General features: G+C 42.2%; 81 protein-coding genes and 1 pseudogene (1 of these 82 running past the window's edge). 44 read left to right on the top strand and 38 right to left on the bottom strand.

The window, feature by feature from the left end; translation table 11 throughout:
* From rpsT to WKK05_RS20675, 8 genes are all read left to right on the top strand, one after another.
* A protein-coding gene (rpsT, locus tag WKK05_RS20710) for a 30S ribosomal protein S20 (protein ID WP_341524975.1) crosses the window boundary here: on the top strand, positions 1-292 show its 3' portion. The gene continues 5 nt to the left of window position 1, outside the view; the window shows 292 of its 297 coding nt (coding positions 6-297); the start codon falls outside the window, past its left edge; it ends in the stop codon at positions 290-292.
* 291 nt (positions 293-583) lie between these two features.
* Positions 584-1,369 (top strand): TatD family hydrolase, encoded by a 786-nt coding sequence (locus WKK05_RS20705; protein WP_341531139.1) that lies wholly within the window; start codon positions 584-586, stop codon positions 1,367-1,369.
* A 750-nt stretch (positions 1,370-2,119) separates the two neighbouring features.
* The gene (gene rpoB / locus WKK05_RS20700) at positions 2,120-5,419 is read left to right on the top strand and encodes a DNA-directed RNA polymerase subunit beta (protein WP_341524974.1); all 3,300 of its coding nucleotides are present in this window, start codon (positions 2,120-2,122) and stop codon (positions 5,417-5,419) included.
* Between the two features lie 114 nt (positions 5,420-5,533).
* The gene (locus WKK05_RS20695; RefSeq protein WP_341524973.1) at positions 5,534-7,411 is read left to right on the top strand and encodes a DNA-directed RNA polymerase subunit gamma; all 1,878 of its coding nucleotides are present in this window, start codon (positions 5,534-5,536) and stop codon (positions 7,409-7,411) included.
* A gap of 70 nt (positions 7,412-7,481) precedes the next feature.
* Complete coding sequence (locus tag WKK05_RS20690) at positions 7,482-11,564, top strand: DNA-directed RNA polymerase subunit beta'' (RefSeq protein ID WP_341531138.1); 4,083 nt, start codon at positions 7,482-7,484, stop codon at positions 11,562-11,564.
* A gap of 400 nt (positions 11,565-11,964) precedes the next feature.
* Entirely contained in the window at positions 11,965-12,288 is a 324-nt protein-coding gene (locus WKK05_RS20685) for a hypothetical protein (RefSeq protein WP_341524972.1), read from the top strand.
* A gap of 78 nt (positions 12,289-12,366) precedes the next feature.
* Positions 12,367-12,912 (top strand): GIY-YIG nuclease family protein, encoded by a 546-nt coding sequence (locus WKK05_RS20680; RefSeq protein WP_341524971.1) that lies wholly within the window; start codon positions 12,367-12,369, stop codon positions 12,910-12,912.
* 47 nt (positions 12,913-12,959) lie between these two features.
* The gene (locus tag WKK05_RS20675) at positions 12,960-14,519 is read left to right on the top strand and encodes a YARHG domain-containing protein (RefSeq protein ID WP_341524970.1); all 1,560 of its coding nucleotides are present in this window, start codon (positions 12,960-12,962) and stop codon (positions 14,517-14,519) included.
* Positions 14,520-14,578: 59 nt separating this feature from the next.
* On the opposite strand, the gene WKK05_RS20670 is transcribed toward WKK05_RS20675, so the two are convergent.
* The gene (locus tag WKK05_RS20670) at positions 14,579-16,957 is read right to left on the bottom strand and encodes an ATP-binding cassette domain-containing protein (RefSeq protein ID WP_341524969.1); all 2,379 of its coding nucleotides are present in this window, start codon (positions 16,955-16,957) and stop codon (positions 14,579-14,581) included.
* A gap of 251 nt (positions 16,958-17,208) precedes the next feature.
* Here WKK05_RS20670 and WKK05_RS20665 point away from each other — a divergent pair, with 251 nt between their 5' ends.
* From WKK05_RS20665 to WKK05_RS20650, 4 genes are all read left to right on the top strand, one after another.
* Complete coding sequence (locus tag WKK05_RS20665; RefSeq protein ID WP_341524968.1) at positions 17,209-17,373, top strand: hypothetical protein; 165 nt, start codon at positions 17,209-17,211, stop codon at positions 17,371-17,373.
* A 388-nt stretch (positions 17,374-17,761) separates the two neighbouring features.
* Entirely contained in the window at positions 17,762-19,381 is a 1,620-nt protein-coding gene (locus tag WKK05_RS20660) for a protein kinase (protein ID WP_341524967.1), read from the top strand.
* A gap of 260 nt (positions 19,382-19,641) precedes the next feature.
* Positions 19,642-21,477: a protein kinase gene (locus WKK05_RS20655; RefSeq protein ID WP_341524966.1), complete on the top strand. Its 1,836-nt coding sequence runs from the start codon at positions 19,642-19,644 to the stop codon at positions 21,475-21,477.
* 584 nt (positions 21,478-22,061) lie between these two features.
* Positions 22,062-22,280: a hypothetical protein gene (locus WKK05_RS20650; protein ID WP_341524965.1), complete on the top strand. Its 219-nt coding sequence runs from the start codon at positions 22,062-22,064 to the stop codon at positions 22,278-22,280.
* A 48-nt stretch (positions 22,281-22,328) separates the two neighbouring features.
* Here the strand turns inward: WKK05_RS20650 and ribD are convergent, their stop codons facing one another.
* The 5 genes from ribD to WKK05_RS20625 form a co-directional block, all read right to left on the bottom strand.
* On the bottom strand, positions 22,329-23,537 hold the full coding sequence (ribD, locus tag WKK05_RS20645; protein ID WP_341524964.1) for a bifunctional diaminohydroxyphosphoribosylaminopyrimidine deaminase/5-amino-6-(5-phosphoribosylamino)uracil reductase RibD: 1,209 nt from the start codon (positions 23,535-23,537) through the stop codon (positions 22,329-22,331).
* 295 nt (positions 23,538-23,832) lie between these two features.
* Entirely contained in the window at positions 23,833-24,354 is a 522-nt protein-coding gene (locus WKK05_RS20640) for a GNAT family N-acetyltransferase (protein ID WP_341524963.1), read from the bottom strand.
* A gap of 10 nt (positions 24,355-24,364) precedes the next feature.
* A complete protein-coding gene (gene mreD / locus WKK05_RS20635) occupies positions 24,365-25,003 on the bottom strand; it encodes a rod shape-determining protein MreD (protein WP_341524962.1) in 639 nt (212 codons plus the stop codon).
* A gap of 23 nt (positions 25,004-25,026) precedes the next feature.
* Complete coding sequence (mreC, locus tag WKK05_RS20630) at positions 25,027-25,836, bottom strand: rod shape-determining protein MreC (protein ID WP_341524961.1); 810 nt, start codon at positions 25,834-25,836, stop codon at positions 25,027-25,029.
* A 97-nt stretch (positions 25,837-25,933) separates the two neighbouring features.
* Positions 25,934-26,941 carry a rod shape-determining protein gene (locus tag WKK05_RS20625; protein WP_341531137.1) on the bottom strand — a complete coding sequence of 336 codons (1,008 nt, stop codon included), beginning with the start codon at positions 26,939-26,941 and terminating at the stop codon, positions 25,934-25,936.
* 372 nt (positions 26,942-27,313) lie between these two features.
* Here WKK05_RS20625 and WKK05_RS20620 point away from each other — a divergent pair, with 372 nt between their 5' ends.
* Positions 27,314-27,676: a single-stranded DNA-binding protein gene (locus WKK05_RS20620; RefSeq protein ID WP_341524960.1), complete on the top strand. Its 363-nt coding sequence runs from the start codon at positions 27,314-27,316 to the stop codon at positions 27,674-27,676.
* Between the two features lie 153 nt (positions 27,677-27,829).
* Here the strand turns inward: WKK05_RS20620 and WKK05_RS20615 are convergent, their stop codons facing one another.
* A complete protein-coding gene (locus tag WKK05_RS20615) occupies positions 27,830-28,579 on the bottom strand; it encodes an SIMPL domain-containing protein (RefSeq protein WP_341524959.1) in 750 nt (249 codons plus the stop codon).
* Positions 28,580-28,817: 238 nt separating this feature from the next.
* On the opposite strand from WKK05_RS20615, the gene WKK05_RS20610 reads away from it, so the two are divergent.
* From WKK05_RS20610 to murI, 5 genes are all read left to right on the top strand, one after another.
* Positions 28,818-29,231 (top strand): EVE domain-containing protein, encoded by a 414-nt coding sequence (locus WKK05_RS20610; protein WP_341524958.1) that lies wholly within the window; start codon positions 28,818-28,820, stop codon positions 29,229-29,231.
* Positions 29,232-29,318: 87 nt separating this feature from the next.
* Positions 29,319-30,791, top strand: coding sequence for a cation:proton antiporter (locus WKK05_RS20605; protein WP_341524957.1), 1,473 nt, complete (start codon positions 29,319-29,321; stop codon positions 30,789-30,791).
* Between the two features lie 689 nt (positions 30,792-31,480).
* On the top strand, positions 31,481-33,364 hold the full coding sequence (locus WKK05_RS20600) for an N-acetylmuramoyl-L-alanine amidase (RefSeq protein ID WP_341524956.1): 1,884 nt from the start codon (positions 31,481-31,483) through the stop codon (positions 33,362-33,364).
* A 357-nt stretch (positions 33,365-33,721) separates the two neighbouring features.
* Positions 33,722-35,626 carry an N-acetylmuramoyl-L-alanine amidase gene (locus WKK05_RS20595; protein WP_341524955.1) on the top strand — a complete coding sequence of 635 codons (1,905 nt, stop codon included), beginning with the start codon at positions 33,722-33,724 and terminating at the stop codon, positions 35,624-35,626.
* 148 nt (positions 35,627-35,774) lie between these two features.
* Positions 35,775-36,656 carry a glutamate racemase gene (gene murI, locus WKK05_RS20590; protein WP_341524954.1) on the top strand — a complete coding sequence of 294 codons (882 nt, stop codon included), beginning with the start codon at positions 35,775-35,777 and terminating at the stop codon, positions 36,654-36,656.
* 209 nt (positions 36,657-36,865) lie between these two features.
* Here the strand turns inward: murI and WKK05_RS20585 are convergent, their stop codons facing one another.
* Positions 36,866-37,090 (bottom strand): hypothetical protein, encoded by a 225-nt coding sequence (locus WKK05_RS20585; protein WP_341524953.1) that lies wholly within the window; start codon positions 37,088-37,090, stop codon positions 36,866-36,868.
* Positions 37,091-38,303: 1,213 nt separating this feature from the next.
* On the opposite strand from WKK05_RS20585, the gene sds reads away from it, so the two are divergent.
* On the top strand, positions 38,304-39,275 hold the full coding sequence (gene sds / locus WKK05_RS20580; RefSeq protein WP_341524952.1) for a solanesyl diphosphate synthase: 972 nt from the start codon (positions 38,304-38,306) through the stop codon (positions 39,273-39,275).
* Between the two features lie 258 nt (positions 39,276-39,533).
* On the opposite strand, the gene WKK05_RS20575 is transcribed toward sds, so the two are convergent.
* Positions 39,534-40,007: a hypothetical protein gene (locus WKK05_RS20575; protein WP_341524951.1), complete on the bottom strand. Its 474-nt coding sequence runs from the start codon at positions 40,005-40,007 to the stop codon at positions 39,534-39,536.
* Between the two features lie 205 nt (positions 40,008-40,212).
* Between WKK05_RS20575 and hetZ the strand changes: the two genes are divergently transcribed.
* The 3 genes from hetZ to WKK05_RS20560 all read left to right on the top strand — a co-directional run bounded on the left by hetZ (position 40,213) and on the right by WKK05_RS20560 (position 45,066).
* Positions 40,213-41,403, top strand: coding sequence for a heterocyst differentiation protein HetZ (gene hetZ / locus WKK05_RS20570; protein ID WP_341524950.1), 1,191 nt, complete (start codon positions 40,213-40,215; stop codon positions 41,401-41,403).
* Positions 41,396-42,376, top strand: coding sequence for a PatU (locus tag WKK05_RS20565; protein ID WP_341524949.1), 981 nt, complete (start codon positions 41,396-41,398; stop codon positions 42,374-42,376). Before hetZ ends, WKK05_RS20565 begins: the two co-directional genes overlap by 8 nt.
* A 377-nt stretch (positions 42,377-42,753) precedes the next feature.
* Positions 42,754-45,066, top strand: a complete 2,313-nt coding sequence (locus WKK05_RS20560; protein WP_341524948.1) for a DUF3488 and DUF4129 domain-containing transglutaminase family protein — start codon at positions 42,754-42,756, stop codon at positions 45,064-45,066.
* Positions 45,067-45,094: 28 nt separating this feature from the next.
* Here WKK05_RS20560 and WKK05_RS20555 read toward each other — a convergent pair whose 3' ends face one another.
* Positions 45,095-46,498, bottom strand: coding sequence for an S-layer homology domain-containing protein (locus tag WKK05_RS20555; RefSeq protein ID WP_341524947.1), 1,404 nt, complete (start codon positions 46,496-46,498; stop codon positions 45,095-45,097).
* Positions 46,499-48,267: 1,769 nt separating this feature from the next.
* Between WKK05_RS20555 and WKK05_RS20550 the strand changes: the two genes are divergently transcribed.
* Positions 48,268-49,473, top strand: a complete 1,206-nt coding sequence (locus WKK05_RS20550; protein ID WP_341531136.1) for a histidine kinase — start codon at positions 48,268-48,270, stop codon at positions 49,471-49,473.
* A gap of 70 nt (positions 49,474-49,543) precedes the next feature.
* Here the strand turns inward: WKK05_RS20550 and WKK05_RS20545 are convergent, their stop codons facing one another.
* A complete protein-coding gene (locus tag WKK05_RS20545) occupies positions 49,544-50,578 on the bottom strand; it encodes a PleD family two-component system response regulator (protein WP_341524946.1) in 1,035 nt (344 codons plus the stop codon).
* A 183-nt stretch (positions 50,579-50,761) separates the two neighbouring features.
* Complete coding sequence (locus WKK05_RS20540) at positions 50,762-51,031, bottom strand: hypothetical protein (protein ID WP_341524945.1); 270 nt, start codon at positions 51,029-51,031, stop codon at positions 50,762-50,764.
* A gap of 636 nt (positions 51,032-51,667) precedes the next feature.
* Between WKK05_RS20540 and WKK05_RS20535 the strand changes: the two genes are divergently transcribed.
* Complete coding sequence (locus tag WKK05_RS20535) at positions 51,668-51,928, top strand: chlororespiratory reduction protein 7 (protein ID WP_341524944.1); 261 nt, start codon at positions 51,668-51,670, stop codon at positions 51,926-51,928.
* A 22-nt stretch (positions 51,929-51,950) separates the two neighbouring features.
* On the opposite strand, the gene WKK05_RS20530 is transcribed toward WKK05_RS20535, so the two are convergent.
* Entirely contained in the window at positions 51,951-52,502 is a 552-nt protein-coding gene (locus tag WKK05_RS20530; RefSeq protein WP_341524943.1) for a DUF2854 domain-containing protein, read from the bottom strand.
* A 167-nt stretch (positions 52,503-52,669) separates the two neighbouring features.
* On the opposite strand from WKK05_RS20530, the gene WKK05_RS20525 reads away from it, so the two are divergent.
* Entirely contained in the window at positions 52,670-52,852 is a 183-nt protein-coding gene (locus WKK05_RS20525) for a hypothetical protein (protein WP_341524942.1), read from the top strand.
* Between the two features lie 156 nt (positions 52,853-53,008).
* Here the strand turns inward: WKK05_RS20525 and WKK05_RS20520 are convergent, their stop codons facing one another.
* The 7 genes from WKK05_RS20520 to WKK05_RS20490 form a co-directional block, all read right to left on the bottom strand.
* On the bottom strand, positions 53,009-53,413 hold the full coding sequence (locus tag WKK05_RS20520) for a response regulator transcription factor (protein ID WP_341524941.1): 405 nt from the start codon (positions 53,411-53,413) through the stop codon (positions 53,009-53,011).
* 184 nt (positions 53,414-53,597) lie between these two features.
* On the bottom strand, positions 53,598-55,778 hold the full coding sequence (gene ppk1 / locus WKK05_RS20515; RefSeq protein ID WP_341524940.1) for a polyphosphate kinase 1: 2,181 nt from the start codon (positions 55,776-55,778) through the stop codon (positions 53,598-53,600).
* A 318-nt stretch (positions 55,779-56,096) separates the two neighbouring features.
* A complete protein-coding gene (locus tag WKK05_RS20510) occupies positions 56,097-58,952 on the bottom strand; it encodes a carboxypeptidase regulatory-like domain-containing protein (RefSeq protein ID WP_341524939.1) in 2,856 nt (951 codons plus the stop codon).
* Positions 58,953-59,070: 118 nt separating this feature from the next.
* Positions 59,071-59,985: a fimbria/pilus periplasmic chaperone gene (locus tag WKK05_RS20505; protein WP_341524938.1), complete on the bottom strand. Its 915-nt coding sequence runs from the start codon at positions 59,983-59,985 to the stop codon at positions 59,071-59,073.
* Between the two features lie 159 nt (positions 59,986-60,144).
* Positions 60,145-60,693, bottom strand: coding sequence for a hypothetical protein (locus WKK05_RS20500; RefSeq protein ID WP_341524937.1), 549 nt, complete (start codon positions 60,691-60,693; stop codon positions 60,145-60,147).
* A gap of 233 nt (positions 60,694-60,926) precedes the next feature.
* Positions 60,927-61,550 (bottom strand): hypothetical protein, encoded by a 624-nt coding sequence (locus WKK05_RS20495; RefSeq protein ID WP_341524936.1) that lies wholly within the window; start codon positions 61,548-61,550, stop codon positions 60,927-60,929.
* A 177-nt stretch (positions 61,551-61,727) separates the two neighbouring features.
* Entirely contained in the window at positions 61,728-64,460 is a 2,733-nt protein-coding gene (locus WKK05_RS20490) for a pre-peptidase C-terminal domain-containing protein (RefSeq protein ID WP_341524935.1), read from the bottom strand.
* Positions 64,461-65,083: 623 nt separating this feature from the next.
* Between WKK05_RS20490 and WKK05_RS20485 the strand changes: the two genes are divergently transcribed.
* From WKK05_RS20485 to WKK05_RS20475, 3 genes are all read left to right on the top strand, one after another.
* Positions 65,084-66,547, top strand: a complete 1,464-nt coding sequence (locus tag WKK05_RS20485; RefSeq protein WP_341524934.1) for a HAMP domain-containing sensor histidine kinase — start codon at positions 65,084-65,086, stop codon at positions 66,545-66,547.
* A 228-nt stretch (positions 66,548-66,775) separates the two neighbouring features.
* Entirely contained in the window at positions 66,776-67,273 is a 498-nt protein-coding gene (locus WKK05_RS20480) for a DUF2267 domain-containing protein (protein WP_341524933.1), read from the top strand.
* 276 nt (positions 67,274-67,549) lie between these two features.
* Entirely contained in the window at positions 67,550-68,197 is a 648-nt protein-coding gene (locus WKK05_RS20475) for a hypothetical protein (RefSeq protein ID WP_341524932.1), read from the top strand.
* A 69-nt stretch (positions 68,198-68,266) separates the two neighbouring features.
* On the opposite strand, the gene WKK05_RS20470 is transcribed toward WKK05_RS20475, so the two are convergent.
* Entirely contained in the window at positions 68,267-69,322 is a 1,056-nt protein-coding gene (locus WKK05_RS20470; RefSeq protein ID WP_341531135.1) for a tetratricopeptide repeat protein, read from the bottom strand.
* A gap of 236 nt (positions 69,323-69,558) precedes the next feature.
* The gene (locus tag WKK05_RS20465; RefSeq protein ID WP_341524931.1) at positions 69,559-70,176 is read right to left on the bottom strand and encodes a sigma-70 family RNA polymerase sigma factor; all 618 of its coding nucleotides are present in this window, start codon (positions 70,174-70,176) and stop codon (positions 69,559-69,561) included.
* Positions 70,177-70,376: 200 nt separating this feature from the next.
* On the opposite strand from WKK05_RS20465, the gene WKK05_RS20460 reads away from it, so the two are divergent.
* Complete coding sequence (locus tag WKK05_RS20460) at positions 70,377-70,973, top strand: glyoxalase-like domain protein (protein ID WP_341524930.1); 597 nt, start codon at positions 70,377-70,379, stop codon at positions 70,971-70,973.
* Positions 70,974-71,105: 132 nt separating this feature from the next.
* Positions 71,106-71,561 (top strand): DUF29 domain-containing protein, encoded by a 456-nt coding sequence (locus WKK05_RS20455; protein ID WP_341531134.1) that lies wholly within the window; start codon positions 71,106-71,108, stop codon positions 71,559-71,561.
* Between the two features lie 12 nt (positions 71,562-71,573).
* Here WKK05_RS20455 and WKK05_RS20450 read toward each other — a convergent pair whose 3' ends face one another.
* The 6 genes from WKK05_RS20450 to WKK05_RS20425 form a co-directional block, all read right to left on the bottom strand.
* Positions 71,574-75,485 (bottom strand): CHAT domain-containing protein, encoded by a 3,912-nt coding sequence (locus WKK05_RS20450; RefSeq protein WP_341524929.1) that lies wholly within the window; start codon positions 75,483-75,485, stop codon positions 71,574-71,576.
* A 17-nt stretch (positions 75,486-75,502) separates the two neighbouring features.
* On the bottom strand, positions 75,503-76,225 hold the full coding sequence (locus tag WKK05_RS20445) for a helix-turn-helix domain-containing protein (RefSeq protein WP_341524928.1): 723 nt from the start codon (positions 76,223-76,225) through the stop codon (positions 75,503-75,505).
* The gene (locus WKK05_RS20440; RefSeq protein WP_341524927.1) at positions 76,225-76,554 is read right to left on the bottom strand and encodes a type II toxin-antitoxin system RelE/ParE family toxin; all 330 of its coding nucleotides are present in this window, start codon (positions 76,552-76,554) and stop codon (positions 76,225-76,227) included. Before WKK05_RS20440 ends, WKK05_RS20445 begins: the two co-directional genes overlap by 1 nt.
* Before the next feature lie 232 nt (positions 76,555-76,786).
* Complete coding sequence (lysS, locus tag WKK05_RS20435; protein ID WP_341524926.1) at positions 76,787-78,472, bottom strand: lysine--tRNA ligase; 1,686 nt, start codon at positions 78,470-78,472, stop codon at positions 76,787-76,789.
* A 442-nt stretch (positions 78,473-78,914) separates the two neighbouring features.
* The gene (locus tag WKK05_RS20430) at positions 78,915-79,328 is read right to left on the bottom strand and encodes a hypothetical protein (protein ID WP_341524925.1); all 414 of its coding nucleotides are present in this window, start codon (positions 79,326-79,328) and stop codon (positions 78,915-78,917) included.
* Positions 79,329-79,757: 429 nt separating this feature from the next.
* Positions 79,758-80,720, bottom strand: a complete 963-nt coding sequence (locus WKK05_RS20425; RefSeq protein ID WP_341524924.1) for a M48 family metallopeptidase — start codon at positions 80,718-80,720, stop codon at positions 79,758-79,760.
* Between the two features lie 155 nt (positions 80,721-80,875).
* On the opposite strand from WKK05_RS20425, the gene WKK05_RS20420 reads away from it, so the two are divergent.
* Together WKK05_RS20420 and WKK05_RS20415 are read left to right on the top strand one after the other, a co-directional pair.
* The gene (locus WKK05_RS20420) at positions 80,876-82,441 is read left to right on the top strand and encodes an ATP-dependent DNA helicase (protein ID WP_341524923.1); all 1,566 of its coding nucleotides are present in this window, start codon (positions 80,876-80,878) and stop codon (positions 82,439-82,441) included.
* Between the two features lie 226 nt (positions 82,442-82,667).
* Positions 82,668-82,883 (top strand): DUF2839 domain-containing protein, encoded by a 216-nt coding sequence (locus WKK05_RS20415; RefSeq protein WP_341524922.1) that lies wholly within the window; start codon positions 82,668-82,670, stop codon positions 82,881-82,883.
* 251 nt (positions 82,884-83,134) lie between these two features.
* On the opposite strand, the gene WKK05_RS20410 is transcribed toward WKK05_RS20415, so the two are convergent.
* Together WKK05_RS20410 and WKK05_RS20405 are read right to left on the bottom strand one after the other, a co-directional pair.
* Positions 83,135-84,043: a polysaccharide deacetylase family protein gene (locus WKK05_RS20410; protein WP_341524921.1), complete on the bottom strand. Its 909-nt coding sequence runs from the start codon at positions 84,041-84,043 to the stop codon at positions 83,135-83,137.
* A gap of 907 nt (positions 84,044-84,950) precedes the next feature.
* Positions 84,951-85,088: pseudogene (locus tag WKK05_RS20405) on the bottom strand (glycosyltransferase); the annotation flags it as partial.
* A gap of 190 nt (positions 85,089-85,278) precedes the next feature.
* Here WKK05_RS20405 and WKK05_RS20400 point away from each other — a divergent pair.
* Positions 85,279-86,820 carry a glycosyltransferase family 39 protein gene (locus tag WKK05_RS20400; protein WP_341524920.1) on the top strand — a complete coding sequence of 514 codons (1,542 nt, stop codon included), beginning with the start codon at positions 85,279-85,281 and terminating at the stop codon, positions 86,818-86,820.
* A gap of 55 nt (positions 86,821-86,875) precedes the next feature.
* On the opposite strand, the gene WKK05_RS20395 is transcribed toward WKK05_RS20400, so the two are convergent.
* The 4 genes from WKK05_RS20395 to WKK05_RS20380 form a co-directional block, all read right to left on the bottom strand.
* A complete protein-coding gene (locus tag WKK05_RS20395) occupies positions 86,876-88,375 on the bottom strand; it encodes a glycosyltransferase family 39 protein (protein ID WP_341524919.1) in 1,500 nt (499 codons plus the stop codon).
* 92 nt (positions 88,376-88,467) lie between these two features.
* Positions 88,468-89,865 carry a DUF2079 domain-containing protein gene (locus WKK05_RS20390; RefSeq protein WP_341524918.1) on the bottom strand — a complete coding sequence of 466 codons (1,398 nt, stop codon included), beginning with the start codon at positions 89,863-89,865 and terminating at the stop codon, positions 88,468-88,470.
* Positions 89,866-89,925: 60 nt separating this feature from the next.
* Positions 89,926-91,185: a mannosyltransferase family protein gene (locus WKK05_RS20385; RefSeq protein ID WP_341524917.1), complete on the bottom strand. Its 1,260-nt coding sequence runs from the start codon at positions 91,183-91,185 to the stop codon at positions 89,926-89,928.
* A gap of 117 nt (positions 91,186-91,302) precedes the next feature.
* A complete protein-coding gene (locus tag WKK05_RS20380; RefSeq protein WP_341524916.1) occupies positions 91,303-92,610 on the bottom strand; it encodes a mannosyltransferase family protein in 1,308 nt (435 codons plus the stop codon).
* A gap of 461 nt (positions 92,611-93,071) precedes the next feature.
* On the opposite strand from WKK05_RS20380, the gene dxr reads away from it, so the two are divergent.
* The gene (gene dxr / locus WKK05_RS20375; RefSeq protein ID WP_341524915.1) at positions 93,072-94,268 is read left to right on the top strand and encodes a 1-deoxy-D-xylulose-5-phosphate reductoisomerase; all 1,197 of its coding nucleotides are present in this window, start codon (positions 93,072-93,074) and stop codon (positions 94,266-94,268) included.
* A 291-nt stretch (positions 94,269-94,559) separates the two neighbouring features.
* Here the strand turns inward: dxr and aqpZ are convergent, their stop codons facing one another.
* A complete protein-coding gene (gene aqpZ / locus WKK05_RS20370; RefSeq protein WP_341524914.1) occupies positions 94,560-95,345 on the bottom strand; it encodes an aquaporin Z in 786 nt (261 codons plus the stop codon).
* Between the two features lie 876 nt (positions 95,346-96,221).
* On the opposite strand from aqpZ, the gene WKK05_RS20365 reads away from it, so the two are divergent.
* Complete coding sequence (locus tag WKK05_RS20365) at positions 96,222-96,419, top strand: hypothetical protein (protein ID WP_341524913.1); 198 nt, start codon at positions 96,222-96,224, stop codon at positions 96,417-96,419.
* A gap of 267 nt (positions 96,420-96,686) precedes the next feature.
* Here WKK05_RS20365 and WKK05_RS20360 read toward each other — a convergent pair whose 3' ends face one another.
* The 3 genes from WKK05_RS20360 to gltB all read right to left on the bottom strand — a co-directional run bounded on the left by WKK05_RS20360 (position 96,687) and on the right by gltB (position 104,842).
* Positions 96,687-97,184 carry a thioesterase family protein gene (locus WKK05_RS20360; protein WP_341524912.1) on the bottom strand — a complete coding sequence of 166 codons (498 nt, stop codon included), beginning with the start codon at positions 97,182-97,184 and terminating at the stop codon, positions 96,687-96,689.
* Between the two features lie 1,634 nt (positions 97,185-98,818).
* On the bottom strand, positions 98,819-99,163 hold the full coding sequence (locus tag WKK05_RS20355; RefSeq protein ID WP_341524911.1) for a DUF1815 family protein: 345 nt from the start codon (positions 99,161-99,163) through the stop codon (positions 98,819-98,821).
* A 981-nt stretch (positions 99,164-100,144) separates the two neighbouring features.
* On the bottom strand, positions 100,145-104,842 hold the full coding sequence (gltB, locus tag WKK05_RS20350) for a glutamate synthase large subunit (RefSeq protein ID WP_341524910.1): 4,698 nt from the start codon (positions 104,840-104,842) through the stop codon (positions 100,145-100,147).
* 725 nt (positions 104,843-105,567) lie between these two features.
* Between gltB and WKK05_RS20345 the strand changes: the two genes are divergently transcribed.
* The 9 genes from WKK05_RS20345 (at position 105,568) to WKK05_RS20305 (ending at position 115,320) form a co-directional block, all read left to right on the top strand.
* On the top strand, positions 105,568-107,667 hold the full coding sequence (locus WKK05_RS20345) for a phosphodiester glycosidase family protein (protein WP_341524909.1): 2,100 nt from the start codon (positions 105,568-105,570) through the stop codon (positions 107,665-107,667).
* 415 nt (positions 107,668-108,082) lie between these two features.
* Positions 108,083-108,502 (top strand): cupin domain-containing protein, encoded by a 420-nt coding sequence (locus WKK05_RS20340; RefSeq protein WP_341531133.1) that lies wholly within the window; start codon positions 108,083-108,085, stop codon positions 108,500-108,502.
* 297 nt (positions 108,503-108,799) lie between these two features.
* Entirely contained in the window at positions 108,800-109,126 is a 327-nt protein-coding gene (locus WKK05_RS20335; RefSeq protein ID WP_341524908.1) for an iron-sulfur cluster assembly accessory protein, read from the top strand.
* 110 nt (positions 109,127-109,236) lie between these two features.
* Positions 109,237-109,623, top strand: a complete 387-nt coding sequence (rpsL, locus tag WKK05_RS20330; protein ID WP_198124361.1) for a 30S ribosomal protein S12 — start codon at positions 109,237-109,239, stop codon at positions 109,621-109,623.
* 393 nt (positions 109,624-110,016) lie between these two features.
* On the top strand, positions 110,017-110,487 hold the full coding sequence (rpsG, locus tag WKK05_RS20325; protein WP_341524907.1) for a 30S ribosomal protein S7: 471 nt from the start codon (positions 110,017-110,019) through the stop codon (positions 110,485-110,487).
* A gap of 139 nt (positions 110,488-110,626) precedes the next feature.
* A complete protein-coding gene (fusA, locus tag WKK05_RS20320) occupies positions 110,627-112,705 on the top strand; it encodes an elongation factor G (RefSeq protein WP_341524906.1) in 2,079 nt (692 codons plus the stop codon).
* 23 nt (positions 112,706-112,728) lie between these two features.
* Positions 112,729-113,958: an elongation factor Tu gene (gene tuf / locus WKK05_RS20315; RefSeq protein WP_341524905.1), complete on the top strand. Its 1,230-nt coding sequence runs from the start codon at positions 112,729-112,731 to the stop codon at positions 113,956-113,958.
* 178 nt (positions 113,959-114,136) lie between these two features.
* Positions 114,137-114,454 (top strand): 30S ribosomal protein S10, encoded by a 318-nt coding sequence (gene rpsJ, locus WKK05_RS20310; protein ID WP_008232935.1) that lies wholly within the window; start codon positions 114,137-114,139, stop codon positions 114,452-114,454.
* Between the two features lie 218 nt (positions 114,455-114,672).
* Complete coding sequence (locus tag WKK05_RS20305) at positions 114,673-115,320, top strand: LON peptidase substrate-binding domain-containing protein (protein WP_341524904.1); 648 nt, start codon at positions 114,673-114,675, stop codon at positions 115,318-115,320.
* The last annotated feature ends 23 nt before the right edge of the window (positions 115,321-115,343 follow it).

Raw genomic sequence — 115,343 nt, 5'->3', positions numbered from 1 at the left:
CAATACAAAATCTGCTCTCAAACGCGCCGAAATCGCAGAACGCAATCGGCTGCGGAATAAAGCTTATAAATCAGTGGTAAAAACGCTGATTAAAAAATACCAGAACGCTGTAGTTGTGTATGCAGCTAATCCTACCCCAGAATTAAAAGAAGAAGCGCTTTCTCGACTATCCGAGGCTTACAGCAAAATTGATAAAGCTGTAAAGCGGGGTGTCCTACATCCAAACAACGGGGCTAGGAAAAAATCAAGATTAGCTCAAAGGCTAAAACCACTTACACAAACGGCAGAGTAGTGCCAAGTCAAGAGTTCAAAGTCAATATTTTGGACTCTTAACCCTGCGGGTGACCGTAAAGCACGCCAAAGCTCATGCCAGTTGTTAATGGGAAAAACCACGCCACTAAATGGCAGTTGCTACCCTTTTCCTAGCAAAAACGCAAGCTACGCAGTAAGCGCAGCTTGCTCACAGTGCTTGACGGAAATCCATGTAGCGTTTATTAGGTGGAGAAACTTTCGATAGTTTCTCCACCTAATAAAAGTGGACTACCTCGCCTTTGGCGTTCCCTTTTTCTCTTTCTTGACTAAGATGCAGTTGATAGACACCCACGTTCATCTCAACTTTGATAGTTTCCAGCCTGATTTAGCAACAGTGCGATCGCGATGGCAACAAGCAGGTGTAGTAGGTTTAGTACATTCTTGTGTTGAGCCAGAAGAGTTCTCTAGTATCCAAGCTATAGCGCATGAGTTTCCTGAACTCAGCTTTGCTGTAGGATTACATCCTTTAGATGCTGATAAATGGAGAAGCGAGACAGCCGAGGAAATAAAATCTTTAGCTAGCTCGGACTCTAAAGTAGTAGCAATTGGGGAAATGGGGCTGGATTATTATAAAGCAGATAACTACGAGCAACAGCGGATGGTGTTTGAAGCGCAATTGGCAATCGCATCCGAACTCAACTTACCAGTGATTATTCACTGTCGTGATGCTGCTGTTGCAGTCAGAGAAGTTTTGCAAAAATGCCAGGAAAATGCAGGAGCAAAACTGCGAGGTGTGATGCACTGCTGGGGTGGAACGCCAGAAGAGACTCAATGGTTTCTTGACTTAGGCTTTTACATCAGCTTTAGCGGCACAGTAACATTCAAAAACGCCAAAGCTATCCAATCTTCAGCTGCAATGGTGAGCAGCGATCGTCTACTAATTGAAACAGACTGCCCTTTTCTCGCTCCGGTTCCCAAACGAGGGGAACGGCGCAACGAGCCAGCCTACGTCCTTTATGTTGCCGAGCAAGTAGCTAAGCTTCGTCAAGAAACAGTAGAGGCGATCGCCCATCAAACTACCCAAAATGCTTGCAAATTATTCGGTCTATCAATATAGAATACGTTTTAGTCTCTACTATATAATTCTGGTAAAAAAATAAAACTCTAGGAGGACAAAAATATGCTAAACTTAATCCCTCCAAAACACTTTGCTTGCGCCATAATGGTAAAGGAAGGAAGTAGGAATTTCTAAGTTTGAATTTTGTGTTGTTATCGACTGTAACATCCTCACATTCTCTACAAGCGGATGCTCTCAATACATGACTACCCGTGCTAACACAGGTTGAGCTAGACTTTTGCACAACATCGGCTTCTGTGTATTTACCCTATACAAAATTGTTAAAGAAAATTGCCTTGTGAGTATAACCCAGCAATATCAACCCATTGTAATCGAGAGCCAACAAGGCGCGGCTCGCTCCCTTAGTCTGAGCATATCACTGAGAGTATAAAAACTGAGTTGATTAAAGACAGATACAGCAGTGGAGAGATGCGTAGGCTAATTAACGCGCTTTTTGGAGGGTAAGTGAGGAAAATAAATCAAACTCAAGAATATCTAGAGGATTTACTCTTCTTGAATCTATATTATTATAGCTGGATTTTTCCGGTTCTGTCCCCTCATCAGGGGCAATTACCCCCTTGTCAAAAACCGCCAAATCCAGCTTTAATTGCTGCGTTTGCCTGCACCTGTAAATAGCAGGTGATGTAAAGGAGAAGTTCCCAATAATAGTTAAGGACACTGGCTAGCGATGGGAAGCGACAAACAGTAGTGTCCAAGCGAAAGTTTAACCAGGTTGACAAAGGTAGAGGCATGACTAAAGAAACATATATGGAACCCGCCTTTCTGTTGCCAGACTTGATTGAAATCCAGCGTTCAAGCTTTCGCTGGTTTTTGGAAGAAGGGTTGATAGAAGAACTTAACTCCTTTAGTCCAATCACAGATTACACTGGCAAACTAGAACTGCACTTTTTGGGTAATAACTACAAACTCAAAGAGCCAAAATACAGCGTCGAAGAAGCCAAACGGCGGGATAGTACCTATGCCGTACAAATGTATGTTCCGACACGCTTAATCAATAAAGAAACCGGGGAAATCAAAGAGCAAGAGGTATTTATTGGGGATTTGCCTTTGATGACCGACCGCGGCACGTTTATTATTAACGGGGCTGAGCGGGTGATTGTCAATCAAATTGTGCGATCGCCAGGAGTTTACTACAAATCGGAAATTGACAAAAACGGACGGCGGACTTATTCAGCTAGCTTAATTCCCAACCGGGGAGCATGGCTGAAGTTTGAAACAGACCGTAACGATTTGGTGTGGGTACGCATTGATAAAACCCGCAAGCTTTCAGCACAAGTGCTATTGAAAGCCTTGGGTTTATCAGACAACGAAATCTTTGATGCCTTACGTCACCCCGAATATTTCCAAAAAACCATCGAAAAAGAAGGGCAATTTTCTGAAGAAGAAGCCCTGATGGAGTTGTATCGCAAATTACGTCCAGGTGAACCGCCGACAGTGTTGGGTGGTCAACAACTCCTAGATTCTCGTTTCTTTGACCCGAAACGTTATGACCTTGGTCGCGTCGGTAGGTACAAGCTAAACAAGAAATTACGGCTTTCTGTACCCGACACAATGCGCGTGCTGACTGCTGGAGACATTTTGGCAGCAGTCGATTACCTAATTAACCTAGAGTATGACATTGGTAACATTGATGACATCGACCATTTAGGAAATCGCCGAGTCAGAAGTGTGGGCGAATTGTTGCAGAACCAAGTCCGGGTAGGCTTAAACCGCCTAGAAAGAATCATTCGGGAACGGATGACCGTATCTGATGCTGAAGTACTGACCCCCGCTTCCTTGGTCAACCCGAAACCATTGGTAGCAGCGATTAAAGAATTCTTTGGCTCTAGTCAGTTGAGTCAGTTCATGGATCAAACCAATCCTTTAGCAGAACTGACACACAAACGGCGTCTCAGCGCCCTTGGCCCTGGTGGTTTAACTCGTGAACGTGCCGGGTTTGCCGTGCGAGATATTCATCCTTCACACTACGGACGTATTTGCCCGATTGAGACACCAGAAGGCCCCAACGCTGGTTTGATTGGCTCCTTGGCTACCCATGCCAGAGTTAACCAATACGGTTTCTTAGAAACACCCTTTAGACCAGTGGAAAACGGGCGGGTGCGATTTGATGTCCAGCCAGTGTACATGACAGCCGATGAAGAAGACGACTTGCGGACTGCTACCGGTGATATTCCCTTAGATGAAAACGGTTACATTAAAGGGCCACAAGTGCCAGTACGCTATCGGCAAGATTGGGCTACCACAACGCCAGAGCAAGTAGACTACGTAGCAGTCTCTCCTGTGCAGATTGTATCGGTAGCTACTAGCATGATTCCCTTCTTGGAGCATGACGACGCTAACCGGGCGCTGATGGGATCGAATATGCAACGGCAGGCAGTACCCTTACTCAAACCAGAGCGTCCTTTGGTGGGTACAGGTTTGGAAGCTCAGGGAGCAAGAGACTCCGGGATGGTAATTGTATCCCGCACCGATGGCGATGTCACCTATGTAGATGCCACAGAGATTCGTGTGCGTCCTAAACCCAATGCCTCAGAAGTTAAGTACTATCTTTCCAAGTATCAACGTTCCAACCAAGACACTTGTTTGAACCAAAAGCCCCTCGTGCGAATTGGTGAACGCGTTGTAGCAGGTCAAGTACTAGCTGATGGTTCCTCTACCGAAGGTGGGGAATTAGCGCTCGGACAAAATATCGTTGTCGCTTATATGCCTTGGGAAGGCTATAACTACGAAGACGCGATTTTGATTTCCGAAAGATTGGTACAGGATGATGTCTATACCTCAATTCACATTGAAAAATATGAAATTGAAGCTAGACAGACGAAACTGGGGCCAGAAGAAATCACCAGGGAAATTCCCAACGTTGGGGAAGATGCTTTACGGCAGTTGGATGAGCAGGGAATCATTCGGATTGGCGCATGGGTAGAAGCTGGAGATATCTTGGTAGGAAAAGTTACCCCCAAAGGTGAATCTGACCAACCACCAGAAGAAAAGCTATTGCGGGCGATTTTCGGAGAAAAAGCGCGGGATGTCCGGGATAATTCCCTACGAGTACCCAACGGTGAAAAAGGGCGCGTAGTTGACGTGCGTCTGTTTACCCGTGAGCAAGGCGATGAATTGCCACCAGGAGCCAATATGGTAGTCCGGGTGTATGTCGCTCAAAAACGCAAAATCCAAGTTGGTGACAAAATGGCGGGACGCCACGGTAATAAGGGAATCATTTCCCGAATTTTGCCAGTGGAAGATATGCCTTATTTGCCTGATGGTTCTACAGTAGACATCGTACTTAACCCCTTGGGCGTACCCAGCCGGATGAACGTCGGGCAGGTATTTGAGTGTCTATTGGGTTGGGCTGGTCATAATTTGGGAGTGCGATTTAAAATTACTCCCTTTGACGAAATGTACGGTGAAGAGTCATCCCGCAGAATTGTACATGGCAAGTTGCAAGAAGCCAGAGACGAAACAGGCAAAGATTGGGTATATAACCCAGATGATTCAGGCAAAATTATGGTCTTTGATGGTCGCACGGGCGAAGCATTTGACCGGCCTGTAACTGTGGGTGTGGCTTATATGCTGAAGCTAGTACATTTGGTGGACGACAAAATTCACGCTCGTTCTACAGGGCCATACTCGCTGGTTACTCAACAACCCTTGGGTGGTAAAGCACAGCAGGGTGGTCAGCGGTTTGGGGAAATGGAAGTATGGGCATTGGAAGCCTTTGGTGCAGCTTACACCTTACAGGAATTGCTCACAGTCAAATCCGACGATATGCAAGGGCGGAATGAAGCGCTAAATGCGATCGTTAAAGGTAAAGCAATTCCTCGACCAGGTACGCCGGAATCCTTTAAGGTACTGATGCGCGAACTGCAATCATTGGGCTTAGACATCGCTGTACACAAGGTAGAGACACAGGCAGATGGTAGTTCTTTAGATGTAGAAGTCGATTTGATGGCAGACCAATCAGCCCGACGCACTCCTCCACGACCTACCTATGAATCTCTTTCTCGTGAATCGTTAGATGACGACGAATAAATAAGGGATAGGGTATGGGGCATCGGGCATTGAGAATACTAAATAATGCCCAATGCCCCATCATCAACGTTTCAAAACTAAATATACTCAAAACTCAGAACTCAGCACTTAAGTATGAGACCCGCCCAAACTAATCAGTTTGACTACGTAAAAATCGGCTTGGCTTCCCCTGAACGCATTCGCCAGTGGGGCGAGAGAACATTGCCCAATGGTCAGGTAGTCGGTGAAGTCACCAAGCCAGAAACAATTAACTACCGAACTCTGAAGCCGGAGATGGACGGCTTATTCTGTGAACGGATTTTTGGCCCCGCAAAAGATTGGGAATGCCATTGTGGTAAGTATAAAAGAGTACGCCACAGAGGTATTGTTTGTGAGCGATGTGGGGTAGAAGTCACAGAGTCGCGGGTGCGTCGTCACCGCATGGGCTATATTAAACTTGCCGCACCAGTAGCTCACGTCTGGTATCTCAAAGGCATTCCTAGCTATATTTCCATCCTGCTGGATATGCCCTTGCGGGATGTCGAGCAGATTGTCTATTTCAACTCTTATGTCGTCCTGAGTCCAGGTAATGCTGAGACCTTAACTTACAAACAGTTACTGAGTGAAGACCAGTGGCTAGAAATTGAAGACCAAATTTATAGCGAAGATTCTCAGTTACAAGGCGTAGAAGTAGGTATTGGGGCTGAGGCACTGCTGCGATTGTTGGCTGATATCAATTTAGAGCAAGAAGCCGAAAGCTTACGAGAAGAAATTGGCAATGCCAAAGGGCAAAAGCGAGCCAAGCTAATTAAGCGACTACGGGTGATTGACAATTTCATCGCCACTGGTTCCAAGCCAGAGTGGATGGTAATGGCAGTCATTCCTGTGATTCCCCCCGACTTGCGCCCAATGGTGCAGCTAGATGGCGGTCGCTTTGCCACTAGCGATTTGAACGATTTGTATCGGCGGGTAATTAACCGTAATAATCGCTTGGCACGTTTACAAGAAATTTTGGCCCCAGAGATTATTGTGCGGAACGAAAAGCGGATGCTGCAAGAAGCAGTGGATGCTTTGATTGACAATGGTCGTCGGGGACGCACTGTAGTAGGGGCAAATAACCGACCCCTGAAATCTTTGTCCGACATTATTGAAGGTAAGCAAGGACGTTTCCGACAAAACTTGTTGGGTAAACGGGTTGACTACTCTGGACGTTCGGTAATTGTAGTCGGGCCAAAGCTGAAGATTCACCAGTGCGGTTTGCCAAGAGAAATGGCGATAGAGCTATTTCAACCGTTTGTGATTAATCGCTTGATTCGCAGTGGCATGGTGAATAACATCAAAGCTGCGAAAAAACTGATATCTCGCAATGATCCCAGTGTCTGGGATGTACTCGAAGAAGTGATTGAAGGACACCCAGTACTCTTGAACCGCGCACCGACGTTGCACCGTTTGGGTATTCAGTCTTTTGAACCAATTTTGGTAGAAGGTAGAGCGATTCAATTGCATCCTCTCGTTTGTCCAGCGTTTAATGCTGACTTTGACGGTGACCAAATGGCGGTACACGTGCCACTATCGTTAGAAAGTCAAGCAGAGGCGCGGTTGTTGATGCTAGCTTCTAACAATATTTTGTCACCAGCTACGGGTAAACCCATTATTACGCCTAGTCAAGATATGGTGTTGGGGGCATATTACTTAACAGCTGAAAACCCCGAAGCCAAAAAAGGTGTAGGCAAGTACTTTGCTTCCTTAGATGACGTAATTATGGCGTTTCACCAAGGGGAAATTGACTTACACGCCTATATCTACGTGCGGTTTGACGGAGAACTAGAATCAGACCAAGAAGATACAGAACCCTTGGAAGTGACAGAAAACAACGACGGCAGCCGAACATTGCTCTATAAGTTCCGCCGAGTCAGACATGACGGTCAAGGAAATCTGCTTTCTCAGTATATATACACAACGCCTGGTCGCGTTATTTACAATAAAGCCATTCAGGAAGCATTAGCAAGTTAGGGAATAGGGCATGGCGCATAGGGAAGACAGTTCCAATGCCCAATGCCCAATGCCCAATCGCCCATCCCCAATGACTCAGGACTCAGGACTAATGACTAACGAAAAAATGATTTTTCGCAATCGCGTAGTTAACAAAAGTCAACTGCAAAAATTAATCTCTTGGGCGTTTACGCATTATGGTACGGCGCGAACCGCGGTGATGGCGGATAAACTAAAAGATTTAGGATTTCGCTACGCTACCAAAGCTGGGGTTTCTATCAGTGTAGATGACTTGATGGTGCCACCAAGTAAGCGATCGCTCTTAGAAGCAGCAGAAGAAGAAATTCGTGCTACCGAAACCCGTTACCAACGGGGTGAAATCACAGAAGTAGAACGCTTCCAAAAAGTAATCGACACCTGGAATGGTACTAGTGAAGCCCTAAAAGACGAAGTAGTCGTCCACTTCAAAAAGACCAATCCTCTAAACTCTGTCTACATGATGGCGTTTTCCGGGGCGCGGGGTAACATCTCCCAAGTCCGGCAATTGGTGGGGATGCGGGGGCTGATGGCAGATCCCCAAGGGGAAATTATTGACTTGCCAATTAAAACCAACTTCCGCGAAGGACTCACCGTCACGGAATATATTATTTCGTCTTACGGGGCGAGAAAAGGATTAGTCGATACAGCCTTACGCACGGCTGACTCTGGTTATCTAACCCGTCGTCTGGTAGACGTATCCCAGGACGTGATTATTCGGGAATTCGACTGTGGTACTACCAGAGGAATTCCGATTCGGCCAATGACAGAAGGAGCCAAAACCTTAATTCCTCTAGCAACACGCTTGATGGGACGGGTAATTGGCGAGGATGTAATACATCCAACCACAAAAGAAGTGATTGCACCACGCAATACCCCAGTTTCTGAGGACTTGGCGAACGCCATTCAAAAAGCTGGGGTGAGTGAAGTCTTCATGCGGAGTCCCTTGACTTGCGACGCAGCACGTTCCGTCTGCCAACACTGCTACGGCTGGAGTTTAGCCCACGCCAAAATGGTGGACTTGGGTGAAGCTGTGGGAATTATTGCTGCCCAAAGTATCGGCGAACCTGGAACCCAGCTCACCATGCGGACATTCCACACAGGTGGTGTGTTTACTGGAGAAGTCGCGCAACAAGTGCGCTCTAAAATTGATGGAACTGTCAAGCTTCCCCGCAAACTGAAAACCAGAACATATCGTACCCGCCACGGTGAAGATGCTCTGTATGTTGAAGCTAACGGCATCTTGATCTTGGAACCTAAAAAAGAAGGTTCGGAAACTCCACCAAACCAAGAAGTTCATTTGACTCAAGGTTCCACACTATATGTATTTGATGGAAATCAGGTAAAACAGGGTCAGCTGTTGGCAGAAGTTGCCCTTGGTGGACGCACAACTCGTACCAATACAGAAAAAGCTGTTAAAGATGTAGCCTCTGACTTGGCAGGGGAAGTGCAATTTGCGGAAGTAGTTCCAGAACAAAAAACAGACCGTCAGGGTAATACCACAACCACAGCAGCACGGGGTGGTTTGATTTGGATTTTGTCCGGGGAAGTTTATAACTTACCCCCAGGTGCAGAATTAGTGGTCAAAAATGGTGATGCGATCGCTTCGAATGGAGTCTTAGCAGAAACCAAGTTAACTACTGTGCATGGCGGTGTCGTGCGGTTGCCGGAAGCTACCCCTGGTAAAAGTACTAGAGAAATTGAGATTATCACCGCTTCTGTGGTCTTAGACCAAGCAACAGTGACAGTCCAAAGTTCCCAAGGTCGCAATAACTACTTAGTTTCCACTGGCAATAATCAGGTATTCAACCTCAGAGCTACCCCAGGCACAAAAGTGCAAAATGGTCAAGTAGTCGCTGAGTTAATTGATGACCGTTATCGCACAACCACTGGTGGCTTCCTGAAATTCGCAGGCGTCGAAGTTCAGAAAAAAGGTAAAGCCAAGCTGGGTTACGAAGTGGTTCAGGGAGGTACACTGCTGTGGATTCCGGAAGAAACCCACGAAGTTAACAAAGATATTTCCTTACTACTAGTCGAAGACGGGCAGTTTGTCGAAGCTGGCAGCGAAGTAGTCAAAGATATCTTCTGTCAAACCAGTGGTGTGGTAGAAGTCACTCAGAAAAACGATATTCTCCGGGAAGTAGTGATTAAGCCCGGTGAATTGTTAATGGTAGACGATCCAGAAGCAGTCATCGGGCGAGATAACACCTTTGTGCAACCGGGTGAAGAATTCCAAGGATCAGTCGCCACAGAACTGCGCTATATCCAGTACGTGGAGACACCAGAAGGCCCAGCCCTGTTAAGTCGTCCGGTAGTGGAGTTCGCTGTACCCAGCAATCCGGATGTGCCATCGACTACATCTGTAAGTCAGCAAACCGGACGCTCTATTGAGTTACGCGCTGTGCAACGGTTGCCTTACAAAGATTCGGAACGCGTCAAGTCTGTTGAAGGTGTAGAACTACTGCGAACCCAGCTAGTGTTGGAAATTGAGCAGGAAGGCGAACAAGACCACAACGCTTCTCCCCTAGCAGCAGATATTGAATTGGTACAAGATACCGAAGATCCAGAGGTTCAGCGCTTACAACTAGTAATTTTGGAGTCCTTGGTAATTCGTCGGGATATTACCGCCGATGCTACTCAAGGTAGCACCCAGACAACTTTGGAAGTGCAGGATGGGTTAAGTATTGCTCCAGGATCTGTGGTTGCACGTACCCAAATCTTATGTAAAGAAGGTGGTATTGTACGTGGCGTACAAAAAGGAACCGAAAACGTACGTCGCTGCTTGGTGTTGCGCCAAACTGACATGATCACTGCGAACAGTAGTTCACAGCCGAAAGTGAAAGCGGGTGACTTAGTAGTAGAAGGTGCAGAAATTGCCCCCGGAGTCTTCGCTGAAGAATCAGGGCAAGTAGCAGATGTTAAGAAAAATGCTACCGCCGCATCTCCTGCTGGTGAATCAGCACTGGCTACTCAAAACTACGCTATCACTATCCGCGTTGGTCGTCCCTACCGAGTCAGCCCTGGTGCTGTGTTACAGGTAGAAGATGGGGATTTGGTACAACGGGGCGATAACTTGGTGTTGTTGGTGTTTGAACGCGCCAAAACCGGAGATATTATTCAAGGTTTGCCCCGGATTGAAGAACTGCTTGAAGCTCGTAAACCGAAAGAAGCGTGCATTCTGTGTCGGCGAGCGGGAGAAGTCAAGGTAGTTTATGGTGATGGTGATGAAGCGATCGCCATTAAGGTGGTAGAACAAAATGGTGTAGTCACAGATTACCCTCTAGGCCCAGGACAAAATTTGATTGTGCCAGATGGATCTTTTGTGGCAGCGGGACAACCGTTAAGCGACGGCCCATCCAACCCCCACGAAATTTTGGAAATCTTCTTCAGCTTGGGTTCTGAAGATGGAATCTACGCTTGCGCTAGCCATGCCTTGCAGAAAGTGCAAACATTTTTGGTGAATGAAGTGCAGATGGTGTATCAGTCCCAAGGGATTGATATTGCCGACAAGCACATCGAAGTGATTGTTCGCCAGATGACTAATAAAGTGCGGATTGATGATGGTGGTGATACCACCATGCTTCCTGGCGAATTGGTAGAGTTGCGCCAAGTTGAGCAGGTGAACGAAGCTATGGCAATCACTGGCGGTGCTAGGGCGCAGTATACCCCAGTATTGTTAGGGATTACCAAAGCATCTTTGAACACTGACAGCTTTATTTCCGCTGCATCCTTCCAAGAGACAACACGGGTACTAACCGAAGCAGCTATTGAAGGTAAATCTGACTGGCTGCGCGGTCTCAAAGAAAACGTAATTATCGGGCGCTTGATTCCGGCTGGTACTGGGTATAATGCCTATGAAGAACCGGGTGCGATCGATGAATATGCTGCTCTTGAAAGCACCAGTGTCTTAGATGAAGTTGATGATCCGCTGGATATGGTTCTGGACGACCGTACAGCTCGTGCCTATAATTTAGATTCTCCTTCCCTGGCGGAATCTGGATTTGGCAGACGTACAGAAAGGTCAATTCTAGATGACGACGATGAATTAATCGCTGATCAAATAGTAGACGTCGTAGACGAAGACGACTTTGAGGAAGACGAAGAGGAAGACGACGAAGACGATTTCGACGACGAGTAAAGTCAAAGTCTAAAAAATAAAAAGGCAAAAGAAGTTTTTCTTTTGCCTTTTTATTTTGGTGTTAATAAATAGATTTAAGTCTTATACCAATTTAAAAAAAGAATGTGACAAATAAACCATGCTGTAGAGACGCGATTCATCGCGTCTTCACCCAAGGATGTGTTGCAATCATTAATTGAATTGGTATTACACAAATTCATGATTCTTAATCATCCTAGCTTCCTTATATAGCTGACAGAAGTACCACAATCTAATAGGCTGATTTTAAAGTGGTGATTTTTAATAAAGCTCATTTGTTCAAAAAGCTAGGCTTTATTGACTAGCATTTTAAAATAACTATGTGCTAAATGTTGCCTAGCCTCTATCATCACTCAGCTGTTAATAACTACCTGTACAGAAAATGCCCATTAAAATTGTCCCCAGCTTTGACAGCAGTTTCACTCTCGAAGCCCAAGCTAAAGAAAATCTATTTAAATTATTGATCAGCGAAGCTTTTTTAAACCAAATCTGTCAACAGTTGCAGTGTAAAAAAGTTGAATTTACAGAATTACTTTTTCAGCCAGTTCCTTATAGCTTAACTACTACTAAAGGAATGCCAGCAGAATTTGAAAAGTATCATGAATCTGATGAATATGCCATCATCAATGTACCGCCAAATTTCATGTTCAGTGCAAAGATTTTTAAACCCAGTCGCCTTTGTGCAATTTACCATAAAATTGAGTAATGGGTAATTTTGAAAATAATTTTTCCCAATAAGCGGTTTTAAATTACGAAAGCAAATAACAAGTTTTATATTTGATGTATGGCTACTGAAACGAATTTTCCTTCTTTAGCAACCTTAGAATACACTCCTTACATTGATGATACTGGTCAACTCCCTGAACAATTTCAAGGCAAAATAGGAGTCTACGCTATTTTTGATCAAGAAAAAGTGCTGCAATTTATCGGCTATTCTCGTGACATTTATCTCAGCCTCAAACAGCATTTAGTACGTCAGCCGCAACAATGCTATTGGGTGAAAGCTCAAACTATTGAACGCCCTAGCCGCACAGTTTTAGAAAGCATTGAGAATGCTTGGATTGCTGAAAATGGCAGTATGCCAGTAGGAAATGGCAATGACAAGGAGAAATGGACTCAACCTATTGATGTAAAAGTGGTAATGACGCCTGAAGAACAAGCACGTTATCAAAATCCAATGAATGATGAATTGTCACAAATTAAAATCATTAAAAATGTAGCACGGCGAGTAGAAGCGGAAATTTTAACGCTGTTAGAAACGCGTGGTTTGCAAATACAATTTCGCTTTAATCCTAAATTAAAAGAAGAAGGGTTACTCGATTTGAAATGAAGTAGTTTTTGGGAAAACTATCTTATGAATATCGTTTGTAACCTTCCATGACAATACAACTGCTTAATGACCGCTATCAGGTTATCCGCACACTTGGTGCTGGTGGGTTTGGTGAAACCTATCTAGCAGAAGACACGTATATGCCCTCAAAACGGCACTGCGTGGTCAAACAACTCAGACCGATTCAAAACAATCCCCAGATTTACAAGCTGGTACAAGAAAGGTTTCAGCGAGAAGCGGCAATTTTAGAAGAACTTGGCGGCGCTACTGACCAAATCCCTGCGTTGTACGCTTATTTCTCTGTAAATGGGCAATTTTACTTAGTTCAGGAGTGGATTGAAGGCGACACTCTAACATCCAAAGTCCAGCAACAGGGGTCATTTAGTGAAAACGCTGTCCAAGAAATCTTTCTAAATTTGTTACCTGTCCTAGATTATGTCCACTCTAAGCACATTATTCATCGCGATATTAAACCGGATAACATCATGGTGCGTCATCGTGATGGTAAAACGATACTGATTGATTTTGGTGCTGTGCGGGAATCAATGGGAACAGTAGTGAATTCCCAAGGGAATCCTACTAGTTCGATTGTGATTGGTACTCCTGGATATATGCCAAGTGAACAAGCCGCAGGTAGACCAGTTTATTCTAGTGACTTATACAGCTTAGGTATGACAGCAATTTATTTGCTGACTGGGATGCAACCGCAACAATTAGAAACAGACTCGCAGACTGGTGAGATTGTGTGGCGACAGTATGCGAGTCATGTTAGCCCAATCATGGCAGAGGTAATAGATAAAGTAATTGCTTATCATCCACGCGATCGCTATCCTACCGCAAGAGCGATGCTGGATGCTTTGCAAAGTACAACAAATCCAATTCCACCAACACAACCATTTTTCACTCAACCGTCTGTTACTCAACCGACTGTGGTATCTGCACCACCACTTCCCACGATTCCTGCGTCTCCCCAACCTACTCGTGAAGGTAATCGACCGAATGGTCTCCTCATCGGTGGTTTAATTGCAGGTGGGTTAATTGGTGCATCTGTGATTGTGAGTCAGGCGTTACCAAAATTCTCTCAACCTGTAGCAGAAAATCCGGTGTCACCTTCAGAAACACCATCAACTGTTACACCTCAAGTTTCCCAAACTCCAGCTGTTTCTCCTTTTTCAACGCCATCAATTGTGACACCCCAAGTTACACAAACTCCAGATGTTTCTCCCTCTTCAACGCCGTCAATTGTTACACCTCAAGTTACACAAACTTCAACTATTTCATCTATTCCTAGTTCATCAATACAACCAGTTGATATTACAACTACAAACAATTATTTCTGGCTTTCTCAACAACCTGTAACTGATGCAGATTTGGATGGGAAAGATGGTTTTGAATTGGATATTATGCGAAATTCCATTTTCGCTCGTCATGGTCGGCGTTTTGAAACCCCTGGTTTACAAGATTACTTTAATAACCAATCTTGGTATCGTCCTATATATTCATCAAAGCAGTTTCCTTCTAAGCTGCTATCAAAATTAGAGCAGCGAAATGTAGACTATATTGCTAAATATCAAGACCGTAATAATCTCAGATATTTTAAGAAATAATATTTTTATCTCATGCAGAGACGCAGAGGCGCAGAGAAAGAGTAAGAGAATAAACTTAGTTAAAAAATATCTTTGCGCTTCTGTAAAAAAAATGTCGCAATCAAATAAACTACGGCGTGTACTAATAAAATTCCCCAATTCAAAATCAAATTTTCCCAAGTTGGATCGTAAACAGATGTTATTTCAAATGGCTGCGGAACTATACTACCATCTGGTAATTTTGTGGGTGCTGGAACTAAGCCGTTTACATTAACTAAAGTACCATAAGCTCCCACTGACCAACGACTTAACATCAGCCAGGATAAGAATTTATTTATAACACCTTCTGTTTTAAATAAAACTCCAGAAAAGATAATTTGTGGTAGCAATAGTAACGGTAAAGCACTATTCGCCTGACTACTATTTTTTACAGTTGTGGAGACGAGTAAACCTAAGCTGATACTAGCTAACAAAGTCAGAAAGGCTGTGATTGCTAATCCTAGATGCCAAGAAATCAATTCTGGTTTAGGAGATTTAAAACCTATAAAAATTACTACAACCATTAACAAGGTTTGCACTATTGCTAAGCCTGATAAAATTGTAACTTTGGAACTTAAATAAGCTAACAATCCTAAATTTACCAATCGTTCTCGGAGGTAAATTGCTGACTCCTTGACAATCTCTTGCAAAGAACTAGAAAGTCCTACCCACAAGGCAGCACAAGTAAAGACAAATAAGACCCGCAATGCTAATGGTGCTAAACTAGGATCTGGTTTATCGCCTAAAACAAAAGCTGTTTTATCTTTAAGTGCTAAAGTTATGAGACCAATACTAATAGGTGCAGTCAAAAGAGAGAGGACAAGATTAACGCGATCGCGCAATATTAATTGTAAGTAACGCTGCGTTAATAAAAACCATTGCTGTAAAAATGAAACTTTCTTACGTGTAGGCGCTACAGACTTGGTTACTTTTTGATTTTCCGAACTAATTTGATTGGTAATATATTGCTGATAATAGCTAGATTGACGAAAAATATTCGCATATTGAATAACTTCTGGCTCTTGTTCAAGTTTGATATAAATATCAGCAAAGTCTTGAACACCGAAAAAGGTTAAAGCTTCTTGGGGAGTACCAAAATAGCAGAGTTTTCCACCTAGACCCAGAAATACAATGCGATCGCATTCGGTAATATTAGCCGTTGCATGAGTCACCAAAATAATTGTTCTCCCCCCCTGATGCGCTAACTCCTTCAATAGCTGCATCATCTGTTTATCTAATCCTGGATCAAGTCCAGAGGTTGGTTCATCTAAAAAGAACAATTTAGGATCAGCTAGTAACTCTACCCCGATGCTGACTCTTTTTCGTTGTCCACCGCTGAGATCGTTTACTAAAGCATTCCGGCGATGGGTCATTTTAATCGCGTCTAATGCCTCATCTACTACTTGTTTGAGATTAATATCTGGTGGTAATCGCAGCTTGGCTGCGTAAGTTAAAACTTCTGCAACTGTTAATTCTCGGTGGATAATATCATCTTGTGGGACATAACCAATTTGATTACGATAAATATTAAAGTTTTTCTGTAAATCTTCCCCGTTTAAATGCACTATACCTTCAGTTGTTTTTTCAACTCCCAAAAGTGTCCGCATCAAAGTTGATTTACCCGCACCACTTCCCCCCACCAAAGCGACAAATTGTCCCGGTTCAATCGCAAAAGATAAGTTATCGAGTCGCCGCTTACCGTTAGTTTCTAAGATTAAACTGTGCGCCTCTAGACGAATGCGATCGCCTTGATCGAGAATTTCTAAATTATCATCACGTAAAACTAGGGTAAAAGGCCCAATCCGAATTTTTGCACCGTTGAATAGCGTTGCTGTCCCCGTGACTTGTTGACCATTGACAAAAACGCCGTTGGTGCTGTAATCACGCAGAATGTAGCGTCCTTGAGCATCAGTGTCAATTGTCGCATGGCGGCGAGAAACTGTAGGAGCTTCCAATTGCAAATTAGCATTTGGATCACGTCCGAGTAAAATCGACTTTTGCTTTAACGAAATTGACCGTTGTTTTGGTGTAGTAATCGATTGCGCGTTGGAGGGATTGAAATATTTGACTTGAATTAGTTGATTGGGATTTTGCGAAATTTGAATTTCAATCCCATTTGTTAAGAGGTAGCCTGCTGTCGGGGTAATCAAAGAATGATTGATATATAGCTTGTTGCTACTGGGTTTTTTACCATCGCCGTCATAGATGCGATAGTCTTCGCCATCTCTGCTTAATACTGCTTGACAACGGGAAACAACTTCCCACTCTTGAGGAATTACTAAATCAGCAATATGAGGGTCGCGTCCCATAATATGCTGCGGCTTGCCGAGTTTTAAGTATAGAGTTTGACCTTGATTATTTAACTGCAAATAAGGGTTAGTGCTTAAAATAGTCTGACTTTGTTCAGGTTGTGGTTTCATATATTGTGTTGAGGAATCAAAGTATGTTTACTACCTATGAAAATTCGAAAAGTAAATTACAATACTTAATTTGTTATAAATATTCAATTTATTTAAGTATAAAAAGTTTATAATATAAGGCCTTAAACTATCAAGCTGTAAGACTGAAATATAGCAATATAGCCAAAATCAGTTTAAAACGCCCAGACACACCAATTAGTGCAGAAATGATTTCTACCAGAAGTTACCTTTAAATACTGAGGTATAAAATTATGCAAGAAATTGAAAGATTCTTTAGCAACTTGTTCAGTGGCATCATTAGCCGCTTTAAGTACTCGGCGATGGATGCTGCTGAACGCAAAACCAGAGAAGTCATTGATCAGCAGATGGAACAGCGGCGAAAACCCAAGCCAACGGATCAAGAAGACCGCCAATAGCACAGTCTTCTGAGAATAAGGTCAAAACAAGTAAAATAGACTCTTTTGTATTGACTATTTGTGAGCCCATATAAAGATGGCGATCGCTGTTAGAAACTCTCAAGATAGCCACTCAGACATCCATGCAAGCCTAGTGCTTACCGATTTTTAAGTGGGAATCTGAAATCATTAATTAAATAGCGATCGCTTCCCACACTTAACTCTGTCTACCAACTACTTTTAATTAAACTCTGCCTACGGTAACCCAAGTGAGATAAACTCATAGGCGTTCATCGATTGAATTGTAAAAAAAACTTTTAAATTTCATCTCTGCTAACGAAAAAACTCAGTAGCAGAAAAAAAAATGGGTCAATAACACAAAAAAATTTATCCTTATCGGCGCTAAATTATGCAAATACAGCTAAACAACCGCTATCGAGTAATTCGGACTTTGGGAGGCGGTGGGTTTGGTGAAACTTTTCTGGCGGAAGATACTCAAATGCCTTCCAACCGCCGTTGTGTAATTAAACAGCTAAGACCAATTCAAAACAACCCTCAGATTTATCAGTTGGTGCAAGAAAGGTTTCAACGGGAAGCGGCAATTTTAGAAGAACTCGGCGGCGCAACTGACCAAATTCCCACCTTGTATGCCTACTTTCAGACAGATGGGCAATTTTATTTAGTTCAAGAGTGGGTTGAAGGTGATACCTTAACTGCGAAAGTCCAGCAAGTAGGATTTTTAAGCGAAAGTTCAGTACGAGAAATATTATTAAACTTATTACCGATATTAGAATACGTACACAATAAACGAATTATCCATCGCGATATCAAACCAGATAACATCATCTTGCGTCATCGCGATGGCAAGCCAGTACTAATTGATTTTGGTGCAGTAAGGGAATCAATGGGAACAGTAATGAATTCCCAAGGGCTACCTACCAGTTCGATTGTGATTGGAACACCTGGGTTTATGCCAAGTGAACAAGCCGCAGGTAGACCACTTTATTCTAGTGATTTATACAGTTTAGGAATTACAGCAATTTATCTCTTAACAGGGAAACAACCACAAGACTTAGAGATAGATTCACGCACTGGTGAAATTATTTGGCATAGACATGCCTTAAGTGTTAGCCCGACAATGGCAGCAGTGATAGATCGGGCTATAGCTTATCATCCGCGCGATCGCTTCGCCACCGCCAGAGAAATGCTAGATGCTTTACATGGGGCAGCAAGTTTCCCGGCAACAGTACCTTATATTCAACCACCGATAGCAGTAACTACACCAGTAGCACCAATTCAACCACCAGCCGTAAATACACCACCTTCCCCAACATTGCCAAACACAGTTGCCGTCAGTCCAGGCACTTCCTCGCAATCAAGCAATCAAGGTAGTGGACAGAGGGGAATATTTCTCGCCAGTTTGATTACAGGCGGTTTAATTGGTGCTGCAATCATCATTGGTTTTGCCCTCAACAGATCACCTCAATCAGTAACACAGTCAACCACTGTATCGGATGCCACAACAAACACCCAAGCAGAAAATACACCAACACCCAGACAATCGGCAGTTTCCAGCACTCCCGAACCTACCCCAACCAACGACGAACCACGGGATATAGTGCCACCTTTGCGATCGCCTTTTCCTACTAATAGCGATTCAAGCCCCACTCCATCTACAACACAGCCACAAGTTGAGAGACCATCACCAGAACAAGCTGTGCAAAATTATTATGCAACCATCAATCAAGGTGAGTATCAAGCTGCCTGGAATCAGCTATCTCCTAACTACCAAAATAATCGGCGTCTTCACCCAAATGGTTATCTTTCTTACATCGACTGGTGGGGAGGAAGGGTTCAAAGCGTAGATGTTGAACAAGTTAATTTAGTACAAGCAAATACAGAAACGGCTACTGTCGATGCTCAATTTAAATACATGATGAAAAGTGGAAAAATAGTGCCTGGTTCTGTGCGTTTCTCGCTTTTATGGGATGCTGAAAATAGTAAATGGGTTGTTAGTGATGCCAATTAGGTATCTCACGCAGAGGAGGACACTTGCGTGGGCGGCTCTGCCGACTTGAGCAAATTGTCCGTCGCGCAGAGACGCAGAGGGGATGAGAGGAAGATGAGGGAGAATAATTGTTTGTCCCCCACTCCCTAACTCCTAACTCCTGTACAGACGCGTAGACGCTCGAAAAGCGGCTTCTCGTAAGAGTATAATCGCGTCTCTACTCTTAATTCCTGTACAGACGCGATTAATCGCGTCTCTACTCCCTATCTCCGTAACTTTTTATGACAATAACGCTGCTAAATAATCGCTATCAAGTCATTCAGGTAATCGGTGCTGGTGGGTTTGGTGAAACCTTTCTGGCAGAAGACACTCATATGCCTTCTCGCCGTCGTTGTGTAATCAAGCAACTCAAACCAGTAACCAGTAATGATCCAAAAACCTACCAAATAATTCAACAGCGGTTTGAACGAGAAGCAGCAACTTTGGAGTATCTGGGCGAAAGTAGTGACCAAATTCCCAAACTCTACGCCTACTTTTCTGAGAACGGGCAGTTTTACCTTGTCCAGGAATGGATTCACGGTCAAACCCTGACAAAAATTGTCGAAACTAAAGGATACGAGAGTGAAACCGTTGTCAAGCAAATTCTCTTGGATCTACTGCCAGTATTGAATTATGTTCACAGCAAAGGGATTATTCACCGCGATATCAAACCTGATAACATCGTTCTTCGTTCCGTAGATGGCAAACCAGTTTTGATTGATTTCGGTGCAGTTAAAGAAACCATTCGTTCAGTAGTGAATTCGCCAGGATATCCTACACAATCCCTGGTAATTGGTACGCCTGGTTATATGCCTAGCGAACAAGCTGTTGGTCGCCCAGTTTACGCCACAGATATCTACAGCTTGGGCTTGACAGCAATTTATTTATTGACTGGTAAAAACCCGCAAGAACTACAAACTCACCTGCAAAGTGGGGAAATACTTTGGCAGGATTACGCACCTAATGTCTCCTCAGAATTCGCAACTGTACTCAATCAGGCAATTAAACCTCATGCAGGCGATCGCTACAGCACTGCGAGTAAAATGCTATATGCTTTGCAGTCTGCTAGTCAAATTCGCCCACAGCCAACGACAACTGCTAATACAGTTGCGTTGTCTCGCCCTGTTGCATCGAATCTGCGAACCCAGACATTCCTGCAAAACACTCCTACAGCGGCTACCACTGGCAGAAATTGGCAAAAACCTGCTGTAATTGTCGGTAGTTTATTAGTAGGTGGCTTGATGAGTGCGATCGCAATTTCTAACATCACTCGCCAGCAACAACCGGAAGCAATCACCACGGCAAATTCTCCGTCATCCCCAGAATCTTCTCCCACTTTTGCACCTACTGTTCCGCCTGTATCTTCCCAAACTTCTCCAACCCCAGTTGTACCCACCTCACCACCGCCGCAGCAAATAACTTTACCAATTCCGAAAGCAAAAGTAGAACCCGATACCCCAGTTGCATCTGCACCACCAGAAAATGAGCCTATAACTGCCGATACTCCAGTACCAAAGGCAGCATCAACGCCACAAATGGAACCAGAAAATCCAATGGCTGCGGTTCCCACACCAGAAAAAACTTCAGCACCACAGAAAAAGCCCCGGCCTCGTAATAAGCCAGTAGTTACTACTAGTAGGCAAAGCGTTCCTGCATTTCCTACAGGTACATCAAGAAGCAGCGTTGAAGCGGAACTTGGCAAGCCCAATAAAGATTTAAGAGGCGCGTGGGGTAATACTCGTGCTGTAGTTTATAAATTAGTGCCAAACCAAATTGACTTAGGCTACTTATTTGATAATAATTCTAAAGCGTTGCGTCAAACTGAGGTAGCCTTTGCCCAATCGGTAGACCCACAGGTAATGCAAACAACCCTAAATGGAATGTTAGGCGGACAAGCCAGTGAAGAAATTAAGCAGGGACTTCAAAAGGTACAACAGCGTCAGTCCGACAATTTTAGTTTTACCAAAGGCTCAGTCAAAGGTCAAATTGTACGCCAAAGCTGTGACTTTATTTACATCAGTATTTGGGATGCAGACTTACATGATTTTGTAAATCCATCTTCAGCCAAGCAGTGTTAATCCTCTACTAATTCGTAATTCGTAATTCGTAATTAGGAGATAGTCTTAAAAGCTGGTTTAAAGAGTTTTTTATCTGTGACTCTGCTGTAAAATAATACTTTTTTTCCCAATTTGGGATTATTAAGTTATATCAATTTGAAAAAAGAATGTGAGAAATAGATCAGATCATCTGTAGAGACGCGATTCATCGCGTCTTCACCCAGGGATGTGTTGCAATCATTAATTGAATTGGTATTAGATTTTTGTATCCTAGAATACTGATTTAGTATTCAAAATGAGTTAGTGAATCGAGTTTATTATGTTTGAATCAACGCAATTAGGTCTTGTCAAACACAGAAACCTTATTTTTAGATTAAATGAATTTGTGTTCTAGATTTTAGGATTAAATATTTTTCTTTCCCAATCCCCAATCCTTAATCCCCAACACCCAATACTAAGTTTCTTTTTCTTAATCTTCATAAAGTTATAAATCAGAGTATTAAATTTTTAATAATACTTGTCTCAGCTTGTACATTCATGACTTAATATGCGGTCGGAATTGTGTAATCTGAAAACAGCTAAGCTAATAATTAAATTGAGGTCTGATGACTCCCACGATTATGCGTCAGCTTTGGTCTGTGGTGGAAACCGCCCAAGCTAAGATCCTCTTACAACTTGACGATGCTAGCTTGGTGCAGTGGTTGGTGAAACAAACGCAAACGCAAGTTTTGTTAAATCCAAACGAAACCGATTATCTGTGCCACTACATTGAATCCCGGCTAACTCTCATCCGTGATCTTGCTCATGAACGTCAATGCTCATGATAAAAAAATACAATAAATTTAGCAATAGTCAAGAGTTATCACTATTGACTACTGAGTTTTTTGAGGCAAATAACCTTCTACTAAGCAGTCAGAACCGACCACACGCCAACGGACACGTTCAAGGGGCAGCGCCTCAGTCATATTGGTAAAACCTAAGTCGCCCACAGGTGTGGGAGCATTACTACCACCAATGATTTTCGGGGCAATAAATGCCAGCACTTTTTGCACTGCTCCTTGAGCAATCGCGATCGCAGCTAAAGTACCACCACATTCCCACAACACGCTACAAAAACCCCGCTCATATAAATACGCCATTGCTTGATCTGGTGTCAGTGAGTTAAATTCCACCACTTCCACCCCTTGTTTGAGCAAAAATTCTTGAAACTGGGGAGAGCTTCCCTTCTCTGTCAACACCAAAGTTGGAACCTCCGCAGTTTGCCACAGACGGGCATTTTCTGGTAAGTCTAGCTGGCGACTCATCACCACCCTTAGAGGATTATGCGCCCCCGCCTGATGGCTGGTTAAGTAAGGATTATCCTGTCGGACTGTATTCCCACCAACAATTACAGCATCGCAAGCTGCCCGCACTTGATGTACTTTAGTGCGGGCATCTTGGTTAGTCACCCAGGCACTGTGACCAGAGGTGGTGGCAATTTTGCCATCTAAAGTCATGGCATATTTCAAAATGCCTAAAGGTCGCTTGTAGAGAATACGATGAACAAAACCTTCATTAAGCTGACGGCAGGCTTCCTCTTCCACGCCTACCACTACTTCTATCCCTGCCGCACGTAACCGCGCAATTCCACCTCCAGCAACTAGTGGATTAGGGTCAACCATACCCACGACTACCTTTGCTACCCCAGCAGCTACCAACCCTTCCGAACAAGGAGGAGTACGTCCGTAGTGATTGCAAGGTTCGAGGCTGACATAAATTGTCGCACCACGAGCGCCAACACCTGCTGCTTTGAGGGCAAAAACTTCTGCATGAGGTTCGCCTGCACGGGGATGAAAGCCTTCCCCAATAATCTCGCCATCTTTGACAACCACCGCTCCCACTAGCGGATTTGGCGAAGTGCGTCCCAAAGCACGGCGGGCAAGTTCTAAACACCGCTGCATCATGCGGGCGTCAAAATCACTTCCTACCCTTTCTTTTGAAGTTGAATCCGCTCCTACTGGCGATCGCAACAGAAGTCCGTTTTCCTGATTATGATTTGGTGGAGATGCATCTGCTTGAGCAACCACTGGAAAATTATCCATAGTTTTGAGCAATACTGTAATTTGCACACATTGGCGCAGCCTCTTTGCAGGAGAATCGCGCTTTGTCCCTGATAATTAAACAGAGTAATGCTATTGTTAACTCTCTCAACTAAAATTAGTCTGTAATCTTTGATATTTCAATCACTCTAGCGTCAACTGACCTACTTCTGCTAAGTAGATAAGCTGTGAGACATTTAATTTTCTCATGTTGACGAAGTGGGAAAAGGGGGAGGGTTTGACAGATTTTAACAAAATTACAAATGTACTACAAATTTTGAATTGGCATAACCGAAGGTTATATAGGTTTCTCTAGAAGTTCCTGTTGATGGATTTCCTCTTTGTAGAGTTGGAAACCTCTTGCTTGGTAGTTGGCTAGTGCATAATCACCATCCAAGCTGCACGTATGAACCCACACTCGCTGTGCTTCCATCGCCCAGGCTTTCTGGACACCAACACTCAGTAAATGTTTACCAATACCCTGTCCGATAAACTGTCGTAGTAGACCGAAGTAGACAATCTCTACATTGTTGCCTGATTGTGCTTCTAGCTCAACGTAACCTGCGGGTGTGCCTGAAAGATACGCTACCCAAGTTTGTAGTTCTGGACGATCTAGATATTTTAACCAACGTTCATAGCTCCAACTTAGACGGTCTATCCAGTACCAGTCACCACCCACGCTTGTGTAGAGAAAGCGATTTAACTCAGGGCAGGGAATTTCAGCACGGACGACCGTCAGGTTCGGGTTTCTTGAGAAGGCAGCACGAAACTGACTCGGCTCAAGCAATTCTAAATACCAAGTACGAAGATCAACCAGCATAATCAGCAATTTAAGCTTGCTGTGCTAATTTTATCTTCTGCCACCAGCGATTCAGCGGATAATAAACTACAGGGGCCCACAGACTACTAAGAATGGCAGAGGCAAGAGCAACGCGCTGATAATATGTCCAGATATCTGCTAATTTACGTACGCTGTGTCCGCCGTAAGCATCGTCCATCAAAGTTAATTGCAACCCAAATATACTTTCTGCCACAACTGCCATCACAAAAACAATTACCGCAATAGAAATAAAATCTTCTTCGATAAAACGCTGTTTCTGAATCAGACTAGTCAAAATCCCCACAATCCCCAAACTCACAGCATGAGTAGGGTTAGGTGATGTAATGGCATCTTGAAGTAGCCCTAGAATTATACCTGCAACTCCTCCGGCAAAAACATTACGCTTGACACTCCAAGCTACTACCCAAATTAACAGCCAGTTAGGAGCAATTCCCACTAATTCCATCCCAGGTAAACGGCTTGGCAATAACAGTAAACATAACAGCACAGATCCAACCGTCACTACGCAATTGACTAGTTGACGCACCGCAGGATGCCACTGAGAAATCGGCTTGTTTGGGAATTTGGATCTTCGCTTTGAGGAGTTTGGCTTTTTCTGCTTGCTAGGAGCAAATGAAAGTATCTTCATTATTTTGAGAGCTATTCAAGAATCTAATTAGACTTTTGTGTTGCTTTATTTGTCGACTTTTGGTTTTCTGAATCTGGGTTTGCTGGTTTTGGATATACAGCTACCCAATCTAGGGATTTTATCGGTGGGAAAAGCTCAACTTTTGCCACTGATGCTGGAAGTTTCTTTAAATCTAGAGACTTCACTCGTCCTACCGCTAAACCTGGTGGAAACTTCTGACTATAGGTAGATGTGGAAATTAAATCTCCCACTTTGGCATTTGGGACTTTTTCATAAAACTCCAGCACAGCTTCCGCAGAGGAATCTCCCCGTAATACTCCCTTTGCTGAAGTGCGGCTAATTGTCACACCTACTTGGCTTTTAAGGTCGCTGATTAATAACACGCGGCTAGTATTAGGAGTTACGCTTTCTACCAAACCCACTAATCCGCCATCAGCCTTGACAATAAAGCCTTCTTGGATACCTGCGTTTGAGCCACGATTAAGTGTAACTTGTTGCCACCAATTGTCTGCACTGCGCCCTACTACCCTTGCGGGAATGGGGCGCGATGAAGTTGGCTCTTGCTCAATGTAGCCTAATAAATTTTGTAGTTCTTTATTTTGACTTTCTAAATCTACTATGCGGGTTTGTAATTCTAATAACCGAGCATCTTGAAGACGTTCTTGTTGATTCGGCCCTGGATGTAACATCTGCAACGGACGAGTAATTACATTGAACGTCTCAAGCAGCAATGCACCTTGGGTCTGTCGCAGCATCCAGGCGCTACCTAGTGCGAGAGCTACTAACCCAATTTGTAACCCTTTACGATCCCACCAACGACGTGCAGTAACCATTTATACCTAATTCTTTCAATTGAGAAGATACTGGATTCTACTTAATATATAGAACCCAAATAAAACCAAAATAGAACCCAATATCTAATATTTTTTGCTACATATTGCGAGAACGAGCGCTGAACACACGTTCCAACTGTTTGAAGTTTTCTAACACACGACCTGTTCCCAGCACAACACAACAGAGAGGATCAGCAGCGATATGTGTGACTATTCCGGTTTCATGGCTAATTAAGGTGTCTATACCTTTGAGTAAAGCGCCTCCACCAGCTAGCATGATACCCCTATCAATAATGTCTGCTGCTAGTTCTGGAGGTGTGCGTTCCAGTGTACGCTTCACAGCTTCTACAATTACTGATAGTGGTTCCAACATACTTTCACGAATTTCCCCGGCTTTAACGGTTACAGTTCGTGGTAAACCAGAAAGTAGGTGTACACCTCGGACTTCCATCATTGCATCATTGTCATCATTAGTAGGATAGGCAGAGCCAATGCGAATTTTGATGTCTTCGGCAGTACGTTCACCAATTACCAAATTATGAACTTTCTTCAGGTACTGAGTGATTGCTTCAGTAAGTTCATCTCCAGCCACGCGTACTGATTCGCTGATTACCGTACCTTGGAGGCTCAGAACAGCAACTTCTGTTGTGCCACCACCAATATCGATAATCATGTTACCAGTTGGTTCCGCCACTGGTAATCCTGCACCAATAGCCGCAGCGACAGGTTCATCAATTAAGTAAACTTCCCTAGCCCCAGCTTGAGCTGCTGCATCCATCACAGCTCGCCTTTCTACTCCTGTAACACCACTGGGAATGCCGATAACTATCCGCGGTAAAATGAGGGATCTACCCTCATTTACGCGCTGAATAAAACTTTTGAGCATGATCTCGGCTGTATCAAAGTCAGCGATTACACCATCACGCAAGGGGCGGACGGCAATCACATTTTCAGGAGTCCGACCAAGCATTTTTTTGGCCTCTTCTCCGACAGCCAGTGCTACCTTTTCATTTTGATCAATGGCAACCACCGAAGGTTCTTGGAGTACAATGCCTTTACCAGATACGTAAACGAGGGTGTTGGCAGTACCGAGGTCGATACCCATATCCCATGATGTGCGAAAGTTCCTGAAAAGACCCACGCGTCTCTGTGCCTCTTATTGCGATACTTTTTACTACAACGGTATAAGTGAATCGTGCTGGATTCTATTACCTTTTTTATCCTGAGTCCAGTAAAACAGACTATATTTTTATATAATTTATGCCAATATTTACTATGTCTCAGGCCTCTACTTTTTGATCTTCTCAGGCTAATTTAGTATATCAGTATACTTTTGTAGGTTTCCCTGACAAGTTTGTATCATTTTATCTCTCCATCATATTGTTAACTGTTTAACACATTATTTTCAAGAGTTTCACAATTCGCTATGATGAAAGTCACCAATTAATGAGTACACGTGTACTGTAAGGGAATACCCATGAGCATCAATATTGTCACCCTTGTTGGTCGTGTAGGCAGCGACCCAGATATTAAATATTTTGAATCTGGTAGTATTAAGTGTAGACTGACACTAGCTGTAAGACGGAGAGCGCGTAACAGCGATGAACCCGACTGGTTCACATTAGAACTATGGGACAAAACAGCAGAGGTCGCGGGTAATTATGTACGTAAAGGAAGCTTAATTGGGATCAAAGGTTCTTTGAAGTTTGACACATGGAGCGATCGCCAAACAGGAGCAACCCGTTCTGCACCAATTATAAGGGTAGATCAACTAGATTTATTGGGTTCCAAGCGGGATGGAGAAGGTGGTATGACAGATACATCACCAGAACATTTTTAATTTGTCATTTGTCCTCTCTTACAAAGTTCTGATCACCGGAAGCCGGCGCTCAGACTTTGCGCTTAGTCATTGGTCATTTGTCAAGATTAAAGAGAGAAGTCTGAGCGAAGGAAGCCTCCGCTCAGAACTTCGGACACAAATGACAAAGAACAATTAATAACTAATTTGCAATGTCACTGATGCTTCTACTTGCTGTTCACCACCAACTACCGGGGTGGAAGCATCGGCATCAGGTGCTTTGGCAGCCTCAGCACGGTAGACTATGGGCGGTGGTGGTGGGGCACTGGCATTATTAACTTGAATACTCACCACCTCTTTAGATTTTAAACCAAGGGCATCAAAAACAGCATTAGCTTGCTGTTGAGCATCTTGTGTTGCTTCTTTGAGCGCTTGTTTTCGAGCATTGGCGATCGCTTCATCATTTGCAACAAAACTAATACCGTTAATTTGCGTTGCACCTGCTTTCACAGCGTCATCCAATAATGTACCAGTTTTCTCAGTAGGAATCCGAAAACTCACAGTATTGCTGGCAGCATAACCTGTAAGCCGCTGCACGTTATTGTTATAGCTATAAACTGGGTTAAGTTGGATACTAGTAGTTTGTAATTTTTCCACATTTCGGCTCTTAAGCAACGCAACCACAGCTGATGATCTGCGAGCTGCCTCTTGCTGTACCTCTTGTGCAGTTTTACCTTGAATTTCTACACCCAAAGTCACCTGCGATAAGGTTGTAGGAATTGTTTCCACTCCCCGACCACTAACACTCAAAGTTCGCCACAATTTCTCTTTTTCTTGAGCCAAGGCAGGCAGCGTAAAACTTACACATACTAGCAAAAAAAAAGGCAGTGTTTTCCACAGGTTCCCAACATGAAACCGAGAACCGGATAAAGCAGTTCTATGCATAAGATTTGCACTCCTCAGAAAATTATCTACAGACGCTTCCAGATAAAGCGTATCTGGCAATCTGCATTTTACTGTCAACTCTTAAGAATCAACAGCCACCACAAGTTTTTCACAACTCAAATGCGATTGATCGATACGATTTGTATGTTTCTACTTTGACACTGGCATAGTCAAAACTTGCACTAGTTACATTTTTGGAAACTAAAAAAATTACATCCACAGATTTGGAGATTTTGTGATGGCGTATTGGCTGCTGAAAACTGAGCCGGAAGATTATTCCTATTTCGATTTAGAACAAGACGGCACTACAGTTTGGGATGGAGTTAACAATCCCTTAGCACTGAAACACTTACGCACAATGCTCCTTGGCGATTCGACATTGATTTATCACACAGGTAAAGAACGCCAAGTTATCGGTATAGCAGAGATAGTTAGTCAACCTTATGCCGACCCAGCGCTCAATGATGCGAAACGAGTAGTTGTAGATTTGCGAGCAGTACGCAGAGTCAAGCAACCCGTCACCCTAGCCCAAATTAAGCAGGACAGCAGATTCACAGACTTTGACTTAGTGCGACTTCCTAGACTGTCTGTAGTCCCAGTATCTGAGTTCTACTGGCAATACTTGATTGAGTTGGCAGATGGCACAAAATAATTGACGACAGCTATCAGCAGCGCATCTCTCAAAATAGCTAATTTCCGCAAACGCGTCAAAATAAAGTGAAGGATTTTCACAGAACCTATGCATTTGTTAGATCCACTCAACTTATCTTTTCCTCTGCTGGCAAGCGCAACAAAAGCAGCAGACAGTTCAATGGTAGTAGCAGCAGTGCTACTAAGCTTAGTGGTAATTTACCTCGCCAGTAAAGTCGGTGGTGAGTTATCAAACAAGGTGGGTTTGCCACCTGTCTTAGGTGAACTCGTAGGTGGTGTGGTAGTCGGCATCTCTGTTTTCCACCTTTTAGTGTTTCCAGAAGGCGGGGCAGACAGTTCTAGTTCTTTGATTATGACCTTCCTCCAAACCACCGCTGGTTTAAGCCCTGAAGCTACTCCAGAGGTGTTTGCGGTGCAGTCGGAGGTCGTTTCTGTTTTGGCAGAATTGGGAGTGATTATCCTGCTGTTTGAAATTGGTTTGGAGTCGAACTTAAAAGACCTTATGGCAGTCGGTATCCAAGCCACTGTTGTGGCAACAGTGGGAGTAGTAGTACCCTTTGCGGCTGGTACTGTAGGTTTGATGACTTTGTTTGGTATCGATGCTGTACCTGCGATTTTTGCTGGGGCGGCTTTGACTGCTACTAGTATTGGGATTACTTCCAAGGTGCTATCAGAAATCGGAAGGCTCAATTCTAAAGAAGGACAGATTATTCTCGGTGCTGCTGTGATTGACGATGTATTAGGAATCATCGTTTTGGCAGTAGTTGCCAGCTTGGCTAAAGATGGCGTAGTAGATGTGGGCAAAGTCATTTATCTAATTATCAGCGCCACTGGTTTTCTGCTTGGAGCGATCGTACTAGGCAATGTTTTCAATAAATCCTTTGTGGCGATCGCTGATAAACTCAAGACACGTGGTGAACTGGTGATACCCGCATTCATCTTCGCCTTTGTCATGGCATACTTTGCTGCCATCATCCAGTTAGAAGCAATTCTTGGAGCTTTTGCAGCAGGCTTAGTCCTAGAAGAAACTGATAAGCGCAAAGAACTGCAAAAGCAAGTGATTCCCATAGCTGATATGCTAGTGCCAATTTTCTTTGTGACTGTTGGCGCAAAAACCGATTTGGGAGTGTTGAACCCCGCGATTCCCGACAATCGCGAAGGTCTAATTATGGCAACTTTCCTGATCCTAGTAGCCATCTTCGGTAAAGTAATCACAGGTTTAAGCGTGTTTGGTCAACCGCAAATTAACCGTTTAGCAATTGGTGTAGGCATGATTCCCAGGGGTGAAGTCGGGTTAGTGTTTGCTGGCGTCGGCGCAGCCAGTGGCGTTCTCTCAAAACCATTAGGGGCGGCAATTATCATGATGGTTATCTTAACAACCTTTTTAGCCCCTCCCTTGCTACGATTCGTCTTTCCAGATCCGAAAACAGTTGACTCAGGGTCAGGGCAATTGATTTTAGATGGTGACTCTGGAACATCGTTGGTAATTGAACCGCCCCAGTCAAGGGTGTTAAATGATGGTGGAAGTCTGGAGGTAACCCAAGATACTCAAGAAAACTAATCCCATTTTTGAGTAAATGATTATAAAGTGCTAAGCGTTTTCCGTTTAGCATTCAGCACTTTCAAAGCAGGAGGCAGGAAGCAGGAATATTGAATTATTCTCCTTGTCCCCCTGCTCCCTCACTCCTCACTCCATAAGCGCTTTGAGGATTTTACTAAACTCAAGCGGAAACTTCTCTCCCCAAATCTCCGTCCCCTGTGATTGTAAAATTATCGTTTGTTTCTAATTTCTACCAGCATTCGGAATGTTATTTATTTCTCCTTTCCCTCTAACCCTTAGTGATAATTTAAATATTTTCCAAGTAATTAATGAGAAACACGCATAAATCTTGCTATATCAGGCGACAGTATTGGGAATTATTTACTCAGTGCATCAGTAGCAATATCAAATAGTTCAACACCACTGCCTATCTAAATCAAGTGTTAGTGACTGGAATTGACTGAGCAAAGTTAATTCTAGCTATCTGTTTGTTGCTGTAAGCTGATGCTTTGCTAGTTGAATGTCTATGTGCTAATAGCATGGCAAAATCAGAGGAGCGTGCTAGAAATTACGTCATTAACTGTGTGTTTATATCAACGTAAAACTCAAGTAAAGCATCAAAGCTCAAGTTTAGGTGGTGACGGTGTGACGATTTGCCAATATTTGGAAATATTGACGGCTTCCATGAATACGAAACAGGAGAAAAAACTGTGAAACTACACTGGTTACTACCTGGAACTGTTGGAACTATGATCATGCTATCGTCGCCAGCAATGGCTGCGGAACTAGAATCTTGGCGGTTTGATGCCAACCAAAACCGATTAGAAATTAATACTTTCGGGGCTGTTCAACCAAAAGCACAATTAGTCTTCAACCCGACTCGTCTAGTAATTGATTTGCCAGAAACCACATTTGGGCGTCCGCAACTAACGCAACAGATAGGCGGCGCAATTCGTTCTATCCGTGTCGGGCAGTTTGACGAACAAACAACACGCATAGTCCTCGAACTCACTCCTGGTTACACAATAGACCCCAAGCAGGTGAAATTTGTTGGAACAACTGCTAGCCGATGGACAGTGCAATTACCCAGACCAGAAGCCGATAAAGTAGCATCTTCTCCTAGAAATATTTACAATGTAGTAACTGTAGATTCTGAAGCCAAACCTGAGTCCTCAGAAGTTGCCAACGCTACACAAAGAGCAACTCAAATTGAGAATTTACAAGTGACAGGTGATGGTTTCTTTGTCCGTACCAGTGGTGGAAATTCTCAGATTCGGATCAATCGTAGCCGCGATCGCGCTACGATTTTCATGGACATTGTTGGTGCTACTTTATCCCCACGACTAGCGCAGCAAAGTGATATTCTCATAAACCGACATGGTGTTAGCCGGGTGGAATTTACCGAACTACAAACCCGACCACCTGGTGTCCGCATGACTTTAAGGGTCGATAAAAATAGTCCTGACTGGCGGGCAACTATGAGCAATAGTGGTGGTTTAGTAGTTCTGCCCAATCGTCTTATTGGACTGCCAAGAAGCAATAATCCCGACAACTCACTGAATAATCAAGCGAGATCCTTTCCCATTAGACGGACACCAGTCGCCACTAACTCGATAGCAACGATTCAGTCTGTGCAACTAGCTAGTAATGGAACAAAACTGTTGATTCGAACTGACCAAGCTTTATCTGCAACGGGTAACTGGGATAGAAGCTCTGGTTTATACCGCATTACTATTAACAACGCTAAGTTAGCTTCCAGAGTCACAGGCCCAACTTTTAATGCTAATAGCCCTATCCTCCGCGTGCGCCTACAACCGCAAGAATCCAACACTGTCGTCGTCTTAGTTCAACCAGCCGCCGGAGTGCAAATTGGGGAACTTGACCAAATCAGCGACCAGCTTTTAGCTCTACAACTGCAAGGCACTCGCCGAGCCGCCACACGCCCTGGAATACTTCCGATACCTCCCCTACCACCGCTGAACCGCGCACCTCTCCCAGACCCAAACAATCTTTATCCTCCTATCTCACAGCCCCAAAGAAGCCCGATTCCTAGAGGAAGATTGGTAGTAGTAATTGACCCTGGACACGGTGGCAAAGACTCAGGAGCAGTCGGTATCGGGGGAGTACGCGAGAAGGATATCATATTGCCTATTGGGAAAAGGGTTGCAGAGATTTTGCAGCAAAATGGCGTGCAAGTGGTAATGACGCGGGATTCTGACTATTTCGTTACCCTTCCGGGACGAGTCGTTTTGGCAGAACGAGTTAATGCTGATGCCTTTGTCAGCATCCATGCAAATTCAGCAGGTGCATCTCGTCCCGATGTCAATGGCTTGGAAGTTTATTATTACGATAGTGGTCTGAGCCTAGCTCGCGTTGTTCGTAGTAGCATTCTCCAAAGTATCAATGTTAGAGACCGAGGAGTCCGCCGAGCTAGATTTTATGTCCTCAGAAAAAGTTCCATGCCGTCTATTCTAGTAGAAACAGGTTATTTAACCGGTCGCCAAGATGTTGCTAGGCTTAGAACCTCAGCTTATCAAAATCAAATGGCGGAGGCGATCGCTCGCGGTATCCTCCAATACCTCAGAAGAAGATAAAGAAATTAGTCTAAAACTTTGGGTAAATACATCTAAATGATTGCAATTTTTATACAACTTAGTAGTCGTGATTCTGTTAAAAGTATTCCCGATATCCAGAAAAAATCTGAGTAAAATAAATAAATCTTTTTTAGTGTAATCTAATGCTTTGCTGCTCTAATGTTTATGCGCTAATGGCATGGCAAAATCAGGGCAGCACACAATAAATTACGCCATTGACTGTCTGTGTTTTTATATTATTCAGCACAAAACTCAAGTAAGGCATCAAAGCTCAAGTTTGGGCGGTGACGGTGTGAGGAATTGCCAATGTGTTGAGATTTTAACGGCTCCCATGAATGCGAATCAGGAGAAAAAACTGTGAAACTACACTGGTTATTACCCAGTACTATTGGAACTATCTTCATACTGTCGTCGCCAGCAATGGCCGCGGAACTAGAATCTTGGCGGTTTGATGCCAACCAAAACCGATTAGAAATTAATACTTTCGGGGCTGTTCAACCAAAAGCAGAATTAATCTTCAACCCGACTCGTCTAGTAATTGATTTACCAGAAACCACATTTGGGCGTCCGCAACTAACACAACAGGTTGGCGGCGCAATTCGTGCTATCCGAATCGGGCAGTTTGACGAACAAACAACACGCATAGTCGTCGAACTCACTCCTGGTTACACAATAGACCCCAAGCAGGTGAAATTTGTCGGGACAACTGCCAGTCGCTGGACGGTGCAATTACCAACACCAAAATCTGAGGAAGTTGCGGATATTGGAAGTCAGCAAACAGAAGCTCCAGCTACACAAGTTCTCCCAAAGACAACCACGCCAGTTTTTTCCCCCAGAAATATTTACAATGTAGTGAGGACAGGCTCTGTCACCCCAGCTCGAAACGGCACGCTTGCCAGCACCGTAACAAAAGTAACAGAGATTGAGAACTTACGAATCACTGGTGACGGTTTTTTTGTCCGCACTACTGGTGGTAATCCTCAGATTAAGGTAAGACGTAGCGACGATCAAAAAACAATTAATTTTGACATTGCTGGTGCATCTTTATCACCAAGTCTGTCCCAGGAAAATGTCATCAATCGCTATGGCGTCAACAATATTCAATTTGCCCAACGGCAAACAAGCCCACCTGTTGTTCGCATGACGTTCCAGGTAGACAAAAATAGCCCTGATTGGCGCGCAAGCACAAGTAGTGTTGGTGGTTTTGTAATTCTACCTAGTCGTGGCTTGGCTCAATTGCCTGGAAGTAATAGTCCACGCCCCATAATAACTGATAACAACTCACCTGCTAACATTCAATCTGTGGAACTAGCTGGTAATGGTACACAACTGCTGATTCGAGCCGACCAAACGATATCTGCTACGGGAGGTTGGGATAGAAGTTCTGGGTTGTTCCGCATTAGTATTAACAACGCTAAGTTAGCTCCCAAAGTCGCAGGGCCGACTTTTAATGCCAATAGCCCTATCCTGCGGGTACGCCTACAACCGCAAGAATCTAATAGTGTTGTTGTCTTGGTTCAACCAGCCGCAGGAGTGCAAATTGGCGAACTCAACCAAGTCAGTGACCAGCTATTGGCTCTACAATTACAAAGATTTCGTCAGGTGTCACCCCCGGTTGCTATACCTCCGCTACCACCGATAAACGGAGGATCTTTACCAGATCCCACAGACAATCCTTCGCCCATATCTCAATCACAGCCGCAGCGTCCCTCAGTTCCTAGAGGAAAATTACTAGTAGTCATTGACCCTGGACATGGTGGAAAAGACTCTGGCGCTCCTGGTATAGGCGGATTATTAGAAAAAGATGTAGTTTTGCCAATAGGTCAAAAAGTAGCAGCGATTTTAGAGCAACATGGTGTCCAAGCGGTGCTAACGCGGGATGCTGACTTTTTTGTAGAGCTTCAGGGACGGGTTGACATCGCCGAACGAGCTAATGCGACTTTATTTGTAAGTATTCATGCTAATTCGGTTGATAATCGCCCTGATGTCAATGGTTTAGAAGTATATTATTATGACAGCGGTTATAATTTGGCTGAAGTAGTTCGTAATACTATTCTGCAAAATATCGGTACTATAAACGATCGGGGAACGCGCAAAGCTAGATTCTACGTCTTAAGAAAAAGCTCTATGCCCTCGATTTTAGTGGAAACAGGTTACATGACAGGTCGGGAAGATAATCCCAGATTGGCAACACGAGATTACCAAAATCGGATGGCAGAGGCGATCGCGAGTGGTATTCTGAAGTACTTACAGCGTAGGTAAAATGCAGCTAAGGTAAAAACGTAGTACAAATTACTAATTAATGAGGTGGTATTTAGACTTCTTTTGATGCAGAATTTAGTGAACAATTGGCAAATTGTCTGCTAAATTCTGTATCTCTAAATCTACAAACCTAAATCAATATCTGCCTGTGTATTCATCTTCCATCTTGGACAGTAATTTTTACGATTTTTCTGGTCTAGAACCCCAATGCGCCCCAATTGGCATTTTTGATAGTGGCGTGGGTGGTCTTACAGTACTGCGGCAACTATATCGGCAACTCCCCAACGAATCAATTATTTACGTTGGGGATACAGCTAGACTTCCTTATGGTATCCGTTCCCAGACAGAAATTATCCAGTTTACACGCGAAATTATTACCTGGCTGCAACAGCAACGGGTAAAAATGGTGATTATGGCTTGCAACACCAGTTCTGCCCTTGCACTAGAAACAGTCCGCGAAGAATTTAATTTACCCATTCTCGGAGTAATTCTTCCAGGTGCAAGAGCAGCGGTACAGCAAGGAAAACGTATTGGGGTAATCGCTACCCCTGCTACTGCTAAGAGTAATGCTTATAAGCAAGCTATTCTTGAAATTGATCCTGATGTCCAAGTCTGGCAAGTTGGATGTCCTGAGTTTGTACCACTCATTGAGCAAAACCGCATTCACGACCCCTACACCACTGAAGTAGCACGTTCCTATCTAGAACCATTACTAAAACAGGAAATCGATACTTTAGTCCACGGCTGTACTCATTATCCCTTGCTGACACCAGTACTGCGATCGCTCCTACCCTCTCAAGTCAAGCTGGTTGACCCAGCTGTTCATGTTGTAACAGCTTGTGGTCAAGAATTAGACTTACTCGGCTTGAAGAATACTTATCCACCACTACCAACTCGCTTCGCTGTCAGCGGTTGCCCGCAACAGTTTGCCCAGTCCGGTGTACATTGGCTAGGTTATACCCCAATGGTAGAACAGGTTTGCTTCACTGATATGTCTGTTTCCCAACTCCAACAAGACTTTGTTGGATAATTATTTACTAGTCAATAGACAAGAGCCAAAATATTGACTCCTTCGGATACGCTTCTCTATGAGACGCTCCGCAAACGCGAGCGCCAGTCGCTCATGGGAAGCCACTGCGTTGGACAGTTTCCCTAGCTTGTTCGCCTACGGTCTCCCCTTTTCCCAAAGAGAGGCTAGCGCCAAGGAAGAAGCAAGTGGCGTGGGAACCACGCCAGTTCCTACAACGGGGGGAACCCCCGCAAGGGACTGGCTTCCCAAGACCGGGCTGGCTCACTATTAACTGCTTCACTCACCTTTGTGCTGATGAGCCTCTCCTGGTTGTGCCTTCCTGTGGTAGATGAAGGAACACTCGTATTAACAGTTTTTGTGCCTGTGCGCTTTGCCAGTGCTAATAGGACGTAGACTGTGAACAAATATCCAGACGCTAAAATAAAAATCATCATAGGCATACTTCCGTAAATCATTGTTCTACCAGCACCTTTCTCAAACAAATATGAAATTCCATAAAATTAGTAGAACCTCAACCAAGCAAGTACATTCTTGATGGCTGTAGTGTGCTATGCTGAACTTTGCCGCAGAGATATAATTCTCTACGGATAGTAAAACTCACTATTGAACTAAATTTTTTTTGCAGACCAGACATCCCACAGCAGTTAAATAGCCAAATGGCAAATCACAACTGCGCTTCTTAGCAGTCTACTTGGCCTGCATTATTGTCATGCTTGCTACCATGATAGAAGCAACGCTGGCGCTCAACGTGCGCTGAATGCGTATAACAGCTTACACCAAGGTATCGCATAGCTCCAACCCAGGAGTTTTTGATGTCGCGTATATAAATTTAAGGAATTACTCCCTTGATTTAACAACGACGATTTATTTTAGACTCACTGCACCAATTTAGGTAATATCACTTTATAAATGACTTACCTTTGGCAGGTGAATATCTGAAAATTTTAAAATCCCTAGATTTTAGCGTAACACAATGAGCCTGACTTTGAAGCCAACTTCTCCGCTAAATTTCAAATTTTTTAGATAGCTAGACATTAGCCTGGGAAAAATTAGCCCGAATTCTAATTTATTAAAATTAATATTAAATCTATTTTGTCAATAAGCAATAATACTTATCTTAGCCCTAGCTCATAGTAAAAAATGTATAATTTGGAGGAAGTAAAGAAAGTTATTGTAAGCTTATTTACCTCCCCATATTTATAATAGTGATATTCTAGGTTAAGTAGAAACTTAATATTGCTGAAAAAATTTAGCAACATTACTGGTTTGTATAGATAACATTTGTTGCATATATACCCATATAATTACCCTAAAAAGACATCTTCTAGAAAAAATATATCTTTAGGATGATTATCAAAGCACTACTTAGCTACGTAACACTACTTAGAGCTAAATAGTGCTTAAAATTACCGTTTTTAAAGTCAATAACCGTGTGGAAACAAAGCTGATCGCTTTGAGTGCGTCCACGAGAGTAGAAGTGCATCAAAGATTTCTGTTGCGTAGCACTATACTCATCACCCTTCAGACTTCTTCAAAGGCTACAAGTGTGGGATTAGTAAAGGAAAACTTTGCGCTAGCACAGGGTTATCTTAAAATGATTATTAGGATATGTAAACTTTCGTAACCTAAGCCAGAGTCCGCCCATCCATGACCCCAGCCACCTCCCTGTTTACCCCTGTGGAAGCAGACTTGCGAATACTAGCCGATAACCTCAAGCAGCTAGTTGGGAATCGCCACCCCATCCTCAGTGCAGCAGCCGAATATTTATTCGGAGCTGGGGGGAAACGCATCAGACCAGCAATTGTCCTGCTGGTATCGCGGGCGACCATGCTAGAACAAGACATTACACCTCGTCACCGACGCCTAGCAGAAATTACGGAAATGATTCACACAGCTAGCTTGGTACACGACGATGTAGTAGACGAGTCAAATGTCCGACGTGGTGTTCCCACCGTTCATAGTTTGGTTGGTAACCGCATTGCCATACTCGCAGGAGATTTTCTCTTTGCCCAATCATCTTGGTATTTGGCAAACTTGGACAATCTGGAGGTGGTAAAACTACTTTCAGAAGTGATTATGGATCTGGCTTCTGGGGAGATCCAGCAGGGAGTGAGCCGTTTTAAAACCAGTATCTCAATTGAGGCTTACCTTGAAAAGAGCTATTACAAAACTGCTTCATTAATTGCCAATAGTTCTAAAGCAGCCGGTTTACTGGGTGAAGTTTCCGCAGAAACAGCCGAGCATTTGTATAATTACGGACGTCATCTTGGTCTAGCTTTTCAGATTGTGGATGATATTTTAGATTTCACGAGTACAACAGATGCATTGGGTAAGCCAGTGGGTTCGGATCTCAAAAGTGGTCATTTGACTGCACCAGTCTTATTTGCTTTAGAAGAAAAACCATCCCTGGAAGCGCTAATTGAACGAGAGTTTGCCCAAGAAGGTGATTTAGAGCAGGCGTTGGATTTGATTCAAGATAGTCACGGTATACAGCGATCGCGAGAATTAGCTAGTCACCATGCTAAGTTAGCGACAGAACATCTTGCGGCTCTCCCAGCCTCAGAATCTCAGGAAGCATTGGTTAAAATAGCTGAATATAATCTGAGTCGGCTCTATTAGGGATTGGGGATTGGGGATTAGGTAACAAGCTCCAAAATTATGGAATTTTCTTTAACCCCGAACATATTTTGGAATACTCCCCAGTCCCCAGTTCCCAGCGATGCACTGAGTTTCGACTACTTCGGCTGCACTCAGCACAAGTACGCGGAAATCGAGCCAAGTCGAGATTCAACTACCGCTTGTCGTAAGGCCTGCGGCACAGCTGTGCTTAGGGCGCAGCCTCTCGTAGAGAAGTGTCCCCAGTCCCTAGCCTCCAATTCAAGCAATATCAGGGGGTATTTCTTTCTGGAATCTATTTTGTTGTAGCTGTTTTTGAATCAGATTTTGCAGATCAGACCGTGGTACTTCGATCGCATTTGTAGTTGTGCCTGGAGTTTCAAAAAAAACTATGCTGTCTACAGGTTCTAACGCTACTAGTTGGAACAAAATATTAACCACAGGAACAACTGTAGCTATTAGTTGAGGGTCTAGCCCAGCAGATGAGTTTAGTGAAACATCCTGTAAGGTAGGAAAAGCATAAATGACGCGCTTTTCCAATTGTGGATTTGCACGGTTGCTCAACGTAGTTAAAACCCAATCTTGCTGCAAACTTTGGAGAATGTAGTACTGGGAATAGCGTAACTTTCGAGCGATCGCGCCAAGCGCAGGAGCGATTGCTGCGACAAGTTGTCGTGTTATACCATCATGGGGTGCATTGTCAATCAGCAATTGAATTTGTGCTTCTAAATTCATAATGACCTGTCAACGGCTTCTGGGTAATGGCTATAAAATTTATCGAAGTGTCAATAATCCAAACAGAGTTGGGAACAATAAACTAAGCGAATCTGAGACGCAGCATTGCCCTGCGTTTAGCTTATACGCAAAACACAAAAAGCCAATACCCACGGCCGTATAGGTTCTATTTAAGTACTTTTAGGGTCTGTTTAAAACCGAGACTATGAATTCAGCCGCAACCGCAACTTTTCTGGGAGAAAATTCTATCGGCGTGGAGGTGATATTTCAACTCCTATTCAAGGAGCTTCAGCAATCAACCAAAGCTTCGTCACAGAATTGCCATGATGTGGCGACACGAATTAGCGCCGAAGTTCACCGGATTTGCACTGAAAGTAAACGCATCCAAGCTTCCGGAGCTATAGAAAATTCAGCAATTACCCTAGCCCGACATCGGCTGCAACAATGTCTCCGGTACTATATGTTGGGTTCAAACCGGGGTAGAGTAGAACTCCACAGTACTTTGAGTGCTATTATCTATCGCTACATTAATCCTCCTCAGAAGCAATTGAGCTATCAAGGGCGGCTGACCATAATTGAAGATTTTCTTCAGAGTTTTTACCTGGAGGCTTTGAACGCTTTTCGTCGGGAAAACCAACTCCCCGCAACCTATCGTCCTCAGACCCTGCTGGAATTGGCTGAGTACATGGCGTTTACCGAACGCTATGGTAAGCGACGGATTCCTTTACCAGGGCGTCAGCAGCAACTAATCATCCTACGGGCGCAAACTTTCTCGCAACAGCAACCTCCAGAAACCAGCGTAGACATAGAACAAGCAGCTGAAGGTAGTAATAACGAAGGCGATGGTTCTTGGGAAGAGCCAGCAGTGCAGCAATTACGCTCAACAATGGCAACGCAAGCCGAACCAGAACCAGAAGAAGATACCTTGCGCTCTGTTGTAATTACTGAGTTAATGGATTATCTTGAGCAACGCCAACAAACAGACTGTGCTGATTATTTTTCCTTGCGGCTCCAAGATTTATCAGCACAGGAAATTGAAGAAGTTTTGGGTTTGACCCCTCGCCAGAGAGATTATTTACAACAACGCTTTAAGTATCATTTAATTCGGTTTGCCTTGTTACATCGCTGGGAACTAGTTCACGAGTGGTTAGAAGCTTCTTTGCACACAAATTTGGGCTTGACCCCCCAGCAATGGCAAGTCTATACAGCCCAGTTGGAGGAGAAACAGCGGTCTTTACTAGAGTTGAAACAACAAGGGCTAGCCGACGAAAAAATTGCCAAAACTTTGGGGCTGTCAATGGCACAACTTCAAAAACGGTGGTTTAAAATTCTTGAACAAGCTTGGGAAATTCGTAACTCATTAGTGTCCGGATCAAGTGCATTTACTCATGAATAGTGACTCAGAATCCTCACAATACCAGTTTCTCGATTGGTTATTGACAGATAATGTCAAAAACTCCGGGCAACCCTCGGTAGACAGTGAGGAAATTGACGGGGTGAAAAACTCTCCTAACGAAGCTGCCACTTCAAAAAGTGGTGAGCAAGAATTGGGAGGGACACCCCAAACCTTTCAACTGGGAGAAATTCCTACTGTGCAAGAACGTTTTCAAGCCGTCATCAAGCGTCGTTTACAAATTCAAATCCAAAACCATCCACCGTTGTTTCCTTGGGAAACACAATTAATAGACTATCCTGAGATGGTTAACGAGCCAGCGATCGCACTCGTTCCTGGCTGGGGATGGATGGAACAGCAGTCTAAGTTAAATCTGCCGGTTCCTTTACCGGAGAGAGTTTTTCGGCAACTGCTAGAACAGTGTCAGGCATTAGTCACATCCTCAATACCACTAGGGGCAAAATTAGTTCAAGTGGTGGAGAGTTTTTTCCCCAATGATTCCCAGGCGCTCAACGACATAGCTGGATTGGTGCTAAGAAGCACCTATCGGTCTGTGGATACTTTGGAGAAAATAGCCAATATTGAGAGCGATTACTCAGATTTACAACCGCGTCAACAGATGGCAGTGTCACTGTTAGCAGCCAAACAACTACTGGAGAATTTGACTCTGCCGCTTTCACGAAGCAATCGAGTAGTGGAAAGACAATGGCAGACTAGCGTTGGTACTCTTAGCATCAGGGTAGAACGCGTAATTCTGGGTAAGGTTACAAAATTGCTTGTTCAGGGGGAATTACCTGTTAAAGGAATTCTGACCTTGCGGGGAAATGACACCTTAGCAGTGGCACAGTCTTCGAGTCCGGGATGCTTGAAGGTCGAGTTAAGTTGTCAGCAACTTAATCAGGCTTATACCCTGGAAGTTGATTTTCCAGAAATAGATCAACAGTCGCTGTTGTTTGTAATTACTCCTACCATGTAGTCAAAATTGCCACCGCTAGCACTCTACGTGGATTAACGTCAGTATATTTAACGATTTTCCTGGTTTTTAGCTTATCCTTTTTAAAAGCGGTCATTAGAGTGTCTAGGAAAAGCATCTACCACAAAGACACAAGGAAAAGTCGAGCCAACCGCTTGAGCTACTGCCGCAAAGGTTTTTCGGCTTGGGCGAACTGGCATTGAGTTAAGGTAGGCTTACCTCAGAACTTGGAGAAACACGGAGGCAAGGGAAAATATTGTATCCCTCTCCGTGTCAAACCTATCCATATTTATGGATTGAAACAGTAGTAGGATAGGCCAATTTTGTCCCCAGTATTGTGTCTGCGTAGCATCTACATCATTGCTTTCCTTATACTCTAAATGTTTAACTTATCCAGGATAAATCGGTTTTGGCATCTTCCTGTAGCTAATTCCTGGCGACAAAGTACGCCAGGCTCACCTTTGATAGAAGTGGAAGATTCCATTTCTTTGCGGGTGCTAGTGCTAGCGTTGGTTATTTTGGGAATTGTGGCGACGGATATTGCTGGCGAGACTACATTTAGTATTTGGGCAATACCGTTGAGTGTAATGGGTGCGATCTGGAGTTACTACCGTCGCCGCGATAGTAATGTTCCAGTGAAGTTCTGCATCGCTATCGGAATGTTAGTGGCACTGGGTGCTTTTTTTGGGCGGTTAGTAGAGGAGTTGAATGATACACGGCTAGGTTTGGCCGAGTTATTAATTCAACTCCAGGTGCTGCACAGTTTTGATACACCCCGCCGCAAAAACTTAGGTTATTCAATTGTTATCGGATTAATTTTATTGGGTGTGGCGGCAACACTGAGTCAGACTTTGGCATTTGCACCTGTGCTGCTGTTATTTTTAGCAATCGCTCTGCCAACTTTAGTATTAGATTATCGTTCACGCTTAGGTTTACAACCATCAAAAATTAAAAACGAAAAATCTAAAAAAAAGAATTATTCGATTCTTAATTATAAATTTTTAATAGTAAATTTTTTAATAATTGTCGGCTTAGGACTAGCAATTTTTGCTGTTCTGCCGAGATTTCCAGGCTATCAGTTAAGAATGTTTCCTGTAAGTTCTCCGATTGAGATAAAAGGTAGTTTTACAGGACGTACTATTATCAATCCTGGTTATGTCCGCAAAGGTAATGCTGATAATCAAGGCAGCGGTACAGGACAAAACCAAACTGGTCAGCCAGGAAAGATCGATAATGGCTTTTATTATGGTTTTAATAGTCAGATTAATCAAAACCTGCGCGGTGAGATGAAACCCAAGGTTGTCATGCGGGTGCGATCGCAGGCTGAAGGTTTTTGGCGAGTGTTAGGATTTGACCGTTATACAGGTAAGGGATGGGAAGTTTCTCGCAATGAAGATGTGACGACTATTAGGCGATCGCCTTGGTCTTACCAAATTTTTCTTTCCCCACCTTGGAGTACTGGTAAAACTAAGGAGGTCGTGCAAACTTATACAGTAGTATCAGATTTGCCTAATTTAATTCCAGCGATGGCTAATGCCAAGGAAATTTACTTTCCGACTCCGATGCTCGCTGTAGATAAGGAAGGCGGATTGCGATCGCCTGTAGAATTATCAGAAGACCTCACATATACAGTAATTTCGGAAGTTCCATACCGCGATCGGACTTTGTTAACACAAGCTCCGACAAACTATCCACAGCATATCAAAAAGTTTTATTTACAAATTCCTGAAGAAATTACTCAAAAGGTACGACAACGCACTGAAGAAATCCTCGCCAATTACAACCGAGAACGGGTAGCAAAGTCTTTAAAATCCCTAGATTCACCTTACGAAAAGACTCTTTACCTAGCTCAATACCTCAAGCAAAACTACTCTATTCCTGAAAATGCCTTAGAACTACCTTATTTGAGTGAAAAAGAAGACTTAGTAGAAGCTTTTTTGTTCAAGTACAAAGGAGGTTATCCTGACCACTTCTCGACAGTTCTAACGGTCATGTTGCGTTCCATTGGTATCCCCGCGCGGTTGGTGGCAGGGTTTAGTGCTGGAGAGTTTAATCCATTCACAGGGATGTATGTCGTCCGTAACACTGATGCATACGCAATGACAGAAGTGTATTTCCCCAAATATGGTTGGTTTGCGTTTGACCCAATTCCTAATCATCCCTTGATTCCCCCTTCAGTTGAGGAGACTCAGACTTTTAGTGTCCTACGCCAGTTTTGGCACTGGGTTGCTGGGTGGTTACCTTCTCCGGTAACGGGTTTGTTGACCAATGTCTTTGAGACAATATTTAGGTGGGTGGGTAGAGCGATCGCTTGGTTTTTTGCTTTATTCTCTCAAGGTTGGGTTGGGATATTGACTGGCTCAATCTTAGCGACTACCGCAGCTTTCTTAGGTTGGCTAGGTTGGAGTCAGTGGCGAGATTGGCTGAACCGTCGTTGGTTGAATAAATTGCCAGCAATGGAAAGCCTTTATCAACAAATGCTGCAATGGACGGCGCAAAAAGGTTTAGGCAAGCATCCAGCACAAACACCACTAGAGTATGCCAAAGTTTCATCCCAGCATCATGCGCCAATAACTGCTGAGGTAATAAATGAAATTTGTCAAGCTTATGTCGATTGGCGCTACGGTGGTCATGCTCCTAACTTAAAGCGACTGCGACAAAGATGGCAAGGCTTGAAAAAGACTGCTAAGTAATCGGATTCTCAAGCTTAGGTCTTTCAATTTAACTTCGCTTTAACTTCAAAGCCTCATTTGCTGATATACCTTCGCCTTGAGTACCGAAGTACCACAAAGCCGCAGCAGCTTCAGCGCGAGTTACTGGTTTTTTGGGTTGAAACAGCGTCGTATAGCCAAATACTCGCCGAATATTTGATTGTTCACCATTTTGGAAATCAGCCAAAACTGCCCTTAATGCCTTGGGGTCAATTTTACCCGCATCCTGAAAACCCCAAGTTTGTTTAACTGTATCTAAGTTGGCAGCAGGTAAAGCTTGGCGAGTATCTAGAGGTAATTTCCATAACAGCCACTGCTCCCGCGTTAAGGGTGCATCAGGACGAAACAAAACTGTTGTAGAATACCCAGACAAAGGACTAGGAATTAATCCAGCTTCAGCTAATCCTTGAATTACTGGAAAATCAGCGTCTTTTGGCGATACATCACTAAAAGCTGCTTGAGTACTTTCCGATGCCAAACGAATTTGTTTAGCTGGATTGGTAGTATACATAGCATTGTTAGCTGCAACTAGCCAACGAGCGTATTCCCGACGTGTAACAATTTTACCGGGTTCAAATTGGTTAGCGGCGGTATTGTTCTTTGTTGTCTGTGATTCTGTAGACAACACACCTAATGCTGCCAAGTCTTGGATGTGTTGCTGCCATTCTTTTGGTGCTTTATTTAGATCGTTAAATACTTGAGATGTAGATGGAACTGTCGGGGTTGTTTCGCTATTAGATGTACTTGTTGGCTGTGCAGCTAAGTTCGCGGGTGGTACTGGGCCAATAAATTGCGGATCTCCTGGTTGGGGAAGTCCGTTAGTATTTTGAGCGTTACTAGTTTCGTTGGGATTGCTCGTTGGGTTAGTTTGTGCAGTTGCTGTACTATTAGGTACGTACTCAATCCTTAACTCTGTCGCTGTTTGAGGCTGATTAGGTGTGGCTTTGATAACTGATTGAGCTTGAATTGAAACTTTCACTAGCAAATTATCGCGACGTGCTTCAAATGCACCTTCAACTTCATCTGTTGGTTGTTGTAAAATCTGCCAATTGTTTGTCTGAAACTGGCTACGATAAAAGCTAGCAATAAAATTGCTGGGGTCAGAACTCAGCCAACGGGTTGATACTCTATTTTCTGAGCCACTAGCAGGTCTGACTTCCTGTAGTTTGGCATTGGGATATAGGGGAATATCTTTGGGAAAATCAGCTGGTAACTGAGCCGTTGATTGGTTTGGCTGTGCTTGTGCTTCATTACTTTTAGTTTCCTCAAAAACAACTGGGTTATTTTGCAGCTTAGGATCTGCCGCCAAAGACTGCTCAAGGTTTTTGGCGACTGGACTGTTGGCACAGGCTGTTAAGGAACTGAGTAGAACAGCCAAACTTAGAAAAACAGCTGGACGTTTACAGGGAAGCACGGGAGATCACAAATCGAGTTTCATTTCCTACCCTAGCGCACACTGTCAACGGAAGGCCAAAGCGCTAAGTTATAAAGTCTAAAAGATGAAATTTTAGGTTGCTGTATCCTCGCCTAATCTCCAGCAAGCTATAAAAATCCGGTCTGTTTTGGTTTGGATTCCTGCCTCAGAACTTCCCACTGGAATCCTTCTCTAGTCAAAACTTCTTCTAACTGCTGAGTTGACTCTTTGTAAGCAATAATCAAGACTTTACCAATACAGTTGACAAGGCGACTTTTACAAGTCACTAGTTGCCAATCACTGTCTCAATGGCTTTTATGATGATGAATCCTTGAAATATTGGAAAACGGTAGCCTTGGCTACCGTATCGTCTTGTATCTACAGCTATTAAGTATTGAAAATTCCCATGCTTATTTATAGAGTTCCCTAAAATTCTGGCAAAATAACATTTTGGGATAAAAAACTAAAAATAAAACTCAAATGCTACCTAGGCACGAGTTTTAAGATTTTGGCGATTTGCTCTTTTCCACCGAACATTTACCAGGTGACATCACCCACTTTGACGAAGAATACTCATCTAGTGCTAGATGTCTAGCACCTAAAGTGATAAACTATGATAAATTCCTCCTTATCCTCAGCCAACAAAGGGAATAACCTTATCTAGCGCTAGCTTGCTATCGATTGCTATCGATTATAGAGATTATTCATCTGAGGATGGTAAGCTGAATAAGGTAATAAGCAACAAATGGCAGTCTTAGACAATTACAGGGACTTAGCGTAAATTTTTGGTTCTTGGGAATTGAGATCATAGGCAACGTAACCAAGTTCCGCAGCAGTTTCCCTAAAATCCATTAATTGAATTTAGGGGAAAATGCCACCTTTACTTTAGTCAAGAGTTTCTTGGCAATTGCAAGAGTCGTAAGCGCTTCCTCTGGAATTTCTATTACGCCTTTGCGTAACTATTCCGTTGGGCGAAGTACCCTCAAAGTAGTGAATAAACGCAGTGCTGAGGCAATTGCTTACAGGTTGTAGAGGCAGTATAGAGTTAACTATCGCTGTTTTTGCAGTTTTACTAAAGGTTGACGATGGCGCTAGGAGGAAACTTCTATAACTACGCTTCGCGCACAGCTTCCTATAGCGTAAGTGATTTGTACCACAGGGAATTGTCAGTTTGTAAATTTTGTTACCCTGTAGAAAAGTCCTTTAGCTTTTCGAGATGAGAAGCTATATTAGTGTGATGAAAAGCACAGGTCTGATGGTCGCTCTGCATAAACTTAGGGTAATCTTCTAAATCTACGGCCAAAAACTCACTTTGTTAAGATATGGCTCATCCATTAGTAAGACCAACTTTAACAATTCGTGACTAAAAGCACACAAAGAGCGGTAAATTTGTGTTTGTGACTCAGTTAACTAACTTAGAACTTACAAAGAACTTACAAAGAGGAGATCCCCCAAACGTCTTTTAGGCGCAGTTTGTTATTACACAGGCAGGCTTTCCGTAGCATAAAAGCTTGCGCAGGCCGGTTCTAAGAAAAATGTCTGAATTCAGGACAAATTAAGACTTATATTCAAGGGTAAGGTGTTTCTGGAGATAAAGTTAGCCAAAAAGCAAGCAAAAGGCTAAAAAATATATCTCCCTTGTCAAAAACCCAGATCAGATAGGAGTATGAAAAATCTAAAATAGATATTAAATTTAAAAAAAGAACGACCATCGACAACAGTTAGTCAGTCCAGTTTACTTTTTGTCAAGCGTCGCCGGGTTGTTAGCAGTGCTGAAACACGATTACATGTCAGTTCCCCAGGATCAGCCGATCTATTCTGAGGCTCCTCTCCAGCTACTGCTGTTTGTCGATGGACGCCCAAAGTCCCGACAGCAGGTGCAGCGAATACGGGCCTACTTAAAAGAATTACAGGCTGAGTATAGTTTTGAACTTCAAATCATTGATGTCGGGCAACAACCCTACTTAGCGGAACACTTTAAGTTGGTAGCAACGCCAGCTTTAATTAAAATCCATCCGGAACCCCGGCAAATTTTGGCTGGGAGTAATATAATTGCCCAATTGAAAAACTGGTGGCCTCGCTGGCAAGCTACTATAGATGCCTACTTGAAATTACAAGAAGACCTACAAGAACGTATAGACGACAATAGTCGGGTGACATCACCCACATCCACAATTAGTTCAGTTGCTGTTTCTGCTGAGCTAATACGACTCTCAGACGAGATTTTTCGTTTGAAACAGGAAAAAGAAAAACTCCAAGAACAGCTACAGTTTAAAGACCGGGTGATTGCGATGCTAGCACATGACCTCCGCAATCCTCTGACTGCTGCTGCGATCGCTATCGAAACTCTCCAATCCAACTACAATCCAGACATAGGCGAATTCCAGCGTCTCAAACCAGCAATGACGGCGCATTTACTAAAACAAGCCCGCAGTCAAACCAAGATAATTGATCGAATGATTGCTGACCTTTTGCAGGTGGGTCGGGGTAGCGATACAGAGTTACCTATATTACCACAAAAACTGCAACTAGGTAAACTATGCTTGGATGTAGTGGAAGAATTGCGCGATCGCTATACTGCCAAATTCCAAAATATAGATACAGATATCCCTCAAGACTTGCCTTATGTTTATGCCGATCCAGAACGCATACGGCAAGTGTTGATCAATCTTTTGGACAATGCGATCAAATACACGCCAGAAGGCGGAAAGATTAGCATTGCTGGATTGCACCGCACTACGCAAAAAGTTCAGTTCAGTATTGGTGACACAGGGCCTGGCATTCCATCTGAAAATCGCGATCGCATTTTTGAAAATCACTTCCGCCTGAAACGGGATGAAGCTACAGAAGGTTATGGGATTGGTCTTTGTTTATGCCAACGCATCGTCCGCGCACATTATGGTCAAATTTGGGTAGATACTGCCCCCTGTGGCGGAGCATGGTTTCACTTCACATTACCAGTTTATCCGTCTTAGTCATTAATCAATAGTCATTGGTCTTATTAGTGAGTCGTTAAACTAACAAAGGACAAATGACAAATGACTATTAACTAATAAGCTTAGCTTGGACAATGCGATCGCGTCCTGCTGCTTTTGCTTGGTACAGTGCTTTATCTGCCGCCACAATCAAATCTAAAGGTGAGGTTTCCCAAGTAGGAATAACAGTTACTACCCCCATACTTAGGGTGAGATACTGACCAATGGTAGACCCATGATGAATAATTTGTAAGTCTCTAACTCCAGCTTGCATTGCACTGGCAACGTGAACTGCACCATCTGCGTGAGTGTTTGGCATAATCACAGCAAATTCCTCACCGCCATAACGTGCTACTAAATCTTGATTTTTCTGTGCTTTATGGTTTAAGACAGTCCCAACCTTTTTTAAGCAGAGATCCCCAGCCGGATGGCCATATTTATCGTTATAAAATTTAAAAAAGTCAATATCACATAAAATCAGTGACAGAGGCGACTCCTCCTGTACTAAATTAATCCACTGAGTATTAAGATAATCATCAAAGCGCCGACGATTAGCTAAGCCAGTTAAGCCATCTACGTTTGCGAGTTGCTGCAAAGCTTGGTTTGCGGCTTCTAACTGTTTGTACACTTGCGCTTGTTGCAGCAGTCTTCGCAACCGTTGGCGCAATACAGCCCAGTGAATTGGCTTAGTTACGTAATCGGTTGCCCCTGCTTCAAAGGCACGATTTACTGAGTCTTCGTCATCTAAACTAGTGATTATCAATATAGGAATGCGCTCCCATAGCTTTGAAATCACAGTATTATCCATAGCTGAACCAGGATCAAACGTTGCTAGTGCTGACATCAAATTATTCCTGGCAATTTGGAGCAACTGTTTACAGCATGTGAAGCCATCCATCACAGGCATCATCGCATCTAGCAAAACAATATCCGGTTTAACGGTTTCGTAAGCATCTAAACACTGCTTACCATCAGAGACCTCGACTACTCGATAGCCTTCTTGTTCCATAGCTTTACGCATCAGGAGCCGGATGGTTTTGTCATCGTCAGCCACCAGAATTACAGGAGGTTGTTTGGAAATAGAAAATGGGCTTATGGCTGACATGAGTTGCATTCCGCAGAAAATAAAAGTAATGAGTAGGGAAAACTTAGAAGAATCTTACCTCTATAGCCAATATTGCTTGTGAGTCACAGTTTGAGCGCAGCGCTCAAAATCTTACTTAATGGGCAGTTTGGAAGAAGATATGTGAGAAACAAAATGCTTTATGTGTAAACTGTTGCCCAGCTTTCAACACATTTCAGAAGACGAGGTGTCAAACTCTAATTCATCAATCGCTTGGGTTTTTAGTAGTAATAATCTCTGGTTAAATAATTTGTTTCGGCAGCTATTTATAAGGCAGTATTGAAAAAAGGCTGTGCTATTCCATGAAAGCGATCGCTTCTTTATCAACGCCAGAACTTGCAGTAAAAGTATTTCTTGCTTGCCAATCAGCTTTTTTTTGAGAGCAGACTGCTTACTTGTTTTTGGCCAAGTAATTGGTAGATAACTAGGTTTCATAAATAATGTATTTGTATTTGTAATTTAAAAGCACTTATTAGTTTTTTATTCAACTATGCTTGTAATCTTAAATTTAAGTGTTAAATCTCTTAGTTGGTAAAGGAATATACCAATTTTGTTTAAAACTTCAAATGCAAACCTCATTTATTTAGTTCTCTAGTGATTTGAGAAATATACTGAGGAATCACAAAGTATTTAACAGTAACTATAAAAATCTAGCTAATACTAAATACTGATAGAACTAAACTCTAATTAATTATCTTAATTTTGCTGGTTTTACGGGAGTTTAGGATAATTACATAGGGTTAAGATAAGACTGTCTTTATAACTTTATTATTTAGTTATCATCAACTCATTATTTAAGTAATATTGCTTAAATAAAAAAATTAAAATATACTTTGCAAATAATTAAGAAAAAGAATCTTTGTTGAAAAACCAAATTATATAGCTAAAATAGTATGGATATTAAATAAATGTGAATTGTTAGTAATTGGGTTAGCACATAAACTTTTTGTTTATTAGTAAGTAAAAGATGAGGCTGGCGGATTACTGGATAAAAGCTTGCAAAAAAAATAATGAATGCGAAATAATATTTTTAAAAAATCAATTCTCATTTACAATTACCAAATTTTCAATATGCCAAACCCATTAATGTATCAACAGGATAATTTTGTCGTTTTAGAAACAAACTTACCAGAACAATTTCTCACAGCCTCAGAGTTATTAGAAAAGCTGAAAAAAACTCTTGAGAAACTCACATTTCAAGATTTGTCACCAGATTTACAAAAGTTTGATACAGTGGAGGCCCAAGCACAATATCTACTCGATACTAGTTGCGAGTTAGATATTGGCCCTGGGCAATATTTGCAGTGGTATGCAGTTCGCTTAGAAAAATAAAAACTATCTCGCTAGCTAGTCCCTATTCCCCTTTTGTAGTAATCAGCGCCAGTTCAATTTCATTTTCAACTGGCTGTGTTATTTTAACTTCCACTCCGGGGCCAAAATAGTTAGTCATTTTTTCTTGCTTTTGCTGCCACACTTCAATGGGTATCAAGGGTGAATCAAATTCTAAAATTAAGGCATAAGCCCCGTTGATTTCTGTTTCTCGTAACCCTGTAACCACTGGTCGTTCCTCATCGGTGGGACTCAAACCCAAAAAAGACAGCGTCGTATCTAGATGACCATCTTGACCATAAGAGTATTGGGTGATGTCTTTGCGAATTTTATTTTGAGTGTCAGTCGCTTGCTGTTCCCGCAGGATCAAAACTGAAGGTGTGGTAGCTTCGGTAAAGGGTGTGGGTGTAAGTTCATTAGCTTTGAGAGCGAGTCCTCCCAACAATAGAGGAATTCCGTAAAAAAATCCCACAAGATTAAGCGTGGCATAATCCAGAGCGTAAGCAACGAAACCGATGATGGTTAATATGCCGCCGATGGTTAAACCGAGTGTTCCCAACGAAATTTGGCGTAGCATGAGCTTAGATTAGTATAAATTTTTCATACATTAGTTTTATTATCATCGGTTATGAGTAACAGATCAGGGAAGACATTGGCTCAAGCTAATAGAAAAGTTCCGCACCTCAGAAAGCTGATTTTGAGTTAAGTTTAAACTTAGAGAATAGTTAAAAATAGGAAAAAATAATGGATTTACAGACGATAAAAGAACGAATTGCCGCAGTTCAAAGCAAACGCGAGTACTTACTGAGCTTGCTGGAGCAACCAGACTTGGGAACTTTAAGAATTGACGTAAATCAGGCTTTGGAAGAACTAGATGAGTTGATTGATGAGTCTAGACGCACTCTTCCAGATATAGAAAATAATTAACTCTGAGCAAGCCATAGCAAGAATAAAAAACAGCGTCGGCAGAAACCTCAATTTACGGTTCTACCGACGCTTTTTTCTTAAATAATTCCTCAGTCTCTAGAATCTAGCTTGGCTTGAGTTAGCCGACCAAAATAGGTGTATCGTTTATCCTAAAATCTAACCATCTGTTGCACGCTGACCTAGCTGCCTGACCAAAGAAATGAGTTCAGTGGTGGGTACATCTTTTTTGCAAAAATCATCAAAGCTATGCACAGGTTTTGTCTCTAGAAAATTTGCATCTTCTACTGAGGAGTAAGCAAGGATTTGGGTATTAGGAGAAATGGCTTTAATTTTACTAGATGCGCTCCAACCATCCATGACGGGCATTTGTAAATCTAGAACAATCACGTCAGGTTGGTAACGTTTAACCATTTCTATAGCTTCTTGACCATTACTTGCTAGACCTACTACTTGAATATTTTCTTGGCAAGAAAAAGCTAATTGTAGGGTCAGACGAGTTAGTTCGTGATCGTCGACCACTAAAACGCGCAAGGTAGAAGACTCACAGGACAACATTAACATTAAACTGCAAAAAAACTGCATACCATAATTCTTATAGTTTATGGGAACAAGCGCCAGTACTTACTCTATCTTATGGTTGAATAAATGGTGTGTAACCATAAGAAGTAATTAGATAAATGCTCAAAAAATTAAAGTATTCTGAAAAAAACTAATTTGAGCTAGTTGTCAAGGGATTAAAAACTTTTTAATCAATTAAGTTTGTGGCTACGCCAGTTGATCGTAAAGCCATATTAATGAGAGTTTTTTGTGAGTTAGCCTCTGGACAATCATCACCAGGATGTCGTTGAATGTACGTTCCATCTGCTTGTAACTCCCAAGCATGGCGGTTGTCTGCTAACATAATTCCCAATATCTCTTGCAAATCCTTAGCAATATCTGGATCTTTTACTGGGGTAATTACTTCGATTCGCCGATCCAGGTTGCGACGCATCCAGTCAGCACTACCAATATAGATTTCCTCTTCTCCATTGTTATAAAAATAATGAATGCGAGAGTGTTCTAAATAACGACCGACAATGCTGATTATGCGAATATTTTCACTGATGTCTTTAATCCCAGGGCGTAAACAGCAAACGCCCCTAATAATTAGGTCTATTTCCACTCCGGCGCGGGAAGCTTCATATAAAGTAGCGATAATTTCTGGATCAACTAAGGCATTCATTTTGGCAACAATACGTCCAGAAAATCCGTTTTGAACATTTTCGATTTCGCGACGAATTAGTGCCAAAAAGCGATCGCGCATATTCACAGGTGCAACTAGCAACTCTCGATAAGATTTTTGCCGAGAATAGCCTGTCAAGAAATTAAATACATCTGTTAAATCAGCACCTAATTCTTCACGACAACTAAACAATCCTAAATCTGTATATAGCCGTGCCGTTTTCGGGTTATAATTCCCCGTACCAATATGCACGTAGCGACGCATCCGGTCTTTTTCTCGCCGCACCACCAAGACAATTTTGCTATGGGTTTTCAGCCCTACTAAACCATAGACTACATGAACTCCAACTCTTTCTAGCCGTCTTGCCCAGTAAATATTATTCTCTTCATCAAACCGCGCTTTTAATTCCACCAGCACAGACACTTGCTTGCCATTTTCGGCAGCGGCAATTAAGGCATTTACTATCGGCGAGTCCCCAGAAGTCCGGTAAAGGGTCATCTTGATTGCTAAGACATTCGGGTCATGGGCTGCGTGGGTAATAAAGCGCACTACTGTTGCCGTAAAGGATTGATATGGATGATGTACCAACAAATCCTTTTCCCGAATCACAGCAAAAAAGTCTTTTCCTTCATCCATCTCCAGGACATCTGGGTTGAGACTTGGTTCTCGCAGCCGTTGCAGGCGCAAAGGTACAACAGATTGCCGTGGTGGATCTTTGAGTTCTGGTAATGGCAATGCCATAAAGTACATCAAATCCCGCAGTCCCAAAAGACCGTCTACTTCGTAGACATCATTTTCTGTTAATTCCAAATCTTGCAATAACTTTGACCGAATTGGTTCAGGAGTCTGCGATTGAATTTCTAACCGGACTGGACTCCCACCCATGCGTCGTTTTCGTAGTTCTTGTTCGATCGCTAATAATAAATCATCTGCCTCATCCTCTTCTAGTACCAAATCGGCGTCACGGGTAATACGGAAAGGATGATATTCTTGAATATTCATACCTGGAAATAAATATTCCAAGTTATGAGCGATCGCTTGTTCTAAGGGTACTCCAGTCCAGTGAGTTGGTGTTCCATTATTTTGCTCTCCCAACTCTGGCGGTATCGGTAAAAAGCGCGGTAGAACTTTGGGAACTTTGACTCTGGCAAAGTATTCTTCTTCGGTGTCTGGGTTTTTGACTACAACTGCTAAATTCAGACTGAGATTGGAAATGTAGGGAAAAGGATGGCTAGGGTCAACTGCAAGAGGAGTCAGAACCGGAAAGATTTGTTCTTCAAAGTAGCCTTCTAGATAATTCCGTTGTCTCTGATTTAAATCTATATAATCCAATATATGGATGCCATGCTTCCCTAACAGCGATCGAAGTACTTGCTCAAAATGTTGGTGCTGTTTTGCTACCTGGGGACTGAGGGTAGACCGAATATCATCTAGCTGTTGTTGTGGTGTGCGGCCATCAGGAGTTAACTGGGTGACTTTTGCTTCTACTTGTTGCTTTAAACCGGCAACGCGTACCATGAAAAACTCATCCAAATTTGAGCTAAAAATTGCTAAAAACTTGAGGCGTTCGAGAAGTGGTGTTCGTTGGTCGCAGGCTTCATGCAACACCTTGTTATTAAACTGCAACCAGCTTAACTCTCGGTTGAGATAGTATTGTGGATCGCTCAGATTGATGGGATTGACGCTCTTCTTTGATTTCGGCATGATGACCCAAGTGCAGGTAGCTGTAGCCCATTTAACTGGAGGATATAAACAATAGTAAATTAAATGGGCGTAGACGCATAGCGCTAAGGGGGTCGCAGTCTTGCCGATTGCCGTAGTTGCGATAGCATAGCGTTAGCGAGTCTTCTCCCTACAGCCCTTCTACTAAAGGAGACCAAGGCGAACGGGCATCCTACAGCAGGCGCTAGCCTTTCCCTTTGGGTGAAGGGGAGACGCCAAAGGCGAACGAGCGTCACCCCCGAATCCGTTAACGTAGGTCTTCGTCAGAAGAAGGGCAGGGTTTGTCGCTATACAACGCTTCTATTGTGGATTAGCGGCAGGTTCTTTAGTTTCCTTTACTGTTGGGGAAATTGGCAATTGCAGATTTTGGTCATAAAGGAAATCTTTGTCTATAGTAATATCTCGTGTGGGTAAGATAGCGCTATTGGTGATGCCATTTTGAGGCGAAATCCGTAAAATGTACTTGCCAGCCGGAACTGCATCTAAACGATAAAGACCAAACTCGTCAGTCGCAGACGCAGAAACTCGTTTGCCTTCAGCGTTAATGAGTTCTACCTCTATTTCTGGTATTGGTTTACCTGCGGCATCTGTAATTCGTCCTGCCAAACCATATTCTATTCTGACGGGGAAATCTAACTTAGTCACAGCAGAGTTTGCCACCTCAGCAACTACAGTAGTTTTCTTAATCGAAAGTTCTACAGGTAGCTGGTCTGGATCAAGTTGAACTATATAGACACCTTCTGGTAAATTACCGACAAAAAAATTACCTTGAGCGTCGATGGCAGATCCACCAAAGCTTTGATTGCGGTTATTGAACACCTGGATAGTAGATTCGCTGAGGTCAAAGCCTTTCCTTCCGCCTTCAACGATAACTCGTCCAGCGATCGCGCCTCGGTTTTTACCAATAGAGGTATACTCAGCTGGAGATATTCTACCACCGGCAAAAGATAAATCTGATACTAATGAAATAGTTAGGCGCTCATCGCCAATACCGCCATAAATGCTCTTGTATCTCGAAGGGATGCCTTGATAATCAAGTCTGGCGAATAAACCCGGAAGTAACCGCATACTAGCGCCTACCACTGGGCCAACTTCTCCATCTCTGTATCCTAGTCCTAACCGCCAGCTCAAACCTGAAAGGCTAGGCGCGTTACGATTGAGCGTTGCAGTATAACGAGTAGACAAATCGCCGCCAGATTCAGTTCCAAAAGATACTAGATATTCTCGGCTCAAGTTCTGGCTAAAATCTGTTGAGTATATATCCCCAGACGAGGTAAAAGTCAGCCTGCTATTTTGTGTTGCTTGATAGAAAGCGTTGAATAAATAGCGTCCTAAAATATCAGGTCTACCACTTAGAGATAAGTTAGAAACGGGACTTAATGAAAAAGTTGGCAAAATGTAATTAGTTGAATTACTCTGATCTTGGTAACTACGGGCAATCACTCCCAAACTAAAATTGTTACTAAAGTTGTACCTAGTTTCCAGACTATGCTTAACATAATCGCGTGATTGACTGCTATACAAATAGCCAGATGGATAAAATTCGGAATTACCGATAATTTGGAAGCGGTTTAACTGAACATCTAAATCCGCTGTATAACCTATTTGACCACGAGAAGTCCCAGCACTAGCAGCTAGAATCACTGGATTTGCGAAGCGCCAAGCAAACCCTGCTTGCGCTTGTGTTGTCTCAGGGAGTACTTGCACTGCCCCTTCCAACGTTAAATTATTAGAAAGACCTTGACGCACCTGATAAAATGCCACAGGCTGACCTGAGTCAGTGGAATTATAATCTTCAAATAAAGCATTCTGGATAGAGTTACCACTTAATCCAACACCTGCTAATTGAACATTTCCACCAGATGGTAACAATAAATCAGAAGCATTAAGTCTTAAAGAACGGATTTCTCTTGGTACATTCGGATTATTCCGGTCAAAAATATAAAGTTCAATTTCATTAGATTGACCACTAGGCAAGTTAACATCTAAAAATTCGTATTCTCCGGTAAGCCCTACCTGCTGTTGGGCAACAACCACACCACTAACTCTTAACTGAACAAAACTTGTGGGAGGAACTATACCTCGAAATGTTTGTGTAGCTTGTGAGCGTCTGGGCAGAAGCTCATTTGCACCATAGTCATTATTAAATCTATTAGCAGGTAGATTAGTATACCCAACTTGTACTCCTGTCAAATTAACATTTGTTAGTAAGGTATGCAGTCCAAGTTGTTGCCGACCTATCTGATAAAGAAATTGTCCTGTGCGTTTAAAGAAATAATATTCAGTAACATCTGGCTGATTGACAAAATTGTTATCTAGGCGCAGACGCCATGAGCCACCAGCTAAACGTCCTCCTAGAAGAGTGGAGCTACTCCAACTAGTATCTCCAGAATTACTATAAAAGTTCAACTCTTGCCTAAAATTGGATAATCCGCTACTAGGAGGTAGAACTTCTGGCCGGAGATCAGCAGCATTAGTGCTTGTTTGTCCACTATCTCTGCGCCACGGCAAATCAACAATCAAAGCTAAATCAGCAGAATTAAACTGAATATATGTAGCTAATTTTTCTTTCAATAAAGTATCGCTGATATAAGTGATACCTTTAATTTTATTCAATTTATTTTCGGCTAGCGTAACTACTCCAGCAGGTGTTTTGAGTTTGATTCCTTCAGGAGTAGGTTCAACAATAAAACCAGCAAGTTGTGCAAAATCTAATAATGGGAGTAATAAAGTATTTCCATCTCGTACAACATCTAAGCTACCAACTTCTTGGTTGTTGATAATTATCCCAAGTAATAAATTTTTTGCTTCTGCTATAGTATTTTCATTAGCAGTATTCGGCAAAGGATTATTTTTGTCTACTGAGGTTTCTGAAGCTTTAGAATTATCATTACTGGCAGATGGTTCGGAGGGGACTTGAGTTTTTAAAGTTTGAGCAATTATCCTTTTATCAAATTGTTCTTTAATACAGACTTGCTGTGAGCTAGCTGGAGAAAATTCAGCAGGTAAAGTTTCTGGTGGAGCAGAAGCTGCGATCGCTGTTGCAATTATCCTCTTTCTCTGACTGATATTAGTATCTACTGGCTTTTGGCAAGAGATATTCTTTGAATCTACAATTGTAACTGTTGGGGGAGGTGTTGGAGTTTGGTAGACCATAGCTTAAGCACAAAAATTCCCATAAGCAACCTAAGACACTTCTTGGCTGCATAGAAAAAGTGAAAATCAACTTAGTTTGTAATTAGGTTGAAAAATTAAGTTTTTGGAGTAACAAAAGCTATTTGTTACGGATGGAATTTCTCAGATTCTGAGCAGCAGGATTGCTTTGAGGCTGGTTATTGCTAACTGCTGGAATAGTAAAGGGTATGCCTTTATTAATTTGCACACCGCTTAAATCTCCATTAATATCTAATACATAGTTACCAGGAGGTAGCTTTTTCGTAATTGGTAACCGGAGTTGACGACGATTTTCAGGCAATACTGGTGATGAAGGTAATGAGCCTGTATCTAATACAAACTTTGGAATCTTGGCTTCTGGTTTACCCAAATTAGCCAAAGGTTTCGTCGCTTCTGCTCCCGGATATTTGGCAGCAGGCCAAATGGCATATTGACCATTTAGTCTCACATATCCATTGCCTTGATTAGAAATATCAAAGACTGCACTTAAATCCTTAAGTTTGGTGTCTACAGTTACAGAGTTAATTACACCAACTCTTTTAACTTTTCCTACATAACCATAGATTACAACTCCTAACCGTCCAATAATTCTCACACCTTTAGATTGTGTATTGTTAGGAGGAACTTCTTCAAAATAAATTACAGCTCGATGTTCACCTGATCTAGGCTGAACTTTGGGACGAATAGCAAAGCGGAGAGTTTGAGCGCCACCTGCTGGAATTTTAAACCTAGCAGGAGTGAAAACAATCCACTGCTCTAAAGATTGTTCGCTAGGAGCAACTTCTTGCAGTTTATTATCTTCATTCATCACCCATGATCGCACAACAGCCTTAACTTCAATTGGCTCAGATGAAGGGTTCAAAACGCGAATAGCCTGAGTGCGCGTTTTGCTACTATTAATTTCCACTTCAATTCTAGAGGGTGTGACGCCAATATTGAGTGCTGTAGCAGGAGGCATTCCTAAAGCCAATACCCCCATTAAACCTAAAGCTATATTTCTAGATTTTGACAACATCTGGTTGAAATTTTTTCCTGTACAGATGACAAACTATTTACGACTGCAAAAGCAAAAAACTAAATACCCTGTACCATTCTCAATAACTGTAGTAGAACTTCTAGACTTGGTTTACCCAATAAAGCTAGATGTGCTATTACAAAAATTGCAATTTGTAAACTAACGACGATTCACTGTGACAGTAATATCGCCAGAATATCCACCTGCTAACTGTGCAGTTGAAAGATCCATTCTCAACCGCATTCCCCCCTGCACTAAAGCTGTATTAGTATTGGAATCGCGGGAAATCTCAATAATAGGCAATGGTTCTATCACAACTTGAACTGTTGAGTTAGAAGCATTCTCATTGCTCACTGCATTGTTGCGACCATTCTCAGCTCTCAGTTCATAAGTGGCATAGAGAGAACCCACTTGATCTATGGGTACTCGCATTTGCCAGAGTTTTGGTAATTCACGGGTAATTACGGCATGAAAGCTAGGAGGAGTGAGTAAATCTTGCTGATTTTTGACTGAATCATTAATGCCAGCAGGTGAAATTTCTGTTTGCGCTATGGGAGGAATGGTTATTCTTTGTGGAATTGATAACTGATTAATCTCTGTAGGCGCAGAGGTTTCTACAAATAGCGTTTGTGCTAGTGTATGGGGCTGTATGAGTGCCAGAAACGCTATACTAGCACTTATACAGCTAATGACTTTAGTCTTTGACATATTGCTGATTGCTGATATCAAATTTGCCTATTTTTAGCGTCTTCAACTTAGAAGCTTGGCAAAGGGAAGGAAGTCTGAAAAATGGGAGGAGAAGAATCTGCTCTGTGTATGCGATATCCACGACAGATATCTTCTCCGAAATATCAGAGAAGTTAGAGTGAAGCGCTATTTAAAACTGAATTGGCAAAACTTTCTACAGGTTTGTACCAAGACTTAAATAGCCTTAGCCTTAATTAAGGAGCATCTGCTGTTATGGTAATTACGCCAGTATATGAACCTGCGGTGGTGGAGTTAGTCAAGTCTAGAGCGAAATCTATTCCACCAACAAAAGTAGGGTCAACTAAGCCTTTGGGAACCTTCCCAGTTTGGTTAGATGATCCATTAATAGTATATGCTACTGTCCCAATTGCCGGAGCTACAGCAGTAAGCGTTCCTGTTAAGCCTGTGTCCTTGTTGTAAGTGATGTTAACTCCGGCTGCACGCGGGCTGTTAGACCATACTGCATACACACCAGTTAATGACTGGTTTAACGAGCCAACACCTGCGCGTGCAAATGGTGATGAAGTATTCACACCAGTACCAGGTATACTAGTAGTAGGATCAGTACCTACTGTACCACTATTGCTAGCACTGCCATAAAAACCACTTCCTGTTGCTGTCAATCCAGATGCTAGATCAGATGCTGAAATACCCACATAAATGTCACTAACAGTCTTTAAGTAGAGTACTTCAGGTACTTGGACGTTAAGATTTACAGGTGCTGCTGTACCTGAAATCTGAGCCTGTGCTGGTGCAGAAGTAATAGCAGTACCCAAAGCGACTATACTAGCAGCGATCGCGAAAAATTTGTTCTTCATAGTTGAAAGTTGCTCCTCATTTCCTTAATTGGTGTCAGTCTGTTTTGACTGTTATTAGAATTTAGTAGTCTCTATTTAGCAAACCAATGCCTTTGAGGTTTGCCTAGAAGTTGTCTAGACTTCAATGAACCTGTAACCTATTCAATCTGGCCGATGTTTTTTACAATCACCTCCTGTTTAAATCACCCATAACTCTGTTCCGTTAGTCCCATTCGTGGCGGTAAAGAACAGCCTTGTACCAACGACAGTTAGCTTGGCAGGATCAGCATTGCCATTGGCATAAATATTGCTAACCTTGCTCGTACCTAAAGCTGTGCCGTCGCTGCTCCATACTTCTCTGTTGCTACTATCAGAAGCTGCAAAATACAGGGAGCCATTAAAATTGATGAGACTTTGGGGAATACTGTTGTTGGGGTCGGAACCGACCCAAATATCTTTAACTAGTCCTGTGTTGGCATCAGTACCGTCAGTTTTCCATAGTTCCAGACCAGTTGCATTATCAGGAGCGATGAAGTAAAGAGCATTGCCAACGGCAGTCAAATTAGATGCACCAAAACCAATATTTGGTGCTTGAGTAGTATCGTTCTTAACTCTGATTGTGCCGTTAGAAGTACCATCAGTCTTCCATAGTTCTGGCTTAAAGTCATTGCCATACTTCACAAAGTACAGGTTATTGCCAACTGGTGTTAGATAGCTCGGTGCTACGCTATTATTACCAGGCGTAACATCTTTAACCACACTAGCTACTCCAGCATCGTACTTCCATACTTCATATCCACTAGTGCCATCGTTAGCAGTGAAGTAGAGCCTGCTGCCAAGAGTGGTAAGGTTGGCAGGAGATGAGCCAAGTGATCCTGGTCTGATGTCAATTACTTGGGTTCCACTATTAGTACTGTCGCTTACCCAAAGCTCAGTACCATTACTGGGGTCAGTGGCTGTAAAGTAAAGCTTGCCGTTAACGGCAGTAAGATTGGTTGGGCTGGAACTTTTGCTACCAGAGTAAATGTCTTTCACTAGACGAACTTGTGTACCGTCATAGACCCAAACTTCTCTACCGTTTGTGCCATCGTCAGCAGTAAAAAACAGGTTGCTACCCACGACAGTCAGATTACTTGGATTGGAACTGCCAGAGTTAGGATTAATGTCACTTACTATTCGGGCTTGAGTGCCGTCGTATACCCAAACTTCTGTACCTTTCGTACCATCATTGGCAGTGAAATACAGCTTGTTGTTCAAGACGGTCAGATTAGCTGGGTTGAAACTGCCAGGATTAATATTAGTGATGCGGGTAGTGTTGGCTACAGTGCCGCCGCTCTTCAACAACTGGGAGCCAGTGCTACCATCATTGGCAGTAAAGTACAAAGTGTTACCCCATGCTGTTAAATTGTCAGGACTCGAACCGTTAGTCCCTTGATTCAGGTCAAACATCTGAGTTTGTTGAGTAGCAGACAAGCTTAAGTTATAGAAGGTGTTAGCTAAACCAGATGTGTAGACCCGAACGAAATAACTACCTGCACTCAGGTTAATGTTAATAGTTTCATTTACTGTTCCTGTGTTGGCAGATGATTGAAATACAACACGATTGCTGTTAATCAGTTGCACATCTGCGTTATCAGACAAATTACTGAGATTAAGACTGAATAGACTACTTCTATTGAGGCTAAAAGTATAGTAATCATCAGTATCGATGTTGCCGACAAACTCATTTAAGCTTTGAGAAGCATTTAAAGTGCCAATATTCTTGGCTGTATTCTCGGTGTTAGGAGCTTGGTCTGCGGCTATCGGCGTGGCAGATATGCTGAGATCGTAGTTAGTTGCAGAGCCTGTACCAGGAGTTACTAAAATGTAATATACACCAGCTTTTAAGCTACGCCTGATTGCATCTGTAGCAGTTCCTAACTGCTGGGAAGATTGAACTCCATAACCAGAACTATCTAGCAGTTGTAAATCCGCATTTGCACTTGTTGGTTTTAAGGAAATATCAACTAATGCATCAGAATTTGTCAAAGTCGTTAAATCTAGACGGTAGTAATCTAGATTGTCAGAGGAATTTACAAAGTCTGAGAAAGTTGAAGGGAGAGTGGTGATATTTCGCGCTGCTGCTAGTGTATTGCCAGCATTGTCTACTTGGTCTGGTGTAAAGGCAACTTGCAAATTATAGTTAGTAACATTTTTTGTATTTGCATACACCTGAATGTAATACGAACCTTGGGCAAGACTGCTAGTAACTATAGATTCTGATGTTGTGCCGATTTGATTAGATGATTGAATGACTGTTGGGCCAGCCTTCAGCAACACCAGATTAGCATCGGCTGTTAGACCATTGAGTGTAATATTGAGTGTGCCGTTGCTTGCTAAGTCAACTTTGTAAAAGTCTCTAACATCTTGAATTACACTACTATCTGTAATCCCATTTTGCTCTCCCACAAAATCAGTTGTACTGTAGTTGAGGTTGCTGATACTTAGTGGTGTAGGAATAGTGTATGCAGTGTTAATTGCATTGTCAAAAGTTAATCTTCCACTATCTAGGATGGGATCAGATGAAAAGCTGAGATTATAATTTGTGTTGCTTGCTGAATCGAAAACCTGAGCGTAGTATGTGCCAGCAACTAGAGAGGTACGAATTGATTCTGATGTATTACCTGACTGAGCAGATTTAGTAATAGTCCCACCAGTACTGTTGAGTAAATACAAATCAGCATTACTACTCAAGCCATCTAAGTTTAAGTTAACAATGCTGGAACTGCTAACAGTAAATTTATAGGTATCAATAAAGTCAGAGCCGCCAATGGAGTTTTGAAATGTATTGATTGTGCTGGTGAGCGAACCGTTAATATAAGATGAAGATGTAGTGTCTAAAGCTGTGGCTGTTGTACTTTCTGGATCAGAAAATCCTGAATAAGTTGGCATATCTATTTATTCTTTTATATAAAACCACAACAAAAATATTGGCTGCGAAGTACCCTAGCAATGCAAGTTATTTGCAGTTAATTAACCACAAAATTTTTATTATTTCTGGCAAATTATTTAGCTGATATCCTGAAGATGCAAGCCTTGAGAAATATGCTGTTTACTTTTGTAATTAAATTGTTGTGTGTGAATTATCAAAAGTGCAATATTAAAAATCGTAAATTATATACCTTTACTAAACTTTTATTGTCCTTTAAGCTTTCTCCTTTAAGGTTTACTGCACATAGAATTTAACTCCCCTTTAAAAAGGAATACCACCGTAAATATACTTAAATAATAAACAGAGTTGTTTTAAAAATTGAAAAAACTTTTAGTATAAAATATTATGCTCTACTTACCATTTTCTGTCTTGACAAAGCAAGGGGCTTGATTTGCGATCGCTATACCTATGTAAGCTAATGAAGATTCAAGTTGCATAAAATCAGGGCTTAAGTCTTTACTACAAGCAGATAATTCTAGAAAAATAAATGACGATTAGCGATTAGTTTATATACTTTCAACTCTTATAAATAAAATAGGATGACTATATAGATAGTTATCAATAGTAGGTTTTTGATTGCAATATGTTTCAAGCTACTCGTCGCCGTCTTGCTCTTTGGTACACTACTGTTACAGCAGTGTTACTACTAGTGTTCGCTAGCGGCGTTTATTTATATGTCCGTAGTACATTAATTGAGCGAATTGACGATACTCTTAATCATGTAGTGGAAATAGTTGAGCGATGTCTAACGACAAGTCCCTGCGCGTCTTCGCTTGTAATTGAACCAGTTAATTCCGACGCTGATAAATTCCGTATTAATGTCGAAGCCAGTTTTCGCAACAATACTGACGCTGTAGAAGATGACCACATCGACCTAGAATGGTTTAGCCCAACCGGTGAATTACTCTGGTCAACTCTATCCCAACCCCTCAATATCCCTATTCGTGCCAATCGCACTGGTGAAACTGTGCGCGTAGTTAGGGAACAGAGGGTAAGAACGGGAGATGATAAACTTCTCACTCAAGATTCAGCACTATTATTGCGACAAGTCACACAGCGCGTAGAAGTCGGACGGCTGGTTTTGGGATATCTGCGTGTTAGCCATCCCTGGTTTGAAGTTACCAAACCTAGCCGACAGTTGATTTTAGATTTGGCACTAGGTACTGGATTAATGCTGCTTTCAGTGGCTGCGAGTGGTTGGTTTCTTTCAGGTAAAGCAATGGAACCTGTAGGCGAGTCTTATCAACGCCTCAAACAATTTACTGCCGATGCTTCTCATGAACTTAGAAGTCCGATTACTTTGATTCAAACTAATGTGCAAGTTGCCCTTGCTGATTTGGAATTAGCACAGACAGAAGCTACTGATTCTCTACAGTATCGGCAACATTTAAAAGTGGTGGAACGATTAACGCAACGCTTGGGTAAGTTAGTTAATGACTTGCTGTTCCTAGCCCGACAAGATAGTGGTATTAGCAAAAATGTCTTTTCAGATTGTCCACTAGACGCTTTACTTATGGAAGTTGTTGAAGAACAACAACTATTAGCTACTGAAAAAGAAATCACCCTTTCTTTAGACTTAATTGATCCTCCTAACTGGGAAATCAGCCCTGAATTACTTGACAATTGGTTTACACTTGTAGGCAACTGGGATGAACTAATCCGACTGTTCACAAATTTGATTGGTAATGCCTTACGATATACCCCTATAGGTGGACGGGTGAATGTAAAATTAGCACGAATAGAAGGAATAAATCGCGTCTCTAGAATTCGTTACAGCAGTGCCTATTTACAAATTAAGGTGAGTGATAGTGGAATTGGTATTCCAACGGAGTCACTACCACACTTATTTGACCGCTTTTACCGGGTAGATCCGGCACGTACTCATAAAATTGAAAACACAACTACAGAAAATACTACTGGTTCAGGATTGGGATTAGCGATCGCTCAAGCTATTGTCGAACATCATCAAGGTCAAATTCAAGTTGAAAGCACCCTTGGTAAAGGAACCACATTCACCGTTACTTTACCAATAACTCTAGAGTCTTAAATTCTAAATTCAACAATTGTTTCCCCTGGCAGATGCAGAGGTTGATTTTTAAATATTACTCTAATTTTGAAAGGTTGAAGACTTGAGCCATCAACTCACATTCTAACAGTTTGATATAGCTAGTACTATAACTTATCCTGATTAGCTATACACACTGTTAGTTTATTTTTGTTTGGCGAAATTTACTACAACCATAATGCATTAATAAAAATATTTCGGAGGGCTTAGATGCCAACTTCTACCAGTGAAATCAAAGAAAAAGATATACCATTTTTGGAAAAGGTTCAACAGAAGAGTGGTATAGCCGATCTTTACGACGCTAGGGATATAACCGAAGTGGTATTCCGAGTGATGCGCGACTTGATGACTACAGAAGCTGCCGACAGAGTAGAGGCAGAACTGCACAAACCGGCTGAAACAGCTGTAGCAACTGATGATAAAGCGCTGGAAATGGAAATTGCCGACTTGTGGCACGATACAAATCCGATTGTAGCTTTCCTAAGCCGGGTGCGTCCACCTTGGCAAGGCCCAGGCATCTTTAAAATTGATAGCGATCGCTTTCTATTTCGGGTAGCAAACGAAAGTCCAATGCAACCTAATGTAGACCGGGAACAGGTAGTTAAAGCAGTTTTTTCTGCTACTAAAGACGAATTATCGTCAGAAAGAATTCAGGAAATTGCTAGCTGGTTACCTGACAGAGTGCGCCAACTTTGGGAAGAAGCTTAATAATTTATGTGGTTATAAGTGAGGGAATAAATTTAACTCCTCACTTATAAATATATGGTATAGGTTAAAAATATATATCTAAAGTTAGTAGTTTTAAATTCTTTAGTGAGATGTAAGAGTTTATCTTTACTCGTTAATCTGTAATTAATAATTTCTAATTTTCTAAAAGCTAAGATTATGTACAGCAGGCAAATTAATTTTTGCTTTGCTTTAATTAACCTGCTGTGAAATATGTCAAAGCAAAGCAATTTTAGACATTATCTCAGGAAGTAAACAATGAATAATGGTTATCTAAAGTTACGCAAATCAGCTGAGTTACTCGGTGCTATTTGTGGAGGATTACTAATTAGTGTACCAGCAATTCCTCTAGCAGCTTCAGCACAGCAAAGAACTGCTGGAGTTAATCCCTGTCCCCGAATTTTCTACGAACCTCCACATAATACTCAGGTTTTAGTACCGCAGGGATGTCCTCCTAATGCTTTCACTCAACAGCGGGATGCACGAGGGGCATCTTCTACTCAAACAGCACCAGTAACAGTAAGCCCACAGGTTCCTACTACCACTACAACTACACCCCAACCATCAGCAACTGAACCAGCACAAACACCTAGCGCAACCATCGCCCTCTCAAATGGTAAAGTTACTGTCAAGTTAGTGAATGAGACTGCGGCTAGTATCACTTATGAAGTCATTGGTGATACACCACCGCGATCGCTAACAGGTAAGTCAGATGTAATGCTGCAAAATTTAAGCGCACCAGTAACAGTCACATTTCAACGTGAGGATGGCGGATTACTGACTGTAACTCCACAACCGTCTTCAGAACCAGGAATGTTAGAAGTGAGATTGAAAGAAGCAACTAATGTAGGCAAAGACAGAGGTGCGATGCGGATTCAACAAAATGGTGCAGTGTTGTTAAATTAGTCCAGAGTCCAGAGCCAAGAGTTAAAAGTCAAAAACTCTTGGCTCATGACTAAATAATTTCAACTAACTTTAGCGCTTCTGGATTTTAGTGAGCCTGTTGAGCAAAAATACTTCACGTTTGCTGTCTTCTAATCGCCGCGCCAGTGTAATTGCTCTTTCGTAAAAATTGCGGGCAGTTGGATAATTACCCACTTGCTCGTACAACTGTGCATAAGACTCGAAAGATTTCAATTCTTCGTGCAAATTTTGTAATTCGTTAGCGAGCGCCAAACGCTGTTCTAGTAAATCAAAGGCACGTTCATAGCGTTTTACAACGGTGTGAGCTGTGACTAAGCCATCAATTGCTCGTAATTGATTGGGGCGATCGCTATTGGTTTTAGCTATCCGCAATGCCGCACCATAGCTGCCAATTGTATCCTGATAATTTCCAGATGCTAGGTAGGCGTCACCCAAATTATTTAGAGTATTTGCTTGGGCAATGGTATTACCAGTTTGACGACGGAAAATTAAAGCATTTTCATACAATTTAATTGCTTTGTTATAATCTCTCTCCCTGGCAGCAACCAAACCTAAATTACTCAAAGACAGCCCTTCTCCTTCAATATTTTTAACATTGTGAGCAATTGTCAGTGCTTCCTCTAAAGTCTTACCAGCAGCAGGAGTTTCGCCCTGTTGCAGTAAAAATGTACCAATGTTATTGAGTAAAAAAATCTGAGATTGAAAGTCTTGAGTATCACGAGCGATCGCTAATCCTCGGCGTAAAGCATCATCTGCCTCTTTGAGCCGACCTTGTTGGACATAAGCTTTAGCAAGCAAATTGTAAGTCAGACCTTGTGCTTTGACATCCCCGATTGAGTGATAAATTTCTAATGCCTGCAAACCAGAAGCAATTGTTTTATCGGGATATCCTGATTTGTACTGCTGTTCACCGATATTTAGTAAACTGTCTGCTTCATCTCTTAGCTGCCGTCCAACCGAACTATTTAAAGGACGGTGGAGTTGTTGCGTAATATCAACTGCACCTGCTGCTATGGGACTTAGCAGGAAAGTGAGCAGTAAAAGGTAAAAGGTGCAAAACTGGAATTTATCAAAGCGCTGCGTGGATAACTGGAGATTAGGAACCATATAAAGAAATTCAGGGGCTTGTACTATGAACTGAAACTGGATTTTTCCTAATACCCAGTACCTAGTACCCAGTACCCAGTCCCTATCTAAAATGGAATGCCTTGGCAATATATAGCGTTGTTTCATAAAACTTACCCTTGGAGTTTCGGGTTTAAGTAGAAGGTCTAAGAAGAAGTTTTAATTTCTCAATTAAAAAACAAGCAATATACGCAATTATACTTAAGGTGTGATTGACCTCAATCTTCACCCAAGTAAATAGCGCGAATATCTGCGGGTAATTTATCTTCTAGCATACGATAGCCTTCTTGAATAAAATTTGCTACTTCAATAGGGGTGATCGTTTCACCTTCTGCTTGTAGGTAAGCAGCGATTCTAGTTTCACTCCAGTGGAAGGTTTGAGCCATCAACACTATCAAGCGTAAAACTGCTGGAAATTGGTCTAATGCTTGTTCTACATAACACCATAGCGGCGGCGAAGTCGCTTGCAGAGAATAATGAATTGCTTCTGTGGGTGGTAGTTGAATTTCGTTAATACAGAAAGCTGTCACGTTGATTAACCAATTTTGCAGGGTTAGGGTTTCTTCCCCTGATTGAGGGCTAGTTAAATTTAGTCCACCAAGTTCGTAGTAGATATGCCGCCAAGTGAGGGCAAACAGATAATCTGCTTGCACAGGCGATCGCGCCGAATGCCGAATCAAAGTGTACACTATCGGGCTATAGCGGCAAAAAATCACCGTAAAATACTTACCGACCTCTGGATGGCGCTGAAATAGAGTCAGTAGTTCATTGTCAGTTTCATGAAACAGCGACTTAACTAGGGGATGATTAGCTTCGGGAAAATGTGGAATTTGCACGAGCCTTGCAGTTGATAGTTGTTAAAATATTTTTGAGACTCATAGTCTCATAGTTATTCGCATAATATCTAGCGTGTTGCTCAGTTTGTAGCTGAGACTCAGATTAGTTGACTATTGATAAACTAGAAACAAAGACTTAATTTTAGTCTTAATCGCCCATCATAAAAGCGCCTCTCTTTATACAATCCTTAAATTTGTTCATGGTTATAGCAGTTAGTGTCATATCGTTCTTATTCAATCCTGTGACTTTAGGCTCTTTTTTGCCTTCCCTGCCCTTGGATAGCTTATTCTCTACCCAAGGCATCATGGTGATGTTGCTAGCAGCCTATGCTGGTGCTATGTGGATGTTCCTCACTAGCGCCCCGAAAGTCCACACAGTTATGGTGTCAGACTTAGAGGTAGCACGACAGTTGTATGAAGGGCTGCTAGATTTGCCAGCAGCTGAAGTGCCTTTGCACTACTACTACAACTACGAACAAACCATAGGGGCTACTGGGATTGATCCGCTTTATATGTCAGCCAGCCCCACCATGTCCAGCAGAATGATGAACAATGCTAATGATGGGCTGTGGTATCAACTGAAGAAAAATACCCAGTTACACGTCATTAATGGCGCGAGTTTAGGTACAAAAAATCAGCAACGTCACGTTTGCTTTGATCACGACTGCCTGGAACTGATTTTAATGCGAGTTGAAATGCGCGGTTTAAAGTTTAAAATTCGTAACCAAAAGCCCCTGAATTTTTTGGTCAAGGATTATGAAGGGCGGGTTATTGAGATAGCTGAAGTAGCAAATTAGTTATTAGTTATTAAGATTTTAAGTTGGGTGGGGCGTAGCTTGCTGCCGTAGGCATCGCTCCACCCATTATTTATTTTTATATAAGAGTGATTATCAGGTTTTCCTAAATAGAAGCGTATGGCTGTTGAAAAGATGTACACATATCATCTCTATGAAACAGATTTCTATGCCTGGACTCAAGAACAGGTCAGCTTGCTCAAAAATCAACAATGGGAGCAGTTAGATACGGTTAACCTAATTGAAGAAATTGAAACTTTGGGCAGAAGAGAACGGCAAGAATTGAGAAATCGGCTAGGAGTATTGCTAGGACATCTGCTGAAATGGCAGTTTCAATCAGACAAACGCAGCAATAGTTGGTTAGGTACAATTCGGGAGCAACGTGTCCAAATTAAGCTGCTTCTGCAAGATAGTCCTAGTTTGAAACCCTATCTAGATGAAATTTTCCCCGTTGTTTATGAACTAGGTTTGGCTTTGGCGATTCGAGAGACTCAACTGGGTGAACAAGTTTTTCCAGAAATATGTCCTTACACTGTAGCTCAAACACTAAATTCTGAATTCTTACCAAATCTAAATCAGGTTGATGAGTAGATAGAGTTGTTATTACCGTAAACCTTGGCAAATAAATGCAGCCCAGTAACGAGAATGTGAAAAGGGAAATTTCTCAGGAGAATTTTTTACTTTAGAAATCTCCAGTGTAACGCCAGCATACTTCCTATACTCGCGATCGCACTCCAAATATTCAGTAGAACCAGGTAAGTATTGTTGTCGCTTATTTCTAGCTTCTTTGCGTCCCAGTTCTGCCTGCTGAGATATTTCTGTCAAATCTTCTTTTTTCACTTGACGCAGCTGAATCTGCGCTTGCTGTAGCGATTCAGGACGGGTTTTACCTTGTTGTCGTTGCTGATAATAGAAAATAGAAAATAATGCTGTTGCTAGGTCATTTACTGCCCACAAAGTACTCACAACACTTCTAGCTCCAGCACATAAAAAGCCAGTAGAGAGAGTAAGAATATCATCAGTGAGGGAGGGATTACCTAAATTTGTCTCACAGCAGGACAAAAAAACATCAAAAAGTTGCGGAAAGCGCCAACTTGGTGTCATCAACTGTCCCAATGTGATACTACCGTCCGCTAATTTTAACTGGGACTCTAAAGGATTATCTAGACGAGATTGGGCGTGATGGCAAGAGTGGAGTACTTGAACTTGTTGTACTAACTGGCGATAGTTTTTACAGGTGGCTTGACTACTGCCGATTAATCTTTTTTCTCTGGGAATGTTATGTAACTGAGCTATTTTCTCACCTTCAAAACTGGCACAAGGAAGGTTATCTTGAGCATCTTCCACAGTGCCATATTGTAGAGACCTTGTATGCAACGTCTCTACATTGTCACGTTGTTGACAAAATTCTAAAATTTGGCAGCTTGGGGTGTAACGAATCAGAAATTTATCTCCTAAGTATTCCTGATATTCTCCTGTAGGCAAAGCAGCCAAGGGAATTTGATGCAGTAATAGATGAGGGACTAAAATTAGTTCTTCTATTCCTTGAAGATGTTGAAAAATGAGTTCAGATATTTGTAGGCGTTCAGCTAGTTCGCGGAGAATACTGTTAGTTTGAGTTTTCCATTTGTTGGAATCATTTATATAAGGCAATAACCAACTCTGCTTAATCCAGTCTTGCAACGTCTCTAATCCCTGTCCAGTACAAGTGTGGAGAGTAATTTGGTTTTGCTTGACAACAAAAATATGGGTGTCGCTGTTGGTAGTGTAGAAACTGAGGATAGCTGTATTGGTTTGGTCAATTAGCTTTTGAATTTCTGACAAGCTGAGGGGGTTAACTTGAATTTCTCCAGCTAGTACGGGATCTTCGCGTCTGAGACTTTCCCAAACTTGTTGTTTTTGGGTTTCTAAAGATGCGATCGCTTCATTATAAGCTTGGAATTTAGCGCGTGTTTCAATAGGGTTCTTTTCAGATTGATGGCGCGTCCATTCTTGATCAATTTGCCGTTGTAGTTCTTCGTATTGCTGTAATAATTTTTGAACTTTTGGGGGGATTTCTTCGCCTTGATATAGGCTGTAGCTTGCCATTAAGTCTACCAAGCGTTTGGAACGCGATCGCTCTGAATATTCAAATGCTTTTTCTAGTTGTCCGGCGTTGATGCAAGCTTGCACCATCTCTTGGTAAATGTCGATGGCTTCTTCGAGAATTTTTTGGCGACGAGTTTCAGACGTTGCCCAAATGCGGCTAGTTTCTACAGCCTCAATCGCAGCAGCATAGCCAAAGATAGCTTTATCCCAGATTTGATTGATGAAAGCTACATTCCCGAGGCTTCTACCAACTGAGAGGCATTTTTGAGGAAAAGCGCTGGAGGTAAATTCTTGTAGAGCTTGCGTGTAATGGTGGATAGCTTGTTTGATATTCTCTGCTCTTTCGCCTCGAAGACGTTTTGTATAGTAATTACCAAAACTCCACTGGGTATTTGCCCATTCTTCAGGAAAGCTTTCACGAGTTCTTACTATTAGCAATTCTTCATTACAGTTAATAGCAAGTTCAAGGTTTTCTGCTTGTTCTCCTATTATGCGGTCACTGTAGGCAAAGCCAAGATTGTGCATGGTTTGTGCCCATTCTTGAGGAAACCGATCGCGAGTTCTGACTTGCAGTGACTCTTGGAAACAGCAAATAGCAAGTTCGAGGTTTTCCGCTCTTTCCCCAATTATGCGGTCTTCATAGGTAATGCCAAGATTACATTTAACTAATGCCCATTCTTGGGGAAAGTCTTCACGGGTATATACTTGCAAGGCTTGTTGAAAACAATGGATAGACTGTTCTAAGTTTTCTGCTCTATTCTCTAAAATACGGTCACCGTAAGCATTGCCGAGGACATTTTGAGTTTTTGCCCAGTCTTGGGGAGAGTCTTCGCGAGTTATAAACTGTAACGCCTCAGTGAAACAATGGATAGCTTTTTCTATGTTCTCGGCTTTTTCCCCTCGAATGCGCTCCCAATAAACTACTCCGAGAATGTTTTGGGTGTTTGCCCACATTTTAGGGATACGTTCACGGGAGAATATTTGTTGCGCTTGTGTTAAACAATGAATAGCTTTTTCGAGATTTTCGACTCGTTTCCCTCGGATGCGTTCTCTGTAGCTTATGCCAAGATTGAATTGAGTCAGCGCCCAATTGTCTGGAAAGCGTGAGGGGCTACATTCTTGTAGTGTATTTGTGCAACAAAAGATAGCTTGTTCAATATTTTCTGCTCGTTCCCCTCGGATGCGTCTTTCATATGCGATACCGAGGTCAAAATGCGTGTTTAACCATTCTAGAGGAAAGCGATCGCGGGTTCTTACCTTTAGCTTTTCTTGGAAACAGTGAATAGCTTGCTCGATGTTTTCGGCTTTTTCCCCTTGGATGCGTTCCATGTAGATTTGGCCAAGTTGATGTTGAGTTCTGGCCCAGACTTCAGGAAATCTATTTGGGGTACATTCTTGCAATGCCTGCCTGTAAAAGTTGATAGCTTGTTCAATGTTGTCAGATTTTTTTCCTTGGATGCGTTTCTCGTAGGCCATACCAAGATTGTATTGAGTTTTTGCCCATTTTTCAGTTAAGCCTGAGCATCTGTAGATTTTTAGAGCTTTTGTATAGCACTCTATGGCTTGTTCGATGTTGTCAGACTTTTCTCCTGGAAAGCGCTCTAAATAAACACCGCCAAGATTATATTGGATGCTTGCCCAATCTTTGGGAAAACTTTCACGAGTTCTGACCTGTAAGGCTTGTTGCCAACTATTGATAGCTTGTTCAATGTTGTCGGATTTGTCACCTTGGATACGCTCACTATAGGCTTTCCCAAGATTATATTGAGCCGTTGCCCATTGTTCGGGAAAGTTCCTAGAAGTGCATTTTTTTATAACTTCTGTTAAACAGTGGATTGCTTGTTCTAAATTTTCTGAGCGATCACCGAGAATGCGATCGCACAAGACAGCGCCAAGATTAATTAGGGTATTGCCCCAGTAATCTAGAAAACGGGAACGGGTAGGTTCTTGTAAAACTTCTGTCCAGCAGAGGATAGCTTTTTCCTGGTTTTCAGATCGCTCTCCTCGAATGCGATCGCGGTAGGCATTGCCGAGATTATTTTGGGCAGTTGCCCACATTAAAGGAATGCGATCACGGCTCAAAACTGTTAATGCAGCTTCATACCCAGTAATAACTATCTCCAGATGACTAGCTTGATTACATAATGGAAAACGCGAAAGTGAATAACTGAATTCGTGAAGAGCGAACGCAATAATAAGTGCCTCTTCTGACTTCTTGTCGGATAAGTTCTTGGTAGCCCATTCGCACAATATTTGAGCAAACTTATCATTCAATTCATCTAAATTAGCACGTAGCAGCCGATACAAAACTTCTGACTTACCTTGGCTATCTGAAGTTGCTTTTAATAATTTATGTAGCAAATCAATATAGCCTTTATCATCTTGTTCCTTATTTTTTTGCTTTTCAACACCAAAACCTTTCACCATATTAATTAAACTAATATTTACTTATACTTATCAAAAAAATCTGCCAACTTATCCACTAATTCTTCTGCTAAATCCAACAACTCAATCTCATCGATTTCATTACTGGATTCGCGATTATTTTCTCCAACTGCCACATTAGCGGCCAACACATTTTTTACAGCAAAAATCCGCTCTTCTTCCTCTGTAAGACTCAAACATTTTTCCAACTCTACAGCGATTTCTTCAATTGTCCTTGAACTCAAATGCTCTCTCACTTTCACCGCTACTAAATCGTCACTTTCCAGCAGTTTTACCAAAGCTGTTTTTAGTCCATCATCCTCGCTGGAAAACTTCTCAATCGCTACGCGGACATATTCCCGCACGCTCATATTTGCCGCCAATGCCTTTTGAAAAACTACATCTGGTACATCTACCAGCAATAGACCTTCGTTATCGCTGGCTTGATATAAGTCATCCCCTTGTTTGACGGCTACTAGTAAGTCTGCACCCAATGTATGTAAATAGTGCAACACTGATTCCAACTCATGCTCCTTTAGCGCCGACTCCAATTTTGACACCGCCGCTTGCTGCACTCCCAGTTTTTCCGCTAGCTGCGCCTGAGTCAATCCTGCTTTGTTACGTATTTCCCGCATAGCATCGGTAAGATAGAGACGCAGGTACTCTAGCTTGCCTGCCAAAATCACCTCTGGGTCGTCGCTTACCTTTTGCTGCAACCAAGCTTGAAAATTAGGCTTTTTCATTACTGTTCCCTCTGCTGCAATTCACGCAATCTAACTTTTGCAGGTTCTTTGTCTCTATCTTTAATAGCGTGGTCGTATATTTTCATAAAGGCGTGTAGCATCACAAACCGCTGAGGGGTAGTAGTCGTTAAGATAAATCTTGGATTATGTTCGTTTTTGGTCAGACGTAACTCATACAGGTCATCTTCTAAATTCTCAAAGATGCCGCTGGGGAGTGATGCAAGTCCTTTGTTGCACAAGTAGCCAAGATTAACTTGCAGACGCTTGGTTTCGGAAGCACTTAGTAATGGTTTTGGTAGATTTTCTGGTTGCTCTTCTTCAGGAATCATCCTGATACATAAAGCAAGCAAATCTTTGGGGATTTCCCCATTGACATCTAGATAAAGTTCCCACGTCTAGCCCACTTCCTACCTCAAAGTCTAGTATTCTTTATAAGGAATGTCAATAGTATTATTCTTTTAAAGGAATATCATATAGAATAAGTGAGTGCAACTTAGGTAATAAAAATGGTGCGTTAGGCAAAGCCATAACGCACCCGACTGTTGAATGGTACTTACTAGCTCAACTCAACTGTTCAAACTTAAATTTCCCTTTAATGAACTTGTTAAAGTATTGACCTTTAGACGGGGCATTGTCTAAGTCTTCTTTGACACTGGGAGGTACTTTGAAATACTCGTAAACACTACCACTATCAAATTCAATAGTCAGTGTTTGAGTTTTTGGCTCATAGGTAAATTGCTTAATAACGCTGCCTTCAGGTTTGAGTAATGGGAAGGCGATCGCATCCCGAATACTGGCACAATCAGTTAATAACATTACCAACCGATCAATCCCAATCCCCAAACCACCCGTAGGCGGCATCCCGTATTCAAGGGCTGTCAGAAAGTCTTCATCTACACCTTGGGCTTCTAAGTCACCAGCAGCTTTTCTTTCAGCTTGGGCTTCTAGGCGTTCTCTTTGATCGATGGGATCTGTAAGTTCTGAGAAGCTGTTCCCAGTTTCTCGCCCTACGATAAATAACTCAAATCTTTCCACCAAACCAGGTTGAGAACGGTGGGGTTTTGCTAGGGGCGAGATTTCTACTGGATAATCAATTACAAAGGTAGGTTGAATTAAACTGGCTTCTACTTTCTCTTCAAAAGCTAAATTCAGTAACTTGCCAATTGATTTGGCTTCATCTACATCAGGTATCCCAGCATTTTTACTTGCTGTTTTTGCTTCTTCTAAAGTTTGAAAAGAGTTGAAATCTAAGCCAGTAAATTCTTTGACTAAATCATGCATTGTCACTCGCCGCCAAGGTGGTGTTAAATCTATAGGTTCCCCTTGGTAGGTGATTTGCAATGTGCCGAGTACATCTTGGGCGACAGTAGTAATAATCCCTTCAGTCAACGCCATCATATCGTTGTAGTCGGCGTAGGCTTGGTAAATTTCAATTGTCGTAAATTCGGGATTGTGTCGAGTCGAAATTCCCTCATTGCGGAAAACCCGCCCCAATTCAAACACCTTTTCAAAACCACCCACAATCAACCGTTTGAGATGAAGTTCTGTGGCAATTCGCAAATACAACTCCATTTCTAAAGTGTTGTGGTAGGTGATAAATGGACGTGCATCTGCACCCCCAGTCTCACTTTGCAAAACTGGTGTTTCAATTTCTAGAAAATCTCGTTCTTCTAAATAGCGACGAATACCAGCAGTAATTTGGGCGCGACGGCGGAAAGTTTGCCGCACTTCGGGGTTTACAATCAAGTCAACGTAGCGCTGACGGTAGCGCTTGGCAACATCCGTTAATCCATGCCACTTGTCGGGTAGGGGCAACAGGGATTTAGTCAGGATAGTATATTGTTTAACGTAGACAGATAACTCGCCCTTTTCAGTCCGTTTAATAGTACCTTTTGCTCCCAGGATGTCACCTGCATCTGTAAGTTGCTTCAGGTGATTGAAGGCATCGGCATCAATATCTGCCATCCCTTCTTGGATGCGATTTTTATCTAGATAAAGCTGAATTGTGCCGGTTTCATCTTGCAAAGTGAAGAAAGCCAGTTTACCGAAAACGCGACGCGCCATAATGCGTCCGGCTATAGCAACTTCTAAATCAACTTCTTCACCGCTGGGTAAATCGGCAAACTTTTCTTGCAACTGCGCTGCATGATGGGTAGATTCCCAACGATAGGCATAGGGATTAGTCCCTAGCTGCTTGAGTTGTTCTACTTTCTCCAGCCTGGCGGCCCGGATATCTTCTTCCGACATGGTAACGAACTAAATAGGGCAAGATTAATTATAGATGCTGCAAAAGTTGAGAGTAAGAGATATTTGGGCTTTGCAGATGATGATATCGCCTAAAGTGATGTGCGATCGCTAGTTGCAATTTCCCTGTAGTCCCCCCTTGCCAAGGCTACGGTGTACACAAGTCTCGAAAATTCTCTATCTAAATGGACTCTACCACCCTGAATCTTAGACTAGTGGCAGAAAATTGAAGAAGAATTCAGAAGCGATGCCCTGAGTTTCGACTACTTCGGCTACTTCGACTATGCTCAGCACAAGTGCGCCCTTACCTCCGGGGAAGCAAGCTACGTGGAGCGTCCCGCTCTTAAGTGTCGAAGCTTCAATTCTGTTAGCGTAGCGGGGCGCAGCCCATTCTGGCGACTGACGCCTTTATTCTGTTTTGATAAAGGTATAGATACCTTCATTTCTACCTTATTGTTAGGGAATATCGAGATGAAATTGCTTTCATCTTCAAGTTAGTAAATTTTAGAATAGCTTCTACTAGTTCTTGTTGTTCTGGTTGTAAATTCAATGTTTCTAGCGCTTCATTGATATTCTTACCAGCACGTAATTTATTAGATAGTTGTGTACGCTGGGATGTATTTAAAACAGCATTAATTTCTCTATTTCTTCTTTGACGGACAGCTTGAAGTTGCTGGCTTTGTTGGGGAGTCAGGCTATTATCTGAAAATGAATCAGTAGCAGTCTGAATCGGTTGGGCAACTATCACACTAGAAGTAACATTAAGTTGTACAGGTGCTGCAATGGCAATTCCAGGTAGAAAGATGACAAGGGCAACAACATTAATGAATACAAACAGCCGTTTTGTCAAGTTTGCCATATTGATAAACATTTAAATCACAACGTTAAGGGTGTGGTAGTCCAACTAGAAAGTATTATCCGTTTTTAAGCAATCCTAAAAGATAAATTATGCTACAGTTAGCGTCAACAAATGAGTTCCCTGCTGTACAAAAATTTTCTCTCGGGAGTAAGCTCAACAACATAATGTTTTCTCTATGCCAACCTTTGATTATCGATAATAAATAAAAATATATCGATTAAATTAAAATAGTATTATTTTACATTTATCACTCGTAGCTATCATCAAAGTAATTACTAGGAGTGATAAATATAACTGAACAAGTATTGGAAGGAGTATATGAGTGTAGGATTATAGTAAAAATTTTCTTACACCCTTACACTCTTTAACTCTAAAGGGTATGTTAAATAAGCCTAATGCATCTTACCAAAATTTACTGAGGAATCAATATTATTCAGACCTTTTCATTCTGTTAATTTCCTGCCGTAATTCTTCAATTTGACGACGCAAAGTTTCAGCTTCATTTTCAGCAGATTCCGCTGTGACATTTACTGAGCCTGAAGCGGGCGATCGCTGATAATTTCCTCGGCGAATTTCCTGGTATTCTTCTGATACTGCCCATGACCGTAAATAGTGCAAGCGTTCCACAGGAAAAGGATGGCTGAGCATTGTACCTTGAGCGCCATTGTACATCAAGAATTTATACACTTGATTTAGCCCATCTTCATCTAATGCCTGATAACTTTCTGACTGCCGAATAAACTCCTGTAAACTACATTCATTAGCATATTTGATACTACCACCAGAGACTTTCATCATTGAAGACATAACTGGGTTTAAGTCATCCATCACCAACAGCGCAGCGCGATCAGCAGATAACTCAGCTTTCCGCCGCCATTCAAAAAAGGCATAAATTAGGGCTTGACTTAAAAAATTTCCTATGCCAAAGGTCAATTCACCCAAGGCAGAAGCAGCACTCATCGCCCACATCGCCATTTGAATTAAAATAGTATGACCACATTTAATATGCCCCAGTTCATGGGCTAGCACTGCCCGAATCTCGGCTTCGTCCAGTAAGTCTAGTGTCCCTGTATTTATGACTATGTAACGATTCTCTTGCCCCAATGCATAGCTATTAGCTTGGGGATTTTGTGAGACAAACAGTGCAGGTTCTGGGTAAATGTCCAAATCTCGGACACATTCCCGAAATATCTGGTAAATAGTGGAATATTGACGCGGCCCTACTTGGATGGTGTTACCCATTAGATAAACTAACTGCGGGCGTTCGTAGACAAATTCCACAAATTTACGAGCGATTAAATCAAATCCTGGTAAGTTTCGTAAACTTTGCTCGGCTTGGCGATCCAGTGGATGTCTAAAGGCTTCGCTGGAAATTCCTGTGTAAGTCGGCATAATTCAGGGTGATTGGTGATTGGTGATTGGCCATTAGTCATTGGTCATTAGTTTTGGACAAAGGACAAGTGACAAATGACAAATGACAAATGACAACATAATAGAAATGGGGCAATTGGAAGTAAAAATCACTTTGTATTTGGGATTAAAAGCGTGTGATTGAGGCAGAAGTTCATTTGTCACTACATAACTTTTTGCGATCGCAGGCGGGTTTCCCTTCCTGGCCCCATCATTTGACGATGGCAAGGTTGGTAGCACGCGCCTTGCGCTTAGGACGTAGCGCCTTAATTCAGGTGGGGGCGGTTAGCGGGTATCAAGGACGCTACCGCACTAGTTTTGTCGCATCAGCATTGATGTGGCATAGCCCTGTAATTATTGTTGCCCCAGAAACAGTACAGCAGCGCCTGTTGCAAGTAGAAATTCCTCGGCTACAGCAGTGGTTACCAGCTAACAAATCGATTAGGACAGGTGACGCTTGGCCAGGTAGTGAGTTCCAAGGGCTACTGTTAACTTCCCCAGAAGCTTGGCTAAGAGGGCAGTTAGCCCAAAGCGATCGCTTTCCTCACGGTATTCCGACAATTATTGATGGGGTAGATGATTTGGAAGATTGGGTGCGTCATCAGCTCACCCAAACTATTCAACCCCACGATTGGGATCAACTGATGCTGGCTTGTCCAAATCAAGCAGAGGTAATTCGCTCAGCACGAGCGCAATTAACACACGAACTATTCCAGCATCCTGCTAATCCTTATGAGTGCTACCTCATTTCTCAACCAGAAGCAGACATTTTAAGCGATCTTTATTCAGCTTTGGAATCAGCCAGCATACCTGAGATTTGGAAACTTTTCTGGCATAACTTTCAAAACATAGACGATAATTCAGCTCTCCCTCTCCCCCCCTCCCCCCCTCCGCTTTTTTGGGCGACTATTGCCCGTCGTCAGGGTTTATTTTCTTTGCACCATGCCCCAATTGAATTAGGTAAAATACTTTCACCTATTTGGCAACGTCAACCGGTGGTATTAATTGGCAGCGCTTTAGAATCGGAAACAGAGGCTCCCCTGTTCCGCCAGCGTCTGGGTTTGGAAGATGTAACTTGTTTAAAGTTCTCTTCTGATAGCCAAGCAGAAGCAATTCAATTGTATGTACCTTATAAGTTACCCTTACCCAACACCCCAGAATTTCAAGCGGCATTTATTCACAAAGTTCGGACACTTGTTTGTCTAAGTGCCACAGCACCAGGATTGACAGTTGTGTTAGTAGGAGATGTGCCACTCAAGGCTCAAGTGGGGACAATTTTAGCCTCAGAGTTTGGTTCGCGGGTGCAGGTAGAAAAAACTTGTTTGGATGATAATGGTATTTTGATTAGTGGTTGGGAATTTTGGCGAGAACATCAAACAGTCTTGCCTGCACCTCATTTGTTAATTATTGCTACTTTGCCCTTACCATCTTTAGAAAATCCCCTTGTAGCTGGGAGAGTAGCTCACTATAAGCGATCGCATCAAGATTGGTTTCGTTTATTCTTATTACCAGCTGCTTTGAATGAATTGCAGCGGGCGATCGCTCCCTTGAGAGAAAATCAAGGTATCGTTGCTTTGCTTGACAGTCGTGTAGTCAACCGTAGCTACGGAGCGCAAATTCTTGCTGCGCTGAGTCCTTTAGCACGCATTAACTATCTTGATCCCGGTCTGTTTTCTAATACTGGTGAGGAAAATTCTGCTTAGTCTAATGCCTCATGCCCATGACCAATGACAATTTACGTTTTGTCAACCCAAGTGCGATCGGCTCACAGCAAGCGCTATTATCAGCTTATTCAGACATTCTAAACTTCATAAGCCCACACTTTTAATTTGCACTAGTAATGCGATTAATAGCGGCTCTGTGCAAGTAATATGCCTGCCAGTATTAACTTAGAACCTTAGTTGAATTTTAAATTTTGAATTTCTGATTATGGGTGAAGCAAAACGTCGGAAAACTAAACTCGGAGAAAAATACGGTCAAGAAACTCGGGTTTTGCCTTGGGTTCCCATCACCAAAAATCAAGGTGAACAATTTGTTACTTGGACTACTCGTGGTGCTTGGATAGGCATCGGCATTATGGTTGTTGGGTGGGTTACCATCCGTTTCATCGGGCCAGCTTTTGGTTGGTGGGAAGTAGCCTCATAAAACCTAATAGTTTTCGTCCTTTTTTATAGCAATTCTGATTTCAATGAGGTACACGGGTAGGGGCGCACAGCGGTGCGCCTCTAAGAATATCTATACTTCACCCAATTGAAAACTGCTATATTATGAATCCATGAACGGTTACACTAAATAAGCGTAACCAAGTGTATATACTAGAAAAACTTTTATTATTCATATAACTATCTCTTAATTACAGTTTTATTTACTTATTTATTATTCACTATTGATAATTATTACTTTTTATGAGTGGCCAACCTTTGGTCTGAATCTTGTATCTGTAAAAGTTCTGGAATAGTTACAAAGCGATAACCTTTCTTTCTAAAATTGCTGATAATTTCTGGTAAAGCTTGGACAGTTCTAGAACGATTACCACCACCATCATGCATTAGTACGATACCACCAGGCTTTGAATCTTTAATCACATTATTAATTAACCTTGGTACAGGTGGTAGTTTGTAGTCTGTAGAGTCAGATGACCACATTACCACAGTGTATTTTTGGTTTTTAGCATAAGCAACCAATCCATTGTGCAGAATACCACCAGGGGGACGAAACAAAGTTGTTTTCGCACCTGTAACTTGATAAATTAGGTTTGTTGTGCTGTCGATTTCAAAAGCAGCTGCCTGTGGATTAAAGAAATGATACCAGTGATGCCAAGTATGGTTGGCAATAACATGACCATCGCTGACAATCCGTTTACCTAATTCTGGATAATTTTTGAGATTCTGCCCAACAACAAAAAATGTACCTTTAATATTATTTGCTTTTAAGATATCTAATACTTGCCCTGTGGTTTCAGGCCAAGGCCCATCATCAAATGTTAGAGCAATAACTTTCTGACCTTGAGTAAGTTTTGCTGTACTAATTATTGCTCCTTGAAAGCTTGATGGTACAGCGTCAGAAAGACCCTTTGCTTGTGCCTCTTGCTGCCAACTTGTAAGCATCAACGTCTTTAATGCTTCAACGCGCTGTTGAGTTCCTGCATTTGCACCAGTATCTTTTACATTTATGCTCTGTCTACTCTGAGCCTCCGAAGAAATTGGTTTGATAAGCATCATCAAGCCAAGGCTCAAAGTGCCGCCCAAGGCAAGCAGTACAATTAATATTCCTTCGGGCCAAAGAAACGACTTATTATTTTCCACTTCATAGCTCCTTCAAAAGTCGAACTATCAGTCATAGTTCTGACAGTACGTCATAGCAGATTATTGATAGTTATTAGATAGCTAAATGCTTTCTGATAATCCTGAAAATCAAAACAGGGATTAACAAAAAGTCAGTAATCGCTAATTGCTTGCACACAGTTTATTCGGCAGAAAGTACCCTTTAGAGTTTTATGTCCTTGTAAATAAGGTAAACTCGTAAATTATTTGATTCTCATAAAGAATTACTGAGGAAGAATGGAGTATCTACCCAGAAAGAGCCTCATGAACTATTAAATTTACTGTTAATTAGGTATATTTTACTGCCTACAGCCATTGCTTCCTTTTTAAGAAAAAGTTAAATTTTTCACTGATTGGATGTTGCTTTTTAGGCTAAGAAACACATAGACGCAAATCAACTGAATATAGTTTCGCATTGCTAACAAGCAGTTAGCGGCTAACTTAGATACTATTCAGTCATTCAGGAAAAATAATTTGATTACAGTTTTACTCTGTTTTTGATGCTGATATCTCAGCCTAAGTTGTTAGTAGCTTTTTGTACGCTGATATTCGCTTTAAGTTAATCAGGTTATACATTATTAACCTTACAGTATTACAATTTTATGTATACTATTACCGTATAAATACGGTATTTAACAACAGCTTGATCAGCAAAATACTAAAGGTCTAGTAATATCTTTGATATCTCTTTAATCAAGATACCTTGTGTAAGGTAATATTTTTAACTAGATATACTGCTTTCAGTTTAGTTTTACATTTAAAAATCCGTTAATAGTTTCTTGAGTTTTTCATAAGATCACTTAAAAATATATCAAACTTTAATCGAACACATTTACAGTTTTCTAACGGCAGATTTCAAGACCAACAAATACCCTATAAAAATAGGACTTTATTTAGCTGGCGTTTCTGATGTTTTAGTGAAATCTCCAGTTTCCTTCAAAGTATATACAGGATGGGCTTTAACCTCTTCATATATGGAACCAATATACTCATCTAAAATACCAATGTAAAGTAATTCCACAGGCCCCCAAGAACAACACAGCTTTACTTCTAGCTTTGTGCGGGCTACTGAACTTCGGAAATTCTGCTGTCTTTTCTGTAAGATTATTGCTGGCATTTTTCATACAAGTATAATTTTTTCGTATCTAAGTAGAGAAAATTATATATTTATGGGAATGAATCATCTCATTGTCGATAATTATTATAATTTGTTAAATATGCGCCCATTCCGAGAAAAAGAATGGCTGTTATGCTTACTCGCGGCATCCCTGGTTCTGTGGTTGATATTTTTGGGAAACTCGCCCTTACGAGACTGGGATGAAGGTACTGTGGCACAGGTTGCTCGTGAAATTTGGCGGGCCCCAATCGGTTCAATGCGTTGGCTTTTCCCCACTTTGGCAGGTGAGCCTTACCATAATAAGCCGCCTTTAATACACTTGCTAATAGCTTGGACTTACTCCCTCGGAGGCGTGAATGAGTGGACAACACGGTTACCTAGTGCTGTGTTAACAGCTTTGGGAGTACCTTTACTTTACTTAGTAGGCCGTTCGCTTTTTAACCAAATTTTACCATCTTTATTTGCAGCTTTGGTGTACTTGACAATGTTGCCTGTGGTGCGTCACGGACGACTAGCAATGCTAGATGGTGCAATTATTACTTTTTTTCTGCTGCTGTTGTTTTGCTTGCTCAAAGCACGTCAGAATCAGCGATATGCTTTGGGTGTGGGATTTTGTTTAGGGCTAATTACTCTAACCAAGGGAATGATCGTTTTATTGCTGGGAGCGATCGCTTTTTTATTCTTACTTGCAGATAGACAGTTCGCTTTGCTGAAAAGTCCTTATTTGTGGGCGGGAATTTTTTTAGGAAATGCTCCGGCGATCGCTTGGTTTATTGCCCAATGGCAACATTATGGGGCCAACTTCTTGCAAGTTAATTTTTACGCACAAACTTTTGATCGCCTTGCACAACCTGTTGAAGATCATAGTGGCCCTCCTTGGTACTATTTAATTGAGTTAGTCAAATATAGTTTTCCCTGGCTGTTGTTTATCCCAGGAGGGTTTTATCTAGCTTGGAAAAAACGTCATACTACCTGGAGTTGCCTGATTATTATTGGCACAATTGTTTACATAGTCACTATCTCTTTAATGAGAACAAAACTCCCCTGGTATGTCATGCCTATATATCCATTTTTTGCCCTGACAGTTGGTGCTGAACTGAATGAAGTTTGGCAGCAACATTATTTTAAAACGCGTATTTGGATATTCTTCTTGGCTGTTATATCTATTGCTGGTTTTGGAGGGGTTGTTTATTTTGTTACTGCAAACGAAGAACCTATCTTAATTGTTATGAGCATTGTGTTGGCAATCAGTATGGGCATCGCTGCATGGCTGATTAAACAGCGCGATCGCCGATTTATTCCAGTTTTATTTTCTGGTATGTACTTAGTTTTAATACTGTTGATGAGTTCACACTCATGGATTTGGGAGTTAAATGAAGCCTTTGCAGTCAAACCAGTCGCGGCATTGATTCACAAGCATGGTTTATCAGGAACAACAATTTACACATCTTTTGCTTATGGTCGTCCTAGTTTGAATTTTTATTGTGATTGCAAAGTCATTCCTGCCAGCGTACCAGTTTTACAAAAAATGTCGTTAAACAAAGCTTATTTGTTATTAGATAGTGCCAGCTTACAAACAATAAATTTATCCAGCAGTAAAATACTTGGTACTGCTGAAGATTTCACTCTAATTTCGCCGTAACGTAATTAAATATTAATTTTGGGTAAATAACTGCCAAATTACTCTCTCTACCTATTTAATTTCTCAGTTTCAACTTTTTACTATTTTTATTATTAATTGATAGTATGTAATGCTCCTCCGTCCCTTCTTTATTAATATAAGTTCTGGAGTAATTTTCATGAATATAATCCATAATTTTATTATCACCCTTGATTATAGAATTCCATCGGGCAAGGACGATTTGTTCAGGGCGATAATTCTGTAAAACAGCCAGTATATCTTTAGTTGTTAAGCTACCTGAGTTTAGTCGTTTATATGAGATTACTGCGATTTCTGGAGGAACACGCAAACCAGCATAAAAAGCGTAAATTGGACGGTCTGTAAACAGCCATTGGGTAGAACTCTTGTGTTTTAATACAAGTTGCATTAATTCTAAATTTTTCGCAGGAGTTCCTTTAGTATTAGGAGGAGTTGCAATTATTAAAACAACTAATAATCCTACTACCAAACTTGGGAATATTAGCTTTTTAATATTCCATAACTTGAGATTTCGATTCCAGCTTTGAGAAAAGCAATCAATTAATAAAGCAACTCCATAAGCAGCTAGCCAGCAAATAGGAATAGCAAGTAAGGGGTAGTGATGATACCAAATTGGTTTATAGTTAAATAAAATTAATATTGCCGTTCCTAACCAAGTTAGAGGGAAAAGACCATTTATTTTTTTTTTCCAAAAAATTGCTAATATACCGATAGAAGATAAAAATATGTAGTCATAATCTTGACTAATCATATCAAGTATAAAATTCAAATTATTAAAATTTGCTAATCCTAGTTCTGTTGGTTGATTTAAATGAGATTGAAATATCTGTTTATAATTATAAAATTGTTGAAACGCACATAAAATAACAGTATAAAGAAGCAGAAGAGGGGTTAACCAAAAAACAAAGGTATTAAATAATAGTCTTTTGTGTTTATTTTCTTGAACCAAGTTAAATTTAAAATCGGTGATATAAAATAAGATTAAAGGAATCAAAAAAATAGTAAATAACTTAGTTTGTAATGATATTGCTAGTGAAATTCCAGATAAAATCAAGAAACGCTTTTGATCATGCTGTTTATAGAGAGTGATAAGGTAAATAGAAAGCATTGCCAGTGATATTGATGGAATGCCAATCATTACAGAAATACTAATCCGAATAAATAGCCAGGAAGTTAATAGAAAAACTGTTGCTACAAGAGCTGGTATAATTCCGAGTTCGCGGCGAATGATTTGATAGAAGCACCACATCAACAGTGCTGAAAATATTAGTACTAAAAGGCGTGCAGCAACAACAGACTGTCCAAACAAACTTAACCATAATGATAAAAGGACAGTGAAAAGAGGTGGTTGATCGCTCCAAATTTCGGTGTAAAGAGAAAAACCTTGCGAATAGAGAAGTGCTTTAATTAAGTTCAGCCCTTCATCATAATCTAGTTCAAAAGCTTGCGTGATTGGTTTGAACCTGATAGCTAATACAAAGCAAACCAAGAAAGCTATGATTAACAGGTTAAAAAAGATATTTTTAAGTTTGGGCATACCTGTACAGTTTTGGATTTGGGATTTAGGCAATAACAAATGTAAGCAACTGCCTATATTCCAAGCATTTTTCAGCCAAAAATAGTATCAGTTTATGGAGACTGTTTCACAAACAAGTAAACATCATCACGCTGATAGCCCAGTTGAAACAATTGATTCTTTTTAAGTTGATTTACTAAGTTGGCAGCAAACTCTGGATTACGAGTACCATCTGGGTGGCGCACATTCAGCAATATATACTCAAATGGGACAAAATCAGATGGAGCGCCACTGATATCATCGACAAATTGGACTGTGCGTCGGTGGGTTACATGAGGTGCAATACTGTGGGTAGTTAAAACAGCACCTTTAGTGTGAATTTGGGCGATCGCTTCTCTTGTTGCTTGCCAAGTATCGATTGTTCTCAGATATCGTGACCAAAAAAAGCCATACTTTGCTAGTACTATAAATGCCACTAACGCCCACAAGCTCATTACCCGTCTAGTTCGTAGCCATCCTCTACCAGTAGCTACCCTAGAAATTACAGCCAGTATCAAAAAAGGTAATATTGGCAAAGAGTACTGATGAATTAAGTCTCTTTGCATTTGCTCATCGGAAAGAATATTCAAAACCAGAGCTGGTATAGCACTTACTAGAGGAGTTAAATGTCTTGGTGCAAGTCCCCAAATCAAGGGCGCAACTAGCAGTAGCAAATATTCTAAAGTCTCTAGTGAAAATACCCTACCCAATATCAAATAGGGTTTCAAAAACAAATTCCTAACAATCTCTAATACTGAGCTACCCAGATAGCTGTAACGTGCTACTGCTGCTACTTCATTATTGCTAAATAACGGAATAATTACCTGGCTAGCAATTAAAAACCAGCTAATACCAGCAATTAAGGCAAATACACCACATATGCGCCGCTTTTCAAACACGAGCAGCCAGATGCCCATCATCGCAACTGTTAGCGATAATACAGCTTTACAGCCCAAAATAAAAATAATGCCTAGACAAAACCACCCTATCTGATTTCGCCGCGCCGCCAAAACCACCCCTAGCAGCACAGGAACAGCCATCACTTCTGGGTGAAATTCAAACAAATTGACATTAAAGACTAGCGGGTTTAGCAAGTAAACTGCTGCAATTATTAATGCTTGGGATTCTTTTAACCCTGCTTGTAGGGCGAGATACCAAGTAGGGACAGCACCCAAAGCCAATACCCCTGCTTGCACAGCTAACAACCAGTAAGGGCTTGGGTAAATTTTGTACAGTAAAGCCAATGGGTATACTGCCCAAGCTGCATGATTACCCATGTGATGAAAGCCTAAAAAAGAGGAAATAGGCGGTTGTCCTTGGCTGATTAAGTAAATAACTTGGTCATAAATTCCTAAATCGAAAACTCCCGACTGAAACACCGTATGTCGGAAACTACTACAACCAAACAAAATTAAGGCACTCACACCAGTCATCCAACCAACGGCGTTTAGCTCAATAAGTTGTTTTCTCACGCTAAATAACAACACTTATTTCTAATTTCTCTATATCTTCTCATCTGTTGATTTCATGCTCTACCCTACCCAGAGTTTTTGGGAAAATCGTATAGTAAAGCTAGCAAGTAAGATGGCAAAAAACGGCAGCGTTAGGTATCCCCAACGAGGGTGACGAGAAAATAACATCCCCAAGGCTACGCTTAGTGAAACAATACCGTAAGCGATACGGCTAAGTGACCAAGTTCCTCCAGAGGCGAAAATTAACGCCAAACCGCAAAAACCATAAATCACAGTGATTGAAGTTAATTGTGTGCGGAAATGCCATAACAAATAAGCACCACCGAAAACTGTCACTGTATTAATTAATGGATCTCCTGCCAGTAGCCATAGAAGTAAAATTAAACTAGCAAAGCCGTAACCCACCGCAACAGTACCTAACCGTTGATGGCAGCGCCATAAAATATAACCACAACTTAAAATAATGCCAAACAACACTGGATGCAAGGGGTCTTTAATCCAGCCATATTTCCAATTTGCTGCGCCAATTGTAATTTGCATGAGCATTTTCCACCACCCCTGCCAATCAAAACCCAATGAGGGACGCCATGCTTTTTGTGCATTAATGAATGCCAAAGCATCGCCAAATTGAATTTTGCAATACAAACTGTAGAGAAATAAACCACCAGCGGTAGCTAAACTCGCTAAGTAAGCTTTTATGCCTCTGCGTTCTTTCCAAGATACAAGTAAAAATGCGGGGATCATTGCTATGCCGGTGGGACGCGTTGCAGTAGCCATAGCACCCCAAAGAGCTGTCCAGCCATTTTGTTTGTGATCAAAAGCCCGTAAAGCTGCTGTACTGAATAAGAGATATACTCCTTCTGAGTAAATAACTGTACCAAATAAAGACTGCGGAAACCACGCCAATACAGCCGTTACCCAGCGGGCTGTAATCATTCCATGACGCTCATTTATCCAAGCGTACAAGACAATCAGCGCTGCTAAAAATGCTAGATTATTGACTAGCGTGCCTGCCACTTCAAAGGGCAATCCGATGCTCATGACTGCACGGCTTAACAAGGGAAATAAAGGGAAAAAAGCAACTAAATATTCTTTTCTTTCTAGTGAATAATCGTAACCAGAAGTTGCAATTTTTTTATATAAAAGGCTATCCCAAGCAAAGAAGGTATCCCAGCTTAATGTTGCAGGTACACCATTTGATGGGGTCGGAAGCAAAGGCGTAATTAAAAACATTGCAGCAGCGATAATCAATCTGCTACACAGCCACATCGCTAAAGCAAAAAATAAACCATTTACCCATACATCTCTGTGTTTAAACATCTAATTAAATGCCTGAGATATTATGAAAATAAAAACGGATATATTACCCAAAAAAGTAGACGAGAAAGATTATATGGAAACAAACAATGATGTCCATTCAAAATCTTTTGTGTCTTTTTAGCCTACCCAATGTTCTTGGGCAAATCCTACAGCTATCTTGGCAAGTAATGTGACAAACAAACCCAATATTAAATATCCCTGACGAGGATGGCGAGATAGTACTATACCTATGGCTACGCTCAGAGGCACAATGCCATAAGCAAGACGACTTAAGGAAATCGTACCTCCAGAGGCAAGCAGCAAACCTATACCACAAAAGCCGTAAATAAAAGTCACTGGGGTTAGTTGCGTGCGTAAATGCCACAACACGTAGCTGCCACCCAAGACCATAAAAGCGTTGAGCAAGTTATTAATCAATTGTTCGTTGGCTACGATTAACAAAAACAAGACTAAAGCGTAAAAGCTATAAATTAATTTCACAGAATTGAAATGTTTTCGGAAGCGCCACAAAAAATAGCCACTATTAACAATCGTGGCAAACAACAGAGGATACCAAGGGTTTTTAATTCCGCCAGATGGGCCTTGAATCCAACCATATTGCCAATTATTTGTGCCAACTACAATCTGCATGACCATATTTAACCAACCCTGCCAGTCAAATCCCAGAGAAGGCCGCCATCCCCGTTGTGCTTCGATAAATGCTAGAGGGTCACCAAAAGAAATCGCGCAGTACAGACTGAACAGAAGTATTCCGATCGCGGTAGTTATACCAGCAATATAGGCTACGGGTGGTCTGCGTTCTTTCCAAGCAGCGATCGCCAATGCTGGAATTAGTGCCATACCTGTAGGACGCGTTGCTGTAGCGATCGCACCCCAAAGGGCAGTCCAGCCATACTGCTTTTGATCAAACGCCCGCAAAGCAGCTGTACTCAAAAACAAATACAGCCCCTCTGTGTAAATCACCCCCGTAAACATCGCAGATGGATACCAAGAAACCACAGCAGTAGACCACTGTGCTGCATTAAGGCCATAATGCTCCTTTACCCAGAAAAACAAACAGTAAAGGGCTGCCAAAAATGCCAAGTTATTCACCAGCGTCCCAGCTAGTTCAAACGGCAACCCCAGTTTCATCAAACCCCAAATGCTTAAGGGAAACAGGGGAAAAAAAGCTAGATTATGCTGTTTACCGTCATTGACGAATTCATATCCAGTAGTGGCGATCGCCCGGTAATGTATACTATCCCAAGCGTCAAAAACCCCCCAACCAAAATGAGATGTAGTTCCTTCTGCTGGTGATGGCATATTTGGCGCAATCAGCAACATGGTTGTCCAAATAAACATCCGGCTGACAAACCACATTGTTGCGGGAAAGAGGAAATCGTTTTTCCACAAAATTTTACTTATAACTATCTGAACTTTTGCCATAGGTTTGAGTGTTTCAACAGACTCCTTTATGCATGCTTTTACCTATGGCTGTAACACAGCAATTTATGAGTAACATTTTGCACTTTCAATCCTCTACACCTAAATTACAAACTGAATATACTGACAATTAATTGCGAGTATTTCTTATTTGATTATCCTTGCTTAAATTTTCAGCAATTATATTTATAGTATTTAGGAACACATATTTTGTCTATTTATATAAAAATTGCCTGATTTAAGGACTTTACAGAAATTTTCGTTTTTTTGCGTCACACTTCGGCTATCTCCTTCCTCTGCACCCTTGCTCCCCAGCTTTTCTTCGGGCTCCTGAATTCTGCCTCTTTGAACTTCTGAGCGGCAAAAGTCGCAGAAGCGTCTACAGAGTTCTCTCTGAATTCTTCTTATAATAATGAGTCCTAAGCAATTTATAGTGAGAGTTGTCTGTAAATCCTGAAACAATTGTGAAAGCGATTACTCTTGTTGGTTCCACTGGTTCTATTGGTACTCAGACTTTAGATATTGTCACTCAGTACCCAGATCAGTTTCGGATTGTGGGATTGGCAGCTGGGCGCAATATGGAAATGTTAGCGGCTCAGATTCGGCAGTTTCGACCAAAAATAGCAGCGATTTGTTCAGAAGAGCAATTGCCAGCACTCAAAGAAGCCATCAAAGACCTTGATCCCCAACCGATTCTTCTGGCTGGCGAAGCCGGAGTCATAGAAGTTGCCCGCTATGGTGATGCCCAAACGGTTGTTACGGGTATCGTTGGTTGTGCTGGCTTGCTACCCACCATCGCAGCTATAGAAGCGGGTAAAGATATTGCCTTAGCCAATAAAGAAACCCTGATTGCCGGCGGCCCTGTGGTTTTACCCCTAGTCGAAAAACACGGTGTCAAATTATTACCAGCTGATTCCGAGCATTCTGCAATATTTCAATGCCTCCAAGGTGTACCAAAGGGAGGCTTGCGGCGGATTTTGCTCACTGCATCTGGTGGGGCTTTTCGAGATTGGGATGTAGAAAAGTTAGCAGAAGTGACGGTTGCTGATGCCCTGAAACATCCTAATTGGTCGATGGGGCGTAAAATCACAGTAGACTCAGCTACTTTGATGAATAAGGGACTGGAAGTGATTGAGGCTCACTTCTTGTTTGGCTTGGATTATAAAGATATCGAAATTGTCATTCATCCCCAAAGTATTATTCACTCGTTGATTGAACTGCAAGATACCTCAGTTTTAGCGCAACTCGGTTGGCCGGATATGCGTCTACCTCTGCTGTATGCGTTATCTTGGCCTGAGCGCATCTATACCAACTGGGAACGACTAGATTTGGTGAAAGCTGGAAATTTAACCTTCCGGGAACCAGATCATCAGAAGTATCCTTGTATGCAGTTAGCTTATGCTGCTGGTAAAGCTGGTGGTTCGATGCCGGCTGTATTAAATGCCGCAAATGAACAAGCTGTAGCGTTATTTTTAGAAGAGAAAATTCGATTTTTAGATATTCCTCGATGTATTGAATGGGTTTGCGATCGCCATCAAAATAATAACTGTGTAAATCCTTCTTTAAATGACATTTTGGCAGCAGATACATGGGCAAGACAAGAAGTTTTAACTGCAACTGAAAAATTGGCAACTCATACGCCAATAATTTCTTTACGTTGAACAGCTTGAAAATAGGAAGACACTGGTGAGGATGGTGATTTAAATAAACCACCCTCAGCACTGTCATCTTCTATCGATTCATAGTTTATATATTTACGAATAAATCAAGATATTTTTATAAACTTTTCCTAAAAGCCAACTTTCAACAGACTAGCAAACAGCCATTAACTCATCACCGGGATAATGGAAGGTAAAGCAATTGCCTGTATGCGATCGCAACAGTAATTTTTGCGATCGCGCTACTATATTCAACTGACTGTCTTAATTATTTCTTGGGCTGCTTTTTCTTTACTATCGTCGCGAAAAATCATCCGCACCGGGCGAAACTTCACGTTCTGCCTCACCTACAACTGGTGCGCCTGATTCACCTAAAGCCTTTGAATAGAATAGACCTGCCAATATCGCACCTAAAATTGGAGCTACCCAAAATAGCCATACTTGCTTAAACAGTTCTACACCAGCAAAAAGTGCTGGGCCAGTACTACGAGCAGGATTAACCGATGTATTCGTTATAGGTATGCTGATCAAATGAATTAGTGTTAATGCTAAACCAATAGCAATTGGTGCAAAGCCCTTTGGCGCACGACCATCTGTTGCACCTAAGATCACAATTAAAAAAATGAAGGTAAGTACGACCTCTGTAATGAAACTAGCAGCCAGCGAATAGCCTCCAGGAGAATGTTCTCCAAAACCATTTGTCGCTAATGGATTGGAACCAGAAAGCGTAAATCCTGGTTTACCAGTGGCAATTAAATAAACTAGACCTGCGGCTAGTATTGCTCCCAATACCTGAGCAATAATGTACGGAAGCAATTCTGAGGCTGGAAAACGCTTTCCTGACCAAAGACCAAATGATACAGCTGGGTTAAAATGAGCGCCGGAAATATGACCAACTGCATAGGCCATAATTAGCACTGTTAAACCAAAAGCCAGAGAAACACCTACAAAGCCAATTCCTAATTCATTGGCTTTTGCATCTGGAAATGCTGCTGCAAAAACAGCACTTCCACATCCACCAAGAACTAGCACAAATGTCCCAACGAATTCCGCAAGACATCGTGTTAAAAGTGATATCATAAACAGCTCCTTGCTTAAGCAACTGATTGAAAGCGTTATAAACTAAGCGTTAAGAAATTTTTTTAAATCTCTTACTACAGATTTAGCCTCAACACCGTTAAACTTATCAGCTTTTATACATCCCAACAGTAACTCAGCAACTCTTAACAAATAGGCGGCGCAGTGGAGTCTCTACCGCTGCCTGCAACAAATTAGTTTCAACGATTTGTACCAAAGTTTAAGCTTAAACGGCATAATGAAAATATTTTGGACATAAATATTTTCATTATGAACCCCGTTTTATTAGAGTTCAGACTAGATAGACAATTTCAAAGAAAAAATAGGAGATGATCAACTAGACCAATTTCAATTTGGGATAGTGAGTATGGGTGCGCTCCTTTCGTTTTGAAGACAGCCAACTCAAAGCAGATATTCTAGTAAGTTTGCGTTCAAACTTGTATTAATGGGGCGCACTGCTACCATATTCTGGCAAGGGCTATTTAGTAAACATGGTGACATTAAAGTAAACCATCCAAAATTAGGACAGGTAAAGGTAAGCTTATAATCAAATTTACACTTTCGGAAAACGGTTACACGCCCGATTTTTACTACTTACCTTGATTTACTTACTACTTTGTTTTGTGCCACTTCTGGGCGCGGAATGTCGGTTAGAAAATTCATAAAAAAGCTGCATCACACACAAATTTTTGTGCCACTTTTTGGTATAATTATTGAGACGGGTGCTACCAAAAAATTTTAACATTTAAGTCCTAACTCTAGTAACTACTAAAACCTACGTGCAAAAGCTTTTGTAGCATTAGTTATTACCAAGAGAAAGATTTACCATTTTTGAATAAATAGGCTTTTTACTAAAAGCAATTCTCAAGGAATTGATATATGATTGTTACCTTGATTGTGGCTTGGATCATCTTCACAATATTATGGAAAGTATTAAAAACTACTGTGAGCAATGCATTGACTATTGCTGCAATCCTCGTCTTGTTAAATATTGGTTTTGGTATTACTCCCCAAGATATTTGGCATCAAATAATTCAGTTTGGTAACACTCTGTCACAAATTCGTGGGAGTAAGTAAGAGAATTAGAATTCAGGAGTAGTAGAGACGCGATTATACTCTTACGAGAAGCCGCTCTTCGAGCGTCTACGCATCTGTACAGGAGTTATACCAATTCACGAAAATCTTGATACATATAGATTTCTCGTAGGGACACGGCATTGCCGTATCCCTACCAAAGTATTTGTATCATTCTTAAAGTGAAATGGTATTAGAAGAGAAGTAGGGGAAGAATAACTAATAACTTTGACTTTGGACTCTTGACTCAGTACATTTTGTGTAAAAATTTCATCCTTGATGTAATGCTGAAACCTTTGCCAGTGCGTCTTTAACGCTTGCAGGCAATTGACGCATAATTTTGCCTCTTTCGCGATCTAATGCCACTAAAGTCACCTTGGCAGTAACATATAATTCTTGTCCATCAGTTGAAGCGATCGCATAATCCCAATTAAGGCGAACACCAGTAACTTCAGCCATCCGTGTTTTTACCACCACTGCCATTCCTAATTGAATTGAACGGTGATAACGCACCGACAATTCCACAACTGGTAAATCACAGCCTAAAGCTACTAAATCAGCAAATTCAATACCTATTGATCGCAAGCATTCTATCCGCGCTTCTTCCATCCAAGCTAGATAAGAACCGTGCCAGACAATACCTGCATAATCAGTGTGATGGGGTTGCACTCTTACAGGATATTCAAACCAATTCTCAAATTCATAACTCGATGGAGTGTCAAGGGCGCTTGTTGGTAGTTTTGGTTGGCTTGATTTTTCTTCTGACATCTTCAAGTCCTAAACAGCTATGAATTTTTTACATCTGGAGCAGCTAAAAAATTAATTGCATTGCATAACTTATTGATTTAAGATTTACACTTCTGTATACATGGAGTGTTTTGTTATGCAGCCTAATCTTCGTGGTATTACTGTTGTAACTTTACATGTACTTAGTCTACTAGGTTTTTGGATACTCTCACTAGTAAATAAGTAAGTAATCTCAAATCAAAACTTGCATATGTCTCTGGAGAAAAAGCTCAGACTTTACCCAAAAACAATAGCTAATCTGAGATTCAAAAGCTCAAGCAATCAGCTATTAAACAATCTCAGCAAGGTGGGTTTTTCGAAGCATTACAAAGATTAGCAACAGCATTAGCTATTAGCACAGAACTAAGAGATAGTTCTTAAAAAGTTGTAACATTAATAACATCAAGCAACTATACCAAAATCAGTGACAGTATTCGCAAGCACTTTAATTCTATCAACAAGCCTTGTTTGTAGTGGGTAAGCCGAAGACTCATCTATTTTATTTGACAATGGCGATCGCGTTGATCTTAAAGGTGAGCTAAACATTCCCTGTTGTGGATTTGGTAGTTCTAAGTACCTACGAAACCTGTTTGGTGAGCAGGTTGAGCAACGAGAAATTTTATGGCTTTAGCTACCAAATGTAAATAAACGGGCCCTGGGTCAGCGATAATTTCCTTGTAGGCTGTAGATACTGGTGGTACACAAGCATTGATTAGTGCTTTTTGTGCTACGCTACACTTAGGGATTTTAACAAAAGCTGAAGCCTTAGAGCAAAGACAAATTGCTTTGATTACTGGAAACCTAAAGGCGAAAAATCAAAAGTTACCTGTAGTAAGCACTACTAACTTTAATCACCTATAATATTGGGGATCATTCATTTAGATTGGCAATGGACTTTAGGTGAACCTTCCCAAGGTTCCTAGTCAATGCTGATGTGTGGTGGGTAAGCTGGAAGACTGTATGATTTGCTTGGCAAGAGCGATCGCCTGCCATATTAGTTTAAAAGGCTGAAGCAAAGCTAGCTATTGCCTATAAATAAATAGCTAATAGCTTGTATAAATTATTTTTTACTACACACTCAACTGGCAAGTTCACAAAGTAGAAGCCCTGACCAAAGCGTATATCACTCTGATGACTCGCAAATTTAACCTCAGTCATCTGTGCTATTTGGCACTTTTGTCTTTGATTAGCAATGCGTTTTAATATCTTTACTACTTAAAGCTCAAAATTTTTCCGGTGAGGTTTTGGCACACACAAAAATGTGACAGCCTCTGCATGAGCCAATCTCTTAACGGTAATGGGCGATCTTTTACAAAGCCAGTATTACAAATTAGCCTCTGGGTGAGCGCAAAGCACATACCAGGCATTAAGCGAGAGCTTCTCCGTAGGAGTCACCCCAGTTGCTACAACGGAGGCGAACCTTCCTTCAGGTGACGCTCCTGCGTCACTCTAAGCGTTCGCCTTCGGTCTCGTAGAGAAGCTATGCCAAAGGCTTTACGCTGCGCTAACACAGTCCCCTGCGGAGGGAAACCCTCCAGCAGCGCTGATTCACCGCAACGCACTGGCTCACCAATTACCGATGATTAATTCGCAACTTAGCGTTGACCTTCGGAACCTTAACACTTCTTAGCAAGGGTTTTGGAGCCTGTACCAGGTTGCATAGATTGCTTGACAAGGTTGGCCAGTTCCTGAAGTTGGTTAATTGCCTCAGCTCCTTCTAGCTTCATTAATTCGCGGTCATCCCGCATTTCCGTCCAAGTAATCCCATAATCGGATACTAGAAACCGAATTAGGTGGTTATCACCCAAGCTAACCATAAATGATGCACTATTCATCTGGTCGCCACAGGTATAGCAGGAAGCAGGATATCCACGCCGTTCTAGTACGATTGCCAAGGCTTGTAGATTCATTACCAAGTCTTGGACAAATTGTCTGTGTTGATGTGCTAGTCTCAGAAACACGTTAGTCCTCCAGACACCACTGTGATTTGAGTTAAGTCTCTTTTATATTTTCTTTAGATTTTCCCATCCATTGGTATTGTAAACTATTCATTACAATTACCGGATGCTTAAGGAGTCATTAAATAGACTACCTTGCTTAGGGTAGTTGATAACTATCCTGTCTGCCGTATCAAACTATTCACTTTGCTGATTCAAAATCTCAGACAGAATCACTAAGTTTAATAATTTCTTTATACAGTTCTGTCAGAAGTAGATTTTTACTGGCAGCAATCCGTTTTAAGAGTAACTTAAATCTAGCACTAGTCAAGTGCAGAAAAGCTACAGATTAAGTTTTTACAGTTAATCAGCAGGCAAACTCGTTGCTATTGCAGGCTCTATCACCTTTTTTCGTCGTTTTAGTACTGATTCTTTAGGTGATTAAATTGTGTGTACTTTAATATAGATTTGGTATTTGCTAATGATTGGACATACCAAGTCTTTCTCGGAAAATACCGAGTTGTCTAGATAACTGTACAAATTTGAGATTTAAGCTATTGAGTATTAGCTAACTAATGTAGTTTTTTATACAAAAATCCTTACTTAAAGAACCAAGGATAAATGTAAAGTGAAAAGAAGATAGACTTAAAATAGAGAATAACCAAATTTTGGTTAGCGGTGTTGCCATTTAGGCAATATTTTGATGCTTTTGTAGGCTATATAGCAAAATTCGCATCAATGGCAGCAAATGTGATCCTGAAATCAAAGCCGTGCAACCCATAAGCTTTTCGATTTTGTAACTACATCCTGCTCATACTAATTCTCCATAAAAGCTGCACTTAATATTGATTCAACGAACCGCCCATTGGGAAGGAATAATCGTTAAGGCAAGTTTTTGGAGAATTGGTATCAGCCAAAGCTAGCAGGGTGTAGTTCATTAGAAGTTAGCTCTCAATTAGTCATTAGTCACTATTAACTTTATAAATTGACTAATGACCTAAAGAACTAAACAGGACTTAGCTGTCTTTGTGTGACATCTGGGGGACTTGCTTCTGGCCCATCAGCCTCCGAAGGCGGTACTAACTGCCAGAACTTTGGCAAAAATTCTTGCCAATTTTGCAGAATCTTCTTCGCTTTTGGTGAACCAGTGCGTTCTAGGTGAGTTTCGATTAACTCTTGCAGCTGTCTTTCGCCAGCTTCGGTAATTACCCGCTGGAGTTTGACGATTTCCTGATTGACTAATTCAGGGAAAAAGCCGTCTTCATCTAAGAAGTATGCCAGTCCTCCAGTCATCCCAGCGGCTACGTTACGTCCAACTTTGCCTAGTACGACAATCACACCACCAGTCATGTACTCGCAGCAGTGGTCGCCTGCGCCTTCAATCACTGCAATGCCTTTAGAGTTACGCACAGCGAAGCGTTCTCCCGCTAGACCATTGGCAAACAAGACGCCGCCAGTAGCACCATAAAGACAGGTATTGCCAACAATTACATTTTGTGCAGGATCATAGGTAGCCTCAGACGGGGGTTTAATGATGATTTCACCACCGTGCATCCCTTTACCTACGTAGTCGTTTGCTTCTCCCTCCAGCGTCAGAATTATGCCAGGGAGGTTGAATGCACCAAAGCTTTGTCCAACACTGCCTTGAAACTTGAGATTAATTTGTCCTTTAAAGCCGCTATCACCATACTGGGATGCGATCGCTCCTGCTAACCTTGCACCTACTGTTCTATCGGTGTTGACTATCCGTAAAGACTTGGTGACGGTAGATTGTTTGCTAATAGCAGCTTGGATATCTGGATCTGCAAGCAATTGGTCATCCAAAACTGCACCGTTGCTATGGACTTGTTCATGTACCAACCAGCTACGGTTTTCTCTAGTATCTGGTAGTTGAAGTAAACAGTTAAGGTTCAAGGCTTGCGTTTTGCTAACTTTCGCCTTTGCCTCTGGGGATACTTTCAACAAATCTGCGCGTCCAATGATTTCAGTCAAAGAACGGTAGCCGAGTTTTGCTAATAAACTCCGCACTTCTTCCGCAATGAAATAGAAAAAGTTAACGACGTGTTCTGGTATGCCTGTGAAACGCTTGCGGAGTTCTTCTTTTTGGGAAGCGACACCGACGGGACAGTTATTAGTGTGGCATATCCGTGCCATGATACAACCCTCAGCAATCATGGCGATGGAGCCGAAACCGAATTCTTCACCACCCATCAATGCACCCATTACTACATCCCAGCCACTCTTAAAGCCGCCATCTACGCGCAAAACCACGCGATCGCGTAGGCTGTTTTCCATCAAAACGCGATGGACTTCGCTTAAACCGAGTTCCCAAGGTGAACCAGCGTGCTTAATTGAACTGAGTGGTGATGCTCCTGTGCCACCATCATGCCCAGAAATCTGGATGATATCAGCGTTGGCTTTGGCTACACCAGCGGCAATTGTACCGATGCCGACTTCTGCAACTAGCTTCACTGAGACTTGCGCTTTCGGGTTAATTTGGTGCAGGTCAAAAATCAGCTGTGCTAAGTCTTCAATCGAATAGATATCGTGGTGCGGTGGCGGTGAAATCAGCGTTACACCTGGCTTGGAGCGTCTTAACATTGCAATGTAATTGCTCACCTTTGGCCCTGGTAGCTGTCCGCCTTCTCCAGGCTTAGCACCTTGGGCGATTTTGATTTCAATTTGTCTGGCGCTGCTCAAATACCCTGGTGTCACACCAAAGCGCCCTGACGCAACTTGCTTGATAGCGCTAGAAGCAGTGTCACCATTCCGCAATCCGTTTAAATGCGGTAATGTGGCTGAGTGGCCAGACTCATCAACGTCATCCAGCACTGTATAACGCACTGGATCTTCACCACCTTCCCCAGAGTTGGATTTACCGCCAATCCGGTTCATGGCGATCGCTAGTACTTCATGGGCTTCTCGTGACAAAGCGCCCAAAGACATTCCACCAGTGCAGAAGCGTTTGACAATCTCCGTTACCGACTCCACTTCTTCTACAGGAATTGGTGAGCGATCGCCTTGAAAGTCCAACAAGTCACGCAAGGCTGTAACAGGTCTACCTTGGAGATATTTTTTGTAAACTTCGTAGTGGTCGTAGTTCTTGCTTTCTACAGCTTTATGCAATGCCTTCGCCAATTGCGGGTTGTTCATGTGATACTCACCCTTGGGAAAGTAATTGACAAAGCCCAAGTTTTCTAACTTTTTGGCAGTCAGATCCGGGAAAGCCTTGTTATGGAAGGTAAGTACTTCACCTGCAAGTTCTTTGATACTCAAACCACCAATCCGGGAAGTTGTACCACGGAATCCCAGTTCTAATAAATCTCCACCGATGCCAATCGCTTCAAAAATTTGCGCTGCTTGATAGCTGGAGAGTAAAGAAATTCCCATTTTGGAGAGAATTTTTAACAACCCTGACTCGATGGATTTGCGATAGTTGCCTAAAGATTGCTCTAGGGTGAGGGGTTTAATTTTGCCCCGCTGCATAAAATCTTTTGTTTTGGGGTCTAACCACCAATCACGTACCGTGTCCAAAGCCATATATGGACAAACTGCACCAGCACCATAGCCAATCAGACAAGCAAAGTGATGGGTACTCCAGCACTGGGCCGTATCGACAATCAGGGATGTTTTCATTCGCAACCCTTCGCGAATCAGGTGATGATGCACAGCACCCACCGCTAACATAGGAGGAATGTAAGTATACTCAGGGCTGAGTGAAGAGCGATCGCTTAATATTAAAATCTTTGCACCTGCCCGCACTGACTCCGCTGCTTGTGCTTGCAATGACTGCACAGCTGCTTTCAACCCTTCTGGCCCGTCAGCAATTGCAAAGAGAGTTGGCAACTCAGCTGTGGCAAATCCTGACAGCTTGATAGCGTCCAATTCTGCCTCGGTCAACACTGGCGATTCTAGTTTCAATCTCCGGGCATATTCTGGCTTTGGTTCCAATAAGTTACCCCGTTCACCCAGTTCGACTTTCAACGACATCACTAGCTTTTCCCGCAAGGGATCAATAGCTGGGTTTGTCACCTGAGCAAAGCGCTGTTTGAAGTAGTCATAGAGCAGGTGGGTCTTTTCTGACAGCACAGCTAAGGGAATATCATCTCCCATGCAGAAAGTTGGCTCTGTGCCTTGCTCTGCCATTTTTTCAATCACCATTTCTACATCTTCTGAGGTGTAGCCAGAGGCAATTTGATGACGAAGTAAGGTTGGTTTGTCGATTGTTGCTTGTTCGGTGTAATCAGTTATTTGTCCTTTACCATTGCCATTGCCATTACCATTGCCATTTACGGATGATGAATGACCAATCAATGACTTTAATTCTTGGCGGTTTTGTTGCAACCATGTACCATAAGGTTGTTCTTTGGCTATCCGCTGCTTAATTTCCCAATTTTTCAGCACTTCATGGCTTTGCAAATCCACAGCAATCATTTGCCCCGGCCCAAGTCTGCCTTTCTCAATGATATTGGCTTCTGGGAATTCCACTACACCAGCTTCGGAAGCTACCACAATGTAATCATCTTTGGTGATAAAGTAGCGAGCTGGTCTTAAGCCATTACGGTCTAGTGTTGCACCGACTTTTTTCCCATCGCTGAATACCAACAGTGCTGGCCCATCCCACGCTTCTTGCAGACCACTGTAATATTCGTAAAAATCAACAATTTCTGGATGATCACGCAAAGACGGCTGATTTTGGTAAGCCTCTGGAACCATAATCATCAAGGCTTCCAAGGGGCTGCGTCCAGAACGCACCAGTAATTCCAAGACATTATCTAAGGTGGCTGAGTCGCTGTTGTCGATATGGACTAATGGCTTGAGGTCATTAATGCGATCGCCCCAGACTGGATGATTCAAGCTGGCTTCTCTGGCCATCATCCAGTTGATGTTACCTAACAAAGTATTGATTTCGCCATTGTGTCCCAAAAGCCGCATCGGTTGCGCCAAAGGCCACTTGGGCATCGTGTTGGTACTAAAACGTCGGTGATAGACGACAAAAGCGCTCTTATAAGCTGGGTTTTTTAAATCGTCGTAAAACTCGCCTAACACAGCGGAACGCACCATGCCTTTGTAGACAATTGTGCGGCTTGACAAAGAGCAGATATAAAATTCTTCTGAAATATCGTATGCAGCTTTACTAATGCGGCGGCGGGTAAGATACAACTGCCTTTCTAGTTCATCACCGCTTTTATTTTCAGAAGCTAGAAAAACTTGTTCTATCTGGGGTTGATTTTCTCTAGCTTGTACCCCTAGCAAATGTGGCTGCACTGGCACTACTCGCCAACCCAGTACAGTTAATTTTTCTTCGGCAGCTACTTGCTCAACTTTTGCTTTAGCTCTTTGTGCTGCTTCTTGATTCTGTGGTAGAAAAATCATTCCTACAGCCACATTATCAGTGGATGAAACTTCCTGCCCTCTTTGGCTATAGTCTTGTTGGAACAACTCCCAAGGGATTGCTGTCAATATTCCCGCACCATCACCAGAATCTTGATCTGCGCTACAACCTCCGCGGTGTTCTAAACAAGTTAAAGCAGCTAAAGCTTTTACCACAATTTCATGGCTGGCTTGATTCTGGCGATGAGCAATAAAACCTACACCACAGGCATCTCTTTCTTCTACTAACCACCTTTGCCCTTGGTAAGTATCTTTTGAGTAAATATCCTCCGTAACGGTTTGATCTTGATGCATCTGTTTATTATTCATACCCTGTTCCTGATGAAATGTTGAGTTACCAATTTTGCCGCTGCTTATGAGAAAAATTTCTAACTAAATTTAGTTATAGAGAAATACACAACGACTGAAATTTAGGGAAAAAAAATTTTAACTTCGGATTTGCTTTTTGGTACACCCGTGTTAAAATTATTGCGTTATTTTTTATGTGTTTATGCGGTGTTAGACAAAACACCTACGCCCGGACAATCTTATTGCCCTGGTAGTCTTCTATTTATATCGTGAAGCTAAGTATTTTCTCAATTCCCTTATTCCAGATGCATCCTGATAGTCTGGTAGAGCCTGTCACTGCTTACCTAAAACAGAATTTAAACTGAACGCTTGACTCTAATGAGTGCCGCAATAATCATGATTCTGCAACAAAATTCAGCGTATTACACTATATACCCATTTGACAATTCCCAAATATCTCTGTTGTCGTCTAGATTTTTATTTTTGCTGCTTACGTGTTGCCACCTGTCTTACTACTAACTAAACTTCACTGAAGTAGCAACCATGTTTGGTTGAAATTAGTAATAGTTAAAACACCTAGTGGGAGTGCTTTATTAGTAAAATTGCTTGTTTGCTTTAAAAGAGATAGCAATCCAACATATAAGATATCACATTTATTCAAAAGCAAAATCATGATTTCTTAATATCTTCAAATAATTAGTCAGCTTGCAACTTCAGTGATAACTTTCAAAAGTACGTAGTAAATAATGGTAAAAATGCTAAATTGTTGCAGACAAGAATATTTCAATATTATTGCCCTTATTGGTAATAGCAAGTTATTTCAGGCTACTGTATCACCAATATTTTTAACAACACTGTGCTTAACTGCTACCTGTGCTACTAACGCCCAAGAACCTCCAACTAATACCAAACCATTACCAATTGTGACTCCGCGATCGCCTTCGACACTGCCCGCCACGCGATCACCTGCATCTTCTTTACCGGGGGTGCTATATTCTGGCAATCAAATTTCTTTTAATGGTCGCACTTTACCAGGAGCTTGGTTACAGCAACGTGGAACTAGTAAGCAAGTAACAACACATCTTAGTGACGGGGTATTTAGGCAGTTAATAGGGGTAGATTTTTTAAACAGCAATAATCCAGCTAAACAACCAGTACAGTGGTTCTCTTCAGTGACAAAACCGCTGGTTTTAGCCACCCGCCTGTTAGGAGCATATCGATATCTAGATATTAGTAATTTTGCTCAAACTGTAGGATGGCAGATACAACCCAATGCTAACACTTTGGTGATTGTCGCCCCAAAAGCGAGAGTGACAAATATTGTTCAGAGTCCCCTAGCTTCAGATGCAGATGTTGCGACTTTACAAACGGCTCGTGTTGTCGTCGATTTAGATCGTCCAACTGCGTGGCAACTTACACAAGGTTTACCAATTAAAAAACAGCAAACTCAATCACAAGATCCAGACACGCCAACCTCTCAATCAACTGCACCACCAAATAGAGAGTGGACAATTACCCTAGATGGAATAGCCGATACTGCTTTAATAGAACGCTATACCCCATTGCCGCCAATAGCACCAGTAGCACCGCCTCCATCACTGCCAGACCAGCTCAAACAATTATTACCAGTTACACCAGCACCAGTAATCCCATCATCACCAGCCCCTGAACCACTAATTACACAAGTGGAGGTAGTTAACAACCGAACAGTTATTCATCTAAGCGTTCCCTTTGGTCAATCTCCTCAAATTAATACTGTAGCTAACCCCAATCGTCTGATTATTAATATTCGACCTGATGCCCTACAAGAGCGAGATATAACTTGGGCAACAGGGTTACGTTGGCGACAGCATTTTATCAAGTTAGGTACAGACCGCTTCCCTGTGGTTTGGTTGGAAGTCAATCCCCGCAAATTTGGGCTGACGCTGAAACCCATATGGACTAACCTTGATACTCTTACTGGTACTGCTCCCTTAATTCAAACAGCACAACGCTACTTAGCGGTAGCTGCAATTAACGGTGGTTACTTTAACCGCAATAACAGATTACCCTTAGGTGCGATTCGTCGAGATGGGCAGTGGTTATCAGGCCCGATTCTTAACCGAGGTGCGATCGCCTGGAATGATTCTGGACAATTTTACTTTGGTCGCCTTACCTTAGAAGAAACATTGCTCGTTGCAAATAACCTGCGATTACCAATTTTATTTCTCAACAGCGGTTATGTGCAGGCTGGTATTGCTCGTTATACACCAGTTTGGGGAGCAACCTACACATCCCTGACAGATAACGAAATCATTCTTGTTGTCCAGAACAACCAAATTATCAATCAGTTACCAGGTGGCAAAGGAGGACAGACTGCCTTTCCCATTCCCCACGATGGCTATTTGCTAACCTTACGCGGCAACGCTGCCACTACTGTTTCACAGCTACCTATTGGCACAGCAGTAAGTATTACTAGCGCCACTACTCCGGCTAATTTTAGCCGTTACCCTTACATTGTCGGAGCTGGGCCGTTGTTAGTGCAAAACGGTCAAATTGTTCTCGATGCCAAAAGCGAAAAATTCAGTCCTGCCTTTATTGCAGAAAAGGCTATTCGTAGCGGTATTTGCACAACCTCAACAGGCACTTTGATGATTGCTGCCGTACACAATCGCGCTGGTGGTTATGGCCCTACCTTAGCAGAACACGCCCAACTCATGCAGTTGCTAGGATGTGTGGATGCCCTAAATTTGGACGGTGGTAGTTCTACTAGTCTTTACTTAGGAGGGCAACTACTCGACCGTTCCCCTAATACTGCTGCTCGCGTTCACAACGGCATTGGTATTTTCCTACAACAGCAGCCATGAGGTATTGAGGATTAGGGAGATTGAGGGACACAGAGGCAGGGGGCAGCACTTCTCTACGAGAGGCTGCGCCCTAAGCGCAGCTATGCCGCAGGCTTTACGGCTACGCTCAGTGACCGGGGAGCAGGGGGAGAAATAACTTACTCTTGACTCTTAACTCCTAACTCCTAACTCAGCACTCTCAATGCCTCATACTTTTTTAAAGTTTAGACTAAGCTGTCATTTAACTTAATGAAGACTTGGTATAGACTTAACAGTTTTAGTAGTAGTGGTTTACACCATCAGGTCTGCTTTTGCTATCTTTATCGAGGTGGGATTAGATTGCTGATTTTCAAGGTTGCACGATAGCGCCAAACAAGATTTTTTCATCAATACTTAAGAGTACGAACGGTTTGTTATGTCTCCAAATGAGGTAATTATGGCTCAATATCAAGAAACCACACAGAATAACACTCTACACCTACCTTCAGCTATCACTTCCAGAGGAGTTGCGGCAACTGAGTTGCGTCCTTGGGGTTCTTTCACAGTATTGGAAGAAGGACGTGGATATAAAATTAAACGCATAGAAGTTAAGTCTGGACACCGCCTCAGTCTGCAAATGCACCACCACCGTAGCGAACATTGGATTGTCGTCTCTGGTACAGCTAGAGTTGTTTGTGGTGAGCAAGAAATATTGCTAGGCAACAATCAGTCAACTTATGTACCTCAGTGTACAGCTCATCGTTTAGAGAATCCTGGAGTGATTCCCTTAGTATTGATTGAAGTCCAAAATGGCGAGTATCTAGGTGAAGATGATATCATCCGCTACCAAGATGACTACGCCCGTACTAAGGATTAAAATCAACAAAGCTCTACTAAAGCAAAAAAGGCTTTTATTTAAAACTGAATATATTTTTGTGCAAGCAAGTACTTTATAACTTCTGCACACAAGAAGTTCCTGCCTGGTTAAGGTGGGAACTTGTTGCATCATAGTGCTAAAATAATTATCTACTAGATAAATGTAGATGTGCAAATCAAAATAATACATAGCTATAGCCGGGATTAGCGATACTCATCCAAGTGGAGAGTGAACATACAAACACTCCCAAACTGATGGAAAACAAAATGATTTACTATATGGCAAAAAACTAATTCCATGATTCATCTGAGTCAAGCAGCCGCAAGTGAAATCGGGCGAATAAAATCTAAGCAGCAGCCAAACCTTTTATTTCGATTGGCTGTTAAGTCTGGTGGCTGTTCCGGATGGTTCTACGAAATGTCATTTGCTCAAGCAGAAGAAGTTAGCGATCGCGTTTTTGATTTGGATGGGATTCAAGTAGTCATAGACGCCCAAAGCTTGAATTACATCAACGGTTTGACACTAGATTATTCAGAGGATTTGATGGGTGGTGGTTTTCGCTTCCACAATCCCCAAGCGATCGCCACCTGTGGTTGTGGCAATTCCTTCAGCATTAGTCATTAGTCATTGGTATTTACAAAGAATAAAATGATAATTGACATAAAACCATAAAAAAAGTTATAATTAGGATTTGTTAAAACTTAGACCCTAAGCAGCTTTACGCGCTGTAACTCATGCCAACCATACAGCAGCTAATACGGAACGAACGCGAAAAAGCGCGTCAGAAAACAAAGTCCCCAGCTCTGAAGCAATGCCCTCAACGTCGGGGGGTTTGTACCAGAGTATACACGACCACACCTAAAAAGCCTAACTCAGCTCTACGTAAAGTAGCAAGAGTACGGCTAACTTCTGGGTTTGAAGTTACAGCTTACATCCCAGGAATTGGCCACAACTTGCAAGAACACTCAGTTGTAATGATTCGTGGCGGTCGGGTTAAGGACTTACCGGGCGTGAGATACCACATTATCCGCGGCACCTTAGATACAGCCGGAGTCAAAGACCGCAAGCAAGGTCGTTCCAAGTATGGAACCAAGCGTCCGAAAGAAGGGGCGAAAAAGTAGGATTAGGCGATTAATCGCATTCAATGCGGCTAATCGTCGTTCTTCAAAAACGCTGAGTAATAGAAAAAGCTCAGCGTTGGCTTTGGAAAAACAGTCATGAAAGCTGTTGCGTCTGTTTCAAAAAACTAAGTCACACACGGCACTAAGCGAGCAAGTGCATCAAGTTTTAAGCAGAATCCTGTAAGCGACAACAGATTTTAATTTAAATATTAAAGTTTATACTGTGGTCGTATTGTGTGTTTAGTTGCAGGTAGCAATTCCATAGGTCAGCATCGCTGCAACTTAAAGAAAGACAAAATTGAGAAACCTATAAAGCGGTGGAACCCGTCGCTTTTAGTTTCCGGTGTTTGATAGCATATAATTTCGTTGCCAAATCCGATTTAAAGGTGAAGTATGTCTCGTCGTGGTGTTATTCAAAGGCGCCCAGTTCCGTCTGACTCAGTGTATAACAGTCGCCTTGTAAGCATGATTATCAGGCGGATCATGCGTCATGGCAAGAAATCACTTGCCGCGCGGATTGTGTATGAGGCATTGAAAACTATTGAGGAACGCACTGGCGGTAATGCCTTAGAAACCTTTGAAAGAGCAGTGCGGAATGCAACGCCTTTGGTAGAAGTAAAAGCTCGGCGAGTTGGCGGAGCAACCTATCAAGTACCAATGGAAGTTCGTTCAGAACGGGGTACTACCCTAGCACTGCGTTGGCTAGTGCAATTTTCTCGGTCTAGACCAGGACGCACAATGGCCAGCAGGCTGGCAAATGAGTTAATGGACGCTGCCAACGAAACTGGAAATGCGATTCGGAAGCGTGAAGAAACGCACCGGATGGCGGAAGCAAATAAAGCATTTGCTCATTATCGTTACTAAGTAGAAAAGCGATATATCGCCCTTTCCAAAGCGGTATATCGTGTATCTCTGAAGAAAAGGCGGTTTTCCGTAAAAGTATAGAATCTTAACAAAGAGTAATATACAAGATATCATGAGGCAAAAATTATAGGAGGCAGCTGTGGCACGTACGATCCCGCTAGAGAGAGTACGCAACATTGGGATTGCGGCGCATATAGATGCGGGCAAAACCACGACAACAGAGAGAATATTGTTTTACTCTGGAATAATTCATAAAATCGGCGAAGTTCATGAAGGAACCGCTGTAACGGACTGGATGGAGCAAGAGCGGGAACGGGGAATCACCATTACTGCTGCAGCTATCAGTACCAGTTGGAAAGATCATCAAATTAACATTATCGATACTCCTGGCCACGTAGACTTCACAATTGAAGTTGAACGTTCCATGCGTGTGTTGGATGGTGTAATCGCAGTATTTTGTTCTGTGGGCGGTGTACAACCACAATCCGAGACAGTGTGGCGGCAAGCAGACCGTTACAAAGTACCTCGGATCGCCTTCATCAACAAGATGGATCGCACAGGAGCGAACTTCTACAGAGTTCACGATCAGTTGCGTGATCGCTTGCGGGCAAATGCGATCGCCATTCAGCTACCAATTGGTAGTGAAAACGACTTCAAGGGCATTGTTGACTTGGTGCGGTTGCGTGCATACATTTACAACAACGACCAAGGAACCGATATCGAAGAAACGGATATTCCGGCAGAATTGCAAGAACAAGCAGAAGAATACCGCACCAAGCTTGTAGAAGCGGTGGCAGAAACCGATGACGATCTAATGACTAAGTACTTCGAGGGCGAAGAACTTACAGAAGATGAAATCCGTTCTGCCTTACGTAAGGGTACAGTTGCCGGTACGATTGTGCCAGTACTTTGTGGATCAGCATTTAAAAACAAAGGCGTACAGTTAATGCTGGATGCAGTTGTAGATTACCTGCCTGCACCAATTGATGTACCAGCAATTCAAGGCACATTGCCAAATGGCGATACTGTTGAGCGCCACGCGGATGACAATGAGCCTTTATCTGCTCTGGCATTCAAGATTATGGCTGACCCATACGGTCGCCTCACCTTCGTTCGCGTTTATTCTGGTGTTCTGAAAAAAGGTAGTTACGTTCTCAACGCTACCAAGAACAAGAAAGAACGGATTTCCCGTCTGGTGATTTTAAAAGCGGATGAACGACTTGACGTTGATGAAATGCGGGCGGGTGATTTGGGTGCTGCATTGGGATTGAAAGACACCTTAACAGGTGACACACTTAGTGATGAAGGATCACCAGTGATTCTGGAATCTCTATTCATTCCTGAGCCTGTGATCTCGGTAGCGGTTGAACCCAAAACCAAAAACGACATGGATAAGCTATCTAAAGCTTTGCAATCCTTGTCTGAAGAAGATCCCACCTTCCGCGTCAGCGTCGATCCGGAAACCAACCAAACCGTGATTGCAGGGATGGGAGAGCTACACTTAGAAATTCTCGTAGACCGGATGTTACGCGAATTTAAAGTGGAAGCGAATGTTGGTGCGCCGCAAGTAGCTTACCGCGAAACGATTCGCAAAGCCGTCAACAAAGTTGAAGGCAAATTTATTCGCCAAAGCGGTGGTAAAGGTCAGTATGGTCACGTCGTGATCGATTTGGAGCCAGGAGAACCTGGTACGGGCTTTGAATTTGTTTCCAAGATTGTCGGTGGTACAGTACCTAAAGAGTACGTAGGCCCCGCAGAACAGGGAATGAAAGAAAGCTGTGAATCCGGTGTTTTAGCTGGATATCCACTGATTGATGTGAAAGCAACGCTAGTTGATGGGTCATACCACGATGTAGACTCTTCAGAAATGGCTTTCAAAATCGCTGGTTCAATGGCGATGAAAGAGGCAGTGTTGAAAGCTTCACCCGTCCTTTTAGAGCCTATGATGAAAGTTGAGGTTGAAGTTCCTGAAGACTTTATCGGGAACGTCATTGGCGACCTCATCTCCCGTCGGGGGCAGATTGAAAGCCAAAGCACTGAACAGGGACTCGCTAAGGTGGCATCCAAAGTTCCACTGGCGACCATGTTTGGCTACGCCACTGATATCCGGTCGAAGACCCAAGGTCGGGGTATCTTCACAATGGAGTTCAGCCACTACGAAGAAGTGCCTCGCAGCGTAGCTGAAACTATCATTGCAAAAAGCAAAGGGAACGCTTAGTTAAAATAAGGAAATGAGCATTCATGGCACGCGCAAAGTTTGAAAGGAATAAACCCCACATTAATATCGGTACAGTTGGCCACGTTGACCACGGTAAAACTACCTTGACAGCAGCCATCACCATGACCTTGGCAGCTATGGGTCAGGCTGTAGCTAAGGGCTACGATCAAATCGATAACGCACCAGAAGAAAAGGCGCGGGGTATTACCATCAATACTGCTCACGTAGAGTATGAAACCGAAAAGCGGCACTATGCTCACGTAGACTGTCCTGGCCACGCTGACTATGTGAAGAACATGATCACCGGCGCTGCCCAGATGGATGGAGGTATTCTGGTCGTAGCTGCAACAGATGGCCCCATGCCCCAAACTCGCGAACATATCCTGCTGGCAAAACAGGTCGGCGTTCCCAGTCTCGTTGTCTTTTTGAATAAAGAAGACTTAATGGACGACGAAGAACTGCTGGAATTGGTGGAACTGGAACTTAGAGAACTACTTTCCAGCTACGATTTCCCTGGCGATGATATCCCCATTGTGAAAGGATCTGGTTTACAGGCATTGGAAGCAATGACTGCTAACCCTAAAACACAACGTGGTGAAAATAAGTGGGTAGACAAAATCTACGAACTTATGGACGCTGTAGATTCATATATTCCTACTCCAGAGCGGGATATAGATAAGCCCTTCTTGATGGCTGTAGAAGACGTGTTCTCAATCACAGGTCGTGGTACAGTTGCCACCGGTCGGATTGAACGGGGTAAAGTCAAAGTTGGTGATAACGTCGAGCTAGTAGGAATTAGAGACACTCGCAACACCACCGTTACCGGGATCGAGATGTTCAAGAAGAGCCTCGAAGAAGGTCTAGCTGGGGATAACGCAGGTGTACTGCTTCGCGGTATCCAAAAGGCTGATATTGAACGGGGTATGGTACTAGCTAAACCAGGTTCAATTACACCTCACACCCAATTTGAAGGTGAAGTGTACGTTCTAACCGAAAAAGAAGGTGGTCGGAAAACTCCATTTTTCTCTGGCTACCGTCCCCAGTTCTACGTACGGACTACTGACGTAACTGGCACAATTAAAGCCTTCACCTCCGATGATGGTAGTGAAGCAGAAATGGTGATGCCAGGCGATCGCATTAAGATGACCGTTGAACTGATCAACCCAATCGCTATTGAGCAAGGAATGCGCTTCGCTATTCGCGAAGGTGGTCGCACCATTGGTGCAGGTGTCGTCTCCAAAATCCTCAAGTAAATAGCACCTTTTTGCTCTGAGAAAAAAGGAGCAGAGATGGTATAGTGCCTCTCTGCTCCTTTCTCTTCCTTCAATATATAGATACTGAGCATTGGGAATTAAAGATTGGTTTCCCAATCCCCAATCCCTAGTCACCAGTCCCCAGTCCCCCCATTACTCCGAACCTGGACAATTAAAGATGGCAACTCTACAGCAGCAGAAAATTAGAATTCGCTTACAAGCTTTTGACCGACGCCTATTGGATACATCTTGCGAGAAGATTGTAGACACAGCTAATCGTACCAATGCTACAGCAATAGGCCCAATTCCTTTACCAACTAAACGGCGGATTTACTGTGTGCTGCGATCGCCTCACGTAGATAAGGATTCACGGGAACACTTTGAAACCCGTACCCATCGACGGATTATTGACATCTATCAGCCTTCTTCTAAAACTATTGATGCCTTGATGAAACTCGATCTGCCATCAGGTGTAGATATCGAAGTCAAACTTTAATTAGTTATTAGTCAAGTGTCAATGGTCAAGAGTCTAGAGTTATAACTTCTTTACTCTTGATTTTTAAATCTCAATTTTTGTATGAATATTTACCTAGCCCTGAAGAAATTTATCTCAGGGCTTTTTATTAGCCGTAAAACAAATGATAAGATGTAATAAGAGTACGGGAAAAGCAGAGAAGAATAAATTTTAAAGATTAAATTTATACTAAAGTAACAATGGCATCATCTTCTAAAATTGCAGTTCGCGAACTACCTCTGTTCCCGCTACCCGAAGTAGTTCTGTTTCCCACAAGACCATTACCCCTACATATATTTGAATTTCGCTACCGAATCATGATGAACACGATTTTGGAGAGCGATCGCAGGTTCGGGGTCTTGATGGAAGATCGAACAAAAGGCTCGATTGCACAGATTGGTTGCTGTGCAGAAATAATTCACCACCAACGGCTACCAGATGACCGCATGAAGATGTTGACACTGGGGCAGCAAAGATTTCGAGTATTAGAGTATGTTCGGGAAAAGCCATACCGCGTTGGCTTAGTTGAGTGGATTGAAGACCATACGCCTACCAAAGATTTGCGCCCTTTGTCTTCTGAGGTTGAACAGCTGCTGCGAGACGTAGTGCGGCTATCCGCTAAATTAACTGAACAAAACATCGAATTACCAGAAGATTTACCGGATTTGCCAACAGAGCTATCTTATTGGGTAGCGAGCAACCTCTACGGTGTTGCGGCAGAGCAGCAGTCATTGCTAGAGATGCAAGATACTGCCGCTCGTCTAGAACGGGAAGCAGAAATTTTAACTTCTACTCGTAATCACTTGGCAGCTCGCTCTGTACTCAAAGACACTTTTAATCAGGATTGATAGTTAGTATTCATTTGTGTGTT

It is taken from the genome of Nostoc sp. UHCC 0302, assembly GCF_038096175.1.
Lineage (GTDB): Bacteria > Cyanobacteriota > Cyanobacteriia > Cyanobacteriales > Nostocaceae > UHCC-0302.
This window is presented reverse-complemented; position numbering and strand designations above follow the sequence as displayed.

Coding starts and splice junctions, on each gene's coding strand:
- ppk1 (WP_341524940.1), bottom strand. CDS start 55,778: ATGCCGAAATCAAAGAAGAGCGTCAATCCCATCAATCTGAGCGATCCA.
- tuf (WP_341524905.1), top strand. CDS start 112,729: ATGGCACGCGCAAAGTTTGAAAGGAATAAACCCCACATTAATATCGGT.
- WKK05_RS20575 (WP_341524951.1), bottom strand. CDS start 40,007: ATGAATTTAGAAGCACAAATTCAATTGCTGATTGACAATGCACCCCAT.
- WKK05_RS20480 (WP_341524933.1), top strand. CDS start 66,776: ATGCCAACTTCTACCAGTGAAATCAAAGAAAAAGATATACCATTTTTG.
- WKK05_RS20360 (WP_341524912.1), bottom strand. CDS start 97,184: ATGTCAGAAGAAAAATCAAGCCAACCAAAACTACCAACAAGCGCCCTT.
- WKK05_RS20665 (WP_341524968.1), top strand. CDS start 17,209: ATGCAAGAAATTGAAAGATTCTTTAGCAACTTGTTCAGTGGCATCATT.
- WKK05_RS20585 (WP_341524953.1), bottom strand. CDS start 37,090: ATGATGATTTTTATTTTAGCGTCTGGATATTTGTTCACAGTCTACGTC.
- gltB (WP_341524910.1), bottom strand. CDS start 104,842: ATGAATAATAAACAGATGCATCAAGATCAAACCGTTACGGAGGATATT.
- WKK05_RS20565 (WP_341524949.1), top strand. CDS start 41,396: ATGAATAGTGACTCAGAATCCTCACAATACCAGTTTCTCGATTGGTTA.
- WKK05_RS20400 (WP_341524920.1), top strand. CDS start 85,279: ATGCGCCCATTCCGAGAAAAAGAATGGCTGTTATGCTTACTCGCGGCA.
- WKK05_RS20455 (WP_341531134.1), top strand. CDS start 71,106: ATGTACACATATCATCTCTATGAAACAGATTTCTATGCCTGGACTCAA.
- hetZ (WP_341524950.1), top strand. CDS start 40,213: ATGAATTCAGCCGCAACCGCAACTTTTCTGGGAGAAAATTCTATCGGC.
- WKK05_RS20470 (WP_341531135.1), bottom strand. CDS start 69,322: ATGGTTCCTAATCTCCAGTTATCCACGCAGCGCTTTGATAAATTCCAG.
- WKK05_RS20345 (WP_341524909.1), top strand. CDS start 105,568: ATGGTAAAAATGCTAAATTGTTGCAGACAAGAATATTTCAATATTATT.
- ribD (WP_341524964.1), bottom strand. CDS start 23,537: ATGGATAATTTTCCAGTGGTTGCTCAAGCAGATGCATCTCCACCAAAT.
- WKK05_RS20680 (WP_341524971.1), top strand. CDS start 12,367: ATGGCTACTGAAACGAATTTTCCTTCTTTAGCAACCTTAGAATACACT.
- WKK05_RS20640 (WP_341524963.1), bottom strand. CDS start 24,354: ATGCTGGTTGATCTTCGTACTTGGTATTTAGAATTGCTTGAGCCGAGT.
- WKK05_RS20560 (WP_341524948.1), top strand. CDS start 42,754: ATGTTTAACTTATCCAGGATAAATCGGTTTTGGCATCTTCCTGTAGCT.
- WKK05_RS20670 (WP_341524969.1), bottom strand. CDS start 16,957: ATGAAACCACAACCTGAACAAAGTCAGACTATTTTAAGCACTAACCCT.
- WKK05_RS20340 (WP_341531133.1), top strand. CDS start 108,083: ATGGCTCAATATCAAGAAACCACACAGAATAACACTCTACACCTACCT.
- rpsJ (WP_008232935.1), top strand. CDS start 114,137: ATGGCAACTCTACAGCAGCAGAAAATTAGAATTCGCTTACAAGCTTTT.
- WKK05_RS20525 (WP_341524942.1), top strand. CDS start 52,670: ATGGATTTACAGACGATAAAAGAACGAATTGCCGCAGTTCAAAGCAAA.
- WKK05_RS20620 (WP_341524960.1), top strand. CDS start 27,314: ATGAGCATCAATATTGTCACCCTTGTTGGTCGTGTAGGCAGCGACCCA.
- WKK05_RS20415 (WP_341524922.1), top strand. CDS start 82,668: ATGGGTGAAGCAAAACGTCGGAAAACTAAACTCGGAGAAAAATACGGT.
- WKK05_RS20520 (WP_341524941.1), bottom strand. CDS start 53,413: ATGTTAATGTTGTCCTGTGAGTCTTCTACCTTGCGCGTTTTAGTGGTC.
- WKK05_RS20445 (WP_341524928.1), bottom strand. CDS start 76,225: ATGAAAAAGCCTAATTTTCAAGCTTGGTTGCAGCAAAAGGTAAGCGAC.
- WKK05_RS20510 (WP_341524939.1), bottom strand. CDS start 58,952: ATGGTCTACCAAACTCCAACACCTCCCCCAACAGTTACAATTGTAGAT.
- WKK05_RS20485 (WP_341524934.1), top strand. CDS start 65,084: ATGTTTCAAGCTACTCGTCGCCGTCTTGCTCTTTGGTACACTACTGTT.
- rpsL (WP_198124361.1), top strand. CDS start 109,237: ATGCCAACCATACAGCAGCTAATACGGAACGAACGCGAAAAAGCGCGT.
- WKK05_RS20395 (WP_341524919.1), bottom strand. CDS start 88,375: ATGCCCAAACTTAAAAATATCTTTTTTAACCTGTTAATCATAGCTTTC.
- WKK05_RS20475 (WP_341524932.1), top strand. CDS start 67,550: ATGAATAATGGTTATCTAAAGTTACGCAAATCAGCTGAGTTACTCGGT.
- WKK05_RS20530 (WP_341524943.1), bottom strand. CDS start 52,502: ATGCTACGCCAAATTTCGTTGGGAACACTCGGTTTAACCATCGGCGGC.
- WKK05_RS20605 (WP_341524957.1), top strand. CDS start 29,319: ATGCATTTGTTAGATCCACTCAACTTATCTTTTCCTCTGCTGGCAAGC.
- WKK05_RS20365 (WP_341524913.1), top strand. CDS start 96,222: ATGATTGTTACCTTGATTGTGGCTTGGATCATCTTCACAATATTATGG.
- mreC (WP_341524961.1), bottom strand. CDS start 25,836: ATGGTTACTGCACGTCGTTGGTGGGATCGTAAAGGGTTACAAATTGGG.
- WKK05_RS20625 (WP_341531137.1), bottom strand. CDS start 26,941: ATGGGTATCGACCTCGGTACTGCCAACACCCTCGTTTACGTATCTGGT.
- WKK05_RS20610 (WP_341524958.1), top strand. CDS start 28,818: ATGGCGTATTGGCTGCTGAAAACTGAGCCGGAAGATTATTCCTATTTC.
- WKK05_RS20495 (WP_341524936.1), bottom strand. CDS start 61,550: ATGAAGAACAAATTTTTCGCGATCGCTGCTAGTATAGTCGCTTTGGGT.
- WKK05_RS20460 (WP_341524930.1), top strand. CDS start 70,377: ATGGTTATAGCAGTTAGTGTCATATCGTTCTTATTCAATCCTGTGACT.
- WKK05_RS20450 (WP_341524929.1), bottom strand. CDS start 75,485: ATGGTGAAAGGTTTTGGTGTTGAAAAGCAAAAAAATAAGGAACAAGAT.
- WKK05_RS20615 (WP_341524959.1), bottom strand. CDS start 28,579: ATGCATAGAACTGCTTTATCCGGTTCTCGGTTTCATGTTGGGAACCTG.
- WKK05_RS20685 (WP_341524972.1), top strand. CDS start 11,965: ATGCCCATTAAAATTGTCCCCAGCTTTGACAGCAGTTTCACTCTCGAA.
- WKK05_RS20500 (WP_341524937.1), bottom strand. CDS start 60,693: ATGTCAAAGACTAAAGTCATTAGCTGTATAAGTGCTAGTATAGCGTTT.
- WKK05_RS20535 (WP_341524944.1), top strand. CDS start 51,668: ATGCCAAACCCATTAATGTATCAACAGGATAATTTTGTCGTTTTAGAA.
- WKK05_RS20690 (WP_341531138.1), top strand. CDS start 7,482: ATGACTCAGGACTCAGGACTAATGACTAACGAAAAAATGATTTTTCGC.
- WKK05_RS20705 (WP_341531139.1), top strand. CDS start 584: ATGCAGTTGATAGACACCCACGTTCATCTCAACTTTGATAGTTTCCAG.
- WKK05_RS20660 (WP_341524967.1), top strand. CDS start 17,762: ATGCAAATACAGCTAAACAACCGCTATCGAGTAATTCGGACTTTGGGA.
- rpoB (WP_341524974.1), top strand. CDS start 2,120: ATGACTAAAGAAACATATATGGAACCCGCCTTTCTGTTGCCAGACTTG.
- WKK05_RS20695 (WP_341524973.1), top strand. CDS start 5,534: ATGAGACCCGCCCAAACTAATCAGTTTGACTACGTAAAAATCGGCTTG.
- aqpZ (WP_341524914.1), bottom strand. CDS start 95,345: ATGATATCACTTTTAACACGATGTCTTGCGGAATTCGTTGGGACATTT.
- WKK05_RS20490 (WP_341524935.1), bottom strand. CDS start 64,460: ATGCCAACTTATTCAGGATTTTCTGATCCAGAAAGTACAACAGCCACA.
- WKK05_RS20305 (WP_341524904.1), top strand. CDS start 114,673: ATGGCATCATCTTCTAAAATTGCAGTTCGCGAACTACCTCTGTTCCCG.
- WKK05_RS20545 (WP_341524946.1), bottom strand. CDS start 50,578: ATGTCAGCCATAAGCCCATTTTCTATTTCCAAACAACCTCCTGTAATT.
- lysS (WP_341524926.1), bottom strand. CDS start 78,472: ATGTCGGAAGAAGATATCCGGGCCGCCAGGCTGGAGAAAGTAGAACAA.
- WKK05_RS20505 (WP_341524938.1), bottom strand. CDS start 59,985: ATGTTGTCAAAATCTAGAAATATAGCTTTAGGTTTAATGGGGGTATTG.
- WKK05_RS20675 (WP_341524970.1), top strand. CDS start 12,960: ATGACAATACAACTGCTTAATGACCGCTATCAGGTTATCCGCACACTT.
- WKK05_RS20650 (WP_341524965.1), top strand. CDS start 22,062: ATGACTCCCACGATTATGCGTCAGCTTTGGTCTGTGGTGGAAACCGCC.
- WKK05_RS20335 (WP_341524908.1), top strand. CDS start 108,800: ATGATTCATCTGAGTCAAGCAGCCGCAAGTGAAATCGGGCGAATAAAA.
- WKK05_RS20425 (WP_341524924.1), bottom strand. CDS start 80,720: ATGCCGACTTACACAGGAATTTCCAGCGAAGCCTTTAGACATCCACTG.
- WKK05_RS20380 (WP_341524916.1), bottom strand. CDS start 92,610: ATGGCAAAAGTTCAGATAGTTATAAGTAAAATTTTGTGGAAAAACGAT.
- WKK05_RS20540 (WP_341524945.1), bottom strand. CDS start 51,031: ATGAAACCTAGTTATCTACCAATTACTTGGCCAAAAACAAGTAAGCAG.
- sds (WP_341524952.1), top strand. CDS start 38,304: ATGACCCCAGCCACCTCCCTGTTTACCCCTGTGGAAGCAGACTTGCGA.
- WKK05_RS20655 (WP_341524966.1), top strand. CDS start 19,642: ATGACAATAACGCTGCTAAATAATCGCTATCAAGTCATTCAGGTAATC.
- mreD (WP_341524962.1), bottom strand. CDS start 25,003: ATGAAGATACTTTCATTTGCTCCTAGCAAGCAGAAAAAGCCAAACTCC.
- rpsG (WP_341524907.1), top strand. CDS start 110,017: ATGTCTCGTCGTGGTGTTATTCAAAGGCGCCCAGTTCCGTCTGACTCA.
- WKK05_RS20440 (WP_341524927.1), bottom strand. CDS start 76,554: ATGATTCCTGAAGAAGAGCAACCAGAAAATCTACCAAAACCATTACTA.
- WKK05_RS20430 (WP_341524925.1), bottom strand. CDS start 79,328: ATGGCAAACTTGACAAAACGGCTGTTTGTATTCATTAATGTTGTTGCC.
- WKK05_RS20385 (WP_341524917.1), bottom strand. CDS start 91,185: ATGTTTAAACACAGAGATGTATGGGTAAATGGTTTATTTTTTGCTTTA.